Origin of the sequence: Methylobacterium organophilum, from assembly GCF_022179465.1 — a bacterium.
Lineage (GTDB): Bacteria > Pseudomonadota > Alphaproteobacteria > Rhizobiales > Beijerinckiaceae > Methylobacterium > Methylobacterium organophilum.
On the sequence record NZ_BPQV01000006.1, the window covers coordinates 1 to 111,658 of the forward strand.

Consider the following 111,658-nt stretch of genomic DNA (forward strand, 5'->3'; position numbering starts at 1 on the left):
GCGGCGAGCGGGACGACACCTAAGACATCAGACCCAGAATGTCAAGATATTATTCCCAATCGCGCAGGGCACCGGGAGCCCTCGGTCAGGACGCGCCGCGGTAGCAGCGGATCTCGGCCTCGGCCTGGGCGCGGCGGAGGTCGGCGACCTTGTCGTCGAACATCTTGGTCGACTTGAAGGCATTGGTGCGCTGGCCGATGCCCTGGCGCATCGAGAGGATCGTGCTCGCCTGGACGTATTTGTCGTAAGGAAGGATCGCGGCGAGGGCGTCGAGCGAGCAGGAGCATTTCTCCATCGCCTCGCGGGTCTGCCCGTTGGCGGCCATGCAGCCGAACACGTAATCGACCCGCGCATCGGTCGGGTAGTCGTTCTCGTCCGCCCGTGCCGGCAGGGCCAGCGCGGCGGCGGCGAGACCGGCGAGGAGGCCGGCCTCAAGAATCCTTCTGCGCATAATCCAGCCTCTCCTCGAGGAGCTCGCCCCCATCCGGCTTCTTGGCCCGCGCCTCGATCGAGACGATCTCGCCGGGCACCTCGGGGGCGGTGACGAAGGTGTAGGTGAGGGCGTCGAAGCCGCGCATGCGCTCAGTCTGGGCGTCGCCGGCGAAGGGCTGCATCTCGACGCGCCAGCCATCGACCTGACGGCCCTTGTAGGTGACCTGGGTCGGCGTCACCGTCGCCTTCTCGCGCAGACCCTTGCGGATCGCGTTCTTGATGTAGCGCGGATTGGCATCGAGCAGGCCGGCGAGGCCCTTGAGGTGGTTCTCCAGGAACAGCGGCAGGATCGGGTTGCCGGGCATGTCCTCGAAGGGGCCGGCGGGCACGCGGTTGGCGCCGGAGAACATCTGCACCTCGATGTTCCGGCTGCCGGCATCCTTGGCCGGGTCGATCTTGAACTTGATCTCGTCGTTGATCGGCGGGCCGTAGGGACCCTTGGCGATGCCGGAGCGGCGCAGATAGGTGTAGGTGATGGTGCTGCCCGGCGCCGCATTCTTCATCTGCGGCTGCTCGAAGAGCAGGTCCGCGGCGTTGGGCGTCGCCGGGGTCGCGGCGGCCTGCGGGGCGGGGGCTTTCTCGTCGGCCGGCGCAGCCTGCGCCAGCCCGATGCCGGCCAGGAGCAGGCCGGCGGTGAGCAGGGGGCGTTTCACAGAGGGGCCTTTTCTTTCAACGGATCCTGCACGTTGGATCCGATGGTGCGGTATATATAGTCGGGCGGGTTCTCGGCAGCCTCTTCCCGGGCGAGATCACGCATTTTCGAATGCAGCGGCGAGAGCGAGCAGGCCGGGTCGGTGGCCGCCGCGTCCCCCGCCAGGGCCAGGGCCTGGCAGCGGCAGCCGCCCCAATCCTTCTCGCGCCGGTCGCAGGAGCGGCAGGGCTCCTTCATCCAGGCGGTGCCGCGATAGGCGTTGAAGGCCGGCGAGCGCGTCCAGATGTCGCCGAGGGAATGGTCCTGCACATACCAGAATTCGAGGCCGGGGATGGTCTCGGCGGCGTGGCAGGGCAGCACCTTGCCCTGCGGCGTCACGTTCATGAGCTTGCGGCCCCAGCCGCCGGCGCAGGCCTTGGGGTACTTGGCGTAGTAATCCGGCACCACGAGGTCGATGACGAGCTGGCCCTTCAGCCGCTCGCGGGCCGCCTCGACGATGCGGATCGACTCGTCGACCTGAGCCTTGTCCGGCATCAGCGCCGCGCGGTTCACGTAGGCCCAGCCGTAATACTGGGTATGGGCCACCTCCAGCCGCTTGGCCCCGAGCTTGACCGCGAGGTCGATGAAGCCCGGCACCTCGTGGATGTTGCCGCGGTGGATCACCGAATTGAGGGTCAGCGGCAGGCCGAGCTCGGTGACCCGGGCGGCGAACTGCATCTTCTGCGGCTGCGCGTTCTTCAGCCCGCCGATCTTTTCCGCGTTCTGCGCGTCGACGCCCTGGACCGAGAGCTGCACATGGTCGAGGCCCGCATCGTAGAGGGCGTCGAGCTTCTGCAGCGCGCCGCCGACGCCGGAGGTGATCAGGTTCGAGTAGAGCCCGAGCTCCGCGCATTTCGCGGTGATGGCGACGATGTCGTTGCGCGCGGTCGGCTCGCCCCCCGAGAGATGGACGTGGAGCACCCCGAGCTTGGCCGCCTCGGCGAAGACCCGCAGCCAGGTCTCCGTGTCGAGCTCGGCCGAACGGCGGTCGAGCTCCAGCGGGTTCGAGCAATAGGGGCAGCGAAGCGGGCAGCGATGCGTCAGCTCGGCGAGCAGGCCGACGGGCGCCGGGATCACTTCGGCGGGGGAGGGGGCGGGCGTCGGTGCATTCATCGCTCCAGAACCCTTTTGGCTGCGAGGTCGGCCAGCATGACGCTGATATCGGCCTCGATCACCGCCCGGTCGGCGGCATAGATCTCGGCGAGTTCGCCGGCGATGTCGCCGACGCTGCGGCTGCCATCCACGAGCTTGAGGACGGCGACGGCGTTGTCGTCGAGGTCGAAGGTGCGCTCGGGCGCGAGCAGGACGTGCTTGCCCCGGACGTCGTCGAAGCGCAGGCGCACGCCGCGGGGCAGGCGGGGCACGTCGCCCGAGGCGAAGGCGCCGGTGGCGGATGCGGGGGCCGTGGCGGCGGCGGCCTCGCGCACCAGCCCCTCGCCCGGCTGCCAGGCATCCGGCGGGATCATGCCGGGGGAGACGTAGGCGAAGTAGAGCGCGTCGAGCTGCGTCCAGAGCACGTTGCACTTGAAGGTGAGCGCGGCCATCGCGGCGCGCTGCAAGGCCGGAGTGGTGGCGTGCTGCTTGACGTAGTCGAGGGCGAAATCGGCGTCCCGCGGCGCCTGGGTCAGGCGCTTGTCGAAATAGGCCAGCGTCTCCTTGGTGATGAAGTCGTAGTTCTTCAGCATCCCGGCGACGCGCTCGGAGATGATGGTCGGCGAGAACATCTCGGTCAGCGAGGAGGCGATGGCCTCGAGCAGGCTGCGCTCGGAGACGAAGTGGACATAGGCGTCCACCGAGAAGCGGGTGGCCGAGAGGATGCCCTTGGTGGAGAGCACGTAATCGCGGTCGAAGCCGACGCCCTCGGCGAGCTTCAGCCAGCGCTCGATGCCGCCGTCGCCCGGATGGTCGCCGTCATGGTCGACGATGCGCTGGCGCCAGATCCGGCGCAGCGCGGCATCCTGCATGCGCGCGAGCACCGCGGCGTCCTTCACCGGGATCATCGCCTGGTAATAGTAGCGGTTGAGCGCCCAGGCCCGGACCTGATCCTTGTTCAGCTTGCCGTCGTGCAGCAGCCGGTGGAACGGGTGCAGGTTGTGGTAGCGGCGCGCGCCGATGTCGCGGAGCGCCGCCTCCAGCTCGTCATGGCTCAGGAGGCGCTCGTCGGCGTCCGGGACCGGGGTAGGGAACTGGGCAGTCATGGTCTTCGGCTTTCCCGACTTGGTTCGCGTTTCCTGGAGCTTTTTTAACATGGGCCCCGGCCGCCCCGAAGGACAGCATGGCCACCGCGCGATTGTATCGCGCAAGAGATATTGGTTCCGGCACTAAAATTCCAGGCCGCCCGCCCCGCGCGGAAGCCCCCTGCGCGCTTTGGCGGCGCCTCAGAGCGCGAGGGTCAGGCCGTCATGGCCGACGATCCAGCCCCGCGCCTCCACGCTCGCGCGCTCGGGCGAATCCTCGATCAGCACCGGGTTGGTGTTGTTGATGTGCACGAAGATGCGGCGGCCGATCGTCGTCTGCGCCAGCGCGGCGATGGAGCCGGTCTCGCCGTTCATCGGGAGATGGCCCATGCGCCAGCCGGTCTTGGTGCCGACCCCGGCGCGGATCATGTCGTCGTCCTCCAGCACCGTGCCGTCGAAGAGCAGGGCGTCGACGCCCTCGATGCGGGTCTTCAGGTCCTCGGTGACACGGGCGCAGCCGGGGATATAGGCGAGGCGCTTGCCCCCCGCCTCGATCATCGCGCCGACCGTGGTCTCGGTCTCGGCGCCGATCTGCATCGAGGCATCCTCCAGCCAGAGCGGCACCTTGCCGGGCACGGCGAACAGGGTGACCCGGAGGCCGGGCACGGGCTCGAAGCCGTCGTTCAGCGCGATCGGCTGCCGGGTCACCTTGTCGGCGGCCATCACGTCGAAGACGCGGTTCTCGTTGATCGAGCCGAGGATGCCCGCCGTGCCGTAGAGGGTGAAGGGCTGGCCCTCGCGCAGGGTGAGCAGGCCCGCGACGTGGTCGACGTCGCCGTTGGTGAGCAGCACCGCGTGGATGGGGGAGTGGCGCAGGCCCTCGCGCGGATGCATCTCCGGCACGGCCTGGATCTGTTGCCGGATGTCCGGCGAGGCGTTCACGAGGAGCCAGCGGTCCCCATCGGGGGAGACGGCGATGCTCGACTGCGTGCGCGGCTTGACGCGGGGGTCGCCCGCCCAGGCCAGGGCGCAGATGGAGCAGCGGCAGTTCCACTGGGGAATGCCGCCGCCCGCTGCCGAACCGAGGACCACGAGACGCATGGAACGGATCCGACGCTGCCTTACGATCCCCGGACGGCGACGAACACCTTAGTTGAAGGTGTCGATCTCGGCCGACTCGTAGCTCGTGACTTCCATGCCGACGCAGATCTCGGAAACGACGGGGGCAGCCCACTTCATGGTGTTTCTCCGCTGTTTATGAAACGTCAGCAGCATCCGGAGCAACTCTCTAAGAAGTTCCTAAGATACTGACGGCGCAGTGGTTTCTGTCGCGGGAGGTATATCGCCAATTCGCGGCCCGGCCGCAAGAGCTAAATTGCCGATTTTTCCCGTCTTCCATGAATCAAACCGTGAACGAGGCCGTGACCGGAGGGCGCACCCGGCCCGTCCGACGCCGCCGGACCGGGACATGGCTCGGGCGCCGCGCGGGCTCAGTGCCGGTAATCCGGCCCCTTGAGGTCGAGCATGAAGCCGCGCCCCCGCACGGTGACGATGACGGGGCCGCCGAATCGCACGAAATCCGAGAGCTTCGAGCGCAGATAGCCGACATAGACGTCGACCACGTTGAGGGAGAGCCCGCCCTGGCTCGCCCAGAGCTTGTCGAAGATGTCGCCCCGGGAGACCGGCTTGTTGACCTCCTCCATGAGCAGGGCGAGCAGCTCCGCCTCCCGCGGGGTGAGCCGCGCCGAGGCGTCGCCGAAGCTGACCTGGCGCACGGTGAGGTCGAGGGTGAGGCGCCCGGCGGTCACGATCGTGCGCGGGGTGTCCGCCTCGCGCCGGCGCAGGAGATGGGTCTGCAGGCGGGCGAGCAGCTCGTCGAAGTCGAAGGGCTTCACGATGTAGTCGTCGGCGCCGATGGCCAGGCCCTCGGCCCGGTCGCGCACCTCGTCGCGGGCGCTCAGGAACAGGATCGCGCCGGGATAGCCGCCCTCGCGCAGGGAACGGCAGACGTCGTGGCCCGAGCCGTCCGGCAGGGTGATGTCGAGCACCACCGCCTCCGGCGCCTGGTCGCGGGCCGCGGTCAGCGCGTCCTCGACGCGGCCGGCGACGCCCACCGAGAACCCCTCCGATTCGAGGCCGCGGGCCAGCATGCCGCGGATGTCTCCGTCATCCTCGACGATCAAGATGCGTGTCATGCCACGCTCATCCTCCCCGTAGGCGCGCGTTCCGCGCCGGCCTCGCCCGCCATCCGTTCCGGCGGCAGGTCGAGGGTCACCCGGGCCCCGCATCCGTTCTCGCCGGAACCGAGGCCGATCCGCCCATCATGGCGCTCTATCACCCAGCGCGCCAGAGCCAATCCGATGCCGAAGCCGGTCTCCCCGGAGCGGCCCTCCCGCCGGAAGCGCTCGAACAGGCCCTCGCCCGGCTCCGGGAAGCCGGGGCCGTCGTCGATGATCGCGATGCGGGCGCCGCCCTCCGGCGTCGGCTCCAGGCGGACGACGATGCGGCTGAGGCCGGTCGCGTGCCGGAGGGCGTTGTCGATCAGGCTCTCCACGACCTGGCGCAGCCATTCCGGGTCGGCGCTGATCTCGACGTCCCGGTCGCCCGGCTCCAGCGCCAGGGCGACCCGGCGGCGGGCGGCCTCGGAGCCGGCGCTGTCGACCGCCTCGCTCAGGATGGCGACGGCGCTGACCGGGCGCCGGTCGAGTTCGATCTGGCCCGATTCCGAGCGCGCCACCCGCAGCAGGTCCTCGACCCGGCGCTTGAGCCCCTGCGCCCGCTTGCGGATCGTGGCGAAGACCGGGGTGAAGTCCGTGGGCCTGTCCGAGGCCCGGGCGGCGCTGCGCGAGGCGATGTCGCATTCGCCGAGGATCACGGTGAGCGGCGTGCGCAGCTCGTGGCTCACATCGGCGAAGAAGCGGCGGCGGGAGCGGTCGACCATCTCCAGGCGCGCATTGGCCGCGCGCAGGTCGGCGGTGCGGGCGGCGACCGTGTCCTCCAGGGCGGCGCGGTCGGCGGCGAGCCGCCCCTCGCGCCGGGCCAGGCGGGCGACCATGCGGTTGAAATTCGCCACCAGCAGGCCGAGCTCGTCCCGCCCGGTGAGGGACAGGCGGGTGTCGAGGGCGCCGCTGCCCACCGCGCTCGCCGCCCGGCGCACCGCCTCGATCCGGGCGAGAACCGGCCGGGTGACCCGCCGGTAGAGCAGCAGCACCAGGCCGAGGCCGAGCAGGACCGCGATCAGCGAGGCGACGGCAAGGCGCCGGGAGAGGGCGCGGGCCTCCTCCTGGCCGGCGGTCATGCTGCGCCGCTCCGCCTCGATCAGCAGGGAGAGGGGCGGCCCGGTCATGGCGCCGAAGCCGTTCAGCGTCCCCTGGATCGCGCTCTTGCGCTTCTCGGGATCGGTCTCGCGCTGGACCAGGGCGACCTGCCGGTCGAGGATGACGCGGGCGGCGCGCACCTTGGCCAGGGGCCGGGTGCGGGCGAGGTACTGCATGCGCTCGACGGGATCGTCGCTGGCGCCCATGCCCCGGCCCAGGGCCTCGTCGACGGTGTTCAGCGCCTTGTCGACGGCGTCGCGGGTGACGGAGAGGGCTTCCGGCGGCGCCTCCGGATTGCCGACGCTCTCGATCGCCGCGAGCCCGTACTGCGTCAGCCGGCCGGACAGTTCGGCGAGCAGCTCCAGCCGGCCCTGGGCGGCGAGCGTACGGTCGATGGTGCGCTCGGCCAGCCCGATCGACCAGTTCACCCCGGCCGCGGCCAGCACGACGATCAGCGCGGTGCCCCCGAGCAGCAGCGCGAACCGGACCTTCAGCGAGCGCATGGCGTCCTTCCCTGCCGCGGGCGCGGCGGCGGGACCTTGTCACCGGGCCCGGGTCACCTCAAGGCCTTGCGGGATCGGCCGATCCCGCCTCGAGCCGTCCTGCGGAGGCGGAGCCGAACGCATGAGCGCAACCCGCCTCACAGATCGTTCGGGATCTGCCCCTTGGAGGCGCAGCGCCAGCGCTCGACATGCCAGTCCGGATGCTCTTCCTGCCAGCGGGCCAGGGTGCTCTGGGAATTGCGCAGGCAGAGGAAGGGGTTGGGATTGTCGTAGGAGAGGTTGATCCGCTCCTCGCGGCAATGGCTCGGCTGGGCGATCAGGCAGACGGAGAGCAGGAGGAACATGCCGGCTTCGGGGCTCGCGGGGACACAGCCGGCGCCGATCGGCGCCGGCCGCCCCGGCAAGATCTGGGACGAAGCGGCAGGGTGGCAAGTGAAATCCTGCAAGGGCGACCGTTCACGATCGCCGCATCGGCACGATCGTGCCTATCGGACGCCGTGCGGGCTCAACCCGCCGGCGTGAACAGCTCGCCCTTGCCGAGGGTGGCGAGGTCGCCGGAATAGCGGCGCAGGCCGCCCTGCAGCAGCCCGGCCTGCGGCGCGCCGATCCGGGCGAGCTGGCGGGCGAGGAGCTTCGGGTAGACCAGCTGGTCGAGGAGGCCGGTCTCGGCGAAGGTCGGCAGCAGCGCCCCGTGCCGTCCGGCCACGATCGTGCCGCGGCGCATGCCGTAGCCGGGATGGTCGCCGAGGGCGCCCGCGACGATGGTCCCGGCGATCATGCGGGAGGCGGCGAAGGCGCCGGCCTCGCCGACCAGGATCAGCCCGCGGCGCATGCGGTCGCCGAGATGGTCGCCGGCCTTGCCCTTCACGATCAGGGTGGCGCCGTCGAGGCCGGCCTTGGCGGCATAGACCGCGCCGCCGGCATGGGCGCCGGCATCGCCCTCGATGGTGATGGTGCCGCCGGTGGCCCCGGTCCCCGCATAGGGGCCGGCCGCGCCGGTGACTGTGAGCGTGCCGCCGGCCATGCCCTCGCCGAGGCGCTGACCGACATCGCCCTCGACGCGGATCGTGCCCTCCGAGAGGGCCGCGCCGACCCGGTCGAGCCGCTCGGAGCCGCCCTCGATCACCAGGGTGTCGGAGCGGTCGAGGGTGATCGCGAACAGGTCGCCCAGCGTCACGCCGGTGCGGCTGGTGCCGACCGGGAGCCGGGCCGCCTCGGCCTCCGACAGGGCGGAGAGGGCGAGCGGGGTGACGGCGCGGAGGTCGATCCGCTCCGGCGGGGCGGCGCGCAGCTTGAGGGTGCTCATGCCGTGGGCGCCTTCTCCAAGAGGTCGCGCAGATGGTAGTGGTGGCGGCCGAGGTTGCCCCCGTAATTGCCCGCAGTGACCGCGACCAGGCCATGGGCCGCGCCGACCTCCGTCGCCGCATGCAGGCCCGCCCGCATCGATTCGGCCACGGCCTGCGAGGTCAGGGCATCGATCACGATCTCCAGCACCACGCCGCATTCGGGCGGCAGGGCCGAACCGGCCCGGCCCTTGAGCGTCGGGCAATAGGCGTCGTTGGTCGAGGCCATCATGCCCTTGGTGCGCCCGCCGACCTTCGAGCCGGAGCGGACGATGCCGCCGGGGAAGGGCAGGATGGCGCCGGGCACGGCCTTGGCCGCCTCCACCGCGATCTCGGCGACCTTCAGGGTGTCGGCATGCCGCCGGCCGAGGAAGAGCAGGTTGCCGCCGCCCACCGCGCCCTCGACGGCGCGGGTGGAATCCTCGCACAGGAACTCGCCGTCCATGACGGGGATGCGCCAGTAGCGGCGCATCTTGCCATTGGCGTCGGGCAGGCGCTTGGCCACGGCGAAGCCGTCGCCGAAATAGCGGATCGCGCCGCCGAGCTTGATCTTGGTCGGCCCCTCCACGCCCGCGTAGCAGGCGGTGCCGGGGCAGGTGAGGATGCACTGGCCGACGCGCTTGAGCAGCTGCTCCTTGAGCCCGTTCGGCTCGAAGCCGAACAGCAGGATGCGCACGCCCGGCCGCCCGTCCGGCGTCTCCTCCGGGGAGAGCTCGGCATCGATGCCCGCCTCGGCGCCGCAGCCGATCACCGAGGTGGCGAAGCCGGTCATCACGGTGGCGGCGATCATCGCCCATTTGGGCGTGTCGTTGGTCACGACGATCGCGGTGGCCGCGACGTCGAAGGCCTCGGCGAAGGTGTCCTCGACCTTGATGCCGTTGAGGATGAGGTCAGCCATCGTCAGTTACCTTGGCCCGGAGGCATCAGCGTCACGCCCGGCATGCCACGTCCTCGAACACGGCGGCTTCGGGGAAGGCGGCGTCGGGCACCGCGAAGGTGTCGAGGCCCGCGCCGAAGCGGTCCTGGAGATAGGCCTCGCTGCGCCTGGCGATGGCGGGATCCGCCTCGACGTCGAGCTCCAGGGTCTTGCCGAAGCCCCATTCCACGACCTCGCCGTCCTCGACGATGGTGCGGCCGTCCTTGAGCACGAGCTTGGCGTTGGCGAACATCGCCGTGCGGTTCTTGTCGTCGCGGTAGATCGCGACGTCGGCCCGGGCGCCGGGGCGCAGGTGGCCGCGATCGGTCAGCCCGAGGAGCTTGGCCGGGCCGGAGCGGGTCAGCTGGGCGATCTCGCTCAGGGTGTATTCGCGCTCGATGCTCGCGAGGCCGGAGCGCTCCGAGACGACGGCGGGCAGAGTGGCGATCTCGCGGGCCCGCTCCTCTGCATCCATCAGCAGGTGGATGATGCGCGGATACTCGGTGAAGACGCCGCCATTGGGATGGTCGGTGGTGAGGATGGTGCGCTCGGGATTCGACGAGAGCAGCATCAGCTCCAGGCCGATCGCCCATTGCAGGGACGAGACCGGGCCGCGGGGCCGGTAGAGGAAGGGCACCACGCCGCCGCCCTCGGCATCGCCCGCCTGCAGCACCCACTTCTTGGGCTTGGCGCCCTTGCGGCCGCCGAACTGGCGCAGGATGTCCAGCGAGATCGTGACGGTCTGGCCGAACACGACCTGGCCGACATCGTAGGTGGCGTTGGGATGGGCCTCCATCGCCGCGGTGATGCGCTCGGCCGCGGAGCGGAAGCCGCCGGTCAGCGGGTTCTCCGGGTCGGCGACGCCGTAGGCGTAGAACTGGGCATGGGCGAAGTGGATGCGCCGCCCCTCGGCCGCCTCCAGGGTCGCGACGAAGGAGTCGTCGGCGCCCGGCAGGCCGAGATTGTTGCAGTGGACGTGGAGCGGGTGGGGCACCTTGATCGCCTCGACCGCGTCGAGGAGGGCGCCCATGATCGTGCGGGTCGAGAGACCGTAGCAGGGGATCTCGTCGTCGAGGCTGAGCTTCAGCACCCCGTCCTTGAAGGCGGAGGCGCCGCCCGCGTTGATGCATTTCACGCCGAGGCCGCGGGCATGGGCCAGGGTGTGGGTGACGAGGTCGCGCACCGCGTCCTTGCTCTCGCCGTCCCGCAGGAGGGCGAGGAGGTGGTCGTCGTTGCCCATCACCGCGAGGCCGCCGCGGTCGAGGAGCGGGATGTCGGCGAGCTCGAGATGGGTGGCGAGGGCGTTCGAGGGCGGCAGGGCCGGCTCGACGGCGGTGGTGTAGCCCATCCGCGCGTAGTTCGCGCCGATCCAGGCCCCGGAGCCGCCGGCATGGGCGAAGGGATGCCCGTCGGGGGCCGATTCGCTGACATAGAGGTCGGGCAGGAGCAGGCGGCTCATCACCACGTTGCCGCCGGCGATGTGCGAATGGACCTCGACGCCGCCGGCCATCACCACGCAGCCGGTGGCGTCGATGGTGCGGTCGGGGGTGCGGTCGCCGGCGGCGACGATGCGGCCGTTCTCGACGAAGACGTCGCCGACGGCGTCGCGCCCGTCGGTCGGATCGACGACGCGGCCGCCCTTGATACGGATCAGCATGAGGCGGCCTTCTTGCTCGGGCGCTTGCTCAGGAGGCTGGCGCGGATGCGGGCGAGAACGTCGGCGGCGGCCACGGCCTCGGCCGGGCTCGCCGCCTCCTGGAAGGCGACGACGCCGCGGCGCTCGTGCCAGAGGGCGCCCCCCGTGGAGGCGCCGGGCACGCCGACCGTGATGACGATCTCGGCGGTGCCGGGGCCGGCCTCCGGGCTGCCCTCGCCGACGACGGCGATGGTGGGCAGGCTGCCGAGCCAGGCGGGGCGCGGGGCGGGCAGGGCGGCGAGCCAGAGGGCGGCATCGGCCTCGCCGGCGGCGATCTGGCGGGCGCTGTCGAAGCGCCAGGGATCGTGCTCCGGCAGGGCACGGCCGAAGCCGACGCGGGGCGCCTGGCCGGTGGTCCAGGCGGAGAGCTGGAGCACGGCCCGCCCCTGGAAGGGATCGGCCAGCGGCAGGGCGAAGAAGCGGGTCGCCTCGTTGAGATCCCGGATCAGGCCCTGCAGCATCTCGACCCCCAGGGTGCCGAGCTCGCCCGCATCGTAGACGACGACGCCGTACCGGGCCGCGGCCAGCCGCTTGCCGAGGTCGGAGAAGGCCTCGTCCCCGGCGAGATGCCCCTTCACGAAGGCGCGCAGGTGGCCGAGCGCCACGGCGAGGCCCTGGCTGCCGGCGGCATAGGCGACGTGGCGGGTGCCGCCGTTCTGCGGCCCGCCGAGGGAGAGCAGGGCGCGCTCCGCGCCCGCGGCCCGGCCGCGCACCGGCTTCGAGCCGGCGATCTCGGCGAGCAGGCCGCCGTCCCAGGGGCGCTGGCCCAGGGCGAGCACCACGTCGGCGCGCCCGATCGTCTCGGCGGCGGTGGTGGTCATGCCCCCGCCGGCGCTCAGGGATTCGAGCTCCGCGTAGAGATGGTCGCCCGAAACCGAATCGAGCGAGGCGCCCGCCGTCTCGGCCAGGCGATAGGCGGCCCTCACGGCCGCGAGATCGGCGCAGAGGCCGGCAATGACCGGCGTTCGTGCCGCGGCGATCAGATCGGCGGCGGCCCCGATGGCCGCATCCAGATCCACCGCGCCTCCCTTCACCCAGGCTGCCATGTCGGGTCCCGTGGTTTCTTGGTTGGCCGGGCGGGGCACCTTGGTGGCGGCGCCTTCGCCCGTGAAAGAGCTGAAGCGATCCGCCGGGATGCCGCCTCATGCTGGCATCCGACCACGCCGTGACGCTGAAGGCGCCGGCGCTTCGGGGCTGATCAACCCGTGGCCGGCTCCTGCTGGCCGGCGCCCCGGTTTTGCATCCCCGGCCCGCGCCCCGCAAGCCCGGCGGTCGCAAAAAAGCGACGCTCGCCGGGCGCTTGCGCGTGTCTCGGGGCCGCCGGGGGCACCTTGCCGGTTGTCGCGGCGGCGCACCCATGGGAGAAGCCGGCCCGCGAGTCACGGGCCCGGCTGTCGGGACCCGGCCGGCGGAATGAGGCAGGATCGTCGTGGCCGAGGCCTCCGACAGGATGGGCGAGACGACCACCGGCTCCGTGCGCGGCACGCCCGGCGTGCGGGTCCGGGCCCCGGCGCGTCTGCATTTCGGCTTCCTCGATCTCAATGGCGGCCTCGGGCGGCGCTTCGGCAGCCTGGGCCTCGCCCTCGACGCCCCCGCGGTGCAGCTCGTCGCCCGCCCGGCCCGGCGGGCCGCCGCGAGCGGGCCGGAGGCCGAGCGGGTGCGCAGCTACCTCCTCGCCGCCGCCTCCCATCTCGACGTGCCCGACGCCGCCGCGATCACGGTGGAGGAAACGATCCCCGCCCATGCCGGCTTCGGCTCGGGCACGCAGCTCGCCCTCTCCGTCGCCGCGGCGCTGGCCCGGCTCAACGGCCAGCCCTTCTCGCCCGACGACTTCGCCGACGTGCTCGACCGCGGCAACCGCTCCGGCGTCGGGCTCGCCGCCTTCACCCAGGGCGGGCTGATCGTCGACGGCGGCCGGGACGAATCCGGCGCGCCGCCCCCGGTGATCGCGCGGCTGCCCTACCCGGAGGCCTGGCGCGTCGTGCTGATCCTCGACGAGGCCGCCATCGGCGTGCACGGCTCCCGCGAGACGGAAGCCTTCCGCGACCTGCCCGTGTTCGATGCGGGCCAGGCCGCCGAGATCTGCCGCATCGTGCTGATGCAGGTTCTGCCCGCCGCCGCGACCGCCGAGCCCCAGGGCTTCGGCGCCGGCATCACCGCGATCCAGAAGCGGATCGGCGACCATTTCGCGCCCCATCAGGGCGGCCGCTTCGCCAGCCCCGCCGTGGCCGAGGTGCTCGCCGCCATCGCCGCCGAGGGCATCCCGGGCTACGGCCAGTCCTCCTGGGGGCCGACGGGCTTCGCGCTGATGCCGTCCCAGGCCGAGGCCGAGGCCCTGGTGGCGCGCCTGGAGCGGCCCGGCCGCCTGCGCTTCGTCATCGCCAAGGGCCGCAACGCGGGCGCGAGCGTGCTCGACATCGCCTGAGAATCGGCCCGAAAATCCGCCCGGTCCGGGAAAAGGGGCCGAGCCCTCAGGTTTTCTTCACCCGGGGGTTGAAAAACCATCGCTTGACCGGTCCTGCCGGGATCGGCTTTGGACTGGCCCGCGAGGGGCGGCACGCCGCGTTCGGGCGCCGGCCGCGATCCGATTCATCGGGTCGAAACCGGCGCCATGTCATCAGTTTCGACGCGCATCCCCGATTGCCGGATTCGCCTTAAGCTCCCGGCACGGAGCGCTCTAGGGAGACGACCATGGCCCGTTCGATCCTTCACATGCTGACGCCGCTCAAGCACATGAGCCCGTTCGACGTGAACATGGCGATCGATGCGGGCTTCGAGACCCTCGTGACCTATACCGGCGTCGACCTCGCCGACGTGGTCTCCCTGACCCAGGATTCGATCTTTTCCCGCGCGCCGCAGGACGGCGTGCGCACCGGCATCTTCATCGGCGGCAAGAACGCCGAGGACGCCCTCGACATGATGGACCGCGCGAAGAAGGCCTTCGTGCCCCCCTTCGCCAACCATGTCTTCGCCGATCCGGCGGGCTCCTTCACCACCGGCGCGGCCATGGTCGCGGAGGTGTCCCGGGCGCTGAAGGCCAAGTTCGGCACCGACCTGAAGGGCAAGCGCATCGTGATCTTCGGCGGCGCCGGCGTCGTCGCCTACGTGGCAGCGGTGATCGGGGCGCTGGAGGGCGCGAAATCGGTGCTGGTCGGCCATGACGGCGAGGAGCGCGTCTCGAAGATCGCCTTCACCATGAAGTGGCGCTTCGGCATCGAGGTCGGCGCCGTCGACGGCTCGACCCCGGAGGCGCGCCGCGCCGCCATCACGGATGCCGACGTGATCCTCTCCGCCGGCCCCGCCGGCATCCCGATCCTCTCGGCGAAGGACCTCGAATCCGCGCCGAAGCTGCTCGTCGCCTCCGACGTCAACGCCGTGCCGCCGGCTGGCATCGCCGGGATCGACGTGAACGCCAAGGACGTGCCCCTGCCCGCCGGCAAGGGCGTCGGCATCGGCGCGCTGGCGGTCGGCAACGTGAAGTACCAGACCCAGTGCCGCCTGTTCCGCCGCATGCTCGAGGCGGACGAGCCCCTCTGCCTCGACTTCCGCGACGCCTACAAGCTCGCCGTGGAGATCGCGGGCTGACCCCGCCGATCCGGTGACACCGGATGGGGCGTGACGCCTCCCCAGCCGGGGAGGCGATCCTCATCGCCGCGCAGTCGGGGCGGGCGCTGGCGGAGGCCGCGCGGCGGGCAGGCCTGCGCCCCCTGGTGCTCGACCTGTTCGGCGATGCCGATACCCGCGCTTTGGCGGAGGCCTACCGGCCGCTGCCCGGCCGCTTCGGCACGGGCCGCCTCGGCGGGGCGGCGCTGCTCGCCGGGCTGGAGGCCCTGGCCGAGGGGGCGGGGCGCCTGCGCGGCGTGGTGCTCGGCTCCGGCTTCGAGGGCGCGCCCGACCTGATGCGGGCCATCGCCGCCCGCTTCCCCCTGATCGGCGCCGAACCGGAGACAGTGGCCACGCTCAAGGACCCCTTCGCCCTGGCCGCGCTCTGCGCCCGCCTCGGCATCCCCCATCCTCCCGTGACGCGGGAGCCCGTGCCCGACCGGGCCCGCTGGCTGCTCAAGCGCGCTGGCGGCTCGGGCGGCAGCCATATCCGCGCGGCGACCGCGGGCGCAGCCCCCCCGGGGGGCTATTTCCAGGCGCGGGTGAGCGGCCGCGCCTTCGCCCTGAACGTGCTGGCGGATGGGCGCGGGATCGCGCCCCTCGCCCTGACCGAGCAATGGAGCGCGCCCTCGCCCCTGCGCCCCTTCCGCTATGCCGGCGCCCTGGCGCGGGGGCGGGGGGAGCCCGGCCCGGTCCCGCCCGCGCTGGTGGGGCGGGTGAGCGAGGCGGTCGCCCGCCTGACGGCGGCGACGGGGCTGCGCGGCCTCGCCTCCGCCGACCTGCTGATCGACGGGCCGGATTGGTGGCTCATGGAGATCAATCCGCGCCCCGGCGCCACCCTCGACGTGCTCGACCGGCGGCCCACGCCCCTGCTTGCGGCGCATATCGAGGCTGCGTTCGGCCGCCTGCCGCCCCCGGAACCCGCACCGGAGGATGCGGCCGGCGCGGAGATCTGTTACGCGGCAAGCCGATACGCCCCGGTCCCGTCCCTGGACTGGCCCGGCTTCGTCCGCGACCGCCCGGTCGCCGGCTCGGTCGTGGCCCGGGATGCCCCGCTCTGCACGCTGCTGGCCAGCGGCCCGGATGCGGGGACGGTGCGAGAACGTTTGCGGGAGCACGCGGAGGCAACGCGCGCCCTGCTGGAGGAGACGGAGACAACACGATGAGTGCCGAGCAGACCTATCCGAGCGTCAACGCCCTGGCGGCCCCGCTGGTGGAGCGCCTCGCCGCCGACGCCGCGCTGCTCCGGCTCGCCGTCACGCAGGAGAACGGCGCGCGCATGATCGATGCGGGCGCCTCCGCCCGCGGCTCGATCGAGGCCGGCCGCCGCATCGCCGAGATCTGCCTCGGCGGCCTCGGCACCGTGACCCTCGCCCCCACCGGCCCGATCGCCTCCTGGCCCTATTCGGTGGTGGTGCATTCCGCCGATCCGGTGCTGGCCTGCCTCGGCAGCCAGTATGCCGGCTGGAGCCTCGCCGACGAGACCGGCGAGACCGGCTTCTTCGCCCTCGGCTCCGGCCCCGGCCGCGCCGTCGCGGCGGTGGAGGAGCTCTATCACGAGCTCGGCTACCGCGATTCCGCCGACCGGATCGCCCTGGTGCTCGAATCCGCCAGCGCCCCGCCGGCCTCCGTGGTGGCCAAGGTCGCCGAGGCCGCCAAGGTCGCCCCGGAGAACGTGACCTTCATCTACGCCCCGACCCAGAGCCTCGCCGGCGCGACCCAGGTCGTGGCCCGCGTGCTGGAGGTGGCCCTGCACAAGGCGCACACCGTCGGCTTCGACCTGCACAAGATCCTCGACGGCATCGGCTCGGCGCCGCTCTCGCCCCCGCACCCGGACTTCATCCAGGCCATGGGCCGCACCAACGACGCCATCATCTATGGCGGCCGGGTGCAGCTCTTCGTCGATGCCGACGACGCCGAGGCCAAGCAGCTCGCCGAGCAGCTGCCCTCGACCACCTCGAGCGACCACGGCGCCCCCTTCGCCGAGATCTTCTCGCGGGTGAACGGCGACTTCTACAAGATCGACGGCGCCCTGTTCTCCCCGGCCGAGGCGATCGTGACCTCGGTCCAGACCGGCCGGACCTTCCGCGGCGGCCGCCTCGAGCCGCAGCTCGTCGACGCCTCCTTCGCGTAGGACGCAACCGGAAATCCCTCTCCCCTCCGCGGGAGAGGGTGCCTCGCGGAAGCGAGGCGGGCGCGGGGGCGGCGCTTCCGGAGACGGCGCTCCCCTCACCCGACCCGTTATGCGGGCCCCCTCTCCCGCAGAGGGGCGAGGGCGACAGAAACGGACAACGACATGCGCATCGGGCTCGCGGCCGATAACGGCACCTGGCACAAGACGCGGCTGCGCGAGGCCCTGCGCGCCCACGGGGTCGAGCCGGTGCTGTTCTCCCTGGCCGACGTCGCCGTGGTGACCGGCGGGGGCGAGCCCCTGCGGGTGCCGGGCTTCGAGGACAGGCTGCCGGACGGCGTCCTTCTGCGCACCATCGCGGGCGGCACCTTCGAGGCGACGACGATGCGCCTCGGCGTGCTGCACGCCCTCGTCGCCTCCGGCGTGACCGTCTGGAACGGCCCCGTGGCCATCGAGCGCTCCGTCGACAAGGCGGCGACCTCGCTGATGATCGCCCGGGCCGGCCTGCCGACCCCGGACACCTTCGTATTCTCGAAGCGCGAGGCCGCCGCCGACTGCGTCGCCCGCGAGGCGGGGCCGGGCCGGCCGCTGGTGCTCAAGCCGCTCTTCGGCTCGCAGGGGGAGGGGCTGATGCTGATCGAGCGCCCCGAGGACCTGCCCCCGGAGGAGGCGGTGAGCCGCGTCTATTACCTGCAGCGCTACGTGCCCCGCCGGGACGGGCTCTGGCGCGACTACCGGGTCTTCGTCTGCGAGGGCCGGGCCATCGCCGGCATGATCCGCGAGGGCGACGGCTGGATCACCAACGTCCACCGGGGCGGCCGCCCCTTCGCCTGGGAGGTGCCGGAGAAGGCCGCCGCCCTGGCCGAGGCCGCCGCGGCGGCGATCGCCGTCGACTATACCGGCGTCGACCTGGTCGAGGACGGGGAGGGGGGCTTCCTGGTGCTGGAGGTCAATTCCATGCCCGCCTGGTCCGGCCTGCAACAGGTGACCGAGACCGACATCGCCGGGGCCGTGGTGCGCGGCTTCCTCAACGCCGTCCATGCCGCCCGCCCGCCGCGGCTGGTGGCCTCGCAGGGCTGACGCGTGGCCGAAGGCGGCGCCGAGGCGGGGACCGGGCCGGGCCGGGCGCTCCCGCAGGCGGTGATCGCCGACCTGTTCCGCGCCGCCTGCCTCGCCGAGCTCGACGCGCTCAAGCCCGGCAACGTCCATGCCTATGCCGCCGGCCACCGCATGGAGGTGGACGACTTCGTCACGAGCGCCGCGGTCGCCGCGCCCCCCCTCGCCGAGGCCGGCGCCGCGGTCGGGCGGCGGGTGCGCGGCGCCGTCGAGGCCACGATGGCGGCGGTCGGCCAGAACACCAATCTCGGCATCCTGCTCCTGTGCGCGCCGCTCGCCGCCGCGGCCGAATCCGCCCGGCCCCTCGCGCAGGCCCTGCGCGGGGTGCTCGGCGGACTCGACGCGCGGGACGGGGCGGAGGTCTTCGCCGCGATTCTCGCCGCCAATCCCGGCGGCCTCGGCCGGGCCGCGGGCCACGACGTCGCCGGCCCCGCCCCGCCCCTGGCCGAGGCCATGGCGGAGGCCGCCCCCCGGGACCGCATCGCCCGCGCCTACGTCACCGGCTTCGAGGACCTGTTCGCGATCGGCCTGCCGGCCCTGGCGGCGGCGCGGGCGAAGGGGCTCGCCCCGCCCTGGAGCACGACGGCGATCCACCTCGCCTTCCTCACCGGCGTTCCCGACAGCCACATCGCCCGCAAGTTCGGGCCGGAGCGGGCGGAATCGGTGCGGGCGGAGGCCGCGGCCGCCCTCGGCGCCCTCACGCCGGGCGAGGCCGCCCGGGACACGCTGCTCGCCCATGACCGGCGCTTGAAGGAGGCGGGGCTCAACCCCGGCACCAGCGCGGATTTCACGGTGGCGACGCTGTTCCTCGACGCGCTCCTGCGCGCACGGGGAGAGGCCGCCTGACCCCTCGCGGGGCCGGGCGCGCACTACCGTTCGTTCACGCCCGAAAGCAAGGTCCCGCGCGCCGAAAAATTACCGATTTCAGGGCGTTGCCCAGGGTTGTTCCGGGCAGGGGGCCGCTGTAGGGTCCGCGCCGCTGTCCGGGCTAACCGGCTCGGTTCCGAGCGCCGCAAACAAGGATGGCTTCCGGCCTGCCTGCCTCAAGGCAGGCCTTCCTTTGAGGAATCCAGGGAGAAACCCCGACATGGCGAAGATCACCAAGGTTCAGGTCGGCGAGGCCCTCGTCGGCGACGGCAACGAGGTGGCTCACATCGACCTCATCATCGGACCGCGCGGCTCGCCCGCCGAGACGGCGTTCTGCAACGGCCTGATCAACAACAAGCACGGCTTCACCAGCCTGCTCGCGGTCATCGCGCCGAACCTGCCCTGCAAGCCGAACACCCTGATGTTCAACAAGGTCACCATCAACGACGCCCGCCAGGCCGTCCAGATGTTCGGCCCGGCCCAGCACGGCGTCGCCAAGGCGGTGCAGGATGCGGTTGCCGAGGGCATCATCCCGGCCGACGAGGCCGACGACCTGTACATCCTGGTCGGCGTGTTCATCCACTGGGAAGCGGCCGACGACGCCAAGATCCAGAAGTACAACTACGAGGCCACCAAGCTCTCGATCCAGCGCGCCGTGAACGGCGAGCCGAAGGCCTCCGTGGTCACCGAGCAGCGCAACTCGGTGCAGCACCCCTTCGCGGCCAATTAGATCGGGGGCAGTCCTGGGCAGAGCGAGCCTCCGCCCGCACCGCGGGGCCTGCTCCAGCGACTGGCCTCCATCTTTCTTGGACGCTGACTTCGATCGGGACGGTGCGCAAGCGCCGTCCCTTTCTTTTTGAGGCGCCGCGGGCCCCGCGACGGCGCGGCCCAACCCTCCGAGCGGCAACGCGAACATCGCCTTCGACGGGCGCCGCTCCCGCAGGGCTGCGACACGGCGCCGGAGGGGCGTTGGTACGGTGCCGGGCGCTTGCCCAGCTACACGGTTTCGGCAAAGAACGGAGGCCGATCCGTCGTGGTGCCGCCATGTCCGAATTTTTCAGAAAGTTCTGGGAAGCGGACAGTCTCTCCCCGCACGGTATCTGCCTGCTCTGGCGGCCGGAACTGATCTGGACACATGTGGTCTCCGATCTTCTGATCGCCGCCGCCTATTTCTCGATCCCCGGTGCGCTCGCCTGTTTCGTCTTGCGGCGCAGCGATGTCGTCTTCGGCTGGATGTTCTGGAGCTTCGCGGTCTTCATCACCGCCTGCGGCGCCACGCATCTGATGTCGGTCTGGACCCTGTGGGTGCCGGATTACGGGCTGGAAGCCCTGGTCAAGGCGGTCACGGCCCTGGCCTCGGTCGCCACCGCCATCGCCCTCTGGACGCTGCTGCCGAAGGCGCTGGCGCTGCCCTCGCCCGGCCAGCTGCGCCAGGCCAACGAGGCCCTCGAGGCCCGCATCGTCGAGCGCGATGCGGCGCTCGCCGCTCTGGAGCAGGCCACGGCCGAGCGGCTCCAGACCGAGGCGCTGCTGCGGCAATCGCAGAAGATGGAGGCGCTCGGGCAGCTCACCGGCGGGGTGGCGCACGACTTCAACAACATGCTCGGGATCATGCTCGCCAATATGGAGCGGGTGGAGTGGCAGCTCCCCCCGGACAGCCCGCTCCTGCGCCACGTGCGCAACGCCATGACCGGGGCGGAGCGGGCCGCGGCCCTCACGCACAAGCTCCTCGCCTTCGCGCGCAAGCAGCACCTGTCGCCCGTCGAGAGCGACCTCAACCGTCTCCTCGGCGATCTGGCGGAACTGCTCCAGAGCTCCACGGGACGGGCCGTGCGGGTGGAGACGGCGCTGGCGCCGGACCTGCCGCCGGTCGCCCTCGATCAGAACCAGTTCGAGAACGCCATCCTCAACTGCACCGTGAATGCGCGGGACGCGATGCCCGAGGGCGGCGCCCTCACCCTCGCCACCCGGTTCGACCTGCTTCGGGGCGAGGGCGGCAGCGTCGTGGTCGAGATCCGCGACACAGGGGCCGGCATGTCGCCGGAGGTGGCGGCCAAGGCCTTCGAGCCCTTCTTCACCACGAAGCCCCTGGGGCAGGGCACGGGGCTCGGCCTCAGCCAGGTCTTCGGATTCGTGCAGCAATCCGGTGGCAGCGTCGAGATCGAGAGCATGCCGGGCCAGGGCACCACGATCCGGATGGCGTTTCCCGCCCTGGGCGCCGCGCCCGCCCCGACTCCAGCCCCCGCGGCCGGCTCGGTCGCGCCGCCGCAGGAGGAAGGCTGGCCGGCGGCCCTCGGGGTCCTAGGTCAGGGATCGGGACGGGCTTGAGGTGCCGAGAGATGACGTTCTTGCCACCTGAAGTTGCCTTATGCTTTGACCCGGGCGCAGGGCGGAGCGGCGACGGCGCCGCTTCGGGGGGCGGGCCCGGGAGAGAGGGAGCGATGGGCGGCAAGCCGATCGTCCTCGTCGTGGAGGACGAGGAACTTCTGCTCGACGTGATCGCGTCGGCCTTCGAGGATGCGGGCTTCGGCGTGCTGCAGGCCAAGACCGGCGCGGAGGCGATCGCCCATCTCGGGAGCGGCCAGCCCATCCACCTGCTGCTCACCGACATCCGCCTGCCCGGGGCGATCGACGGCTGGACCATCGCCGAGCAGGCCCGCGACCGCCTGGCGACCCTGCCGGTGATCTACGTGACGGGCTTCAGCCACGTGGCGCCCCGGCAGGTCCAGGGCAGCCTCCTGCTGCGCAAGCCGTACCGGCCCTCCACGCTGATCCAGGCCGCGCGCCAGCTCGGGGTCGGCTGAGGGGCGGTCAGACGCGACGCAGCCGGCCGTCATGGATCGCGGTGGCGACGAGGGCCCCGGCCACGCCGATCCCGGCGAGCGCCGCGAGATCCTCCGGCCCGCGCACGCCCCCAGCCGCGTGGACGCGGCATCCCGGCGCCAGCGCCCGGACCGCCGCCAGCGCCCCCAGATCCGGGCCCTGGCCGGCCCCGACCCGGGCGAGGGTCATCACGATCACGTCCCCGGGCCAGAGCGCGGGCTCCGCGTGCAGGGCGGCGGGGCCGAGGCGCTCGCCGCCGCGGCTGTCGAGGGAGAGCACGGCGGCCGCGCGGAAGCGCTCCAGGAGCGCGGTTCCCGTCTGGCTCTCGCTGCCGAGCACCGGCCGGCCGAACCCCGCCTCCAGGAAGCGGGCGACGCCCTCTTCTTCCCCGAAGCCGGCATCGACCCAGAGCGCGGTGCCCGGGCAGGCTTTCGCGATCGCCGCCAGACTCGCCCGATCGGGCGGGCGGCCGCTGACGATGGCGTCGAGATCGGCGACGTAGAGCGTGTCGGACGGACAGGCGGCCAGAAGCCCGGCGGCGACCTCGGCCGGGCCGGAGCCGCTGGCCAAGGGGGTATGGATCGGGGCATAGGCGTCGCGTTCGCCGGCGCGGGCGCGCACCACCACGCCCCCGCGCAGGTCGATCACCGGGATCACCCGGACCGGCATGTGCCTCTCCTCGAAACCGTTTCAGGACCCTCACGCGTGAGCCAGCATCAAGTCCGGACCGTCGGGTGGGATCTCGGCGGGGTCCATGTCAAGGCGGCGCTGATCGAGGACGGCCGGGTGCGGGCGGCGCGGCAGGCGCCCTGCCGCCTCTGGCACGGCCTGCCCGCCCTCGACGAGACCTTCGCCGGCCTGCCCGACTGGGCGCGGGGCGAGGCCGACCATGTCGTGACCATGACCGGCGAACTGACCGACTGCTTCGCCGACCGCGCCGACGGCGTCGCGCAGCTCGCCGGCTGGGCCGCCGCGAACCTGACGGGTCGGGTCCGCCTCTATGCCGGCCGGGCTGGCCTGGTCGGGCCGGAGGCCGCCGGGCGGCACGCCGCCGACATCGCCTCGGCCAACTGGCACGCCACCGCCGCGTTGATCGGGCGCCACCGGCCGGACGCGCTCCTCGTCGATATCGGCTCCACCACCGCCGACCTGATCCCGATCGCGGGCGGCCGCCCGGCGGCGACCGGCTACAGCGACGCGGAGCGCCTGGAGACGGGCGAGCTCGTCTATTCCGGCGTGGTGCGCACGCCGCTCGCCGCCCTCGCGAGCCACGCCCCCTGGAACGGGCGCCGGGTCGCCCTGATGGCGGAGTATTTCGCCACCACCGCCGACATCCACCGCCTCACCGGCGACCTGCCGGAGGGGGCCGACCAGCAGCACAGCCCCGACCTCAAGGGCAAGTCGGCGGCCGAGAGCGAGACGCGGCTCGCCCGGATGATCGGCCGGGACCGGGGGGAGGGGAACGCGGCCCAGTGGGCGGCGCTCGCGGCCTTCTTCGCCGAGGCGCAGCTGCGCCCGCTGCAGGATGCGGCGGCCACCCTGCTCTCCCGCGCGGACCTTCCCGAAGGAGCGCCCCTGGTGGTCTGCGGCGCCGGCCGCTTCCTGGCCGAGCGCATCGCCGCCCGGCTCGGGCGCCGGGCCGAGCCCCTGACCGGGCTGATCGGCGGGGCCCTGGGCGAGGCCGATCCGGCCTGGGTCTCGACCTGCGGCCCGGCCGTCGCGGTCGGGCTGGTGGCGGCGGCGTGAGAATCGACGAAGCGACGAGGAGACCCATGAGCGACGCGAAGAGACTGGTCCGCATCCTGGCCACCCGCTCCGGAGAGGAGGTAGAGCTCGCCTTCGCCCTGGCCGGCGGCGAGACCGTGCGGGTGCTGGCGAGCGAGGACCAGATCGACCGGCTCATCGACGAGCTGGAGGACATCCTCAACAGCCCCGGGGACGAGCCCTCCGAGACCTGAGCGGGCCGGAGCGTTTCCTGCTGATCGCGGCCCTCTCAGGGGGCTCCTATCTGCGGGCGCGCTCCGTCTGCCAGGCGTTGCAGGCCCGCGGGCCGCTCTTCGACGGCATGCCGATGGAGCGCTGCATCGGGATCGCGATCAAGGCGCCGCAGCTCTCGCTCCCGCGGCATCTCGCGATCATCAACGACAGCGATCCGAGCGTCGCCCGCTGAGCCGGCGGCCCGGCGCCTAGCGCCGCTGCATCTGCTGGCAGGCCTTCGTCACCATCTGGGCGAAGGCGGTGGCGGCCGCGGAGGCCTGGATCCGGGAGGGGTAATCGGCATGGGAGCGGGCGATCAGCTCGCCGAAGGAGCCGCGCAGGATCCAGGACCAATGGCCCGGCCGATCCTCGCTCACTTCGAAACGCATGGCCCGCTCGCATCACGTTACCGCATGCGTATGAGACTAGACACGGAAAAGCGATGCGGCGTTAACGGCTTAGCCTGCAGCAAGTTTGAGCCGGCTATCCGGCCCTCCTCTCCCCGGAATCCCCGCTTTGCACATCGTGCGACATCGGGATGCGCAGGGCGGCAGCACCCCCGCTGCCGCCCGGGCAGCGGATTCGCGTCTTAGGAATCCGCGTCGGTCTCTGCCGGGCGCAGGCTCCGCTCCACCGTGTCGAGCACGGTGGCGGCCAAAGCCGCGTCCGGGTCGTCCCGGGTCAGGGCGTCGCGCAGCATGGCGAGATAGCCGCCGAGCCGCTCGTCGTAATGGTCGGAATCGATCGAGCGCAGCACGCTCGCCAGGAAGCCGATCGCCATCTGGTGGGCGACCTGCTTGGCGCTGGTCTCGGCCAGCGCCTCCGACAGGCTCTTGATCGCCGCGTCGTGCCCCGTCGTGACCGCGGCCAGGGCCGCCACCTGCCTCTCCAGATCCATCGTCCTCATCCCTTCTCACGAAATCCGTTCGGCCCCAGGCGGATTCCGGCCGCGCTCCGGCGTCACGCGTCCCGGGCGCGTTCGTCGGCGAAGCGGCGGAAGGCCTCCAGCGTCTCGCCGCTGACATGGTGCTCGATGCCCTCCGCGTCCCGGCGGGCCGTCTCCGGGCTCACGCCCAGGGCGCAGAGGAAGCGCTCGACGATGCGGTGGCGCTCCCGCGACTGCGCGGCGAGCGCCTGCCCGGCTTCCGTGAGGAAGACGCCGCGATAGGGCCGCTGCTGCACCAGCCCGTCCTCGGCGAGCCGCTTCAGCATCTTGGCCACCGTCGGCTGGGCGACGCCGAGGCGGGCGGCGATGTCGACCTGCCGGGCCTCGCCCCCGTCGCCGATCAGGTCCGCGATCAGCTCGACATAATCCTCGACGAGCTCGAGCCGGCGCGCCTCGCGCGCCTGCCGGAAGCTCTCGACATGCAACTCGGCATCGACGAGGGGCGCCTCGGCCGAGGCGCGTCCCGGACGCGGCTCCCGATCCTGCGACGTGTCCTGCATGGGGGTGGCCGGCTCCTCCGATCCGCGCGCCGATGCGGGGCCGCGCCTTGCGGCTGTCTAACCCATGCGGCGCGAAAGCGGGACCCCGGATGTCGCGCGAGAGCCCGCGCTCCGGGCGGCGGCGTCCATGCCCTCCCGGCGCGCGGCGTCGCAACGCTGTCGCGTCCGCTTGATATCAGCCTCGGCACAGCTTTATAGCTTATGCTATATCGCCCTGGGCCGATCGGCCCGGATCCTGCTCTCCCATCCTCCCCGGTGCCGAGGCCGCCCCGCCCGGCGGGGCCGGCCTCCGGCGGCCGGGGCGAACCGGAACGACGCGCATGCGGATGGACGCGGCCATGGATCAGCTCACCCCCCCGCGCCCGGTGGAGCGGCCGGAGGAACGCAGCCTCGGCGCGCTCAATGCCAGCGTGCCGGTGCGCCTGGGCGGCTCCTGGCTGCGGCGGCTCTTCGGCTTCCTCGGGCCGGGCTACATGATCTCGGTCGGCTACATGGACCCGGGCAACTGGGCGACCGACATCGCCGGCGGCGCCCGGTTCGGCTACACCCTGCTCAGCGTCATCCTGCTCTCGAACCTGATGGCGATCGTGCTGCAGGCGCTCGCCGCCCGGCTCGGCATCGCCACCGGCCTCGACCTCGCCCAGGCCTGCCGGGCGCGCTATTCCCGCGGCACCGGCATCGCCCTCTGGCTGATCTGCGAGGCGGCGATCATCGCCTGCGACCTCGCCGAGGTGATCGGCACGGCGATCGCGCTCAAGCTGCTGTTCGGCATCCCCCTCGCCCTCGGCGCGGTCCTCACGGCGCTCGACGTGCTCGTGGTGCTGCTGCTGCTGCGGCGCGGCTTCCGGGCGCTGGAGGCCTTCGTGATCGGGCTGCTCAGCGTGATCTTCGTCTGCTTCGGCGTGCAGATCGCGATGGCCGCCCCGCCGATCCAGGCGGTGCTCGGCGGCTTCCTGCCCGCGCGCGAGATCGTGACGAACCCGGCCGCGCTCTACATCGCCATCGGCATCATCGGCGCCACCGTGATGCCCCACAATCTCTACCTGCACTCGTCCATCGTGCAGACCCGCGCCTATCCGCGCACGGAACGCGGCCGGCGCGAGGCCCTGCGCTTCGCGGTGACCGATTCCACCCTCGCGCTGATGCTGGCCCTGTTCGTCAACGCCGCGATCCTGATCATGGCGGCGGCGGTGTTCCATGCGGGCGGGCGCACGGAGGTGGAGGAGATCGAGGAGGCCTACGCGCTGCTCTCGCCGCTGCTCGGCATCGGCCTCGCCTCGACGCTCTTCGCCGTAGCCCTGCTCGCCTCCGGCCTCAACTCGACGGTGACCGCGACGCTCGCCGGCCAGATCGTGATGGAGGGCTTCCTAAGGCTGCGCCTGCCCGACTGGGCGCGCCGCCTGGTGACGCGGGGCATCGCCATCGTGCCCGTGGTGGCCGTCACCGCCCTCTACAGCGACCAGGGCACGGCCAGGCTCCTGGTGCTGAGCCAGGTCGTGCTCTCGATGCAATTGCCCTTCGCGGTGATCCCCCTGGTGCGCTTCGTCTCCGACCGGGGGCTGATGGGCAGCTTCGTGATCCCCGGCTGGCTGAAGGGCCTGTCCTGGGCGATCGCCGGGGTGATCGTGGTGCTGAACCTGAAGCTGCTGGTCGATACGATCATGGGGCTCTGACGGTCGCGCAGGCGGCGCGTCAGCCGCGCAGATGCGCCACGAAATCCTGCGCGAAGGGGGGCAGGGCGTCGAGGGCGCGCAGGCAGAGCTTGAGGTCGCGGGCCGCCCAGGCATCCTCCAGGGGCACCATCGCGATCTCCATGCCGCGCCGGGCGCGGCGCGCCGTCGTCTCCGGCACGATGCCGAGGCCGACGCCGCATTCGACCAGGCGGCAGACCGCGTCGAAGCTGCGCAATTGCACCCGGAGCCGCATCGGCCGGCCGATGCGGGCCGCCTTGTCCGACAGGAACCGGGTCAGGGCGCTCGGCCGGTCGAGCCCGACGAGGTCGTGCTCCAGCACCTCCGCGAAGCCGACCTGCGCGCGCGCCGCCAGGGCATGGCCCGCCGCCACCACCAGCACGAAGCGGTCGTGGCGGAAGGGGAAGGTCTGCAGCGTGCCGGTATCGACCGTGCCCGCGACGATGCCGAGATCGGCGGCCCCGTCGGCCACCAGCCAGACGATCTCGTCCGAGGTCTTCTCCTCGATGTCGACGCTCACCCCCGTATGCAGGGCGAGATAGGCGGAGAGCGCCTCCGGCAGGAACTCGGTCAGGGCGTTGGTGTTCGACAGCACCCGGATCTGCCCGACCGCGCCGCCGGCGAAGACCGAGAGGTCGCCCTGCATCCGCTCGATCTGGCCGAGGATCTCGCGGGCATGGGCGAGCAGGGCGCGCCCCGCCGGGGTCGGGCTCACCCCCTGGCGCCCGCGCAGGAGCAGGGCGGCGCCCAGGGACTCCTCCATCGCGCGGATCCGCGTCGAGGCGGCGGCCAGGGCGAGATTGGCCCGCTCCGCCCCATGGGTGATCGAGCCCGCCTCCACGATGTGGCGGAACAGGTTCAGGTCGACGAGATCGAAGCGCATCATGGGGGAGGGGGCTTCGGGAAGGATTTGGGGGAGGGCGTCCGGGCCCGCCTCCCCGGGACGGGAGAAGGACGCGGCGCGGCGGCCGCATGCGGATCCGGCCGGGGCGGGTTCGTCCGGAGCGGAGCCGATCCCGCGCCGCGCGATCCTATCACGCCCCCGGAATCCGCCGCCAGCCTTCGCCGTTGACGAAGGCTCCTGCTACGAAAGCCGAATTGCGAATGCCTCCAATTCGCGATTGAAGCCCGGCCATGGGCGCAGCGGCGGGCATCATGGGCGGGCAGGGGACGGTCGTCGCGACCGGCGGCCTCCTCGTGCTCTGCATGGGGCTGTGGGCCACGGGGCTCGTGGCCGAGATCGTCACGGCGCTCCTGTTCTTCGCCCTGGCGATGCTGCTCAAGCTCGCCCCCGCCCCGACCGTGTTCTCGGGCTTCGCCTCCTCCGCCTTCTGGCTGGTGACGAGCGGCATGGTGGTGGGGCTCGCCATGAACCGGACCGGGCTCGGCGACCGGCTCGCGCGGATGCTCGCCGCGCGGCTGCCCGCCTCCTATCCGGGCTTCATCGGCGGCCTCGTCGCCTTCTCCTTCCTGCTCGCCTTCGTGATGCCCTCCAATCTCGGCCGCATCGCCCTGATGGTGCCGGTGATCCTCGCGCTCTGCGACGCCTTCGGCCTCGCCCCGGGGCGGCCCGGGCGGACGGGGGCGATCCTGTCCTTCGGCATCGCCACGCCGATGCTCTCGGCGGCGATCCTGCCCGCCAACGTGCCGAACCTCGTCATGGTCGGCACCGCCGAGACGCTCTACGGCGTGCACCTCGCCTACCTGCCCTATCTCTGGCAGCACCTGCCGGTCCTGGCGCTGCTGAAGGGCGCGATCCTGACCGCCTGCACGGTGCTGCTCTTCCGCGACCGGCTCGACGGGCAGCGCCCCGAACTGCCGGCCCTGCCCCCGGCGACGCCGGCGGAGCGCCGCCTCTCGGTGATTCTCGTGACGATGCTGGCCCTCTGGATGAGCGACGGCTGGCACGGCATCCCGCCTGCCTGGATCGGGCTCGCCGCGGCGGTGATCTGCCTGATGCCGCGGATCGGGGTGCTGCCCGGGGGCAGCTTCGGCGAGATCCCCTTGCGCACCTGCTTCTACGTCGCCGCCCTGTTCGGGCTCACCGCCACGGTCAACGAGACCGGGCTCGGGCGCGACCTCGGCCACGCGCTCCTGGCGCTGGCGCCCCTCGCGCCCGGCGCCGAGGCGACCAACTTCCTCACCCTGGTCGGCCTCTCGATCGGCTTCCTGTTCGTGGCCACCGCCAACGGCGCCCCGGCCCTCTACACCGCGCTCGCCGGCGAGCTCTCCCGGGCGAGCGGCCTCGGCCTGATGGACGTGCTGATGATCCAGGTCGTCGGCTACTCGACCCTGTTCCTGCCCTATCAGGCGCCCCCCATCGTGATGACGATGGAGCTCGGCCGGATCGGCCTGCGGGATGCGAGCCGGCTGACGATCGCCACGGGCCTCGCCTCCCTGCTGATCGCCACCCCGGCCGCCTATCTGTGGTGGCGCCTCGTCGGGGGGCCGCCGTGAGACAGATGCGCGCGAGTCTCACCCCGATCCATGCCGCACCGCAATACGCGGCATTGCCGGCACCCACCCGCCGCCCTAACCGTTCCCTGGAAGAACTCCAGCTTTCGAGCCGAGGATCGTCATCGCGATGGCCCCACCCGTCCGCCCCACGGTCGCCCAGCCGCTCTCGCCGCATCTCCAGATCTACCGCTGGACCTGGACCATGGCGATGTCGGTCTTCCACCGCGTCACCGGCACCGCGCTCTACGGCGGCAGCGTTCTCGTCGCCGTCTGGCTGGTGGCGCTCGCCTCCGGCCCCCGCGCCTACGACGCGGTCGCCTGGTTCTTCGGCTCCCTCGTCGGCCGGCTGATCCTGTTCGCCTATACCTGGGTGCTGATGCACCACCTGCTCGGCGGCCTGCGCCACTTCATCTGGGATGCCGGCATCGGCTTCGACCGGGAGCGCCGCCTCGGCCTCGCCCGGGCGACGCTGATCGGCTCGGTCCTGCTCACGGTCGTCATCTGGGCGTTCGCCCTCATCCTGCGCTGAGGCCCGCCATGTCCAAGGTCGACACCCGCCAGAATCCCAGCCTCTCCATCCGCACGCCCCGCGCCCGGGTGAAGGGCCTCGGCGCCTCCGGCCACGGCGCCGGCCATTTCTGGCTGCAGCGCCTCACCGGCGCGGCCAACGCCCTGCTGATGCTCGGCTTCGTCGTCATCATCGCCCTGATGGCCGGCCGGCCCTATCCGGAGGCGGTCGCCCTCATCGCGAACCCCCTCGTGTCGATCGTCCTGATCCTCGCCGTCGTCTCGGTGACGGTGCACATGCGGCTCGGCATGCAGGTGATCATCGAGGACTACGTGCACGACAAGGGCCTCAAGGTCGCGGCCCTCATCGCCAACAACTTCTACGCGGCCGCGGTCGCCGCCGCCTGCCTCTACGCGATCCTGCGCGTGGGCCTGAGCCGGCTCGTCTGACCGCCCCGAAACGCGAGGATCCTCCCATGGCTTCCAACGGCACGAACGGCAGCGGCGCCCCGGCCTATGCCATCATCGACCACACCTTCGACGTGGTGATCGTCGGCGCCGGCGGCGCGGGCCTGCGCGCCACGGTCGGCTGCTCCCAGGCGGGCCTGCGCACCGCCTGCATCACCAAGGTGTTCCCGACCCGCTCGCACACGGTCGCCGCCCAGGGCGGCATCTCGGCCTCGCTGGGCAATATGGGCCCGGACGACTGGCGCTGGCACATGTACGACACCGTGAAGGGGTCGGACTGGCTCGGCGACCAGGACGCGATCGAGTATCTCGTGCGCAACGCGCCGGCCGCGGTCTACGAGCTGGAGCACTGGGGCGTCCCGTTCTCCCGGACCGAAGAGGGAAAAATCTACCAGCGCCCCTTCGGCGGCATGACCACCGATTACGGCAAGGGCACCGCCCAGCGCACCTGCGCCGCGGCGGACCGCACCGGCCACGCCATGCTCCACACCCTCTACGGGCAGGCGGTGAAGAACCACACCCAGTTCTTCATCGAATACTTCGCCCTCGACCTGATCATGGACGAGGAGGGCCGCTGCCGCGGCGTCATCGCCCTCGACCAGGCGACCGGCGAGATCCACCGCTTCCGCGCCCAGATGACCGTGCTCGCCACCGGCGGCTACGGCCGCGCCTATTTCTCGGCGACCTCGGCCCATACCTGCACCGGCGACGGCAACGCCATGGTCCTGCGCGCCGGCCTCGCCCTGCAGGACATGGAGTTCGTGCAGTTCCACCCGACCGGCATCTACGGCGCCGGCTGCCTCATCACCGAGGGCGCGCGGGGCGAGGGCGGCTACCTGACCAATTCCGAGGGCGAGCGCTTCATGGAGCGCTACGCCCCCTCGGCCAAGGACCTCGCCTCCCGCGACGTCGTCTCGCGCTCCATGACCATGGAGATCCGCGAGGGCCGGGGCGTGGGCAAGACCAAGGACCACATCTTCCTGCATCTCGACCATCTCGACCCGAAGATCCTGCACGAGCGCCTGCCGGGAATCTCCGAATCCGCAAAAATCTTCGCCGGCGTCGACGTGACCAAGGAGCCGATCCCAGTCCTGCCGACCGTGCACTACAACATGGGCGGCATCCCCACGAACTATCACGGCGAGGTGCTGACGCTGCGCGACGGCAACCCGGACACGGTGGTGCCCGGCCTGATGGCGCTGGGCGAGGCGGCCTGCGTCTCCGTGCACGGGGCGAACCGCCTCGGCTCCAACTCGCTGATCGACCTCGTGGTGTTCGGCCGCGCCGCCGGCCTGCGCTGCGCCGACATCGTCGAGCCCAATGCCCGCCAGGCCGAGCTGCCGAAGGACTCGGCCGACAAGGCGCTCGCCCGCCTCGACCGCTTCCGCTACGCCGATGGCGGCACGCCCACCGCGCAGCTGCGCGACCGCATGCAGCGGACCATGCAGAACAACTGCGCGGTCTTCCGCACCGGCGAGGTGCTGGAGGAGGGCAAGGGCCTGATCCACGAGGTCTGGAAGGGCGTCGCCGACCTCAAGGTCTCGGACCGTTCCCTGGTCTGGAACACCGACCTGCTCGAGACGCTCGAATTCGACAACCTGATCGGCCAGGCGGTCGTGACCATGGAATCCGCCGTCAACCGCAAGGAGAGCCGCGGGGCCCATGCCCGCGAGGACTTCCCCGAGCGCGACGACAAGGAATGGATGAAGCATACCCTCGCCTGGCTCGACGAGACCGCGCACACGGTCGCGATCGATTACCGGCCGGTCCACACCTACACGATGTCGAACGAGATCCAGTACATCGAGCCCAAGGCGCGCGTGTACTGAGCCCGACCCGCCCCTCTTCCATCCCGGGACGATCGCCCCCTGCGGCTTGATCGTCCGGGATCGATCCCGATCACTTGCGGAAGCTGCCTGCACATGGCCCAGTTCTCCCTCCCCAAGAACTCCCAGCTGACCGAAGGCAAGACCTGGCCGGCGCCGGACGGCGCGAAGACCGTCCAGGTGTTCCGGATCTACCGCTGGAACCCGGATGACGGGAAGAATCCGCGCATCGACACCTACCATGTCGACCGCGACGATTGCGGGCCGATGGTCCTCGACGCCCTGCTCTGGATCAAGAACAAGGTCGACCCGACCCTGGTCTTCCGCCGCTCCTGCCGCGAGGGCATCTGCGGCTCCTGCGCCATGAACATCGAGGGCCAGAACGCGCTGGCCTGCACCATGGGCATCGACGAGTGCCGCACGCCGGACAACGCCCTGCCGTTCCTGACCCGCAAGGACAAGGACGGGGCGGTGCGGATCTACCCGCTGCCGCACATGCCGGTGCTCAAGGACCTGGTGCCGGACCTGACCAACTTCTACGCCCAGCACGCGGCGATCGAGCCCTGGCTCCAGACCGAGACGCCCGCCCCGGAGAAGGAATGGCGCCAGACCCCGGAGGACCGCGCCCGGCTCGACGGGCTCTACGAGTGCATCCTCTGCGCCTGCTGCACCACGAGCTGCCCGAGCTACTGGTGGAACGGCGACAAGTTCCTCGGGCCGGCGGCCCTGCTCCAGGCCTATCGCTGGCTGATCGATTCCCGCGACGAGAACACCGGCGAGCGGCTCGACGCCCTGCACGACCCCTTCCGGCTGTATCGCTGCCACACGATCATGAACTGCGCGAACACCTGCCCGAAGAGCCTCAACCCGGCCAAGGCCATCGCCGAGATCAAGAAGATGATGGTCGAGCGCGAGGTCTGAGCCCGGCCGGGTGCGGCACCTCCGCCACACCGGCCCGAAAAGGCCCGGGCCGGGTGGCACCGCCTTGCGGGCAGCGCATTTGACGGCGAGGGACGGGATGAAGCTGGACCGTTCCGGGAAGAGCCATCGATGCCGCGCACGCATTCCGCGACCTATGCCGCGACCCACGCCGCGACCCTTGCCGTCCTCGCCCTGTCGCTGGGCCTGAGCGCCTGCGCCTCGCAGCGCTTCGAGGGACCGAGCGCCCGCACGCCCCGGCCGCAGGCCTCCCTCGAACCGCTCGCCCCGGCCCCGACCGGCACCGTGACCACCGCGCCGCTCGCCCCCCCGCCGGGCGCTTCGGCCGCCCCCGTGGAGGCGCCCCCCGGCGCCGGGACCGACGTGGCCGTCGCCGTGCCGCCGCCCGTCTCGGTCGAGCCGCCGCCGGCCCCGGCACCGCCCCCGGTGGTCGCCACCGGCCGCTCCGCGGTGGTCGGCGGCTGGACCGCCACGGACGCGGCCGGCTCCTGCAAGGTCTCCCTGTCGAGCGCCCCGGCCCTCGACCTCTACAAGGCCTCGACCTCGGGCTGCGCCAACAAGGACCTCGCCAAGGTCTCGGCCTGGGATTTCCGCGACGGCGAGGTCTATCTCTACCAACCCGGCGGCACGGTGGCCGCGCGCCTGCGCCAGGGCAGCGGCGCGCTGGAGGGCGCCTTCTCGAAATCCGGCGCTCAGCTCTCCCTGGCGCGCTGAGGCCGCCGGCCAATGCTGTGATCCCCGGGCCCGCCGCGGCGTTTTGCCTTCGATCGCGCCGCGAAACCGGGTATGGTCGAGCGGGTTATGGCTACGCTTGAACCATGCCCCGGCCGGCCCGGCCGGGGGAACGGGCGCCCTTCGCTGACGCGGTGATCCGTTCGGCGGAGAAGGGGCGCGGCATGGCACCGGGTGTGCGGGAGCGGTCGATGCGCGTGCGGTTTTCCTCGACGATCCTCGCCGGCGCCTGCGCGCTCCTGATCGGCCTCGCGGGCTCCGCCGCCCGGGCGCAGAATTTCCAGACCGCCGCGCCCCACGCGATCCTGATCGACGCGGAATCGGGCTCCGTGCTGTTCGAGAAGGCCGCCGACGAGCCCTTCTCCCCGGCCAGCATGGCCAAGCTGATGACCACGGAGATCGTGTTCGCCGCCCTGAAGGAAGGGCGCCTCTCCATGGACACCGAGTTCACGGTGACCGAGGACGCCTGGCGCCGGGGCGGCGCGGGGGGCGGGGGCTCCTCGATGTTCGCGCAGGTCAACAGCCGCATCAAGATGTCGGACCTGCTGCGGGGCCTCATCGTCCAGTCGGGCAACGACGCGGCGATCACCATCGCCGAGAACATGGCCGGCACGGAGGACGCCTTCGCCGGCATGATGAACCAGAAGGCGAAGCAGATCGGGCTGACGCGCTCGACCTTCCGCAACGCGACCGGCTACTCGGCCCCGGACCAGAAGGTGACCGCGCGGGACATGGCGCGCATCGCCCTGCACCTGATCGACACCTATCCGGACCTGTACAAGATCTTCGCCGAGCGCGAGTTCACCTGGAACAAGATCAAGCAGCAGAACCGCAACCCGCTCCTTACCCTCGATATCGGCGCCGACGGGCTCAAGACCGGCTACCTCGAGGAATCGGGCTACGCCCTCACCGGCTCGGCGGTGCAGAACGGCCAGCGCCTCGTCATGGTCCTGTCCGGCCTCAAGACCGCCCGGGACCGCGCCTCCGAGTCGCGCAAGCTGATGGAATGGGGCTTCCGCGCCTTCGAGCCGCGCCAGGTCTTCAATGCCGGCGAGAGCGTGGCCGAGGTCTCGGTCTTCGGCGGCGAGAAGGGCGCGGTGCCGGTCGTGGCCAAGAAGCCGGTGCGGCTGCTGCTGCCGCGGGGCTCCTCCGAGCGGGTCGCCGCCAAGGTGATCTATCAGGGGCCGATCGTGGCACCGGTGGAGCAGGGCCGGGAGATCGCCCGGCTGCGCGTCACCCGCGGCGACGCGGTCGCCCTGGAGATGCCGCTCTATGCCGGCGAGGACGTCGCCGCCGGCAGCCTGTCGCAGCGGGCCCTCGACGCGGCGCTTCAGGTCGGCACCGACCTGATCCGCAAGGCCTTCGACAAGGCGAAGGGCGGCGCCGGCCCCAAGGAGGGCACGGCCAACGCCTCGTGAGGCGCGCGGGAATCGCGCTGGCGGGGCACCCGTGATAGGGGCCGGGCATGACGAGCGATGCGCCTGGAGCGCTCTCCGCGGCGGCCGCCGGTCCGGCGAAGGAGAGCGCGTCCGAACAGAGACAGGGTGAGCCACCTCCGGCCGGGCACGGCGCCCGCGGCCTGTTCCTCACCTTCGAGGGCGGGGAGGGGGCCGGCAAGTCGACCCAGGTCGCCCGGCTCGCCGCCACCCTGCGCGCGGCCACCGGACGGGAGGTCGTGACCACCCGCGAACCCGGCGGCACCCCCAAGGCCGAGAGCCTGCGCGCCGCGGTGCTGGAGGGCGTGGCCAAGCCCTACGGCCCCTTCGCCGAGGCGCTGATCTTCTCCGCCGCCCGCATCGACCATCTCGACCGGCTGATCCGCCCGGCGCTCGCCCGCGGGGCGATCGTGCTCTGCGACCGTTTCGCGGATTCGACCCGGGCCTATCAGGGGGCCGCGGGCGGGGTGGACGAGGCCACCCTGCGCGCCCTCGAACGGGTGGTGGTGGGGCGCACCCGGCCGGACCTGACCCTGATCCTCGACCTGCCGGCGGAGACCGGGCTCGCCCGCGCCAGGCGCCGGGGCGGGGAGGGGGACCGCTTCGAGGCGGAGGCGCTCGGCTTCCACGAGCGCCTGCGGACGGCCTTCGCCGGGATCGCCCGGGCGGAGCCGGGGCGCTGCGCGGTGATCGACGCCACCCCCGACCCGGACGCCGTGGCCGCGGCGATCCGCCGGGCCGTGGCCGCGCGGCTGCCGGGGCTGCTGCCCGCGGAGACGTCTCTGCCGGACCGGAACCGGGATCGCGACGATGCGGCCTGACCGCGCCGAGACGCCGGACGAGGCCGGCGACCTGCCCGACATTCCCCGCCCCCGGGAGCAGACCCGCCTCGTCGGGCACGGGAGCGCGCAGGCCGCCTTCGTCGAGGCCCTGCGGGCGGGGCGGCTGCACCATGCCTGGCTGATCGGCGGTCCCCAGGGCATCGGCAAGGCGACGCTGGCCTACCGGGTCGCGCGCTGGCTCGTCGCCAATCCCGAGATCCGGTCCGTGCCCGACGACCTCGCCGTGGCGCCGGACCATCCGGCGGCGCGGCAGGTCGCGGCGCTCTCGCATCCGAACCTCGTCGCGCTGCGCCGGGTCCAGGCGCCCGGGGCCAAGACCCTGCCGACCAAGATCCCGGTCGACGCGGCGCGCAAGGCCCTCGACCTGTTCGGCGCCACCGCCGGCAATGCGGGCTACCGCATCTGCATCGTCGACAGCGCCGAGGACCTGAACGCCAACAGCGCCAACGCCCTCCTCAAGATGGTGGAGGAGCCGCCGCCGCGCTCCCTCTTCCTGATCGTCAGCCACGCCCCGGGCCGGCTGCTGCCGACGATCCGCTCCCGCTGCCGGGCGCTCACCCTGCGCCCCCTGTCCGAGGCCCAGGTGCGGGCGGTGGTGACGGGCTTTCCCCCGCCCTTCCCCGCCCCCGACGAGGCGGCGCTGGCCAATGCCGCCGCCCTGGCCGAGGGCTCCGTGGCGCAGGCGGTGGCGATGCTCGATCCCGCGACGGCGGGCATCGTCGCCGAGGTCGAGATCCTGCTCGGCCGGATCGCGGCGCCGGACTGGCGGCGCATCCTGAAGCTCGCCGACAAGCTCGCGCCCCGGGAGGCGGAGGCCCTGTTCGCCACAGCGCTCGACACGGCGGCGCGCTTCGTCTCGGCCGAGCTCGACCGGCGCCAGACGGAGAGCCCAGCCCGGCTCGCCGCCCTGGTCGAGGCGGCCGAGCGGGTGAACCGCGCCGCCCGCGAGGCGGCGATCTACAATCTCGACCGGCGCCCCCTGGTCCTGACCCTGTTCGAGGAGCTGTCCCAGGCCCTGCGCACGCCGTGAGCCCCCGCGGCGGCCCCGCGGCGCCGGAATCCGGCGGGCCCAGCCATCGGCCGGATCCCGCTTGAGGACGCCCGGGCCGCTTGTCTCGGTTGCGTCCCGGCGCCGGCCGCGCGACAAGGCGCGACGAAGATCCGGAGAGCGGCAGACGTGAGCCAGAGCGAAGGCAAAACCTTCAGCATCACCACGGCGATTTCCTATCCCAACGGCGCGCCGCATATCGGGCACGCCTACGAGGTGATCGCCACCGACGCCATCGCCCGCTTCAAGCGGCTCGACGGCTACGCGGTGCTGTTCTCCACGGGCACCGACGAGCACGGGCTCAAGATCCAGCAGACCGCCTCCCGGGCCGGGGTGAGCCCGCGCGCCTTCGTCGACGGCATGGCCGCTCGGTTCAAGGCGGTGGCCGACGCGCTGAACTGCTCCTACGACCGCTTCATCCGCACCACGGAGCCCGAGCATTACGCCGCGGCCCAGGCGCTGTGGCGGCGCATGGAGGCGAATGGCGACATCTACCTCGCCAAATATGCCGGCTGGTACTCGGTGCGCGACGAGGCCTATTACGACGAGGCCGAGACGGTGGTCGGTCCCGACGGCCAGCGCCGCTCGATCAAGACCGACACGCCGGTCGAGTGGATGGAGGAGGAGAACTATCTCTTCCGCCTCTCCGCCTATCAGGACCGCCTGCTCAAGCTCTACGCGGAGCAGCCGGGCTTCCTCGGCCCCGACACCCGGATGAACGAGGTCGCGAGCTTCGTGCGCTCGGGGCTGAAGGACCTCTCCGTCAGCCGCACCACCTTCGACTGGGGCGTGCCCGTGCCGGAGCATCCCGGCCACGTCATGTATGTCTGGGTCGACGCCCTCACCAACTACCTGACGGTGACGGGCTTCCCGGACGCGGCGGATGCGCGCAACAGGTTCTGGCCGACGGACCTGCACGTCATCGGCAAGGACATCGTGCGCTTCCACGCGGTCTACTGGCCGGCCTTCCTGATGTCGGCGGGGCTGCCCCTGCCCAAGCGCGTCTTCGGCCACGGCTTCCTGCTCTCCCGGGGCGAGAAGATGTCGAAGTCGCTCGGCAACGTGGTCGATCCCCTCGACCTCGTCGCCACCTACGGCGTCGATGCCGTGCGCTACTTCGTGCTGCGCGAGGTGCCCTTCGGCGGCGACGGCAGCTACAGCCACGAGGCGATCATCAACCGCATCAACGCGGATCTCGCCAACGACCTGGGCAACCTCGCCCAGCGCTCCCTGTCGATGATCGCGAAGAACTGCGCCGCGGCGGTGCCGGAGCCGGGCGCCTTCACCGCGGCCGACGAGGCCATCCTCGGGGCCGCGGCGGCGCTGCCGGACAAGGCGCGGGCGTTGATGGGCGACCTCGCCCTCCACGCGATCCTCGCCGAGATCTGGGCGGTGGTGGCCGAGACCAACCGCTACTTCGCCGCCGAGGAGCCGTGGAAGCTCAAGAAGAGCGATCCCGCCCGCATGAACACGGTGCTCTACGTCACCGCCGAGACCCTGCGCCGGGTCGCGCTCCTGGTGCAGCCCTTCGTGCCGAGCGCGGGCGCCGCGCTCCTCGACCTGCTCGCCGTCCCGGTCGACCGGCGGCTCTTCGCCCATGTCGATCCGGCCCACCGCTTGCAGGCGGGAACCGCCCTGCCGGCGCCGAGCCCGATCTTCCCCCGTTTCGAGAAGCCGGACGCGGCCGCCTGAGCCGCCCCTTCCTTCCGAGGACCGTCACGCCTTCCATGCTGGTCGACAGCCACTGCCATCTCGATTTCCCCGAATTCGCCGAGGACATGCCCGGCGTGATCGCCCGGGCGCAGGCCGCCGGGGTGACGCGCATGGTCACGATCTCGACCCGGGTCGCCAAGGCCGACACCTACCGGGCCATCGCCGAGGCGCATCCGGCCGTCTGGTACACGGTGGGCACCCATCCCCAGGGCGCGGGCGAGGAGCCCGACGTCCCGGCCGAGGCCATCGCCGCGCTCACCGACCATCCCCGCTGCATCGGCATCGGCGAGGCGGGGCTCGACTACCATTACGAGGACGCCGCGCCGGAGGCGGTGCAGGAGCGGGTGCTGCGCGCCCATATCGAGGCCGCCCGCACGACCGGTCTGCCCCTGGTGATCCATTCCCGCGACGCCGACGAGCACATGGAGGCGGTGCTGCGCGACGAGATGGGCCGGGGCGCCTTCAAGGCGGTGCTGCACTGCTTCTCCTCCGGCGCGCGACTGGCGGCGGTCGGGGTCGAGCTCGGCCTGTTCGTCTCCTTCTCCGGCATCGTCACCTTCCGGCGCTCGACGGCCCTGCGCGACATCGCCCGGGCCGTGCCGCGGGACCGGCTGCTGGTGGAGACCGACGCGCCCTTCCTCGCCCCGGAGCCGCATCGCGGCCGGCGCTGCGAGCCGGCCTACACCGCCGACACCGCCCGCTCGCTCGCCGAGACCCTGGACCTGCCGTTCGCGGATCTCGCCGCCCTGACCACCGCCAATTTCCACCGCCTGTTCGACAAGGCCGCCCGCTCGGAGGCGGCATGAACCGGCGGGCCTCGACCGGAACGGAGCCGCGATGGCGCGCCTGAACCTGCGCATCCTCGGCTGCGGCTCCTCAGGCGGGGTGCCGCGGGTCGGCTACGGCTGGGGCGCCTGCGACCCGGCCGATCCCCGCAACCGCCGCCGGCGCTGCTCGCTGCTGGTGGAGCGGGAGGAGGGCGCGCGCAGGACGCGGCTCCTCGTCGACACCTCGCCGGACCTGCGCGAGCAGCTCCTGGAGGCGGAGGTGAAGCGGCTCGACGCCGTGCTCTACACCCACGCCCATGCCGACCACACCCACGGCATCGACGACCTGCGCCCCCTCGTCATCGACATGCGACAGCGCATCCCCGTCTATGCGGACGCGCATACCCGCGCCCTGCTCCTGGCCCGGTTCGGCTACGCCTTCGAGACGCCGCCGGGCTCGGCCTATCCCCCGATCCTCGACCTGCACGACCTCGCCGAGGAGGCCGTGCTCGCCGTCGACGGGGAGGGCGGCCCGGTCGAGGCCCTGCCCTTCCGGATGGAGCACGGCAACGAGGCGGCCTTCGGCTTCCGCTTCGGCCCGGTCGCCTACGCGCCGGACGTGAGCCTGATGCCGGAAGCGGCGGTCGACCGCCTGCGCGACCTCGACCTGCTCATCATCGACGCCCTGCGCGAGACGCCGCATCCGACGCATTACTCGGTCTCGGACGCCCTCGCCCTGATCGAGGCGGTGAAGCCCCGCCGGGCGATCCTCACCAACCTGCACACCGACCTCGACTACGCGACGCTGGCGCGCAAGCTGCCGCCCGGCGTGGTGCCGGCCTATGACGGGATGGCGGTGAGCGTGGAACTCTAGGCGGAGGCGGCTCCGCCTCAGGCGATGGTGCCCGCCCGGCTGACGGCGATGCGGATCAGGGCGGCCCGGGATTCGGCGCCGAGCTTCCGGCGCATGCTGGAGCTCGCATTGATCACCGTCCGGTAGCTCACCGAGAGGGCATTGGCGATCGCCTCGTAGGACTTGCCCTGGCTCAGGAGCGACAGGACCTGCAGCTCGCGGGCGCTCAGGGTGGCGAGCGGGGCGGGGCGCACGCTCCGGTTCAGCATGGCGACGTCGGTGGCGAGCGCGTGGGGCAGGTAGCCCCGGCCCAGGCCGACCGCCGCGACCGCCTCCAGGACCGTTTCGCTCCCCGCATCCTTGAGCACGAAGCCGAGGGCGCCGCTCTCCAGGGCGCGCGAGACCACGACCGGATCGGCGTGCATGCTGAAGACCAGGATCCGGGTCTCCGGCTCCAGGGCCTTGATCCGGCGGATCAGGGAGAGGCCGGACAGGCCGCCGTCGCGGAAGCTCAGATCGGCGACCACGAGGCCGGGCCGGTGCCGGTGGAACAGGCGGTAGGCCGAGACGATGTCGGCAGCCTCGAACACGCGGGCCATGCCCGCCTCCTCGGCGAGGCGGCGCAGCCCCTGCAGCACGATCGGGTGATCGTCCACGACGAGGACCGCCTCCGGCCGGATCGGCGGCGCGGCGGGGCGCCGGGCGCTGGGGCGGCCGGGCGTCATCGCCGCTCCCGCTCGGCGAGGCGGGCCAGGGCCGTGTCGTGGTCGGCGCCCTGGGCCCGGGTGTTGTAGTAGTGCTGGCACATCTCGCCGTAGAGGCTCTTGTGGCGCCCGCGCTCGGCGGCGATCCGGCCCAGGCCCTGGAGCAGGACGAGATAGGGCTCGGGCTTGCCGATCTCGGAGAGCATCTGCCCGAGCTGCACCGTGCGGTTGGCGATCATGCGCGTGTCTTCCACGAAGCCGCCGCGCGCCTGCGCGAGGGCCTCGCGCATCGCCGTCACCTCCGCCGCATCCCCCGGCAGGGGATGGCCCGCCGCACGGCCGGCGAGCCAGCGCGCCGGTTCCGTCCCGTCCGTCTGCCCGAGCCAGTCCGGCAGGTCCTTCTCCGCGGTCGTGGCGACCACGGCCTGGTCCTCGCCGCGGGAGGCCTGCTCCTCGCCGCGGTCGCAGGCGCCGAGCAGCAGCAGCGCGCCGAGCGCGGCAACGGCCTTCATCGCGTCCCCCCCTCCGATACAGTCCCCGCGGCGACGGCGAGGCTGCGCGGCCCCTCGGCCACCGGCAGGCGCGCGACCGGCTTCAGCGTGGCGAGATCGATCACGGAGACGTCGTCGGAGAACCAGTTGGCGACATAAGCCCGGCCGTCCGAAATGGCGATGCCCTCCGGGTAGCGGCCGACGCCGACCGTCGCCGCGACGCGGAGCGTCCCGGCATCGAGCACCGTGACGGTGCCGGCATGCTGGTTCGTCACCAGCACCCGCGCCCCGTCCGGGCTCACCGCGACGCCGTAGGGCATGCCGCCGGCGGGCACGGTCGCGCGCGCCGTGAGCGTCCCGGTGTCGATCACCGTGAGGTCGTTGCTGCGCACGTTGCCGACATAGAGCCGGCCCTCGTCCGGGCTGAGCGCCAGGGCGAAGGGCGCCTCGCCCACGGGGATCGTCGCGACCCGCACCATCCGGGCGGCGTCGAACACGCTGACCTGCAGGCTCTCCCGGTCCGCCACGAAGAGCCGGCCGGCGCGGTCGAGGACGAGATGGGCCGGGTCCCGGCCGGTCTCGGCCGAGGCCTCGACCCGGCCATCCGCCGCCGCGATCCGGTCGACGCGGTGGCCGGACCAGTCGGCGACGAAGAGGTGGCGCCCGTCCGCGCCGGCCGCGAGCCCGAAGGCCTGGCCGGCATAGGGCAGGCGGCGCAGCACCCGGCCCGTGGCGGCCTCGGCCACGGTGATCGCGTGGCCGTCCGGGTGGGTGAGGAAGACCAGCCCGCCGCCCGCCGCGACCGTGGCCGGCGCCGCCGGGACCGACACGGCGGGGACCGAGGCTCGGCCGGCCACCGCCGCCGCCTCGATCCGCGAGAGCTGCCCCGCCTGCTGGCTCGCGACGAAGACCGTGCCGGCCCGGGCGGGCAGGCCGGCGGCGGCGAGACAGAGGATGGCGAGGGCGGGACGGATCATGGGGAAGGGGCCTCCTACTTGCCCTCCACCGCCGCCTTCAGGCCCTTGAGCCCGTCGGCGAAATACGCGTTCATCGCCGTGCGGCCGGCCTCGTCGCTCAGCTCCTCCGGCGGCTCGTTGCCGGTGTCGCCGCGGTAGAAGCGGCCGAGCCACTCGACCTTGGCACCGTCACCCTCGGGCGAGACCGTGATCGTCGCGGAATAGGAGGAGACGGGCAGCGCCTTCAGGTCCGGATCGGACATCCGGTAGGAATAGGTGCGCGCCTCCGCCTTCCACTCGTCGAGGCCCTCCGTGAGGACGCCGCCGTTCTTGAGGGTCACGGTGCGGACCGCGCCTTCGCCGTTGCCGCCGGTGCCCTCGGCCTTGGCCACGTCCGGATGCCATCGGCCGATGCCCGCGAAGTCGCCCACCACCTTCCAGACGGCCTCCGGCTTCGCCTGGATCGTGACCGACTGGACGATCTTCTGCGGCGTCGGGCCATGGGCGAGCGCCACGCTCGCGACCAGCGCGAGCGCCGAGGCGGACAGCGCGACGAAGGGGAAACGCATGATCACATCCTGCTTGCGGTGAGGGGGGAGGCGGGCCGCAGCGCGCGCAGCGGCCCCGCGAGGAAGGTGGCGAGGACCAGGGCAAGGGCCGCGGTGCCGAGGAAGGGGCGCAGGTCGAGCCGGCCGGGCAGGGGGCGCGGGGTCGCGGCGGCGGCGAGCGGCGCGGCGAGGCCGCCCGGGCCGTCGAGATGCGCATAGGCAAGGCCGGTCTGGGCCGCGAGGGCCTTCAGATGCGCCTCGCGCACGGAGGAGAGATGCTCGGTGCCCCGGGCCGCGGCGGCGCCGAAGGGGGCGTTGCGCGGGTTGTAGCCCTCCCGGGATTCCGCATCCGCCGGCGGCGGCCCGAAGCGGTTCTCCTGCTGCACGTCGGTCTCGGCGTAGAAGCCGGTCTCGCGCCCGCGGTCGTTGTATTTTGGGATCGGGGACAAGGCGTAGCCGCCCGCCCCGACGATCAGGCCGCGCACCGCGCCCGGCTTGCCCTCGAAGGGGGGCAGGTCCGTGGAGGGCGGGGGCGGCGTCTCCTGCCCGTCGCTGACGAAGAGGAGATCCGTGCCGAGCTCGCCCGCCATGGCGACCGCCCGGTGCAGGCCCGCCGCCACGCGGCTGTCGCCCTCCCAGGCCATGCGCCAGTCGAGGGCGGCCAGGGCCCCGTCCAGGGGCGCGAAATCGGCGCAGACCTCGATGGGCGTGAACAGCAGGAAGGGCCGGCGCTCCGTGAACAGCCCCAGGGCGAGGCGCGAGCCGCAGGGCAGGTCGGCCACGAGCCGGCGCAGGGCGGCCTTGGCGGTGTCGAGGCGGCTCACCGGCTTGCCACCTTCCGTATAGTCGCGCACGTTCATGCTGCCGGTGATGTCGACCACGGCCAGCACCGCGACGCCGGAGCGCGTGAGCGGCAGGGGCGGCACGAAGGCCGCGAGCAGCGTCAGCAGCAGGGCCGCCCCCAGTGCCTGCAGGCGGCGGTCGCACAGATTGCGCGCGAGGGGCAGGTCGCGGAGCAGGCTCCCCGGTCGCGTCATGGCCCACCCCGCGGCTGGCCGGGGATGTCCGTCCAGATCTGCTTGGGCTCGGCCTTCATCTCGTCGCCGAAGGTGCGGTCGAATTCGGGGAAGTCGCGGATCAGGCGCGAGGCCACGTCGAAATTGAACTTCGCGTCCCAGAAATCGGGCTTGGCCTGGAGCGCCCGGCGGTAATCCTGGCGGGCCAGGGTCACCTGGGGGCCGGCCTTGTCGAGCTCGCTGCGCTCGATCAGCCGGAAGGCCTCCCGGATCCGGGCATTGGCGACGCTGTAGCGGGCGCGGGCGGCCTGCTCCGGGCTGCCCCTGCGGTCGAGGCTTTCGAGAAGCGGCTCGGCCTCGTCCAGCCGGTCGCGCCGAGCCAGGAACTTGACCCGCGCGACGAGGAGGGGTCCGGGCGCATCGGGGGCGACGGCGACCTCCCGCCCCGCCTCCAGGGCGCCGATGGCCGCGTTGGTGCGCGCCGCGCTCCAGGCGGAGAGCGCGGAGAGGATGGCGAGGGCCAGAAGCAGGATCGGCAGCAGCACGAGCAGGTGCGGGCGGCCCGCGCGCCAAGCGCGGCGGATCTCCGCGCCGAGGCGGGCGCCCAGGCCGGGGGCGGGCGCGCGGGTCGAGGCGGTCATGCGGCTTGCCTCCGCGGGAGGGCGTCCTGCGCCGGGGCCGCGGCGGCCCGGGCGGGCGCGGCGCGGACGAGATCGGCCTCCGCGAGCTTGGCGAGCACCAGGAGGAGGAGCCCGAAGGCGGAGAGGCCGTAGGCGAAGGGGGTGAGGTCCCGGCGGGGCCGCTCCTCGGTATAGGGGATGGGATCGCGCTCCAGCGCCTCGATCTGGCGGACCGCGTTCGCCACCGCCTCCGCCCCCTCCGCCTCGAAGGCGCGATAGGGGATGCCGAGGCTCTTGAAGAACAGGTCGAGATGGCGCTCGGGCGCCGCCTGCGGCGTGTCCTCCCCCGCCGGCTTGTCGTAGATCGAGGGGGAGCCCTTGGTGCGCAGGAACAGCCAGTAGAGGTTCGGCCGGACCTTGGCGAACTGCGCCCGCAGCTGGTCCTGGATGCGCGGGTCGATCACCGCCGCCCCGTCCGAGACGAGGAGGAGGGCGCGGGACACGCCCGGCGCGTTCGCTCCGAACTGCGCCAGGGCCAGCCCCAGGCCTCGGGCGACGTTGGTGTAGTCGAGCCCCGGCCGGTCGATCGCCGCGATGGCCGCGCGCACGGCCTCGTGCCGGTCGGTCATCGGCACGACGAGCATCGGCGCGGTGGAGAACGCCGTGACCGCGAACTGATCGTGGGCGCGGTCCCCGACGAAGTCGCCGAGGATGCGCCGGGAGGCCATCGCCTTCGATTCCTCGGCGCCCGAGGGCTGACGGCCGGCGAAGGTCTCGTTCATGCTGCCGGAGCGGTCGATCAGCATCGAGATCTGGGCGCCGATGCCGATCCGGGTCACCCGCTCCCCCGCCCGGTAGGGACCGGACAGCGCCAGGATCAGGCCGCCGATGGCGAGGAGGCCGGCCAGCGTCAGCACCGCGCGCAGGGCGGAGGAGAGCGGATCCTCGGGCGCGGCGGAGATCGCGGAGATCGCCATGCGGCGGTTGGCGGAGAGCGCCAGCGGCAGCAGGGCGAGGGGCAGCAGCCAGAGCCACAGGGGCGTGACGACCCCGAGGGGGGGCAGGAGGGCGGCCATCGCGCTCACGCGCTCCGCTCGATGGCGGACAGCCGTCCGAGCAGGGCCTCGATGTCGGGCAGCGGCAGGGCGCGGCTCGCGGCCGCCGTCTCGCGGCCGAAGAAGACGAGGCGCGACGCCGCGAAGAACGTCGCCAGGGCCGCGGCCTGCGCCCGGAAGGCCGGGTGCCGGGCGAGGAAGCCCGGCAGGTCGTCGGCGAGCAGGCGCGCGCCGTTGGTCTCGTCGAGGCCGCGATGCAGGGCGAGCAGAGCCTCGCGATACAGGGCCTCGCCCTGCGCCCTGGGCCGGGCCTGGCGCAGGGCCTTGCGGGCACGGGCGAAGGGCCGGCCGCGTCGCCGCCCGAAGATCCACCAGGCCCGGTCCCGGGCGAGCACGAGGCCGGCCAGGGCGGCGAGGGCGGTCAGCCCCAGGGCGGTCGCCGCCGCGGGCTGCGGGTCGAGGCGCGGGGTGCGGCCGTCCGGGCGCAGGTATTCGGCCGCGTCGTCGTGGCGCTCCGGCTGCACCTCGCGCAGGGCCGAGACGCCGAGCTTCCAGCCCGGGATCGGGGCGACGGCGCTGGTGAGGCCGTCCGATCCCCGGCTCTCCACCGCGACGGAGAAGCCCGGCACCTCGAGGGTGCGGGTGTCGAGGGCGGCGTAGAACGTCTGATAGGTCAGGTGCAGGCGCACCAGGGTCGAGCCGTCGGCCGCGCGCTGCTCGTCGGCGGCGATCGCCCGCAGGTCGAGCCAATAGGCGACCGGGCCGGGCTTCGGCAGGGAGGGCCGCTGCAGGGTGAAGCCCGGATCGAGGCGGATCTCGGCCTGGACCGGGACGAGGTCGCCGAGGAAATAGCCGAAGGCGCGGGGCGTGCGCAGCTCGACGCCGCGGATCTGGGCGGCGGCGGGCAGGGCGGCGAGGGCGAGCAGCAGGGCGGCGGAGAGGAGGGCGCGCATCGTCACGTCGCCATCAGGTGCCGGCTCAGCGCCTCCGCGTCGAAGCGGTCGGCGAGGCGGAAGGGGGGGCGGGCGAAGGGAGCGCAGAGCCGGCGCAGGGTCTCGATCCGGTCCGCCTCCCGGGCGAGCCAGCGGCGGCGCAGGGAGGGCCGCAGGAAGACGAGGCGGCGCCCGGCGCCCTCGAGATCCTCGAGCTCGACGAGGCCGAAGGCCGGCAGCGCCGTGTCCTCGGCCGCATCGGCGAGCAAGACCGGCGTCACGTCGTGCAGCGCCAGCGCGGCGAAGACCTGCCCGATCAGCGCCTGCGGCCAGCGGAAATCCGAGACGAGGAAGATCAGCTTCGGCCGCCCGGCCAAGCGCCGGGCCGCCTCCAGCAGGCCCTCCGCGCTCGACCCGGCGCAGCGCGCGGCCCCGATCCGGCCGGCCGCGGCGAGGGCCGCCGCACGGTGGCGGGTAGCGGGCAGGAACAGGTCCTCCCGCAGGGCGCCGTCGCAGCCGATCAGGCCAAAGCCGTCGCCGATGCGGGTGGCGGAACGGGCGAGCCCGGCGCAGAGCGCGGCGGCGAGGCCGAGGCGGTCGGCGCGGCCGCGGAAGCGCATCGAGGCGGAGAGGTCGACCAGGGCATAGGTCTCGACGGGGTTGCGCGCCTCGAAGCGGCGCACGAACACGCCCTCGAACGGGTCCCGCAGGGAGGCGCGCAGGTCGATGCGCCGGGCATCCGGCAGGCGCAGGAAGGGCACCTGATCGCGGAAGGTGCCGAGCCCCCCGGCATCGCGCCCCCGATGGGCGCCGATCCTCTGGCCGCCGGGCCGCCAGCGCGGCAGATAGACGATGTCGGCCCCGTCCTCCTCCGCGCTCACGGGGCGGGCACCGTCTCGAACACCGCCCGGATGAGCTCGGGCACGATGGCCGAGCGCCGCATCTCGTAGACCGGCTCCAGGAAGACGCGGTGGGCCATCACCTCGGGGAAGACGGCGCGGACATCCTCCGGCACCAGCCAGTCCCGGCCCTCCAGCCAGGCGCGGACGCGGGCGGCGCGGACGAGGAAGGCGACGCCGCGGGGGGAGGCTCCGCCCTGGATCAAGCGGTCCATGTCGATGCCCGAGAGGCGGATGCCCGCGGCTCCGGGGCGGACCAGCGCGTCCCAGAGGCCGCCGACGTAAGCCTCGATGGCCGGCTCCGCCCGGACCGCGTGCTGGATCGCGCTGGCGATGGCGCCGATGCGCGCATGGTCGAGCACCCCGGCCTCGACCGCCCCGATCAGCCGGTCGGTGTCGTGGAAGCGCGGATCGAACACGAGGGCGCGGCGGGCCTGCGCGTCCCGGGGCGCCTCCATGCCGATCTCCATCAGGAAGCGGTCGCGGGCGGCCGCCGGCAGCTCGAAGGTCTCCTCGCGCTCGACGCGGTTGCGGTCGGCGAAGACCTGGAGATGGGGGAAACGGTATTCGCGGTTGAAGGCGGTGACGCTGCGCTCGGCCATCAGGCGCAGGAGCAGGGCGTGGACCTGGGGCCGGGCCCGGTTGATCTCGTTGAAGAAGAAGACCGACAGGTCCTCCGATCGGCGCAGCACCGGGCCGGGCTCGACCCGCGGGCGCCCGTCCTCGCCGAGAAAGGTGTGGTAGATGAGGTCCGTCGGCATCATGTCGACGGTGCCCTCGACGCGCTCGTAGGCGCCCCCCAGCCCCCGGGCCACCGCCCGCAGCAGGGTGGTCTTGCCGACGCCGACATCGCCTTCGAGCATGGCGTGCCCGCGGGCGAAGATCGCGATGGTGACGAGGCGGATCGCCTTCTCCTGGCCGACCACCGCCTTGGCGATCGCGCCCTCGAAGCGCGCGGCGGCCTGCCGCCAGTCGGTGAGCATCGCGTCGCCGGGGCGCAGGGTGTTCATTCGCCGGACGGGCCTTGCAATGATGGGTCTCGTTGAGGGCGCGAGCGCAACCACGGCGCCGCGCTGTCCCTCGCCCCGAGGGGGGAGGGCGGCCCCGAAGGGGGTCCGGGAGAGGGGCGCCCGGCGTCGGGTGCCCGCATCGCGTCGAGGGCGGGCGCCGCGTTCGGGGCGCTCGCTCCCCTCTCCCGCCCCGCCTCCGCGGAGCCCCTCCCCCGGGAAGGGGGGAGGGCCGAGCTTAGTTCGACGAGATCTTGTTCACGTCGTATTCGAACTTGCCGTTCTTCTTGAAAGCCTCGACGCGCTTCTTGTTGCGCTCTTCCATCGCCTTGATGGACTCGGACTGCTTGTTCAGCTCCTTGGGGTCGTGCTTGGGATCGTACTTCGAGCCGGCGATCTTCTCCGGGAAGCCGGGCTTGGGCTCCCAGCAATTGCCGGCGGCCTTGCACTTGGTGCCGTCATAGGCGGCGGCGGGAAGGGCGATCACGGCACCGGCGAGGGCCGCGGCGGCAAGCAGATAGGTCTTCATGGTTTCCTCTCCGTCTCTCGATTGCGCGAGCGGTTCCTCCGCCCCTTGACCGCGCCCAGGAGGGCACGACCCCTTCCCCGGCGGATCACTCCTCCAGCGGCTTGCACTGGCCCTGGGCGTCCTTCGGGATGACCTCGCCCTGCTTGTAGGGCTTGTAGTTCTTCTTCTGCTCGTCATTGAGCCAGACGGCGTCCTGCACCGGCCCGGTGTAGAGATGCCGGATCCAGCTGATGACCTGCAGCATCTCGTCGGGGGTCAGGTTCTCGTTGTGCGGGCCCATCATGCCGTTGGCGCCGCCGAAGATCGTCGAGAACAGGCCGGTATCCTGGGTGTTGCTCGGATAGGTCCAGTAATTGTCGTTGAGGCCCGGGCCGAGCTTGCCCTCCGCGAGATGGCCGTGACAGCCCGAGCAGGAGGTGGCGAACAGACTCTCGCCGTTCCGCAGGCAGGACTTGTCGTCGATGTAGCTGTTCACGCCGGTCTCGAAGAACTTCTTCACCGCCGGGGTGTCGCGACCGCCTTCCTTGCCCTGGGACACGTCGAGCTGCTCGCCGGTCACCGTGTTGCGGAACACGACGCCCGTCTGCGGCGCCGATTGCGGCTGGGCCCGCGCGGGCAGGCTCACCGCGGCGAACCCCGCGCCGAGCAGGGCGGCGAGGGCGGTCGCGTTCATTTTCTTCTTCGTCATCGTGCTGTTCGTCTTCCTCATCACGGCATCGGATCCGGCCGGTATTTCAGTTGGAGGCGGCGAGCACCGGCACGCCCTCCTGCTTCAGGATCGCGTCGATGCGGGGCTTGGCCTTGGCGAGGGCCGCGTCGAGCTCGGCCTTGAGCGCGGTGTCGTCCCGGCGCACGCCCATGGACTGGTCGAAGCTCTGCGGCATCTTCTGGCCGTCGCTGCGGGTGGTGTCGTCGGGCACCGGCGTCATGCGCAGGGGCGTGGACGAATCCCGCACGTAGCGGGCGACGTCGGGGGCGAAGGCCACGGCGACGTCGGCCTTGCCGCCCACCACCTCGCTCACCATCCGGGCCGGATCGATCTGGGTGTACTGGTTGCGCGGGGCCCGGAAGTTCACGAGCGAGTAGAGGTAGGCCATGTCCTCCTCGTAGCGCCCGATATCCTTGAGCATCGCCTCGCCGGGGGTGCCGAAGCCGACCACCATGTGGTCGACCTGCTTGAGGCGCGGATCGGCCCAGGACTTCACGTCGAGGTCCTTGTCGGCGCGGGTGAGGAAGACGTAGCCGGAGCGGTAATAGGGCCTGGTGGTGAGCACCCGCGGGTCGTCGGAATCGAGCCCGACCACGACGTCGCAGGCCTTCTTCTCCAGCCCGTCCCGGACGAGGTAGATCGCGGGCTTGCCCAGCCAGACGAAGTCCGGCTTGCGGCCCATGGCCTCGGCCACGGCGGTGGCGATGCGGTTCTCGAGGCCGGAACCGTCCTTGAGCGAGAGCGGCGGCTGCTCGGCGGCACAGATGCGCAGGCGGCCCGGATCGGCCTTCGTCCCCTGGGCATTCTCGGCGGCCTTCGGCTCCTGGGACCAGGCCGCCGGCGCCCACAGGCAGGCCAGGGCGGTCAGGGCAGCGGCCGAGGCGGCCGCGCGGCGGCGTCCGTTGACGAGCGACATCTCGGGTTTCCTCTGGGATTTCTTCGGTCTTGGCGCGGGGCCCGGGCATGGCGTGCCCGTCTCGGCTTCTCTCGCGCGGGGCAGGCGAGGCCTCCCCCTCCGGAGGAGGGAGAGGCCGGCGCGTTGGTCCTTACTTGGAGGCCGACTTCCACTCGCCGACATTCGGGTCGTCGTAGGGACCCTTGCCGTCGAGGGAGAAGACGATCACGCCGCCACCCTGCTGGGTGTAGTTGGCGAGCTTCTTGAAGGCGCCCACCGCGCCGAGACCGGCGGTCGGGTCGGCGAGGTCGAACACCAGGCCCACGCCCGGCCAGCCGCCGACGCCGTAATAGATGGCGACGTACTGCGTGCCCTTGTGGGTGTAGGTCATCGGATAGCCGATGGCGCCCGACGGGATCTTGAACTTCCAGAGGAGGTCGCCCGTGTCGGAGTCGCGCGCCTTCAGGTAGCCGTCGAGCGTGCCGTAGAAGACCAGGTCGCCGGCGGTGGCGAGGGTTCCGCCCCACACCGCGAAGCGCTCCATCTTCTCCCACTTATAGCTGCCGGTGATCGCGTTGTACGCCTTGATCTGGCCGAGACCTTCGTAGTTCTGACGGTCGCCCTTCGGGCCCGGATACATGTTCAGCGTGGCGCCCACGAAGAACTGACCCGCCCGGTAGGGCAGCATGAAGGGCTCCCAATCCATGCAGATGTGGTTGATGCCCATGAAGAAGAGCTCACGCTTCGGATCGTACGAATCGTGGCCCTGGTTGTGGTAGCCCATCGCGGAGGGGCAGACGTCCTTGGCGAGGTGGTCCATCCGGGTGCCGTATTCCGGATCGCGCACCGGCTGGCCGGTCTTCAGGTCGACCGTCTTGAACACGTTGACCGTGTCGTCGAGCTTGTTGGCCGAGACCAGCGCGCCGTCGGTGCGGTCGAGGGTGTAGACGATGCCGTTGCGGTCCGGATGGGTCAGCAGCTTGCGGGTCTTGCCGTCCTTGTCCTTCTGCTCGGAGAGCATCATGACGTTGACGCCGGCATAGTCCCACTCGTCGTGCGGGGTCTTCTGGTAGCCGAACTTGGCCTCGCCGGTGTCGGCGTCGCGGCCGAAGATCGTCATCGTCCACTTGTTGTCGCCGGGACGCATGGTCTCGTTCCACGGCGCCGGGTTGCCGGTGCCGAAATAGATCAGGTTCGTGCCCGGATCGTAGGCGTACCAGCCCCAGTTGGTGCCGCCGCCGATCTTCCAGGCGTCGCCCTCCCAGGTCGCGGTGCCCAGGCCCTTCTGGCCGTAATGGGCGTTCTTGACGTTGAAGTCGTCGGCCAGCAGCAGGTCCTTGTCCGGGCCGGTGGCGTAGGCGCGCCAGACCTGGCCGCCGGTCTTCACGTCGTAGGCGGTCAGGTAGCCGCGCACGCCGAGCTCGGCGCCCGAGGAGCCGATGATGACCTTGTCCTTGACGACGTAGGGGGCGATGGTGAGCGTCGAGCCGACCTTGATGTCGGAATTCTCGACCTTCCACACGGTCTCGCCGGTCTCGGCGTTGAGCGCCACGACGTGGCCGTCGAGCTGGGTCTTGAGGATCAGGGCCGGGGTCTTGCCGTCGCCCGGCCAGTAGGCGAGGCCGCGATTGACGAGGTCGCAGCAGGCGACCGCGCGGGCGGCCGGGTTCTGCTTCGGCTTGTCCTGCCACAGGATGTGGCCCGGATCGTCGAGGTCGAGGGCGAAGGTGTTGTTCGGGAACGAGGTGTGGACGTACATCTTGCCGTCCACGACCAGCGGAGCGCCCTCGTGGCCGTTGAGCAGGCCGGTGGAGAAGGTCCAGGCCGGCCGGAGCTGCTTCACGTTGCTCTTGTTGACCTGCTTGAGCTCGCTGTAGTTGTTCGAGTCGTAGTTCTTGCCGGGCATGACCCAGTTGTCGTCGCTCTTCGAGAGCTCGACGAGCTTGTCATTGGCGTAGGCCACGCTCGACAGCGCGGCGGGCGCGAGCGCCAGCATCGCCAATGCCGAGACCGATGTCACAAACCTGCTCATCCTGCGTCTCCTCGCTTGACCGCCACGCCTTTCGGCCTCGCGGTACCTCTTGAGCTATTCCCTCTGAGGTTCAGGGTTCGCCACGAAGTCCATTCCTCGACCGAGCAGAAAATCTAAGAACAATCTTAGATAAACTCTGTCTTATGAAAGACTTATTAGCACCCCGTCGCCTATCGTTTCTAGGCGTTGATTGAAGGAGATGTCTTTACCCGGTCAGACATTTCTTGCTGGGAAGATGTGGCATTTCTAAATTGGCGATCTTCTCGTATCCCTCCGGCTTGACCGCGACGAAGGCCCGGCGCACCACTAGGCGCAACGGGCGCGCAGCGGCCCGAGACATCGGGAGGAGCAGTGATGGCGCGAGGCTGGCATGGCCTGGCGGCGGGGTTGGCGCTCGCGCTCTGCGCCGCGGGCGCGCGGGACGTCGGCGAGACCGGCGCCCTCTATCCCCGCGACGGCCGGCGCGACCTCACCGGCAGCGACCGCGCCCGCTTCCCCGGGGCCGGCGTGCTCTGGTGCCGCCGGCCGGACGGCGTGCCGCAGAAGGCGGCGGCGGCCTGGCTGATCGGCGCCCCCTCCCTGGTCATGCTCAACGCGCACAATTTCCGGAACCGGCAGCTGGAGACGACCCGCTCGGTGGCCGATTGCTACTTCCAGATCGACGGCCGCAACTACGATTTCGTGGCCGAGAGCCTGCGCCTCGGCGCGGCCCGGGACGCCCAGCGCCTGCACATCACCGACGACTGGGCGCTGCTCAGGCTCGCCCAGCCGGCCCAGGCCCCGCACCAGCCGCTGCCCGAGGCGCCCCCCGACCTGCCGGTGGGGGACATCACGCTCCCCGTGACCATGGTCTCCCCCGGCGGCCACGAGAACTATCGCGGCCCGAGCAGCCTCGAGGCCTGCGCGATCCGGCGGATCGACCCGCCGACGGAGGGGGGCACCCGCCGCGCCCGGCACGATTGCAACGACGGCTACGGCGGCTCGGGCTCGGGGCTGTTCGACGAGGCCGGGCGGCTCGTCGCCATGCAGAGCGCCTCGCTCTCCATGAATTCGCGGCACGCCTTCGACATCGAGTTCCATTACGGCTCCGCCCTCCTGATCGAGGGGGCGTTGCGCGAGGCCCTGCGGCAGGCGCTGAAGGAGGGGCGGGCGGACCCGGCCCCGTGAGCCTCAGCCCATCAGTCTCAGGCCCCTGGCCTCAGGCCGGGCGCAGGCGCTGGAGCCGGTCGAGCAGGGCGCGGTCGTGGAGCAGCGCCATGCGCTCCTTCGGCTGCAGCCAGGCGCTGGCCTCGCCGATGGTCTCCGCCTCCACCACCTTGGCCTGGGCGAGCGCCCGGTCGGGATCGATCGCCCCGCGGGGCCGGCTCGGGGAAGGCGGCAGCATGGCGGCGTGGTCCGCGGCGAGCGCCGGGTCGGCATGGAGGGCGACGAGGGGATCGGCGTCGTCGAGCCCGGCCTCGGCGTTGCGGGCGGCGAGCTCCCCGGCCCGCGTGGCGATGGCGGGCGGGTCGCGCTCCTCCGGCGTCATCAGCAGGCCCCGGCGCTTGAGGGCGAGGCCCCAGGCGAGCTGGCCGCTCGCCCAGGAGAGCGGGATCGCCAGGACGAGGCCGAGGATGGTGGGCGACATCCAGAGGAACAGCGAGGTGGCGATGGCGAAGGCCGCCACCCCCGTCACCAGGCCGAGGATGGTGTGCCAGCGGTGGCGGGCGACGATGGCCGAGAAGGGGATCGAGCCGTCGTCGCGCCGCTGCGGGTTCCAGCCGGTGTCGCGGCCGGCCAGGATCTGGAAGACCGAGCCCGACTGGATCAGCATGGCGATGGGCGCGATCAGGGCCGAGAGCAGGATCTCGATCGCGAAGGAGAGGATGAGCCGCCCCGCCCCGCCGCAGGCCCGGCGCGTGGGGCCGTCGGCGAGGGCGAGCACCAGGCCGAGGCCCTTCGGCGCGAGCAGGATGCCCATGGTGAGCCCGAACAGCTGGAGCGCGCGCACGGGGTCGAACCGGGGGAAGACCGGGTAGAGGCCGAACTCGGCGGAGAAGTATTCGGGCCGCACCCAGGCCGTCTGCAGGACGAGGGCGATACCGATGACGAGCTGGGCCAGCCAGAGCGGGGAGGCGAGGTAGCCGGCGATGCCGGTGGCGAAGTGCTGGCGGGAGGCCAGGGCCAGCCCGGCCGCGCCGATGATGCGGGAATGCTGCAGGTTGCCCTGCGCCCAGCGCCGGTCGCGCACGGCGAGGTCGATCAGCGAGGGCGGGCTCTCCTCGTAGGAGCCCGGGAGCCGGGGCAGCATGTACACCGCCCAGCCGGCCCGGCGGATCAGGGCCGCCTCCACGAAATCGTGGCTGAGCACGTGGCCGCCGAAGGGAGGGCGGCCCTTCAGGTCGGGCAGGCCGCAGGCCTCGGCGAAGGCCCGCGTGCGGATGATGGCGTTGTGGCCCCAGTAATTGCCGTCCCGGCCCGACCAGATCGCCAGCCCCGTGGCGATGACCGGCCCGTAGATGCGGGCGGCGAATTGCTGGACCCGGGCGAACAGGGTGTTGCGGTTGATGATGAGCGGCAGGCTCTGGATGATGCCCGCATCCGGATCCGCCTCCATGGCCGCGGCCAGGGTCACGATGCACGCGCCCGAGAGCAGGCTGTCGGCGTCGAGGACCAGCATGTGGTCGTAGGCGCCCCCCCAGCGGGTGACGAAGTCGCCGATATTGCCCGCCTTGCGGTGATGGTTCTTCGGGCGGTGGCGATAATAGAGCCGCGCCCCGGGGCCGATCGCCCCGCGCAGGGCGAGGAAGGCCCGCTCCTCGGCGATCCAGGCCTCGGGCTGGGTGGAATCGGAGAGCACGAACCAGTCGAAGGCCGCCCCCTGGCCCGTGGCCTCCACCGCCTCGCGCATCGCCTGCACGGCGGCGAAGGTGCGCGCGGTGGCCTCGTTGTAGACTGGCATGATCACCGCGGTGCGGGTCGTCAGCGCCGCCGCCGCGGGCGCCTCCTTCGGCCGGCGCAGGAGCGCGAGGAAGCCGAGGATCGCCCCCGTGAAGGCCAGCGCGATCCAGGAGAAGTTGAGGGTGAAGAGCACGAGCAGCAGGTACTGCAGGGCGGTGGCGCCCCCCGAGACCGAGATCACCTCGTACATCTGCAGGGCGCCGTAGACGGTCAGCAGCCCGGCCCCGCCGAAGACGAAGAGGCGCGCCGCGACGGGGGAGCGCGGCGGGCGGGCGGGCCGGTGGGCGCCGCTCCCGTCCCAGCGCGCGAGATCCTGCACCGGCATGGCGAGCGGGGCCTCGTCCGGCATCGCCGGGGGGAAGGCGCGGGCCGGGGCGGGCTCGGAAACGGGGCGGTCGGTGACCGCGGCGTCGAGGGTCAGGGTTTCGGCCATCGGCGATCCGGCGGTGAGGGCAGGGGAGGCGGCGGGTGGGTCGGCGCGTGTCGGGTCAGGGCGTCCAGCGGTAGAGCCAGGTCTCGGTGATCTGGCGCCCGGCCGTCTTCAGGGCGAGGCGCAATTCGCAGGCCGGCGCCCCGGACGGCTCCATCTCGAAGGCGACGCGCACGGTGCGGCGCTCGGGATAGGGATAGAGCGTCTGGCGCACGATCTTGCCGGGGCTGGCGAGCAGCACCGTCTCCAGATCGGGCATCTGCCCACCGGGACCGGAGAACAGGGCGTCGCCGGAAAAGTCGACCAGGAAGAGCCGGCGCGCCTCCGTCGAGCCGCGGCCGCTGCGGGTGCCCGTCACCGCGGCGACGGGGAGGGGATCGGCGAGCCGCCAGCACCAGGTCTGGCGGTAGCTGAAGCTCGCCTCGCGCTTGGCGGGCACCTTCGCCTTGGGCCGCCAATAGGCGAGGATGTTCTCGTTGAGCTCGGAATCGCTCGGGATCTCGAGAAGCGTCACCGCGCCCTCGCCCCAGAGCCCGTCGACGCCGGAGGCCCCGAGGGGCTCGATCCAGAGCGAAGGCCGCCATTCCCAGTGCTGCACGTCGTCCTGGAAGGCGGCGTAGTCGCGGGCGCGCTGCATCAGGCCGAAGCCCTTGGGCTCGGAATCGAGGAAGGAGGAGATCTGCAGGGATTGCGGGTTGTGGACCGGGCGCCAGATCGCCTCGCCGCCGCCGTTGCGGATCTGCAGGCCGCCGGCGGCATAGGCGCCGGCCCGGGCGTCGTCCGTGCCGCGGCTGTCATGCGGCCCGAACAGGTAGCTCGCCTGCATGCCGGCGAGCCCGAGATGGTCGATCTCGGCCCGGGTGACGATGGTGCCCTCGATATCGGCGAGGGAGGCCTCGCCCGGCCGCAGGGTCAGGCGCAGGGCCCCGGCCGCCGATTCGGAATCGATCAGCGCGTGCACGATCAGGGGGCCGCCCACGACCGGCTTCTCGATGAAGAAGGCCCGCCAGCGGGGAAACTCCTCGCCGCGGCTGTCGGCCGGGCGCAGGGCGAGGGCCCGCGCATTGATGCCGAAGCCCTGCCCGCGGGCGAGCAGCCGGAAGAACGAGGCCCCCTGGAACACCGCGAAGTCGGAGAGCTCGGCCGTGCCGAACCGCGCCTTCACCTTGAAGCCGGAGAAGCCCGGATCCTGCTTGCCCGGCTCGGGCAGGGTGACGCCCGCGGCCTCGAAGCGCTCGCGGGTATAGGCGACGGGGCGCAGGGTCCCGTCCTCGATGAGATAGAGCGCGACCTTGTCGGTGTAGACGAAGCCGCGATGCAGGGGCTCCAGGGCGAAGCCGAGCTCCGCGTCGTGCCAGATCGCCGTGTTGGGGGCGGCGCGGATGCCCGCATATTGCTCGCGGCTCAGGGTCTTGAGCCCTTCGGGCAAATCGTCGGCATTGGGCTTGGCGAAGGCCTGCCCCGCCAGCGTGCGGGCGAGGTCGCGCAGGGTCGTGTCGGTGAAGGGCGTGCCGGCGGCGGGCAGGGCGAAGCCCTCCGCCTCCGCCGCGGCGCCGGGCAGCAGGGCGGCGCCGGCCGCGACGGCGGCACCGGCGAGGAGGTCGCGACGGCGGAAGGCGCCGGAACTGGGGCGCGGGGCCGGGTGCGGGGCATCCTGGCGGCGGTCGAGCGGAAGCGTCATGCCCTCGTCGAAAGGTTCCAGAGTTGGTTGCGGTGCAAGACGTATCACGGGAACGCCTGAACCCCAGGTTAAGGTTGCTTTTTTGTCATCACCGCGGCCTGCAAAGTGTCATCGCTGCGGGCGCGCCGGCCGCCGGTTTCGCGGATGCGGCACGATCGGCTAAACGCTGCCGGAGGGCCTGGAAAGGGCTGCAGGACGGATCGGGCGGATGACGGGGCGCGTAGAGGACACGGCCGGGCGCGGCTTCACCGCGGTGGTGCTCGCCGCTGGCAAGGGCACGCGGATGCGCTCTGCCCTGCCGAAGGTGCTCCACGCCATCGCCGGGCGCAGCCTGCTCGGCCACGTGCTCGCCGCGGTCCAGGAGGCGGGCGCCGCCCGGGTCGCCGTCGTGGTGGAGCCGGGCCAGGAGGCGGTCGCCCGGGAGGTCGCGGCGATGGCCCCGGGCGCCAGCGTCCATCCGCAGGCCGAGCGGCTCGGCACCGCCCATGCCGTGCTCGCCGCCCGCGAGGCCCTGGAGGGGCAGGCGGCGGACGTGATCGTCGCCTTCGGCGACACCCCCCTCGTCACCCCGGAGACCTTCGCCCGGCTGCGGGCGCCCCTGACCCGGGGCGCCGGCATCGCCGTGCTCGCTTTCGAGGCCGCCGACCCCAAGGGCTACGGGCGGGTGCTCACCCGGGACGGCCGCGTCACCGCGATCCGCGAGGAGAAGGACGCTTCGGAGGCGGAGCGGGCGGTGCGGCTGAGCAATGCCGGGCTGATGGCGCTCTCCGGCGCCCATGCCCTGTCCCTGCTCACCCGGATCGGCAACGACAACGCGGCGGGCGAGTACTACCTCACCGACGCCGTGGCGCTCGCCGTCGCGGAGGGGCTCCCCGTGGTCGTGGTGCCGGTGGACGAAGCGGAGGCGCAGGGCGTCAACGACCGCGTCCAGCTCTCCGTGGCGGAGGCCGCGATCCAGGCGCGCCTGCGCCGGGCGGCCCAGCTCGGCGGCGCCACCCTGGTCGCTCCCGAAACGGTCTTCCTGAGTGCCGACACGGTGCTCGGCCGCGACGTGGTGGTGGAGCCACATTGCGTGTTCGGCCCCGGCGTGGTGATCGGCGACGGCTGCACCATCCGCGCCTTCTCCCATCTGCACGATGCCCGCCTGGAGGAGGGGGTCGATATCGGCCCGCATGTGCGCCTGCGCGGGGGCGCCGTGCTGAAGGCGGGCGTGCATCTCGGCAACTTCGTCGAGATCAAGAACGCGGTGCTGCAGGCGGGCGCCAAGGCCGCGCATCTCACCTATCTCGGCGATTCCGAGGTGGGGGCGGGCGCCAATATCGGCGCGGGCACCATCACCTGCAATTACGACGGGGTGAGCAAGCACCGCACGGTGATCGGGGCGGGGGCCTTCATCGGCTCGAACTCGGCCCTCGTCGCCCCCGTCACGGTCGGGGCCGGCGCCCTGATCGGGGCGGGCTCGGTCATCACCAGCGACGTGGCCGACGGCGCCCTCGCCGTGGCCCGCGGCCGCCAGACCACGCTTCCCGGCGCGGGCGCCCGGCGCATGGCGAGCCTGCGCGCCGCCAAGGCGAAGGCCGCGAAGGGCTGAGCCGCGGCGGCGCGCAGGCTCCCTCTTCCGTAAGATTTATCAAAGGTCTGCGGAACGATCCTCATCTCGCATCCGAAGGCCGCCCCGGCTTCGCGAAACGCCGCGGCGGCCGGGCTGGCTTTGCGGGGCCGCGATCCGGTACAACCCCCGGCTTCGCGGCACGCTCAAGGTACGGTCCTTGCGCGGGGGAGCGGCGGGCGGCCGGCCCTGTTCCGGAACGGGACGGAAGGCCGCAATCTGGGGCTTTCGAGGGGCACGCCATGTGCGGAATCGTCGGGATCGTCGGGCGGGACAGCGTGGCCGACCAGGTGGTCGAGGCCCTGCGCCGCCTCGAATACCGGGGTTACGATTCCGCCGGCATCGCCACCCTCGAAGCCGGGCGGCTGGAGCGGCGGCGGGCGGAGGGCAAGCTCTCGAACCTCCAGCTCAAGCTGATCCAGGCCCCGCTGAAGGGCGCCATCGGCATCGGGCATACCCGCTGGGCCACCCATGGCCGGCCCAACGAGACCAACGCGCATCCCCATGCCACCGAGCGGCTGGCCGTGGTCCATAACGGCATCATCGAGAATTTCCGCGAGCTGAAGGGCGAGCTGGAGGCGCAGGGCGTGCGCTTCGAGACCGAGACCGACACCGAGGTGGTGGCCCAGCTCGTCAGCCACGCCATGGGGCAGGGGCTCGGGCCGGTCGCGGCGGTGGAGGCGGTGCTGCCGCGCCTGCGCGGCGCCTTCGCCCTCGGCTTCCTGTTCGCGGGGGAGGCGGACTTCCTGATCGGCGCCCGCCACGGCGCACCGCTCGCCATCGGCTTCGGGCCGGGGGAGACCTATCTCGGCTCGGACGCCCTGGCGCTGGCCCCCTTCACCGACGAGATCACCTATCTCGACGAGGGCGACTGGGCGATCCTGACCCGCGACGGGGCCGAGATCCGCGACCTCTCGGGCCAGGTGGTGGCCCGGCCCCGGCAGAAGATCGTGTCCCAGGCCTTCCTGGTCGACAAGGGCAACCACCGCCACTTCATGGCCAAGGAGATCCACGAGCAGCCGGAGGTGGTCGGGCGCACGCTCGCCCATTACGTCGATCTGGCCAACGGCCGGGTCGCCCTGCCCCAGGCGCTGCCCTTCGACTTCGCGAACCTGTCGCGCCTCTCGATCACCGCCTGCGGCACCGCCTATTACGCCGGCCTCGTCGCCAAATACTGGTTCGAGACCCTGGCGCGGCTGCCCGTCGAGATCGACGTGGCCTCCGAGACCCGCTACCGCGAGCCGCCCCTGGAGAAAGGCGGCCTGACCCTGGTCATCTCGCAATCGGGCGAGACCGCCGACACCCTGGCCTCGCTGCGCTACGCCAAGGCGCAGGGCCAGCACACCCTGGCGGTGGTCAACGTACCGACCTCGACCATCGCCCGGGAGGCCTCCGCCGTGGTGCCGACGCTGGCCGGCCCCGAGATCGGTGTGGCCTCCACCAAGGCCTTCTCCTGCCAGCTCACCGTGCTGCTCTGCCTGGCGCTCGCCGCCGCCCGGGCCCGGGGCACGATCGACGCCGCCCGCGAGCGGGCGCTGGTCGACGCCCTCATCACCGTGCCGGGGCTGATGGCGGAATCGGTCACGCTCGAGCCCGCGGTCGAGGCCCTGTCCCGCGAGATCGCGAAGGCCCGGGACGTGCTCTATCTGGGGCGCGGCACCAGCTATCCGATGGCGCTCGAAGGCGCCCTGAAGCTCAAGGAAATCAGCTACATCCACGCGGAAGGTTATGCGGCGGGCGAACTCAAGCACGGCCCGATCGCGCTCATCGACGAGAGCGTGCCGGTGATCGTGATCGCCCCCCACGACGCGATCTTCGAGAAGACGGTCTCGAACATGCAGGAGGTCGCCGCCCGCGGCGGCAAGATCATCCTGGTGGGCGACGCCCAGGGCGCGGCCAAGGCCGGGCTCGACACGCTGGCCACCCTGACCATGCCCGAGATCGACCCCGTGGTGGCGCCGATCGTCTACGCCGTGCCGGTGCAGCTCATCGCCTACCACACCGCCGTCTTCATGGGGAAAGACGTCGACCAGCCCCGCAACCTGGCGAAATCCGTCACCGTGGAGTGAGGGCGCGCGCCCTCACGGCCGCGGCAGCATCCGGTCGCTGATGATGCGGCGCTGGATCTCGCTGGTGCCCTCGAAGATCGTGGTGAGGCGGGCGTCGCGCCAGTAGCGCTCGATCCGGCGCTCGGTGGTGTAGCCGTTGCCGCCGTGGAGCTGCATCGCCTGGTTGGTCACCCGCACCGCCATCTCCGTGGCGAGCAGCTTCACCTGGGCCGATTCGCTCTCGGCGGGTTCGCCCTGGTCGAGGAGATGGGCGACCTGCTGCCAATAGGCGCGGGCCTGCGCCACCTCCGCGGCCATGTCGGCGAGGGCGAAGCGCAGGGCCTGGAAGTCGCCGATCGGGTGGCCGAACTGCTCCCGCTCCTGCAGGTAGAGCGTGCAATCCTCCAGGGCCGCCCGGGCGACGCCGACGGCGCGGGCCGCGGTGTGGACGCGGGCGATGTTGAGGCCCCGCTGCACCGAGGCGAAGCCGCCGGCATCCGCATCCGCCCCCTCGTCGCCGTAGAGCCCGGTGAGCCGGTCGCTCTCGGGCACGCGCACCCCGTCGAGTTCGAGCTCGAAGGTGAGGAAGCCGTGATAGCCGATCTTGTCGATGACCGTGCCGGTCATGCCCTCGGGGAAGCGGCCGGGCTCCTTGACCACGAGGAAGGGCTCCAGGCCCGCCGAGCGGGGCTCGCCCGGCTTCGGCTCGCGGGTGCGGGCCAGGACCTCGATGAAGTCGGCGCCCTGCGCGAAGCCCGCCCAGCGCTTGGTGCCGGTGAGCACCCATGCGTCGCCCTCGCGCACGGCCCTGGTCCGCACGCCGGCGAGGTCCGAACCGGCGGTGGGCTCGGAGAGCGCGATCGAGCCGATCCACTGGCCCCTCGCGGATTTCGCCAGAAGCGCCCGGCGCCGGTCGTCGTCCAGGGTCTGCGTGCCGAGCCCCTGGCCGCGGGCGAGGATGGAGCCGACGGAGAGCCAGGCCCGGGCGAGCTCTTCCGAGACCAGGCAATACTCGAACACGCCGAGCCCCATCCCGCCATAGTCGGCGGGGATGGTGATGCCGAACCAGCCCTTCTCCGCCATGGCGTCGATGAGGGTGCGGGGCATCTCGCCCTTCTGCGGGTCGAGCGCGTCGGCGAGGGGCAGCACCACCTCGCGGGCGAAGGCGCGGGCCTCCTGCTGCAGGGCGACCCGGGCCTCCGTGCGCCACGGGGACAGCAGCTCCGGCGGCCGCGGCGCCTTCAGCTCCGGCGTCGACATGGATCCTCCCCGTCCGGTTGTTTTCCAAGCCTGCGCCAACGCTCAAGGTGGCCAAGCGTTTCAGCGACCATGCGTTTCAGCGACCATGCGTTTCGGGGACCTTGCGGTTCGCGGGGACGCATCGGGGGGGGGAGGGGGCCGGGCCGCCTTTTTCGCGCGCCGTCTGTCGGCACGCGCTAGGCTCGCCCGTCCTCGCCGCAAACACGGGAACCGGCCGATGCTCTACGCCCTGCTCTGCTACCACTCGGAAGAGGTCGTCTGCGCCTGGAGCCAGGAGGAGGACGCGGCGGTGATGGCAAAGCTCGCCGTGGTGCAGGAACGGCTCGCGCGCGCGGGCAAGCTCGGCCCCGTCGCGCGGCTGATGCCGACCACCGCGGCGACCACCCTGCGCAAGGACCGGGAGCCGCCGCTCGTCGTCGACGGCCCCTTCGCCGAGACCAAGGAGCAGCTCCTCGGCTTCTACCTCCTCGAATGCACCGATCTCGAGGAGGCCCTGTCGATCGCCCGGGAGCTGGGCCAGGCCAATCCCGGCGGCTCCTACGAGATCCGGCCCGTGGCGCATTTCGCCCCCGGCGCCCCTAGCCCGGTCGGCGCGGCCACCTCATGAGCCCCAACGCCCTCGCCTGGATCGACCAGGCCCTGCGGGCGGCCCGGCCGACCGCCCTGGCGGCGCTGCTGCGCTATTTCCGCGATCTCGACACCGCGGAAGAGGCCTTTCAGGAGGCCTGCCTGCGGGCCCTCGCCCATTGGCCGCGCAACGGGCCGCCCCGGGACCAGGCCGCCTGGCTGATCCTGGTCGGGCGCAATGCCGGGGTCGACGCCCTGCGCCGCCGCGCCCGGCAGGAAGCCCTGCCCGACGAGGCCGCCCTCTCCGATCTCGGCGACGCGGAGGCGGACATCGCCGAGCGTCTCGACGGGGCGCAGTATCGCGACGACATCCTGCGGCTGCTCTTCGTCTGCTGCCATCCGGACCTGCCCCGCACCCAGCAGATCGCGCTGGCCCTGCGCGTCGTCTCCGGCCTCTCGGTGACGCAGATCGCCCGCGCCTTCCTGGTGAGCGAGGCCGCCATGGAGCAGCGCATCACCCGGGCGAAGGGGCGGGTGGGGCGCTCCGACCTGCCCTTCGAGGCCCCGGGCGCCCCGGAGCGGGCGCGGCGCCTCGCGGGGGTCGCCGCCATGCTCTACCTCGTCTTCAACGAGGGCTATTCGGCCGGCTTCGAAGCGGTGGGCGCCCGCGCGCCGCTCTGTGACGAGGCGATCCGGCTCGCCCGGCTGTTGCTCAGGCTGTTCCTGGCCGAGCCCGAGATCATGGGGCTCACCGCCCTGATGCTGCTCCAGCATGCCCGCGCCGCCGCGCGGTTCGATGCGGAGGGGGCGGCCGTGCTCCTGGAGGATCAGGACCGCGCCGCCTGGGATGCGGGGATGATCGGGGAGGGGCTCGCCCTGCTCGACAAGGCGATGCGCCACAACGCCCCCGGCCCCTACCAGATCCAGGCGGCGGTGGCCGCGCTCCATGCCCGGGCGAAGCGGGCCTGCGACACCGACTGGGTGCAGATCGACCACCTCTATGCCAGCCTGGAGCGGATGCAGCCCTCCCCCGTGGTGACCCTGAACCGGGCGGTCGCCGTCTCCAAGGCGCGGGGGCCGGGGGAGGCGCTGGCCCTGATCGAGCCCCTGGCCGAGAGCCTGTCCGGCTATTTCTACTTCCACGGGGCGCGGGGCGCCTTCCTCAAGCAGCTCGACCGGCGGGCGGAGGCGCGGATCAGCTTCGACCGGGCGATCGCCCTCGCCGGCACCGCGGCCGAGGCCGCCTTCATCCGGACGGAACTGGACGCCCTGGGCGGGGAGGGGCCGCCCTGACGGCGCCCGCCCCCCGCGGCTCTGCCGCGCGCGGACGGGGAGGGCGCTCAGGAATGGATCGGCGCGTCGTGCCGGTGGAAGGCCTTGAGGCGGCGGTAGACCGTGGTGTCGTAATTGCCCGGGACCTCGGCCTCGCCGGTGAGCCAAGTGAAGAGGTCGCGGTCGGGCACCTCGATCAGGGCCTCGAAATCCGCGAGCTCGTCCTCGGAGAAGTCGCCGATCGCCGCATCGGCGAAGCGGCCCATGATCAGGTCCATCTCGCGGATGCCCCGGTGCCAGGCCCGGAACAGGGTGCGGCGGCGGCGGGGATCGAGATCGGCGCTGGAGCGGGTGGTGCCGGACATGGGAGAGACCTGGGACGGGCCGGACGGACGAGGCGGGATCCAGGGATCCGGGGAGACCGTGATCCTTGGATCCCGGACTCCTTGGACACCGTGATCCCGAGCGGGACCCGGAGCATAGGACAGGGCGGGGACCGATGCACGCCGCCGGCATTCCACAGGCCGGGCTTGCAACCTCATGCCGCAGCGCTACCGGATGGAAACCGGGGCAGGGCATCATGACAGGACAGGCCGCCCCTCCCCCGATGACCGACGAGACACCCCGCCTGCGCCCCAGCATCCTCGACGCGCTCTTCGCCCCCGCCCGCGGCCTGCCCGGGGTCGGGCCGAAGATCGCGCCGCTGATCGAGCGGCTGCTCGGCAGCGAGGAACGCCCGGCCCGGGTGGCCGACCTGCTGTTCCACCTGCCCCAGCGCGGGGTGGCGCGGCCGCTCTCGGGCTCGGTCCGCGACGCGCCGGTCGGCGAGCCGGTCACGATCGGCGTGACCGTGGCGGCCCATCGCCCGCCGATGCCCGGCGCCGGCAAGCGGCCGTTCCGGGTGCTCGTCGAGGATGAGACCGGCGACGTGACCCTGGTCTTCTTCGGCATGCCGCGCCAGCGGGTGGAGAAGATGCTGCCGCTCGGGGCCCATCGCTACGTCTCCGGCCGGATCGAGCTCTGGGACGGGCACCGGCAGATGGTCCATCCCGCCCGCGTGGTCGATGCGGAGGGGCTCGCGGCCCTGCCGGCGGTGGAGCCGGTCTACGGCGCGACCGAGGGGCTGACCTCGCGCATGATCGGCAAGATCGCCCATGCCGCCCTCGACAAGCTCCCCGTCCTGCCGGAATGGCAGGACCCGGCCTGGCTGCAGCGCAACCGCTTCCCCGCCTTCGCCGAGGCGTTGAAGGCCGAGCACCATCCCGAGGAGGCGCCCCCCGCCCCGAAGGAGGGGGAGGAGGCCCCGCAGACGCCGGCCCGGCGCCGGCTGGCCTATGACGAACTGCTCGCCTCGCAGCTGGCGCTCGCCCTGATGCGGGCGCGCCAGCGGCGCAAGCCCGGCCGCTCCAATGCCGGGGACGGCGCCCTGCGCGACCGGATCGAGGCGGCCCTGCCCTTCGCGCTGACCGGCGCGCAGCGGCGGGCCGTCGCCGAGATCCGCGCCGACATGGCCTCGGAGCGGCGGATGCTGCGCCTGCTCCAGGGCGATGTCGGCTCGGGCAAGACGGCGGTGGCGCTGCTCGCCATGGCGCATGCGGTCGAGGCCGGGCGGCAGGCGGCGCTGATGGCGCCCACCGAGATCCTGGCCCGGCAGCATTTCGAGCGGCTGGCCCCGCTCGCCGGCTCCCTGCGCCTGCGGCTGCTCACCGGCCGGGACAAGGCGGCCGAGCGCCGGGCGACGCTCGCCGACCTCGCCGCCGGCCACATCGACATCGTGGTCGGCACCCACGCCCTGTTCCAGGAGGCGGTGGCCTTCCGCGACCTCGGCCTCGCCGTGGTCGACGAGCAGCACCGCTTCGGCGTCCACCAGCGCCTGGCGCTCGGCGCCAAGGGCCAGGCGGTCGACATCCTGGTGATGACCGCGACGCCGATCCCGCGCACCCTGGCCCTGACCTGCTTCGGCGACATGGACGTCTCGGTGCTCGACGAGAAGCCGGCCGGGCGCCAGCCGATCAAGACCCTCACCATCCCCACCGAGCGCATCGACGAGGTGGTGGAGGGACTGCACCGGGCGCTGGCCGCGGGGGACCGGGTCTACTGGATCTGCCCCCTGGTGGCCGAATCCGAGTTCGTGGACCTCGCCGCGGCCGCCGAGCGGTTCGAGGACCTGAAGGCGCATTTCGGGGAGGCGGTCGGCCTGATCCACGGCAAGATGCCGGGGCCGGAGAAGGACGCGGCCATGGAGCGCTTCGCCGCCGGCGCGACCAGGGTGCTCGTCTCCACCACCGTGGTCGAGGTCGGCGTCGACGTGCCGGAGGCGACGATCATGGTGATCGAGCATGCCGAGCGCTTCGGCCTCGCCCAGCTCCACCAGCTGCGCGGGCGGGTCGGCCGGGGCTCGAAATCCTCCTCCTGCCTGCTGCTCTATCGCGGCCCCCTCGGCCAGGTCGCCAAGGCCCGGCTCGAAATGATGCGCGAGAGCGAGGACGGCTTCCGCATCGCCGAGGCCGATTTGCGCCTGCGCGGGGAGGGCGAGGTGCTGGGCACCCGCCAATCCGGCCTGGCGGCCTTCCGCCTCGCCCGGCTCGAGAGCGACGGCGACCTCCTGGAGGCGGCGCGGGACGATGCCCGGCTGATCGTGGAGCGCGATCCCGGGCTGACCTCGCCGCGGGGCGAGGCCCTGCGGGTGCTGCTCTACCTGTTCGAGCGGGACGCGGCGATCCGGCTGATCGGGGCGGGCTGAGCGACGGCTGGATCCGCCGCGCGGAGCGGCCGGCGGACGTGTTCAGGTCCGTTCAGGTCCGTTCGGATTGGCGGAGTCGTTCAGCTTCGCTTCAGGAAGGATGGCGGGTGCGAAGGCGCACCGATCGCCGCAGCGGCGACACGGACACGAATCCGTCACGAATTCTTTTTTCGATCGAATTCAACGACTTGTCGACATACCCTCATCTCTTGGATGAGGTTCCGGGCCGCCCTCGCGGAACTTTGCCAGCCTGAAATTCCTTGAATTGGCCCAAAACCTCCCTTAACTGAAGATGAACGAAAGGCCTCGATCATCGGGGCGCCACAGGAATCCAGGAGGAAGGCTATGTCGGCCGGACTGTTCCAGACCCTGCCGGGCGCGCACGAGATGGGCGGCGCTCAGGCGCTCCCCAGCGAGCCCTGGCTTCTCCCGATCTCGGACCGCGAGGAGCGGCGCGAGGAGACCTCGTCGGAAGCGTTGCTTCAGGCGGTCAAGCTCTCGTCCCGCCGCTTCTGGCTCGCCGCCAACGCGCTCTGCGCCGTGCTGGCTCTGCTTCTGACGGCGCAGGTCGCCACCGACTGGCGCAGCCCCGTCGGCCAGCCCGCGAGCGGGCAGGTGGCCGAAGCCACTCCGCCGACGATCGCCGTGGAGAAGGCCTCGCTCGTCCACCACTGACGCCGGCCCTCGGGCCGATCGGTTCAGGACTCCTGGCGCGCTGGCTCCCGGCGCGCCTTTTCCATGTCCGGGGGCGCCCCGGACTGGGCCGCCCGCAGGGAGGCGGCCATGGCGTTGAGGCGGGCCTGCGGGTCCTCGGGCTGGATGACGCCGGCCGACATCACCAGCTTGGCCGCGTCGTCCACGCTGATGCCGACCTCGATGATCTCGGAGCGGGGCAGGTAGAAGAAGAAGCCCGTGGTCGGGTTGGGCGCGCAGGGCAGGAACACGCCGACATAATCGTGCCCCGCCTTCTCGCGCTCCTCCAGCGCCCCCTGCACCTCGCTCGCCGCTGGGGCCGAGAGGAAGACCACCGACCAGGTGCCCTTCACGGGGAACTCGACCAGGCCGACCGTGCGGAACGAGGTGCCGTTGGCCGAGAACAGCGTCTCGAAGATCTGGCGCAGGCCGCGATAGAGCCCGGAGATCACCGGCGTGCGGGCGAGGAGCACCTCGCCGAACTCCACCACCGAGCGGCCGACCAGGTTGGCGGTGAGGAAGCCGAGCAGCGTCACCGCCACGAAGGCGATGACCAGGCCGAGGCCGGGGATCGAGAAGGGCAGGTAATGGTCCGGCAGGTAGCTCGCCGGCACCAGGGGCTTCACCCAGCCGTCGATCAGCGCGATCACCCACCAGGTCAGGTAGGCGGTGATGGCGAGCGGACCCGCCACGATGATGCCGGTGAGGAAATAGGTCCGCAGGCGCCCGCGGGCGCTCACCCGCGTCTTGGTGCTCGCGGGCTCGGGGTCGGGGATCGGCGAGATCGTGGGCGCCACGCATGCACCTTGGGGGAGGCGGGCGCCGGCCCGTGAGGCCGGCACGCCGCAGGATTCTGCCCTGTGCCTGACGTAGCGGCTGCGCCGCAGCGCCTCAAGAGCCGCCGGCTGCGGCGTAGGCGGGCTGCGTCGCCGGGGGCGCCCGCCGCCGGGCCGCGGCGCGGCGCAGCCAGTACAGGGTCAGCCCGGTCCCGGCGAAGAGCGGCATCATCAGCGCGGCGAGGCAGAACAGCAGGGCGACGGGGGCGCCGAAGAAGCGGCCGCGATGCACCTCCAGCATGTTCTCGGCGATCTGCCGGCCGAGGGGCTTGTCGGCGGCCGGCTGCACCGCGAGCAGGGCGCCGGTCTCGGCGCTGAAGCACGCCTCGTCGCGGTCCTTCTGGCCCTGGCCGCCCGTGGCGGTCAGGAAGCGGATGCGGATCGCCTCCGCCTCCGGCCCCGGCAGGGCGATGACGGACAGGCGCGCCTCCCGGCCCGGCCCGGCCATGAAGGCGGCCCAGGCCCGGTCGAGGGCGAGGGGGCCGGCGGCGCCGCGCTTGCGCTCCGCCTTCGCCGCGGGCGGGGCACCGGTGAGGAGGAGGGTCGCCCCCGTCCGGTACCAGTCGTAGGACCACCACAGGCCCGAGAGGGCGATGACCGCGTAGACCGGGACCAGCCAGGTGCCGAGGACGGCGTGCAGCGACCACCAGCGCGCCCGGCCGGGCCGGGACAGGCTGGGCTTCAGCCAGATCCGCCAGCGATGGAGCTTGGGCCAGCGCAGGTAGAGGCCGGTGCCGAGGAAGACGAGGAGGGACAGGGCACAGAAGCCGGTGAGCGTGCGGCCCCAGCCCCGGCCGTCCCCGGGCAGGAGGAGCCAGCGATGCAGGGCGCGGATGGTGGCGAAGGCCGCCTCCGTCCGGGCCTCGCCGCGGACCGCGCCGTCATAGGGGTCGAGATAGAGCGAGGCGGGCCGGGCGCCGTCCCGGCCGCGGGCGAAGCGCAGGCGGGGGGCCTCGGCGGGATCGCCGGACAGGGTCAGGGCCTCGACCCGCGCCCCGGGCCGTTCGGCCTGCGCCCGGGCGACGAGCGCTTCGGGCGTCAGCCGCACCCGCCCCTCCTCCACCCGGACGAGGGCGAGGTCGGCATCGACGAAATCCCCGATCGCCTCCTCGTAGGAGAGCAGCGCCCCCGTGATCCCCATCAGGGCCAGGACGAGCCCGGCGGTGAGGCCGAGCGCCCAGTGCAGGCGGAACAGGACGCTGCGCAGGCGGGGAAACGCCGTCATTCAGGACTCGGGGTTCGAGGATCACCGGAACGGACAACCGGCGGCGAGGGCCGGGGCGATCGAGGGAAGGTCACAGGTCTCGCCGGCGCGGTTGAGCCGGTTGAGCCGCAGGGTCGCCGGCCCCTTTCGGCCGGCCAAGCAAGAATCGGGGATAGAGGAGCGCGCGAGGAGCGGTCAACGATCACCGGTACATGGCGCGCATGCATTCGATAGATTATAATTTTTATAAATCAGAACTCGCCGCTGTTCTTGCCGATCACGGCTGAAGCAGAAGCAAGGTCAGGCATCGACATGCTCAGGTTGCAAGACCGGTCGTCGGCCGCGGGCGCCGGCCCCGCGGCGGGAGCAGGCGGCCCATGCGGCGCGGCCCTGCGGCATGGCGACTTCGCCCCTGACCACGGGCGGGGTTTCGGCTAAACGTCCCGTCGAAGACCCGATCCCTTGCCGCCCGTGGGCCCCGGATGTGATCCGCCGCGCCCTTCGAGCGTTTCCCCGCCGACGAGATCCGCCGCGCCTGCCGATGGCCAAGCCGAAGCCCCCAGCCCCACAGCCCGCCCCGAAGCCGCAGACCGCCCGCTTCGCCCTGCCGAAATCGGCGCCGCTGACCCAGGCGCTGGAGGCGCTCAAGCGCGGGGACAGCCCGACGCTCGCCAGCGTGCCGGAGGGTTTCGACACCCTGGTCGCCGCCGATCTCGCCCGCGCCCTGTCGGGCAGCTTCGAGGGGCCGGCGGTGCTGGTCCACGTCGCGCGGGATTCCGGCCGCTCCAACGCCTTCCAGACCGCCCTGAAATTCGTCGCCCCCGAGATCGAGGTGATGAGCTTCCCGGCCTGGGACTGCCAGCCCTACGACCGGGTCTCGCCGAACGCGGCCATCGCCGCCCAGCGCATGACGGCGCTCTCGCGGCTGACCCGCTCGCGCTCCTCGGAGGAGAAGCCCCGCATCCTCTGCACCACGGTGAACGCCCTGGTGCAGCGGGTGCCGCCCCGGGACCGGGTCGCGGTCGAGACCTTCTCGGCGGCGATCGGCAACGTGGTGCCGATGGACAAGGTCGTGGCCTGGGTCGAGGCCAACGGCTTCCTCCGCACGGGGACGGTGCGGGACACCGGCGAATACGCCGTGCGCGGCGGCATCCTGGACCTGTCGCCGCCGGGCCTGCCCAACCCGATCCGCCTCGACTTCTTCGGCGACACGCTGGAGACGATCCGCGCCTTCGATCCCGAGACCCAGCGCACGGTGGGCTCCCTGCGCTCCCTCGACCTCGTGCCGATGAGCGAGGTGCAGCTCACCACCGAGACGATCCGGCGCTTCCGCCAGGGCTATCTCACGAGCTTCGGCGCGGCCAACCGGGACGACCGCCTCTACGAGACGGTGAGCGAGGGGCGGCGCTATGCCGGCCTCGAGCACTGGATGCCGCTGTTCTACGAGAGCCTCGACACCCTGTTCGACTATCTCGGCGACGTGCCCTTCCTGTTCGACGCGCAGGTGGAGGATGCCGCCGCCGAGCGCTTCGCCCTGGTCCAGGACTATTTCCAGGCCCGCGAGAGCGCCCTGAAGACGCCCCAGCCCGGGGTCGCCCCCTACAAGCCCCTGCCGCCCCGCGCCCTCTACCTGACGCCCAACGAGTGGAAGAGCCGGCTCGAAGCCTTGAGCGTGGCCCGGCTCACCCCCTTCGCCCAGCCGGATTCCCCCGAGCGCGCGGTGATCGATTGCGGCGCCCAGGCCGGGCGCAACTTCGCGCCGGAGCGGGCGAACGAGGCGGCGAGCGTGTTCGACGCCGCGGTCGCGCATATCCGCGCGCTGCAGGGATCCGGGCATCACGTGATCCTCGGATCCTGGTCCGAGGGCTCCCGCGACCGGCTCTGTGCCGTGCTGACCGATCACGGCCTGAAGAAGCCGATCGAGATCAACACCCTGACCGCGGTCAACGCGCTCAAGCGCGGCACCGACGTGGCGGTGGCGGTCTGGGGCCTGGAGGCCGGCTTCACCATCGACCGCCTCGCGGTGATCGCGGAGGGCGACATCCTCGGCGACCGGCTGGTGCGCCAGAAGCGCAAGTCGAAGCGGCCGCAGGACGTGATCCTGGAGGTGCAGGCGCTCCAGCCCGGCGACCTCGTCGTCCATGCCGATCACGGCATCGGCCGCTTCGTCACCCTGAAGACCGTGCACGCCGCGGGCGCCCCGCACGATTGCCTGGAGCTGCAATATACCGGCGGCCTGCTGCTGCTGCCGGTGGAGAACATCGAGCTCCTGACCCGCTACGGCTCGGAGGATTCCGAGGTCGCCCTCGACCGCCTCGGCGGCGGGGCCTGGCAGGCCCGCAAGGCCAAGATGAAGCGCCGCATCCTCGAGATGGCGGGCGAGCTCATCAAGGTGGCCGCCGCCCGCTTCGTGAAGCCCGCCCCCGCCCTCAAGGCGCCGGAGGGGCTCTACGAGGAATTCGCCGCCCGCTTCGCCTTCCAGGAGACCGAGGACCAGGCCAACGCCATCGACGCGGTGCTCGACGACCTCAATGCCGGCCGCCCGATGGACCGCCTGGTCTGCGGCGATGTCGGCTTCGGCAAGACCGAGGTGGCTTTGCGCGCCGCCTTCGCCGCGGCGATCTCCGGCAAGCAGGTCGCCGTTGTGGTGCCGACGACGCTCCTCGCCCGCCAGCATTACCGGACCTTCGCCGAGCGCTTCAAAGGCCTGCCCGTCAACGTGGCCCAGCTCTCGCGCTTCGTCTCGGCCGGCGAGCAGCGCCAGACCCGGGCCGGGCTCGCCGAGGGCAAGGTCGACATCGTGGTCGGCACCCACGCCCTGCTCGCCAAGAACGTGGCGTTCAAGGATCTCGGCCTCATCATCGTCGACGAGGAGCAGCATTTCGGCGTGGCCCACAAGGAGCGGCTGAAGGCGCTCCAGGCGGAGGTCCACGTGCTGACCCTCTCCGCCACCCCGATCCCGCGCACGCTCCAGCTCGCCATGACCGGGGTGCGCGAGCTCTCGATCATCGCCACGCCCCCCGTGGACCGGCTCGCGGTGCGCACCTTCGTGACGCCGTTCGATCCGCTTCTGATCCGCGAGGCGCTGCTACGGGAGCGCTATCGCGGCGGCCAGTCCTTCTACGTGGTGCCGCGCATCGAGGACCTCGCCGAGGTCAAGCGCTTCCTCGATCAGGAGATGCCCGAGACCACGGTGGCCGTGGCCCACGGCCAGATGGCGGCGGGCCAGCTCGAGGACGTGATGACCGCCTTCTACGAGGGCAAGTACGACGTGCTGCTCTCGACCACCATCGTCGAATCGGGCCTCGACATCCCCACCGCCAACACGCTGATCGTGCACCGGGCCGACATGTTCGGTCTCGCCGCGCTCTACCAGCTGCGCGGCCGCGTCGGCCGCTCCAAGGCCCGGGCCTACGCCCTGTTCACGACCCCGGCCAACCGCCAGCTCACCGCCCAGGCCGAGCAGCGCCTCAAGGTGCTCCAGAGCCTCGACACCCTGGGCGCGGGCTTCCAGCTCGCCTCCCACGACCTCGACATCCGCGGCGCCGGCAACCTCCTCGGCGACGCCCAGTCCGGCCACATCAAGGAAGTGGGCTACGAGCTCTACCAGCAGATGCTGGAGGATGCGGTGACCGCGCTCAAGGCGGGCATCGCGGAGCCGGAGGCGGAGGCCTGGTCGCCGACCATCGCCATGGGCGCGCCGGTCACGATCCCCGAGAGCTACGTGGAGGATCTCACCGTCCGCCTCGGCCTCTACCGGCGCCTCTCGACCCTCGAGAACGACCAGGAGCTCGAGAGCTTCGGCGCCGAGCTGATCGACCGGTTCGGGCCGCTGCCCGGGGAGGTGGAGCAGCTCCTCAAGATCGTGACGATCAAGATCCTGTGCCGGGAGGCCAATGTCGAGAAGGTGGAGGCGGGCCCGAAGGGCATCGTCGTCCAGTTCCGCGACCGCGCCTTCGCCAACCCGCAGGGGCTCGCCGCCTTCGTGGTGGAGCAGGGCTCCTTCGCCAAGGTGCGCCCGGACATGAGCGTCGTCTTCATCCGCGAACTCGATTCGGTGCCCGAGCGCCTGAAGGTGACGACGCAGATCCTGCGCAACCTCGTGAAGATCGCGGCCCGCGGGGGCAAGAAGGCGGCCTGATCGGCATCGCCTTCGTCCGGACAACGAAAAAGGCGGACCTCTCGGCCCGCCCCGTCATCCCTGCGTCAAGAGACGCGATTACTTGTCGGGCTCGTTGAGGACGTAGGGGCCGATCCGGCTCTTCAGGTCCACGGGCGCGCCGGCGCGGGGGCCGGCATCGTCCATGTCGATCACCGGGATGCCGCCGGCCAGCATCTGCTCCCGCAGGCGCTGGGCGAGGGCCGCCCGGGTCGGATCGGTCGAGGAGAGCTGGAGCAGGATCGCCGCGGGCCGGGCGATCACCGCGAGGACATCGTCGGCCGCCTCGATCGACGCGGTGACGCTCGCGAAACCGAGCCCCGCGAGGTCGGCGGCGAGAGAATGGTCGACGGCCCTGCGGCCATCATCGACGACGAGCACTTGTTGCAGCGCACCCATAAGCTCAAGCGTTACCCTATGTCCGGCCCCTTGAAAAGGGACCGTTGCCATAACCCCCACAGCCACGATTTGGTTCGCCGGCCCTCCGCGCCGGAGGCGGTCGCGGGGCGGCGCAAAGGGAGGAGCGGCCCTGCGGCCGCCTCCGGCAACGCGAGCCAACCCTCGCAGGGGCTTCATGAATTCGGGCTGAAGCGCGGCGCTTGGCGCTCCCCGCGGGGCCTGCGGCGGAGGGCCGTCAGGCGGCGGCGGAGGCGTCCGGCGCCGCGTTGCGGGCGGTTTCGACCGCCGCGATCACCCCTTCCGAGGCGGACAGCGCATAAGGCGTAGCCCGCCAATTCTCGTCGGAGGCCGGATTCGCGCTTCCGCGTTGCAGCGGAGCGGCGTTGCAGGCCCGGCCCCGGAAACCGATTCGCCCGTCGCCCTCGCGGCGCATCGCCATCAGGTTGGCCGGCAGGGCGAGTCGGTCCGGGCGGGCCAGCACCAGGCCGAGATCCCCGGCCTCGCCGCGCGGCCGGGAGAGGAGGGCGGTCTCGCCGAAGGCGAGGGCGTCGACCACGCTCGACACCCGGAGGGCCTCGCCCGCGCGGGCCGCCTGCCCGAGCGGAGCCGGCGCCCGGCGGGCGAGGATGACGGAGCGCAGGCTCTCGGGCAGGTCGCGGCCGGCGAGATTGCGCTCCAGGAAGGCGGGGGCGACGAGATGGGTCGGGACGGGGCGGGCGAGGGCGCGGGCGAAGCCCTGTCCGTCGAAGACCGGCAGCGTCTCGAGGCTCGCGCCCGAGACGAGGGCCGCGGCGAGGCCCGTGGCGAGGCCGAGCAGGTCCTGCGCGCCGATCAGGCTGAGGATACGCGCCTCGGGGGCGATCCGCGCCGCGCAGAGATGGGCCGCCGTGGCCGCGACCAGGGCCTCCGAGGAGCGGTAGAAGGGCGCTTCGGGATCGCCGCCGCAGAAGCTCACGAGACCGCCGCAGGGGAGGAGCGGGGGCGGCGCGTCCTCCGTCCGGGCCGGGAGGTTGCGCCCGTCCAGCGCCATGGCGTCGAGATTGATCACCCCGTCCGGCACCTCGGGCCCGAAGGCGGCGAGATAGCGCAGCCCGAAATAGCGGGCGGCGACCCCGCAGAGCCGCTGGGCGAGGGCGAGGGAACCGAGCCGGCTCTGCGTCAGGATCGCGCAGAGGCCCGCGCTCTGGGCGGCGGCGAGCAGCTTCTCCTCGTCCCAGCTCACGGGCAGCAGGCAGGGCAGGTGGCCGGCCGCCTCGACGGCGAGGAAGGCCAGGGCGCCCTCGCTGCCCGGCGGCAGGCAGAGGCCGATCCGGCTGCCGGGCGGCAGCCGCCAGGCGCGCAGGCCCCGGGCGAAGCGCTCGACGATCTCGGCGGCGGCGGCATAGGTCCAGGTGATGGCCGGCCGGTCGCTCCAGGCGGCCTTGTCGGCGGGATCCACGAAGGCGACCCGGTCGGGATGCCGGCGGGCGGTGGCGGAGAGCAGCAGGCCGAGGCGGATGCGGGCGAGCGGTGCCAGACCCGGCGAAGGCGTCTGCGCCGCTAGTCCTGCCTCATCCCCGATCGGACGATGCGCCGTCACCTTGAGCGATCTCCTGCGCGAACCGCCGGCCGCGCCTCCGCTGAGAGATGGGCGGCCATGGTTAACGCTGCGTTAAGTCGGGCCGCCGGGGCTCCGATTTCGTTCACGATCCGGCGGGCGGCGCTTGAGGCGGCGCAGGCGGCAGTGTAGGGCGCAGGCGTCATGCCTTCGCCGCATTCCAGGGGAAAGCAGGCGCCCCGATCGTCCGGGCAGGATCGGTCCGCGCTCCAGGGTCCACGACGATCCCGGTGATTCGACGCGCCGGCTGTGCCGCCTCCGGAAAGGCCTGCCCGCGACCGTCCGCCCTCACGTTCGAACGCGCTTTCGCTGAAGGGGTCTTGAAGCCGATGTTTCCTGCAAACCGTCCCGCGCGCCCGCTGCGCAGCACCGCTCTCCTGGTCCTGGCGGGCCTCGGGGCCGGCCTCGCTTCGCCCGCCCTCGCCCAGTCGAAGAAGCCCGCCGCGCCCGCCCCGGCTCAGCCCGCCCCGGCGCCGGCCCAGCAGCAGCCCGCGACCAATGCCGCGCAGCAGCCGGCCAATGCCGGCCCGCAGATCATCAACGTGAAGTCCGAGCCGAGCCAGGCCAACTGGACCAAGGTGTGCGGCAAGGACAACACCAGCGGCACCGACGTCTGCTACACCACCCGCGACTTCGTGTCGGACAACGGCCAGCCCGTGCTCGCGGCCGCCGTCTACGACATGAAGAACGCCGCCCAGAAGCAGGAGGTGCGGGTCGTCCGCTTCCTGCTGCCGCTGGGCCTGATGCTCAACCCGGGCATCCGCTTCAACATCGACGGCAAGGAGACGATCGGCGGCCGCTTCGCGGTCTGCTTCCCGAACGGCTGCTTCGCCGAGGCCGGCGGCGTCACCAACGAGTTCATCGCCGCCCTCAAGAAGGGCAACACCCTCAACGTCTCGGTGCAGAACCAGACCCAGCGCGAGGTGGTGTTCGCGGTGCCGCTCGCCGGCTTCGGCACGGCCTTCGACGGCCCGGCGGTCGACCCGAAGGTGCTCGAGGAGCAGCAGAAGAAGCTCCAGGCCGAGCTCGAGAAGCGCTCCGACGAGATGCGCAAGAAGCTCGAGACGCAGCAGGGCGGTGCCGCGCCGGCCGCCACCCCGGCTCCCGCCGCGAAGTAAGCGAGCGCGTCCCGCGCAGGAACAGGGCGGTCGCCGGCCACGGCGGCCGCCTTTTTCTTTGTCGTCACGGCCGCGCCCCGTGCCCGGAACGACGAGGGGCGCCGCTGAACCTCAGCGGCGCCCCTCCGTCCTCGATCGCGCGGCTGCGGTCAGTTCGCCTGGCTGCCGCGCATCCGGTAGCCGCCGTGGGAATCCCGCTCGAACACCTCGGGGATGCCGTGGTGGCGCAGGGCCTCGCCCGAATGGTCGGGCACGAGGTTCTGCTCCGAGACATAGGCGATGTACTCGCTGTCCGCGTTCTCGGCGAGGAGGTGGTAGAACGGCTGGTCCTTGCGGGGCCGCACCTCCTCGGGGATCGCGAGCCACCATTCCTCGGTGTTGGCGAATTCCGGATCGACGTCGAACACGACGCCGCGGAACGGATAGATCCGGTGGCGCACCACCGAACCGAGGCCGAACTTCGCGGTTCTCATCGTCGTCGCTGTCATGGTCGTCTGGGTCATGCCCGGAGAGATAGGGACGGGGGCGGCCGTCGTCACCGTCGATGCCCCGCGACCCTGCGCCCCGATCACGGCAGATTGTAGACCTTGGCGAGCTCCGGATCCTTCGCAGCGACGAGCTTCGCGAGGTCGACGATGACCTTGGCCTGCTTCCAGGTGGCGTCGTCCTGCATCTTGCCGTCGATCATCACGGCACCGGTGCCGTCGGGCATGGCCTCGACGATGCGCACGGCGAAGGCGACCTCCGCCGGATCCGGCGCGAAGACCGTCTTGGCGAGCGCCACCTGGCTCGGATGCAGGGTCCAGGCACCGGCACAGCCCATCAGGAAGGCGTTGCGGAACTGGACCTCGCAGGCGGCCGAATCGGAGAAGTCGCCGAAGGGGCCGTAGAAGGCCTTGATGCCGTTGGCCATGCAGGCATCGACCATCCGGGCGATGGTGTAGTGCCACAGGTCCTGCTGGGCGGAGGCGCGCTCGGCATCGCCCTTGGGATCGGCGATGACGCGGTAATCCGGGTGGCCGCCGCCGACGCGGGTGGTCTTCATGCCGCGCGAGGCCGCGAGATCGGCCGGGCCGAGGCTCATGCCGTGCATGCGGGGGGAGGCGGAGGCGATGGCGTCGACATTGGCCACGCCCTCGGCCGTCTCCAGGATCGCGTGGACCAGGATCGGCTTGGTGACGCCGTGGCGCGCCTCGAGCTGGGCCAGCAGCTGGTCGATGTAGTGGATGTCCCAGGGGCCCTCCACCTTCGGCACCATCACCACGTCGAGCTTGGAGCCGATCTCGGCGACGATCGTGAACAGGTCGTCGAGAATCCAGGGGGAGTTCAGGGCGTTGATGCGGGTCCAGAGGCCGGTGCCGGTGGCGGCGAAGTCCGTGGCGCGGGCCATCTCGACGAAGCCCTTGCGCGCCGCCTCTTTCTGATCGGCGGGGACCGCGTCCTCCAGGTTGCCGAGCACCACGTCCACCGTCTTGGCGAGTTCGGGCACGCGGGCGCGGACCTTCTCGTTGTGGGGCGGCACGAAGTGGATCATCCGCTCGAGCTTGATCGGAAGCTCGCGGAAGGGTTCCGGCGCGCCGGCGGCGAGCGGCTGGAAGAAGCGGCGCGGCAGTTTCATGGGGTGTTCGCTCCTCGAGACTGTTCTTGGTGGCCCGGTTCGTTGGCCCGTCGCGGGACGGGAAGGGCTGCCTCCCGGTTAGTGCAGGGCCGGCCGTCCCGTAAAGCCTCGATGGAAGGGACCTTTCGGCGGAGGGCGGGTCCGCGCGACGTTCCCGTTGCCCGAGTCGTCGCGCGGCATGCTTGCGATGTCCCGGCGCGGGGCCAAGAAAAATAACTCGTCGTCAAGAAGTCGATGAGATATTGTTCATGTCTCTTCAGTCTTCGTCTCGTCCGAGGTGTTGTCGCGCACGGATGCCAGCTTCCCGACCGCTCCCCGCAGGCTCCGGCCGGAACCATCCGCGCCCGAACGTCTTCCACGGACGAGGTGGGTGAAGGTTCGACTGTCGACCGGTGTCGAAGGACCGGCGGCAGGGGAGGCTGTGGCCATGTCGGGATTGACCAAGCGCCACGTGCTCGCCGGTGCGTTCTCTCTGACGCTGGCGGCGGGCACGGCCGAGGCGAAGCCCACGCACCGCAAGATGCTCGACAAGTCGGCCGGGCGGCCGGACGGGGAGGGCGGCGAGAGGCAGGGGGACCGCATCGCGTTCACGGCCGAGGAGGCCGCCCATGCCAGGCCCGCCGGCCTCCCGCAGGCGTTCCGGATCGCGGGCGACGACAGCGAGGCCTTCGCGGCGCTGCTGGCCGGGGCTTCCCGCGCCACCGATCCCTGGCTGGTGATGTCGGGCGGCGGCGAGAACGGCGCCTTCGGGGCCGGGCTCCTCTGCGGCTGGTCGCAGGCCGGCAACCGGCCGGAATTCGGGGTGATCACCGGCGTGTCCACGGGCGCCCTGATCGCGCCCTTCGCCTTCGTCGGCGCCCAGGCGGACGACGCGCTGCGCCGGAACTACACCGAGATCTCCGCGGCCGACGTGTTCGAGTTCGGGGCGACGCCCGTTTCGCTGACCGATACCTGGCCGCTCAAGGAGCGGATCGACGCCGCGGTCACGCCCGCGCTCCTCAAGGCGGTGGCCGCCGAGCATGCCAAGGGCCGGCGCCTGCTCGTCGCCACCACGCAGATCGACACGGAGCGCCCGATCCTGTGGGACATGGGCGCGCTGGCGAGCGAGGGCGGGCCGGCGGCGCTGACGCTGTTCCGGGCGATCATCCTCGCCTCCACCGCCGTGCCCGGCGTGTTCCCGCCGGTGCGCCTCCCCGTCGTCTCGGCCGAGGGCAAGGCCTTCGAGGAGCTGCACGCGGATGGCGGGGCCATGGGGCCGTTCTTCCTCGCCCCGGCCGAGGCGGTGGCGGGCGAGACGAACCGGGCGCTGACGCTGCCGGCCCGGGAGGTCTATCTCATCGTGCACAACCGGCTGACGCCGGAATTCCAGATGGCGGGCCTCTCGACGCTCGGCGTGCTCGGGCGCAGCATGTCGGCGGCGATCAAGGCGCAGACCCGGGCGGCCCTGGCCCTGACGCGGGCCTATGCCGCCCGCACGAATCTCGACCTGCGCGTCGCCCAGATCGACGGACGCTTCCCCGACATCTCCGCCGCCCCCTTCGACCGGGGCTACATGCGGGCCCTGTTCGCCCATGGCGAGGCCCTCGGCCGGGACGGGACCGGGTTCGCGCCGGCTGCCCAGTCGAACGATCGGGCCCTCGCGGCGATGCGCTGAGCCTCAGCCCTGCCGGCGGCGCATCAGGCTCGGCACGCCGAGCTGGGGCAGCAGGCCCTCGCGCATGACGAGGCGGCGCAGGGGCGGCAGCGCGCTCACGGCGGCGAGCCCGATCCCGCGCAGGGCGTCCACCGGCAGGAGATGGGTGAGCAGGCTGCGGTTGAGCATGTCCACCGCCGTGCTGCGCAGGCCCGCATCGAGGGTGCGGCCGGCGGCGAAGCGGGCCAGGGCCGCGGGCAGGCCGGGATCCCGCCCGTTGTCCCGGGCCGCCAGCACCGCGTCGCGCAGGGCCGCCGCATCGCGCAGGCCCAGATTGAGGCCCTGGGCGCCGATGGGCGGGAAGACATGGGCCGCCTCCCCGATCAGGGCGAGCCGCGTCGCGACCGGCGCCGCGACGGAGAGCCCGCGCATCGGCACCAGCCCCCGCGGCCCGTCGATCCGCATGGCGCCGAGCATGGATTGCGCCTGATGCTCGACGGCGGCGGCCAGGGCCGGGTCGTCGAGACGGGAGAGGCGCTTGGCCGCCCGCTCCCCGGTGACCCAGACGAGGCTCGAGCGCTGGCCGCCGGGCAGGGGCACCAGGGTGAAGGGCCCATGCGGGGTGTGGAACTCCGTCGAGACGTCGCGATGGGGCTTCTCGTGGGCGAGCAGGGTGGTGATCGCGGCCTGGGGATAGGACCATTCCCGCACGAGCAGGCCGGAGGCGGCGCGCAGCGGCGAGCGTCCGCCATCCGCCCCGACGACGAGCTGGCCCTCGACGCTGCGCCCGTCCTCCAGGGTGACGCGCGCGCCCTCCTCGCTCCTCCGGCTGCCCGCGGCATCGCTCTCGAACAGGGTCAGCCCCGGCACGTGGCGGGCCCGGCGGCGCAGGGTCTCGATCAGGGTCGCGCTCTCGACGTTCCAGCCGAAGGCGTCGAGGCCGATCTCCGCGGCGGTGAACCGGGCCGGCGGCGGCCGGAACAGGCTGCCGGTGTCGTCGATGATGTGCAGTTCGGCCAGCGGCGCGGCGTGGGGGGCGATCTCCGGCCAGGCGCCGAGGGCGTCGAGGAGACGGATCGATCCGTCGAGCAGCGCCACCGTGCGCCCGTCGGCGACCGGGGCATGGCGGCCGATCAGGGCGGTCCGGATGCCGTCGCGGGCGAAGGCCAGGGCGGCGGCGAGCCCAACCGCGCCGGCCCCGACCACGATCGTCTCGAACCGCTGGTCCCGTGCCGGCTGCGGATCCGCCACCACGCCTCTCCCTCGCATCGCACGCGTCTCTCCCGACGCGTCTCTCTCAGAGATCCTACAGAGGAGACGGACGGGCGAGGTCAAGGCCAACAGGCCAGGTCCGAGGGGCGATGCGGGACTCGGCGTCGGCCCGGATCGGGCCGGCCGACGCTGAGACGGCAACCAACCGGCTCCGCGGGCATTGTCCCGTACGGCCGCGGTTCTGCCGGATGCCGCACGGGAGCATGGCGTGAAGACCTTCATCGACCAGAAACGGGATCTCGACGGGCACCGCACGCGGTCGGATTACGATCCCGTGCTCCTCGGCGTGGCCCATGGGCTGGCCCGCCTGTTCCCCCCGGTCGAGCATCCCGGCGCCCTGCGCGGAAACCCGGCCCGGGATACAGGGACGACGCGGCCGGCACCGGCGGGGAACGGCCCGAACGCATGAGATCCGAACGGATGAAACCCGAGCTGATCGACCAGCACATCACGGCGATGACCCGGGCGGGCACGAACCTGCTGGCGCAGATGCGGGAGGAGGGGCTGCGCTACCGCCTCTCGATCCGCCCCGAGGACACCGCCACCGTCCATGTCGCCGTCGAGGGCCTGACCCCGGACCTGGAGAGCCGGATCCGCCGCTGCTTGTCGGGCACCGGCATGCGGGTGGCGGTGGCGCAGGTCTGACGCGGGAGGCGGACGTAACGCGGGCGAGGGGCGCAGGCGCTCCCGACAAGGCCACGCGGGTTGAGACTTCGAGGGCCGTTGGTCCTATCATGGCCGCCACGAGGCGGGCGTCAGGCCAGGGACGACACGACATGCCGAAAGCGATCCGGGTGCACGCATACGGTGGGCCGGAGGTGATGCGCTACGAGGAGGTGGCGGTCGCCGATCCCGGCCCGGGCCAGATCCGCGTCCGCCAGACCGCCATCGGCGTGAACTTCATCGACATCTATTTCCGCTCCGGGGCCTACAAGATGCCCGCGCTGCCCTTCACCCTGGGCAAGGAGGGCGCCGGCGCGGTGGTCGCCGTGGGCGAGGGCGTGACCGATTTCCGGGTCGGGGAGCGAGTCGCCTATGCCGGTGCCAGCGGCACCTACGCGGAGGAGGTCGTGGTCGACGCGGCCGGCGTCGTGCACGTGCCGGAGGGCATCGCCGACGAGACCGCCGCCGCGATGATGCTCAAGGGCCTGACCGCGCAGTACCTGCTGCGCCAGACCTACCGGGTCGAGCCGGGCGACACGATCCTGTTCCATGCCGCGGCCGGGGGCGTCGGGCTCATCGCCACGCAATGGGCCAAGCATCTCGGGGCCACGGTGATCGGCACCGTCGGCAGCCCGGAAAAGGCGGAGCTCGCCAAGCAGCATGGCTGCGACCACGTCATCCTGTACCGGGACGAGGATTTCGTGGCGCGGGTCCGGGAAATCACCGGCGGCAAGGGCGTGCCGGTCGTCTATGACGGCGTCGGCAAGGCGACCTTCCCGGCCTCCCTCGACTGCCTGCGTCCCCGGGGCCTGCTCGCGAGCTTCGGCTCCGCCTCCGGGCCGATCGAGGCCTTCGATCTCGGCCTCCTCGCCGCCAAGGGCTCGCTCTACGTCACGCGCCCGACCCTGTTCAGCCACACCGCCACCCGGGCCGGCCTCGACGCCATGGCCGCCGATCTGTTCGAGGTGGTGCGCAGCGGCGCGGTGAAGATCCCGATCCATGCCCGCGCCAAGCTCGCGGACGCGGCCCAGGTGCATCGCGACCTCGCCGGCCGGCAGACCACCGGCGCCACGGTGATGACGCCGTGATCCGCGGATCACGGGATCCGGGGATCTTCGGATCCCCGGCCATGAGCCTCGGCCCGCGCGACGTCCTGCACGGCGGCGCGCTCGCGGTGCCGGAGGGCGACGCCGCGAGCGCGCCGCTCAACCGGCTGATCGCGGCCGCGCCCCACCTGGTGCTGACGCAGGACTGACATCCGCGGAGGCACGCCTCCTTCGCCACGCGCCACGAGGGCCGCGCGCCCTTCGAGACCGCGGCGCTGCCCTACGGCCCGCAGATGCTCTGGCCGGACCATTGCGTGCAGGGGACGCCGGGGGCGGAGATCGCCCCCGGGCTCGCGGCGGAGAAGGCGCAGCTGATCCTGCGCAAGGGCTTCCATCGCGGCGTCGACAGCTACTCCGCCTTCCTCGAGGCCGACCGCACCACGCGCACGGGGCTGACCGCCTACCTGCGGGAGCACGGATTCGAGCGCCTCGTGCTGTGCGGGCTCGCCACCGATTACTGCGTCGCCTGGAGCGCCCTCGATGCCCGGGCGGACGGCTTTTCGGTGAGCGTCGTGGAAGACGCGGTGCGGGCCATCGATCTCGACGGCTCGCTGGCCCGGGCCTGGGTGGAGAGGGAAGGGGCGGGCGTCGGCAGGCTCCTAAGCGCGGCTCTTCTCTAGAACGCCTTCCGACGAAGGGCCTGCCGCCAGCTTCGCGGTCCCCCGCTTCGGATCCGCAAGCACCGAACCCGCTTCCGCGCATGCCGCGAGGTGAATTTCTCCAGGCGGCGCAGGCCCGGGGATGGCGAAGACGGCGCCGCCCGGTCGTGTGTCTCGGAGCACAGCCAAGCTGAGGGGATCCGTTGTTCTATCGGGACAGATGCAAACACGGCATCGGTTCCGAGTTCGGAGATCCTCCCATGACGCATGCAGTGAACATGAAGCTCGACGACGCCGCTCTCGACGCCGTCCAGGGCGGAACCGGCGGATACTGGGATCACAGCGGCAAGATCTCGATGTATGTGACGCCGGTCGCCGGCAATGCCACGATGTCGACTGCGCAGGACAGAAGCTCCGTCCGCAAGAACGAGCAGGGCGTCTTCGTAAAGTGGGACCGGGCGCAGGGGCGCGAGGTTCCGGCGCCGAAGCTGCGTTGACGTCTTCCGGCCCCGCGGGACAGCTCTGCTGAGCACGGGCTCGGCAGAGCGCATCGCGGGCCGATCGGGAAGACGGCCCGGATCGGGGCCGTGCGGCGTGCGATCGAGCCGCGACCCCGGCCTAAACCCCACCTCCAGAGGCGCGCGTCCGGACACATCCGGTGGTTCCGAGACGGCCGGGAAAGATCGCGCAGCCCATGGGTTCTTCCGGGACGTTAGGAGAACCGGGAGGCCGCATGGCGACCAAGCATCTCAAGACCGCGCATCCGAGCGACGCCGACCTCAAGGGCGATCCGGGCATCGGCGCCGCGAAGGGCATGACCCGCTCCAGCGGCGATCCGGAGGATCTGCAGGCGGATTCGACCTTCGAGGGCGATGTCGAGAACGAGACGACGCCGGAGGGCGGCGTCGATCCGGATCACCGCCCGCGCAAGAACCGCTGACCGAAAGCCTAGAACGACGGCGTTACACCGCCGTCCCGTGCAGGTCGTAGGCGTCGGCGCCCTCGATCTTCACGGTGACGATGTCGCCCGGGCGGACCGGGCGGCGGAAGGCGACGTGGACGGAGCCGTCGATCTCCGGCGCGTCGTATTTCGAGCGCCCCTTGGCGACGGTCGGGCCGGCCTCGTCGATGATCACGGGCAGGCGCCTGCCGACCTTGGCGCGCTGCAGCTTCAGGGACACGCCCTGCTGCGCCTCCATGAAGCGCCGCTTGCGCTCGGCCTTCACCTCCGGCGGGACCAGCTCGGCGAGGTCGTTGGCGGGCGCGCCCTTGACCGGCTCGTATTCGAAGCAGCCGACGCGCTCGAGCCTGGCCTCGCGGATCCAGGCGAGCAGCTCCTCGAACTCGGCCTCCGTCTCGCCGGGGAAGCCGACGATGAAGGTGGACCGGATCGCGAGGTCCGGACAGATCTCGCGCCAGCGGCGGATCCGGTCGAGCTGCTTCTCCTGGTTGCCGGGGCGCCGCATCCGCTTGAGGACGGAGGGGCTCGCATGCTGGAGCGGCATGTCGAGATAGGGGAGGACCTTGCCCTCGGCCATCAGCGGGATGACCTCGTCGACATGGGGGTAGGGATAGACGTAGTGCAGACGTACCCAGGCCCCGAGCTCACCGAGCTCGGCGGCGAGATCGTAGAAGCGGGCGCGCACCTCGCGGTCGCGCCAGGGGCTCGCGGCGTAGCGGGTGTCGATGCCATAGGCGCTCGTGTCCTGCGAGACGACGAGCAGCTCCTTCACCCCGGCCTTGACCAGCTTCTCCGCCTCGCGGAGCACATCCCCCGCGGGGCGGCTGACGAGGTCGCCGCGCAGGGAGGGAATGATGCAGAAGGTGCAGCGGTTGTTGCAGCCCTCCGAGATCTTCAGATACGCGTAATGACGCGGCGTGAGCTTCACGCCCTGCGGCGGGATCAGGTCGAGGAAGGGGTCGTGGGCCGGCGGCACCGCCTGATGGACGGCCTCGACCACGGACTCGTAGGCCTGGGGGCCCGTCACCGCGAGCAGGTTCGGGAAGCGGTCGCGGATCTCGTCCGGCTGTGCGCCCATGCAGCCGGTGACGATGACCCGGCCGTTCTCCGCCATCGCCTCCCCGATCGCCGAGAGGGACTCGGCCTTGGCCGAATCGAGGAAGCCGCAGGTGTTGACGATGACCACGTCGGCCCCGTCGTGGCGCCGGGCCAGCTCGTACCCCTCCGCCCGCAGCTGGGTGAGGATGCGCTCGGAATCGACCAGCGCCTTGGGGCAGCCGAGGGAGACGAAGGAGATCCGCGGGGCGGCGGTCTTGGGAGAAGCGGTGGTGGTCATGGCAACTCGTCGCGCCCGAACCCGAGGCCGGTCCGGCACAATCGATAGGGCGCGTCTTTCGGATGTCGCGCGTGCTATAACGCGATTGCGGCGCCCATGCGAGCCTCGTCGCGGCCGGCTTCGCGCGGCAGCGTTCGCACGGATGCAATCCGCCCTTGCATCCCGCCCCTGCATCGGACGGGCCCGGCTTCGCCCCGGAAGCGATTGACGGGGACGTTCCGGCACGGTTGGTGGGCGAGGTTGCTTTCCGGCCGAAAAGTTCTGCTGCCGTTTCATGGTCTGGACCCGAGACATCCCGCCGATCGAGCCGATCACGGCTGCGGCCCGGCTCGCCCGGCTGCCGGGGCTCGCCTTCCTCGACAGCGCGATGGCGCATCCGACCCTGGGCCGGGTGTCGGTGCTCGCCGCCGATCCGTTCGGGCGCTTCCGTGTCCGGGACGGGAAGCCGAGCCTCGACGGCCGAAGCCTCGACGGGGCGCCCCTCGAAGCCCTCCGCGTCTGCCTCGCGCCCTATCGCCTTGATCCGCAACCGGATCTCCCAGGCTTCCCCGGCGCAGCGATCGGCTACTTCGCCTACGACTTCGCCACTTGCCTGGAGCAGGTCGAGCAGCCGGCCCGGCGGGCCGGGCTCACCGACGATGCCGCCTTCAACTTCTACGACACGCTCCTCGCGATCGATCATGCAAACGGGACCTGCCGCCTGATCGCCACCGGCTTTCCCGAGATCGGCACCGGCCAGGAAACGCGGGCGAAGGCGCGCCTCGACGCCTTCGCGGCCCTCCTCGCGAGCCCGGAACCGGAGCCGCAGGTGCAATCCGCAGCGACATTCGTCTGGGATTCCAACTTCACCCGGGCAGGCTACGAGGCCGCCGTAGAGAAGGTGCGGGATTACATTCGCGCCGGCGATATCTACCAAGCCAACATCGCGCAGCGTTTCTCGACAACACTTCCGCCGGGCTTCGATGGTTTTGCTCTGTATCGCCGCTTGCGGGAGACGAACCCGGCGACATTCGGCGCCTATCTCGCCTTCGGAGGGCTGACCGTCGCCTCCTCCTCGCCGGAGCGGTTCCTGAAGCTCGACGGGCGGCAGGTCGAGACACGGCCGATCAAGGGAACGGTGCGGCGTTCTTCCGATCCTACGGAAGATTCCCGTCTGGCGGCAGCGCTCCAGGCCCATCCCAAGGAGCGGGCCGAGAACATCATGATCGTCGACCTGCTGCGCAACGACCTCTCCCGGGTCTGCGCGCCGGGCAGCGTCAAGGTGCCGATCCTGTGCGGGCTGGAATCCTATGCCGGGATCCACCATCTCGTCTCCGTGGTCACGGGAACCCTACGCGAAGGCCGGGACGCCCTCGACCTGATCGCGACGACCTTCCCGGGCGGCTCGATCACCGGTGCGCCGAAGCTCAGGGCCATGGACATCATCACCGAGATCGAGGGCGATGCGCGGGAGCTCTATTGCGGAGCCATCGGCGCGATCGGTTTCGACGGCTCCCTCGACACCTCGATCGCGATCCGCACCGTGTTCATGAACGACCGGGAGGCGGTGCTACAGGCCGGAGGCGGGGTGACGCTGCTCTCGGAACCCGGTCCGGAATACGAGGAGACGCTGACCAAGGCCGCCCGGGTCTTCCAGGCTTTCGAGGCGCCGGAATCATGATCCTCGTCATCGACAACTACGATTCCTTCGTTTTCAACGTCGTGCGCTACTTCGAAGAGCTCGGCGAGACGGTGAAGGTGGTGCGCAACGACGCCCTCGACGTGGCCGGCATCCGCGCCCTCGAGGCCAATGCCCTGGTGCTCTCGCCGGGGCCCTGCACGCCCAACGAGGCGGGGGTGACCTTGCCCGCGATCCGGGAACTGTCCGGGAATATTCCAATCCTCGGCGTCTGCCTCGGCCATCAGGCCATCGGCGCGGCCTTCGGCGGGCAGGTCGGCCGGGCGCGGCGGCCGCTGCACGGGCAGGCGACGCCGATCCGGCACGAGGCGGCACGGCTGTTCTCGGGCCTGCCCGATCCGATGCAGGTCGGGCGCTACCATTCCCTCGTGGTCGAGCCGCAGCCGGCGATGGCGGACCATCTCGTCGTCGACGCCCTGTCCGCGGAAGGGGAGGTGATGGCCCTCTCGCACCGGACGCACCCGACCTACGGGATCCAGTTCCACCCCGAGTCGGTGCTGACGGAGAACGGCCACGCCCTCTTCGCCAACTTCCTCGATCTCGCCCGGACCTGGCGGGGGAAGCCCGGCCGGGGACGGTCCGAGACGCCGGCCGATGCTGTGGTTTGACGGCCGGCCCACGGAAGGGAAGGTGCCCTTCGACCTCGCCGACCGGGGCCTGCTGCTCGGGGACGGGGTGTTCGACACGGCCCTGGCGCTCGAGGGCCGCATCGCCTTCGAGGAGGCCCATATCGCCCGCCTCGTCGCGGCGGCCGCGACCCTGGGCTTCGCGGTCGCGCCCGAGACGATCCGGGCGGCGATGCGGGGGCTCGCCGCGGGGGAGGCCCGGGCCGGCATCCGCACCACGGTGACCCGGGGCGTCGGCCCCCGCGGGATCCTGCCGCCGGAGACAGCACAGCCGACCGTCTTCGCGAGTTCGGCCCCCCTGGCGCCCAATTTCGCCGCCGCGACCCTGACCCTGCGCACGACCGGCATCGCCCGGAATGAGACCTCCCCCACCTCCCGGCTCAAGACCCTGGGTTATCTTGACGCCGTTCTCGCGATCCGGGAAAGCCGGGCCGCGGGCTTCGACGAGGCCCTGTTCCTCAACACGCGGGGCCGGGTCGCCTGCGCCGGCACCGGCAATCTTGTCGCCCTCAGCGGCGACCGGCTGGTGACGCCGCCGCTGGGGGAGGGGGTGCTGGCCGGTATCCTGCGCGGGGTTCTGCGCGATCTGGCGCCGGATCTCGGCCTCGTCTGGGACGAGAGCCCTCTGACACCGGAGGCGCTGAAGGCTGCGGAGGCGGTCTTTCTCACGAATTCCCTGCGGCTCGTCTGCCCCGTCACCCGCATCGACGACACGATCCTCGGGAGCGCCGGGCATCCCCGCCTCCGGCAGCTCGCGGAAGCCGTCCGGCGGGCGACGGCCGCCTCCTGCGGCGTCGATCCGGGCCGGCTCCCATGAGCCGAGGCCGATGAGGGGAGGGGGCCGCGACGGGCGGGCGCCCCTGCGCTGGGCCCTGTCCGGCCTCTACGGAATCATCGGCCTCGTGCATCTCGTCGCGACCGAGCGCTTTCTGCCGATCATGCCGAGCTGGGTCCCCGCCCCTCTCCTCGTGGTGATCCTCACCGGGCTGTGCGAGATCGCCGGGGCCGTTGCCCTGTTCCTGCCGCCCCTGCGGCGGGCGGCCGGTCTCGCCTTTGCGCTCTATGCGATCTGCGTCGTCCCGGCCAATCTCAAGCAGGCCTTCGAGCATATCGACATGCCGCCGATCCCCGACAGCTGGTGGTATCACGGGCCGCGCCTGCTGCTTCAGCCCGTCCTGGTCTGGATCGCCCTCTACGCGGTGCATCTCATCGACTGGCCCCTGCGGAGACGGAGAGGAGAGAGGGACGATCCCAGCCGGTCCGGTTGAGCAGGACTCGCATTTCTTCGCCCGCTTGGGGGAGAAGAAACTTGCGTTCCCGGACGTGAGTCGGAAAAATCCGCCTCAGCGTCCCGCCTTCTCGACCTGCTTCACCGCCTGCCAGGCAGCCTCCATCGCGGGGAGGTCGCTTTCGTCAAGATTTTGGCCCTGCCGGGCGAGGAGATCGGCCATGGCCTCGAAACGGCGGATGAATTTTTGGGTGCCGCGGCGCAGGGCCTCCTCCGGGTCGACGCCGGCATGGCGGGCGAGATTGGCCACGGAGAACAGGAGATCTCCGATTTCCTCCGCCACGGCTTCCCGGTCGTCCTCGGCCAGGCTCTGTTCGACCTCGAGCACCTCCTCCCGGACCTTGGCGAGGACGTCCGCAGCGTTCGGCCAGTCGAAGCCGTAGCCGGCTGCTTTCCGCGAGATCTTTTCGGCTCGCATCAGAGCGGGGAGGGCACTCGGAACGCCGGCGAGGGGACCTTGCGGCTTCCTGACTCCTCGCCCGGCTTTCTCCGCCCGTTCCTCCGCCTTGATGCGTTCCCAGGCTTGCTTGATCGCCTCCGGATCGGTTCGGCGCTCTTCCGGGGCGAGGAGGTTGCCGGAAGCATCGAAGACGTGCGGGTGCCGGCGGATCAACTTGCGGATGATCGCCTCGACCACATCGGAGAAGGCGAAGGAGCCCGCTTCCTCCGCCATCCGGGCCTGGAACACGACCTGGAGGAGCAGATCTCCGAGCTCGTCGCGCAGCTCGAAGGCATCGCCCTGATCGACGGCCTCTGCCACTTCATAGGCTTCCTCGATCGTGAAGGGGATGATGGTCGCCGGTGTCTGCGCGACATCCCAGGCACAGCCTTTCTCGGGATCCCGCAAGGTCATCATGATTGAGAGAAGCCGGTCGACGGAAGAGAATTGCGTCATGGGGAGTCCAGGCACCTGCGGAGAAATGTGGTTTTGTGGACAAGCTGCGGGAAAAGGGTAGGGAGCTTGTGAAAAATTCCAAAAATTCTCTCTTCGAACCAAGTCAGCATAACCCGTTCGTCGACACGAACGCTTTGGACCTGCCTTATAGGAAAGATATCAGAAGGGGTTATAGGGAGTCTGTTCTGCCTATTATATGGGAGACGAGATTCCTCATTTTCCTGAATGGTTTAAGAAGGATCCGCGTATCGAATTCTGCGTGAATCCGCATGGGATTCTGCGTGGATGCGTAGGGGATTCTGCGGGCCGGAACAGGGGACCTGCATAGAAGTCTGCGCAGGGGCGTAGGGGATTCGGCGGGGATAACCGGACAAGGGGGCCGGCTCTGTGGAAAAGTCCCGGAGATACTGCCGTATCGAACTCTGCGCAGCGGCTCCGATCGGTGTTCTCGATCCCCTCCCCATGCAGCGCGGGTTGGAGAGGAACACTCCCCCTCGCCGTCCTCGCCCTCATCGAAAAACCCACCCGACTTGCGGGGATAGCCGGGATAAATCGTGAGCTCCCCGAGACTCCCGCCGCCCGAATCGTGTGAGGCTACCTGAGGACTCTGCCCGCTAACCGGCAGAACCGGACAGGAAGGGTGAGGGCGACACAGGTGGGGCTCGCGGACAAGATCGCGCTGATCCGCGATGTAGACCTCCTGGCGGAGCTCGAAACCGCTCGGGGCGATTTCCTGTTCGCGCCGATCGTCGAGCATCTGCTGTTCCGTCAGCGCGAGCGGGATGCGGCCGCAAGCGCCCGGGCGGTGGAGGTGGACAGCCAATCCTCCCGCCGCGCCGGCATGGGCCGCGACCAGCGCCGGCGCGATGCCATCCGCGAGGTGATCGAGAACGAGCCCACGGGGCCGGAGAACCTCCAGCACATCCATTCGGTCCTGGCCCTGTGCGGCCTGCCCTATCGCGATCCCGGCGCCGCCCGGGAGGTGTTTCGCGAATACGGCCGCAATTCCCTCAGCCTGACCGCCGGGCGGCTCAAGAACCCCGTGACCGGGGAGATGGAGCCCCAGGGCCTGCCCTACGGCCCCAAGGCCCGCCTGGTGCTCCTGCATCTCTGCTCGGAGGCCGTGCGCCAGCGCAACCCGGTGATCGAGGTGGGCGACAGCCTGTCGGGCTTCATGAAGGCCATGGGCTTCGCCGTGACCGGAGGCGAGCGCGGCACGATCGGCGCCTTCAAGGAGCAGCTCAACCGGCTCGCTGCCTGCTCCATGCAGATCGGCCTCTGGGACGGGGCCGACCAGGCCTCGACCCTCAACGTGCCGCCTTTCCGCCGCCTCGACCTCTGGCGGGCGGGCTCGGATGGGCTGGTCTGGCAGAAGGAGGTGCAGTTCCACCAGGATTTCTACGACAGCCTGATCCAGCACGCCCTGCCCGTCGACATCCGGGCGGCCCGGGCCTTTTCCGGCTCCGCCCGCAAGCTCGACCTGCTGTTCTGGCTCGGCTACCGCCTGCGCCTGCTGCAGCGGCCCCTGCGGCTGACCTGGGACAACCTGCACCGGCAGTTCGGGGCGGACAATGCCAGCATCCGCAGCTTCCGCCAGGCCTTCAAGGCGGATGTGGCCGGGGTGCTCGAGGTGTTTCCGAAGCTGCCCCTGAGCCTCGACGACAACGGCATGACCCTGCGGCCGGCCGATCCCGGCGCCCTACTCGTTCCGCCGAAGCCGGCGGCGCGTAGACGGAATGGGACGGAATAAAGCGCATGCTCGCCCCCGCGAAACGGAAACGCGGCTTCGAGGCGGCTTCCTCGGCCTTCCACAAGCGCCTCGAAGCCGGCTCCGGGATCTTCCAAGCCGAGACGCTTTTTGTTCTATTCCCTATGATATTCCACGGAAGATGGTGGTGGAATTAATTGGAATAAGATGGAACAGAGAAATCCATATTCCATAACGGTCCTTCCCGTGCTACGGGATATTCCATCAGGGAAAGTGACCGGGAAAATTCCATGGTTCTGTCGGAAGCGGAAGCGGAAGCCCGCCTGAACGCGCTGCGGCGTCAGCGCGAGGCCCTGGACCGGGCCATCACCGATCTGACCCTCTATCTGGAACTCGGCCGGCGGCTGAAGGCCGAGCTCGGGACGACGGCGGAGGACGAGCCGGCTGAGATCAAGCACCCGGCACAGGCCACCTCTCCTTCTCCGCCCATCGCTCCTTCCTCCGCATCCGCCGGGCCGGGGCGGGACGACATCACCTCCCGGTCGGTCTGGGCGGATCGGCCCGATCCCCTTGCTCCTGCCGAAGGGAGCGAGCCCCGCCGGGTCTCGCCCTCCCGCCCGGACGGCGCGGTTCCGGCCGGTCCTGCCGAGGGACCTTCCCGCCCTGCGGGCGCCGGGGGGCAGGAGAGACACGATCTTCGGGCGGCCGATTCGGGCGATCCGGGAACCGCGACGGCGGGGCCGTGGCCGGTGCCCGGCTTCGCCACGCGCGGAGCCGATCGACCGCCGCCGCGCCCGGCAGAGAGGGCATGGCCCGAACCCCGGCCGGCCGCGACTCCCGCGACGGCGACGGGGCAGGGGGCGTCGGAGGAGGCCCGCTCCGAGGCCGTGGCCGCCCGGCGCTACGGACGGGTGCTGATCGGGGCGGCGCTCGCCGTGCTGCAAGAGGCCGACCGGCCGCTCCATGCCAGTGAGATCTGGGCGGCGCTCGCCGCCCGGGGCTTCAGCCTGCCCGGGGCCGATCCGATCGCGGCCCTCAACACCCGGCTCTGGAAGCGCTCCGGCCCCGGCGGCCCGCTCCGCCGCCTGGGGGATGCGGTCTACGCCCTTCCCGGCAGCCGCGGCGCTCCCGAGGAGGTCGGGCCGACGGGCTGAGGCCGGTTGCCGGGGAGCGGCCCGGCCCGATGCCTACGTTCTGAGACGCAGTCGAGCCAGGGGCCTTGCCGGATCGGGCAAGGCTCCTGGCTCGCCTCGCGCGCATGCGAGGACGAACACGACGCTGTGCGATCGCGCGGTGACGGGAATCCGGGCCGGGGAGGGGCGTCGTTTGACGCTCCGCCCTGCCCCATCCGGCTCAGTTCCGGGCGAGGGAGGGCTGGATCAGGCCGGCGCCGACCAGGATCTGGGCGGCGGCGGCCTTGGCGAGCTGGCGGTAGCCGGCATCGGTCATGTGCAGGCCGTCCGGGCCGATCATCTGGGCCGGGGTCATCAGGCCGTGCGAGACCCAGGATTGCATCAGGGCGTGGCGGCGGATCACCGGCACGCCGAGCTCGGCGGCGACCGCGTGCAGGGCCTCGCCGTAGCGGCCGGCGCCCTCGACGCCGGAGAGCTTGCGGCACCATTGCTGGTCCATCAGCACCACGTCGGCGCCGGTGGCCCGGATCGCGGCGATGCCCTGGCGGGTCAGTTCGGCGAAGCGCTCCACCGGCACGCCGGAGAGCGGGTCGTTGCTGCCGGTCTGCCAGACCACGAGATCCGGCTTCTCGGCCAGCACGTCGCGCTCCAGGCGTCGGGCCATCGCCTCGGAATCGTCGCCGCCGATGCCGCGGTTGATCACGGTGACGGCGCGGCGCTCATGGGCGCCGACCTGGAGCCGCTCCTCGAGGTCGTGCTGGAGCAGGGCAGGGTAGGCCGCTGCCGGTGAGGATGCCCCCGCCCCCGCCGTCGAGGAGGAGCCGAAGGCGACGATGCGGATGTCGCCGTTGCCCGCCAGCCGCGCGGCGAGCCGGGTCAGCTTCACCGGCAGACGCTCCGGCGCCCCTTGCGGGACCGCGGCGGGCTTCAGGGCCGGGGGCGCCAGATCCGGCTGGGCCTGGGCACCCTGGTCCGGCGCGGCGAGGGCGAAGCCGAGGGCGGTGGCGAAGCCGAGGAGCGGCAGGCGCAGGCTGAGCGACATCGGAGGCGGTTTCAGTGATTCGGAAAGGCGAATATCGGCGTGTCCAGTGCCAGCGATGCCCCAGGATTATGACAATTGCGAGAGCCGCGGGTTACGAAACGCCCTTAATGAATTTTTTATTTTCATTCCTGCGGTCAAGGTTGCCGAAGGGTGACGCTTGGACCGTCGGAAGAGAGAATTCGTCTCCGTGACTTGAGCCTGACTTGTCCGTGTAACGGGGTGTGATGCGCCGTGACTTGGCTTTGTGACTCGGCTTTCGGCGGCCTTTCCAGGCCCCCTGCCCCCGTGATCGGGGTCTCAGGTTCCATAATATATCTTATGCGAACGGCTTTGGGCCGGGTCGGTGGGGAGTGAACGGGGTCGGCTGAGGGCTCCAAGCCCAGGGGCCGAGTCGCCCCGGCCGTCTCCGCCCGACGCAGGCGGAGACGGCTCTGCCGAACCGCCGACCTGTCCGGTCAATCCGCTTCCCGGACGATGACCCCGCGCCAGCCGAGGCCGCGATAGGTCTCGTAGCCGGGGGTCGCGTGGAAGGCGACGAGACGGCCGGCCTCGTCCCGGTAGGAGCCATGCGACTGCCCGCCCGTGCGCAGCGGGAACACCTCGCTCAGCACGCCCTGCCCGCGCGAGCAGGCGATCACCCGGTTGCCGGCATCCAGCAGCATCACCCGGGTCCTCTCGCGCTCGCTCAGGCCCAGGCGGACCCCCTCGACGATCGCCCGCGCCTGCGGCTGCCAGTCGAAATGGATGGCGAGGACGCCGAGGGGCCGGCCGTCGACGCGGCCGTCCTCCCGGACGCTCGCGCAGTAGGTGGCGACCTGCGCGCCGTCGAGGGCGGCCTCCCGGCGCACATCCGCCGCCACGAAGGCGTCGCCGTTCCGCAGCGCCAGGGCCTCGCGGAACCAGGCCTCGCCATGGACGGAGGTGCCCCGGACCCGGGGATAGCGCTCCGGCCGGCCATGGGCGACGACGCGCCCCTGGAGGTCGCAGAGCCAGAGGTCGAGATAGACGGTGTAGGCGGACAGGATCACGCCGAGGCGTTCCTCGGCATAGGCCACCGCCGCCGGGGTGCCGTCGGCGGCGCAGGAGACCACGGCGGAATCCGTCGCCCACCAGCGGACGTCGCAGGTGCGCTCGTAGAGATTGCGGTCGATCAGCTCGACCGCATTCAGGGCGAGGTCGACGTAGCGCGTCGCCTGCGCCTCGTCCGTGAGCCTGTCGACCGCCTTCGTCAGGTCGTCCACGCCGTTGCTGATGTTGTCGCCGAGCGTGCTGGCGAGATGCTCGACCTCCCCCGCCACGGCCCGGACTTCCTGCGCCACCACGGAGAACCCCGCCCCCTTCTCGCCCGCATGGGAGGCCTCGATCAGGGCGTTCAGCGCCAGGAACTTCATGCGCCGGGTGATGGATTGAATCGATCCCAGATCCGATGCGGCGCTGGATTTCAGAGCGTGCGCGGAGGTCTCGACAACTTCGGAAAGTGTTGAATTGGTCATTGTGTTGTGCAAGTCTAGAATTCTCCGGATCGCGTCGCGGCGAGATCGATTATTTCCACGCGGAAAGCGATTGTGTAAAGTTAACTAAATGCTGCTTCGAGCAAAACCAGCGGTACTCGTGCCGGTTTTGCTAGGGATCCTGCCCAGTCGCTGGGCAGTCCGCCGGATATGTCCCTCGGACTGCGTAGCGGGCAAGCTGAAAGTGCCTGTTTTCAGGCTGCCAAACGATTCGTGATCGATCGCATCATCGACCGTTCTTGGGCTGATATGCAGGGAAATCATGTATACGTATGCACGACGCTGCCTGTGCGCGTCGAACGTATGCGATGTCGGCCTTGAGCTTGGTTTCCGTCCGGCGTGACGGACTGTGCCGCGACAGCGGCCGATCCGGGGCAGGGGCTCCGCAACGTCCGATGCATCCCGGGCGCCTCCGCCTGGGTTGACGGAAGGCGCGCCCTGCACGACCTCCCTCCCCTCACCCGCGCCCCGTGGAGCCCGCCCCTGCCCTCCCCGAAGACCTCCCGCCGCCATGCCGATCTCGGGCCCGACTTCTACGACGTGGTCGCGCCGGCCGATTTCCCGCAGGCGATCCTGCGCTACCGCAACCAGGACTGGGCGCAGCGGGTCGGGCTCGACGGCCTGAGCGAGGCGGCGTGGATCGCGCATTTCGCGCGGTTCGAGCCCTTGCCCGGCAGCTTCGAGAAGCCCCTGGCCCTGCGCTATCACGGCCACCAGTTCCGCTCCTACAACCCGGATCTCGGCGACGGGCGCGGCTTCCTGTTCGCGCAGCTCCACGACCTCCGGGACGGGCGGCTCCTCGATCTCGGCACCAAGGGCAGCGGCCGGACGCCCTGGTCGCGCACCGCCGACGGGCGGCTGACCCTGAAGGGCGGCGTGCGCGAGGTGCTCGCCACCGCCCTGCTGGAGGCGCTGGGCGTCGAGACCTCCAAGAGCTTCAGCCTGATCGAGACCGGCGAGGCGCTGGAGCGGGGCGACGAGCCCTCCCCCACCCGCTCCGCGGTGCTGGTGCGGCTCTCCCACGCGCATCTGCGCATCGGCACCTTCCAGCGCTTCCTCTTCCTCGACGAGCCGCACAACATCGCCCGCCTCGTCGACCACGTGGTGGCGACCTACTATCCCGATATCCAAGAGGCCGATCCCGCGGAGCGGGCGCGCGCCTTCTTCACGGCGCTGACGACCCGGGTCGCCCGCATGGGCGCGCAATGGATGGCCGCGGGCTTCGTCCACGGCGTGCTCAACACCGACAACATCAACGTCACCGGCGAGAGCTTCGATTACGGGCCCTGGCGCTTCGCGCCGGAGAACGACCCCGCCTTCACGGCGGCCTATTTCGACCAGTTCGGCCTCTACAGCTTCGGCCGGCAGCCCGAGGCCCTGTTCTGGAACCTGAGCCGGCTCGCCGAATGCCTGATCCCCCTCGTGCCCCAGGACAGGCTGGAGGCGGCGCTGAAGGGCTTCGGGCCGGCCCTGCAGCAGGGCTTCGCCGAGGCGATCCTGTTCCGGCTCGGGATCGTCCCCCGGGAGGGGGAGGGCGAGGCGGCGCTCCACCGGCTGGTGGGCAGCTTCTGGAGCTTCCTCGAGACGACCCGGGCGCCCTTCGAGCGCGTCTTCTTCGACTGGCGCGGGGGCCTCGCCAGCGAGGCCCGCGCCGCGGCGAGCCCGGCCGCGCCCTTCTACGCCCGCGACGCGTTCCGGCCGGTCCACGCCGCCCTGCAGGCGATGCGGCCCGCGGCGGACGCGAATCTCGACCATCCCTATTTCGCCGATCCCGCGCCCTGCACCCTGCTGATCGACGAGGTCGAGGCCCTGTGGGCGCCGATCGCCGAGCGGGACGACTGGTCGGCCCTGGAGGCCAAGCTCGCCGCCATCGCCCGGATGGGGCAGGCCTACGGCACGCGGCCCGAGCCGGCCTGACCGCCCGTGAGCCTGTTCCGGGGGAGCCTGCGGGCGCATCTCTTCGACGCCGTGCTGCGGCTGGCCGTGCGCCGGCGGCTCGGGCAGGTCTTCGACGTCCAAAAAATCCGGGCCTCCCTCGACCGCCGGGGACGGCCGGACCCGCGCGGCGTGGCCTTCACCCCGGGCGCCCTCGGGGGCGTGCCGGGGGAATGGGCGGTCGCGCAGGCGGGGGAGGGGGAAGAGACGGCCGGAGAGACGGCCCCTGCCCTGCTCTATTGCCATGGCGGCGGCTTCATCGCCTGCTCGCCGAAGACCCACCGCCCGATCACCGGCGCCTTCGCGCGGGCCGGCTTCCGGGTCTTCGTGCCGGATTACCGGCTCGCCCCCGAACATCCCTTCCCGGCGGGACTCGAGGACGTGGTCGCGGCCTGGGCCGCCCTGTCGGCGCGGGGGCCGGCGGCGATCGCGGGGGATTCCGCCGGCGGCAACCTGGCCCTCGCCACCCTGCTGGAGGCGCGCCGCCGCGGCCTGCCGCCGCCGGCGGCCGCCGCCCTGTTCTGCCCGGTGACGGATCTCCTCGGCCGCAGCCCGTCCCTGCGCCGGAACGCGGCCTGGGACGCGATGTTCAAGCCGGAAGCGCTGATGCGGCTGGCGCCGGTCTATCTCGCCGGGGCCGATCCGGGCGATCCCCGCATCTCCCCGATCGAGGGGGATCTCGCCGGCCTGCCGCCGCTGCTGATCCATGCGGGCGAGCGGGAGATGCTGCGCGACGATTCCGTGCGCTTCGCCGACAAGGCGCGGGCGGCGGGGACCGCCGTGACCCTGAGGCTCTGGCCGGTGGTGCCCCATGCCTGGCAGATCGCCGGGGACGCGCTGCCGGAGGCGCGGCTGTCGCTGGCCGAGGCCGCCGATTTCCTGCACCGGCATCTTGCGCGCAGGGCCGCCCTGGACGAAGCGATGCCGGCATGAGCATGCCCGGCCCCGACGATCCTCTGGACCTGTTGATCGTGGGGGCGGGCTTTTCCGGCCTCGCCCTGGCGATCCGGGCCGAGCGGGCCGGGTTGCGCAACTTCCTGATCCTGGAGAAGGCGGGATCGGTCGGCGGCACCTGGCGGGACAACACCTATCCGGGGGCGGCGAGCGACATCCCCTCGCATCTCTACGCCCTCTCCTTCGCCCCCAAGGCCGATTGGAGCCGGCTCTATCCGCGCCAGCCGGAGATCGCGGCCTATCTCGAGGGCCTCGTCGCCGCCCATGGCCTCGGCGACCGCCTGCGCCTCTCCACCCCGGTCGGCGCCTGCCGCTGGGACGAGGCGGCGGGGCGCTGGCGGGTGGAGACGCCGCACGGCACCCTGACGGCCCGCGCCCTCGTCCTGGCGGTCGGCGGCCTGCACGAGCCCGCCCTGCCCGCCCTCCCCGGCCTCGACCGCTTCGCGGGCGCCGCCTTCCACTCCGCCCGCTGGGACCACGGCGTGCCGCTCGACGGCAAGCGCGTGGGGGTGATCGGCACGGGGGCGAGCGCCGTGCAGTTCGTGCCGGAGATCGCCGACCGGGTCGGGCACCTCGTCCTGTTCCAGCGCTCGGCGCCCTGGATCCTGCCCCGGTGGGACCGGGCGCTCGCGGGCTGGGAGCGGGCACTCTATGCGCGCCTGCCGATCCTGCGGCGGCTCTACCGGCTCGCCCTGTACGGGCGGCAGGAGGCCCCTGCCCTCCTCGGCTTCACCCGCCTCTCCCGCCTGACGGCCCTCGCGGAGACGCTCGGGCGCCGCCACCTGCAGCGCGCGGTCTCGGATGCGCGCCTGCGGGCCAAGCTGACGCCGGATTTCCGCCTCGGCTGCAAGCGGGTGCTGCTCTCCGACGACTACTACCCGGCGCTGGCGCGCAGCGGCGCCCTGGTGGTCCAGGCGCCGATCCGGGAGGTGCGGCCCGGCGGCGTCCTCGCGGCCGACGACGTCGAGCACCAGCTCGACGTGCTGATCTTCGCCACCGGCTTCGAGGTCGCGGGCAGCGTCGCGCGCATCGCCGTGACCGGCCGCGGCGGGCGCAGCCTGACGGAGGCCTGGTCCGGGGGGCGCGACGCCTTCCAGGGGCTCGCCGTGCACGGCTTCCCGAACCTGTTCCTGCTGCTCGGCCCCAATACCGGCCTCGCCCACAACTCGGTGCTCCTGATGATGGAGGCGCAGCTCGACCACGTGCTCGGCGCCCTGCGCCACCTGCGCCGCCATCCCCGGGCGGCGCTCGACGTGCGCCCGGACGCCCAGGCCCGCTTCCGGCAGGCGGTCGATGCCAGGATGCGCGACAGCATCTGGCTGCGGGGCGGCTGCGGCAGCTGGTATCTCGACGCGGCGGGGCGCAACCGCGCCCTCTGGCCCGGCACCGTGGGGGCCTATCGCCGCGCCGCCGCCCGGCTGCGGCTGCGCGACTACGACACGCGTCCCCAGGCCCCCACGCCGGCCGAGACGAACGGGGCGGATCGGTCCGCCTCGTGACGGGCGCCCCGGCGCCGGGCCCCTCTCCGTCCGGCGGACCTGCATGGAAATACAACCTGTGCGGGCTAACGAATACTTAGAAAAACTTCTGCTAAGGATGACTTCCTGAGCCCGACATGGTGAAGGAGACGATTAATTAATCGCCTTCCTTCATGATTTCTCAATGCCATCTGGATCGAGACACGTTCGCACGGCATGGCGTCTGATCGCCATCCTTCCGCTGCTTTCCGTGCCGTCCGGCCCGATCCGGGCGGAGACGCTGGAAAGCGCCCTGTCGCGCGCCTACGCGGCCAACCCGACGCTGAACGCGCAGCGCGCCAATGTGCGCTCGACCGACGAGAACGTCGCCATCGCCCAGTCGGGCTATCGACCCACCGCCAGCATCACCGCCGATATCGGCCTCGAAACCCTGTCGGGGACGATCCAGAGGGCGACGGTCGACCAGCGGGTCACCCGCCCGGGCGGGGCGGGGCTGACCGTCAACCAGATCCTGTTCAACGGCTTCCGGACCGACAACCAGACCCGCCGGGCGGAATCGGGCGTGCTCAACGCCCGCGAGACCCTGCGGCTCAGCGAGATGCAGACGCTGTTCGGCGCCGCCCAGGCCTATATGAACGTCCTGCGCGACACCGCCACCCTCGAGCTCCAGCGCAACAACGTCGAGGTGCTCGAGGAGCAGCTGCGCCAGACCCGCGACCGCTTCAGCGTCGGCGAGGTCACCCGCACCGACGTGGCCCAGGCCGAGGCCCGCCTCGCCGGTGCCCGCTCCCAGGTCAGCGCCGCCGAGTCCAACCTGCGCTCCTCCATCGGCGTCTACCGCCAGACCATCGGCGTCGAGCCGCGCCAGCTCGCCCCCGGACGCCCCCTCGACCGCTACGTGCCCGCCAGCCTCGACACCGCCGTCACCATCGGCCTGCGCGAGCATCCCCAGATCCTGGCCGACCTGCACGCGGTCGATGCCGCCGAATTGCAGGTCAAGGTGCTCGAAGGCGCGCTCGCCCCGCAATTCGGCATCCAGGGCAACGTCCAGCAGCGCTACGACCAGACCCTGCCCGGCGACAACGGCGTCACCGCCTCCATCGTCGGCCGCCTGACCGTGCCGCTCTACCAGGGCGGCCAGGAATACGCCCAGATCCGCCAGGCCAAGGAACTCGTCAGCCAGGCCCGCCTGCTGGCCGAGCGCGACCGCGATGCCGTGCGCGCGGCCATCGTCCAGGCCTGGGGCCGGCTCGAGGCGGCCAAGGCCCAGGTCATCGCCTCCCAGGCCCAGGTCCAGGCCAACGAGGTCGCCCTCAACGGCGTGCGCGAGGAGGCCCGGGTCGGCCAGCGCACCACCCTCGACGTGCTCAACGCCCAGCAGGAGCTGCTCAACGCACGGGTCAACCTGATCCTGGCCCAGCGCGACCGGGTCGTGAATTCCTACGACGTCGTCCAGGCCGTCGGCCGCCTCACCGTGCGCTTCACCGCGCTGCCCGTGGCCGCCTACAGCGCCAAGGAGCATTACGACCAGGTCAAGGATCTCTGGTTCGGATTGCGCACCCCCGACGGACGATGAGCGGGCGGTCCGGGCTCAGGCGTCGCGGAAGGCGGCCGCCACGCCGGCCCTGAGCATCCGCGCCTTCGCCTTCAGGAAGGCCGCCAGGTCCATGAGGGCGAGGATCGCGCCGAAGCCGAGGCGCAGGATCGGGCCGTGCGGCTCGGGCGCCTCCGCGCGATCGTACCAGAGGGGGTCGTCCTCGACCGGCATCGGGGCTCCGGTGGCCTGATGTTTACACTTCCGTTACCAAACCACAGGCGTCCCGCCCTGTCGATGACACCACCGTCGCTTGTTCTTCCGATTCCGACGGGGCGTTCTACGGAGGGCGCCCGCGCCGCCTCCCCTCAGATCAGCTTGAAGTTCGCCTTCGCCCGGCTGAGATTCGGGTTGTAGAACGGGTCGCGGGACAGGCGCTTCTCCCAGCGCTCGACCATGGTCCGGGTCTCCCCCTCGAAGCGGGCGCGCTTCTCGGGGGTGTCCTCGAAGCCGCGGCTCTTCGATTCGTGGTGGATCAGCACCGCGTGCGGGGTCCAGATCACCCGGTAGCCGGCCTGGCCCACCCGCAGGCAGAGATCGATGTCGTTGAAGGCCACGGCGAGCCGCGCCGCATCGAAGCCGCCGACCGCCTCGAACACGTCCCGGCGCATGGCGAGGCAGGCGCCGGTCACCGCCGAGACCTCCTGCGCCACCACCATGCGGGCGAAATAGCCGGGATCCTCCCGCACGATGCCGAGATGGGAATGGCCCGCGATCCCGCCGGCGCCCAGCACCACGCCGCCATGCTGCAGCGTCCAGTCCGGATAGAACAGCTTGGCGCCGACGGCGCCGACCTCCGGCTCCGCGGCGATCGAGACGAGCTCGGTCAGCCAGCCGGGCTCCACCACCTCGATGTCGTTGTTGAGGAAGAGCAGGACGGAGCCGCTCGCGGCGGCCGCCCCCGCGTTCGAGAGCTTCGAGAAGTTGAACGGCCCGGGGCTCTCCACCACCCGCACCCGCGCGTCGTCGCGGTAGCGGTCGAACAGCGCCCGGGTCTCGGGCTCGCGGCTGTCGTTGTCGACGATCACCGCCTCGAGGGCCGGGTAGTCGGTCTTGGTGAGCAGCCCGTCGAGGACGACGCCGAGCAGTTCCGCCCGGTCCCGGGTCGGGATCACCACGGAGACCAGGGGGGCGGGGTCGGGCAGGGCGCGCACCAGCCGGTTGAAGCCCTGGCCGCCGCGCTCGGCCCGGTGCGGCCAGCCCCTCCGGGCGATGGTCTCCTCCAGCGCCCGCAGCCGCGCGGCCTCGGCCACGGCGAGCGCCTTGTCCGAATAGGTGCCCGAGCCGATGGCGGTGCGCCAGTGATAGAGCACCTTCGGGATGTGGTGGACGCGGGCGGCGGGCAGGTCGTCGCCGATGCGCAGGAGCAGGTCGTGGTCCTGGCTGCCCTCGAAGCCGGGGCGGAAGCCCCCGGCCCGTCGGATCCGCTCGGTGCGCAGCACGGTCAGGTGGTTGATGTAGTTCTGGGCGAGCAGGAGCTCCGGGTTCCAGTCCGGCTTGAAATGCGGCTCGAAGCGCTTGTCCCGGGCATCGACCTTGTCCTCGTCCGTGTAGACGAGATCGAGGCCGGGATCGGCCACCAGCGCGGCGGCGACCTCGTGGAGGGCGTGCTCGGGCAGGAGGTCGTCGTGGTCCATCAGGGCGCAGAACGTGCCCGTGGCGAGCGTCAGGGCGTCGTTCGAGGCCCGGGCGATGTGGCCGTTCTCGGACCGGCGCACCAGCCGGATCCGGGGCTCGGCGGCGGCGGCCTTCTCCAGGAGGCGGGCGATGCCCGGCCGGTCGGAGGCGTCGTCGGCGATGCAGAGCTCCCAATGCGGGTAGATCTGGCCGCGCACGGAGGCGATCGCCTTCTCCAGCACCGCCGGGTCCGGGTTGTAGACCGGCATCAGCACCGAGATCGTCGGCGGCGCGGCCCAGCCCGCGAGCGCCGCGCGCATCCGGTCGCGGTCGGCCTGGGTGAGCGTGTCGAAGCGGGCGATCCAGTCGTCGTAGCCGGCGAGCGCCTTCGGCTTGATCGCGGATTCGATCCGGTACTTCGCCCGCAGCCGCCGCTTCAGCAGCCACCACCAGGCCCCCTCCGCCGCGAGCCGCGGCCGGCGGGCGAGCGCCGTGCCGATCAGGCGCGCGGGATGCGGCTCGGCGATGCGGATCTCGGTCAGCGGGGGCAGGACGTCGTCGAAGGTCGGCGCGAGCTCGAGGTGGCACACGGCCTCGGGCAGGATCCCGGTCCAGCTGAAGCGGCCGCTGCCATCCGCCGAGAGCGTCAGCTGCGGCTTGTAGGCCGCCTGTTTCAGGCCGGCGCTCAGGGTCACCCGGCTGAAGGCGGTGCTGGTGGCGTCGCGGAAGCTCACGGTGACGAAGCGGAGGCCGAGGCCCTCCCCTTCGAGGTCGACGAGGCAGCGGGTGCCGCTGCCGGCGAGGGGCAGCAGGCGCGGCGCCTGCCCGCGGCGGAGCAGCGTCGCGGTGGCGGCAGGCGCGCTCATTCGTGGGCGTAGGCGAGATCGGCGATGGCGCCGGCCTCCGCCTCCCAGGCGACCTGGGGCGCGCCCGTCTTCTGCACGAGGCAGGCGGAGGCGAGGAAGGCCTGGCCGTAATCGAGCCCCGCGAGCGGCCCCCCGGCGGCGGCCACCGGCACGGCCATGGCCGGCAGGTCGTAGCCGGCGCCGAGCAGGGTGAAGCCGGTATGGGCGTTGAACAGCCCGCGCCAGCCGTTCTCGGAAAAGCGCCAGAAGTCCCAGGGCTCCTCGTGCAGGGGCCACATCGGGTGCGACTGGATATAGGCGAGGCCGCCCTCCCGCATCACCGCGTTCATCTCCAGGGCCACCTTCCAGGGCAGGAGCAGGTGCTCGAACACCGAGACCGAGAAGACGTAGTCGAACGGCCCCGCCGTCCCGGGGAGTAGGTGGCGGGAGAGATGGTGCGCGTCGCCCACCACGTCGACATTCGGCCCCGCCTTCACGTCGAGGCCGGTATAGGGCAGCCCGTCCGGGAAGTTGGACCGGTAGGAATGGCCGCTGCGCGCCCGCGAGCCGATCTCCAGGAGGGGGCCCGGCGCCTCCGCCACATGCGCGCGGAAGCGCTCGAACAGCGCGCTCATCAGCGGCCGGCCCGGCGGCATCGAGGCGGTGTCCCGCGGGCCGGTGCGGCGCCCGTCCGGCCAGACCAGGGCGAGGGCGGAATCCGGCACGATCACCTCGGCCGTGACGGCGGCGATGCGGAAGCCCCAGTCGCGCGCCCGCGGCCCGAAATGCGGGACGAGATCCTCCCGCGGCGCCCGGGACGCGCAGGTCTTGGCCGCCTTGCCGCCGATCAGCAGGCGCGGCAGCGCGCCGTCGGTCCAGCCGGTCACGACGACGCATCCGCGGAGAATGGCGAAGGTGTCGATCGCGAAACGCATCCGGGGCCTCGAGGAGAGGGCGCGGGTCTAGCCGCGGGGCGGGCGGGGATCAACTCGGGCCGGGATCTCCCTGCGTCCTTTGGCCCTCCGACAGGGCCGTTGCGCGCCCCATGTAGTCCCCGTCCGCCCGGAAGGAGCGCGCCATGCCGTCGTCCCTGTCCCGCCGTTCGCTGATCGCCGCCGCCGCGCTGGCGCCCCTCGCCCCGCCCCTCGCACGGGCCGCCGCGGCGGAGCCGGCCCTGCTCGCGCGAAGGATCCCCTCCTCGGGCGAAAGCCTGCCGGCGATGGGCATCGGCACCTCGCGCCGCTACGAGGTGCCGCCGGTGCCCGAGCAGGTCGCGCCCCTGCAGGCGGCGGTGGAGCGCTTCGCGGCCCTCGGCGGCCGGGTGATCGACACCGCGCCGAGCTACGGCACCGCCGAGGACGTGCTCGGCCTGATCCTGTCCGGGAGCGGCCTGCGCCCGAACATCTTCCTGGCGAGCAAGGTCTCCGAGAGCGGCCGGGAGGCGGCGCTCGCCCAGATCGAGCGCTCGTTCCAGCGCCTGCGCACGAACCGGATCGACCTGATCGCCGTGCACAACCTCGTCGACACGAAGGGCAACCTCGCCCTCCTGCGCGAACTGAAGGGGCAGGGCCGGATCCGCTATCTCGGCGTCACGGTCTGGCGGGACGACCAGTTCCCCGACCTCGAGGCGGTGATGCGCGAGGCCGCCCTGGATGTCGTGCAGGTCAACTACGCCCTCGACAACCGCAAGGCGGCCGAGCGCATCCTGCCGCTCGCCGCCGACCGGGGCATGGCGGTGATGGTCAACGTGCCCTTCGGCCGCGACCGGCTCCTCAACGCCGTCAAGGGGAAGCCCCTGCCCGACTGGGCCCGGCCCTTCTGTGCGAGCTGGCCGCAATTCTTCCTGAAATACGTCCTGGCCCACGAGGCCGTGACCTGCCCCATTCCCGGAACGGCCAAGGTGGCCTACGTCGAGGACAATCTCGGCGCCGCGCGGGGGCGCCTGCCCGATGCCGGCGAGCGCCGGAAGATGGAGGAGCTCATCGATGCCGCTTAACGTTCCGCCGCCCCATCGCCGCGCCGTGCTCGCCGGTCTCTTCGCCGGCGTCCTCGCCCTGCCGCTCGCCGGCCGGGCCTTCGCGGAGAACGGGACCAAGCGGATCGGCATCATCGGCGGCGGCCATATCGGGAGCACCTTCGCCGCGCTCTGGAGCAAGGCCGGCTACGAGGTGCTCGTCGCCTCCCGCCACCCGGAGGAGCTGAAGGGCCTCGTCGAGAGCCTGGGGCCGAAGGCCAGGGCCGGCACGCCGGCCGACGCCTTCGCCTTCTCCGACGCGGTGTTCCTGGCGATCCCCTACAGCGCCTATCCGGCCTTCGCGAAGGAGCATGCCGCCGCCCTCAAGGACAAGATCGTGATCGATGCCGGCAACGCCACCCAGGGGCGGGACGGGGCGGTCTACGAGGAGGTGGCGGCCGAGGGCATCGCCGCGGCGTCGCGCAAGTACCTGCCCGGGGCGCGGATCGCCCGCGCCTTCAACGCGATCAACTACAAGATCTTCGTGGCCCAGGCGAACCGCCCGGCCCCGCGCATGGCGGTGCCGATCGCCGGCGACGACGAGGCCGTGGCGGTCGCCAGGATCCTCGTCGCCGATGCCGGCTTCGACCCCGTCGTGGTCGGCCCCCTGAAGGAGGCGGACAGATTCGCCATGGGCTCGCCGGGCTTCGGCCACGACCTGCCCGCGCCGGAGCTGAAGGCCAAGCTCGGGCTGAAGCCTTGAGCGCGGCCCCCGCCCCCCTCCTGCGCCGGCTCGTCGACATCCGGCCCGGGGAGGGGCGGGCCCTGGCCTGGTCCTGGGCCTATATCTTCGCGCTGCTCGCCGCCTATTACGTGCTGCGCCCGATCCGCGACCAGATGGGCGTGGCGGGCGGGCTCGAGAACCTGCCCTGGCTGTTCCTGGCGACGCTCCTCAGCATGCTCGCCCTGAACCTGCCCTTCGGCTGGCTGGTGAAGCACCTGCCGCGGGCGCGCTTCGTGCCCCTCACCTACCGGTTCTTCGCCCTGAACATCCTCGGCTTCGCCCTGGCCGTCTCCCAGGTCCGGGGGGAGGCGGAGATCTGGGTCGGGCGGGTGTTCTTCGTCTGGCTGTCGGTGTTCAACCTGTTCGTCGTCTCGATCTTCTGGGCGACCGTCGTCGACACCTTCTCGACCGAGCAGGGCAAGCGGCTGTTCGGCTTCATCGCCGCCGGGGCGACCCTCGGGGCCATCACCGGCTCGGCCTTCACCGCCGTGCTCGCCCGGGACGTGCCGACCGCCTGGCTCCTCGTGGCCGCCGCGCTGCTGCTCGAGGCGGCGGTCTTTGCCATGCGCGGCCTCGCCCGCCTCTCCGACGCGCTCCGTGCGGTGCCGGCCTCCGAGCAGGCCCGGGCCATCGGCGGCAGCCCCTTCGCCGGCATCACCCGCACGGTCCGCTCGCCCTACCTGCTCAACATCGCGCTGTTCCTGCTCCTGTTCTCGATCACCTCGACGGTGCTGTATTTCGAGCAGGCGGGGATCGCGAAGCGCAGCTTTCCCGACCGCGCCGCCCAGACCGCCTTCTTCGCCAGCGTCGACCTCGCGGTGAACCTGCTGACCCTGGGCGTGCAGCTCTTCCTCACCGGGCGGATCACGCAGGCGATCGGCGTCGGCCCGACCCTGGCGCTCCTGCCGGCGGCGAGCATCGCCGGCTTCGCGGCGCTCGCCTACGCCCCGACCATCACCGTGATCGTCGCCTTCCAGGTTCTGCGCCGCGCCGGCAACTTCGCGATCAGCCGGCCGATCCGCGAGGTGCTGTTCACCGTGGTGCCGCGGGAGGACCGCTACAAGGCCAAGAGCTTCATCGACACCGTGGTCTACCGCACCGGCGACCAGATCGGCGCCTGGTCGACCTGGGCCATCGGCGCCCTCGGCCTGACCGGATCGGCCGCCGCGCTCCTGGCGGTGCCGCTCTCGGCGGCCTGGCTCGTCAACAGCCTCTGGCTCGGGCGGGCCCAGGAGCGGCGGGCGGAGGCGCGGGCGGCGCAGGACGAAGGGTCGCAGCCGGCAGGAGAGCCCGTGCCCGAGGGCCGGGCGCGCGTGGCCGAGCCGGGACGCGCATGAATTGAGGGCAATCTCCCGGGAGCGAATGTCTCGATATCCCCGTGTTCTAGGGAAGTTTATCCTCAATAAAGGCAAAGTTATAACAATTAAAAACAACAAGTTGTATAAAAGATCAGTTGATACTTCGGCGTGACTGTGCTGGTTTGCCGCTCGACGAAGCATCGTCGCGCATGCCCCGTCGTGCCCTCGCGCGCGCCGGCCGCCGCGATGCGCCCCCGCTCTTTCGGGGGTCGAGACCATGCCGAGGCCCATGCCAACGATCTCGCACGACGCGGCCGGCCGTGCCGGTTCCGGCCGGACCGACGACGGGGCGGCTCCCGGTCCCTGGGGCCTGGCCGCGCTCGCCGCCCGCAAGCCGGTCTATCTGGCGCTGGCCCGCCGCCTCACCGGCTGCCCGGCCCTCGCCGAGGACGTGGTGCAGGACGTGTTCCTGCGCCTCGTCGCCGAGCCGCCCCACCGGGGCCGGGGGGCGATCCCGGGCAAGCCCGAGGCCTATGTCGCCGGCATGGTGCGCAACCTCGCCATCGACCGGGCGCGCCGCCTGCGCTTCGAGGCGCGGGTCTTCACCGATCTCGACGGGGCGGGGGAGGCTGCGGGCGGCCTCACCCCGGAGGCGGTCGCCTCGGACCGGCAGCGCCTGCGCCTCGCCGAGGCCGCCCTCGACGGGCTGCCGGAGCCGGTGCGCACGGTCTTCTGCCTGCACCGGCTGCACGGCGTGCCGCAGAAGGACATCGCCGCCCGGCTCGGCGTGTCACGCGCCCTCGTATGCGGCCTGGTGCGGCGCGGCCATCTCGGCTGCCTCGCGGCGCTGGAGGGGGGCTGCCCCCTGGCGGGATCCGCGCAGGAAGCCGAGGAGGAGCAGGGCCCCGAGCCCGTCAGCGAGGAATTCCGCCGCCAGCCGGCTGCCCAGCACACCGTCGAAGCCGTAGAGCTGCGGTAGCACCAGGAGCGGCGGGATCAGGGCGAGGCCCTGGGCGGAGAGCGAGACCGCCGCGGCCCGCCGCGGCGCGCCGATCGCCTGGAACAGGGTGGCGGCGGAGAGCTGCAGCCCCACCGGCATGAAGGCGAGGGCGAAGGCGCAGAGTGTGCGCGCCCCGGCCGCGATCGTCGCCGCATCCTGCGCCACCAGCCCGACCAGCGGCTCCGCGAACACGATCATCAGGGCGCCGACGACGAGGCCGTAGGCGAGCGCGCTCCCGGTGACGAAGGCCAGAGCGGTATCCCGCCGCCGGTCCTGCCCTGCCCCGTGGGCGAAGCCGAGCACGGCCTGGGCCCCGGCCATGACCCCGAGCAGGGGCAGGGCCGCGACCATGACGAGGCGCAGGCCGAGGCCGAGCGCCGCCACCGCGGCCTCGCCATAGGCGGCGCCCGCGCGCACGAACAACGCCATGGCGAAGGCCGCGAGCAGGCTCGAGGCGGTGACCGGGGCGCCGATGCGCAGGAGCTCGCCCGCGTGAGCCCGGCCCGCCCGCCCCATCCGCCAGGGCGCCCGGAAGGCGATGCGGTCCGGCGGCCGCGCCGTCCGGAAATGCCAGACGAAGGCGAGGGCGGCCGCGCCCTGCGCGAGCAGGGTCGCCCAGCCCGCCCCGACCGTGCCGAGATGCAGGCCCCGGATCAGCAGGGCGTCGAGGGCGATGTTGAGGCCGAAGGCCCCGACCATGACCGCGCCGGAGAAGCGGGCGAGGCCCTGCGCCCGCACGACGAAGCCGCCGACGATCATCACCAGCATCAGGCCGGTGCCGAGGGTCGCGAGCGCGGTATAGGGCGCGGCGGCGGCGGCGAGGGCGTCGTCGGCGCCGAGCAGCCGCAGCCAGAACGGCGCGTCGAGGGCGATCAGCCCGGCGAGCAGGGCACCCGGGGGCAGCACCAGCCAGAAGCCGAGGGAGGCCGCCTCCTCGACGCCGCGCCGGTCGCCGCGCCCCAGCGCCCGGGACAGGATCGAGGCGGCGCCGATCCCGCCGCCATAGCCGAGCGCGGCCACGAGCAGCGTCACCGGATAGGCGATGCCGATCGTGGCGATGGCCGCGGCGCCGAGATCGGCCACGAACCAGGCATTGGCCAGCATCTGCAGGGAATGGGCGGAGATGCCGAGGATCGCCGGCCCGGACAGGCGCAGGATCAACGGCACCACCGGCGCCCGCCCGAGATCGAGGGGCGCGCGAACGGGGGCGCTCACGACGCCCGCAGGGCCGGGCGGTTGGCGGCGCGGGCCTCGGCCTCGGCGTCGAGGATGGTCCGGGCGATGGCGGCGGCGCGCACGGGCAGGATCGAGAGCAGGGTCTCGGTGAGGCCGTGGCTCGCCTCGGCGAAGCCCTGGAGATGCACCGTGACCCGCGGGTCGGCCCGCTCCAGGGGCAGGCGGTAATGCCGGTCGACGGTCTCGCCGGCGAGGAAGGGGCGCAGGCCGTCGAGCAGGGCGGGCAGCGTCGCCCGGGCATAGCCGGTGGCGAGCACGATCAGGTCGTATTCCGCCGTCTCGACCGTGCCGGCGAGGCGGTCGCGCAGGGTCACGCGCAGGCCCCCGGGGCCGGCGGCGACGGCCTCGGCCACCGTGTTGCGCAGGAGCCGGTTGCGGGCCTCGCCCGCGACGCGCTCCTCGTAGAGCGTGGCGTAGAAGCTCTGGATCAGGTCGGAATCGACCACCGCGTAGTTGGTGGCGCGGTAGCTCGCCAGGAGATCGGCCCGCATCGCCTCCGGGGCGTCGTGGACGAGATCGACGCTCTCCGGATCGAAGATCTCGTTGACGAAGGGGCTGTCGTCGGCGG

General features: G+C 71.8%; 104 protein-coding genes and 2 pseudogenes (1 of these 106 cut by a window edge). 54 read left to right on the top strand and 52 right to left on the bottom strand.

The window, feature by feature from the left end; translation table 11 throughout:
- Positions 1–85: 85 nt before the first annotated feature.
- The 13 genes from MFF21_RS11245 to MFF21_RS11305 form a co-directional block, all read right to left on the bottom strand.
- The gene (locus MFF21_RS11245) at positions 86–451 is read right to left on the bottom strand and encodes a hypothetical protein (protein ID WP_238311262.1); all 366 of its coding nucleotides are present in this window, start codon (positions 449–451) and stop codon (positions 86–88) included.
- Positions 432–1,118: a hypothetical protein gene (locus tag MFF21_RS11250; protein ID WP_373324999.1), complete on the bottom strand. Its 687-nt coding sequence runs from the start codon at positions 1,116–1,118 to the stop codon at positions 432–434. Before MFF21_RS11250 ends, MFF21_RS11245 begins: the two co-directional genes overlap by 20 nt.
- A gap of 23 nt (positions 1,119–1,141) precedes the next feature.
- A complete protein-coding gene (pqqE, locus tag MFF21_RS11255; RefSeq protein ID WP_238311263.1) occupies positions 1,142–2,296 on the bottom strand; it encodes a pyrroloquinoline quinone biosynthesis protein PqqE in 1,155 nt (384 codons plus the stop codon).
- A complete protein-coding gene (gene pqqC, locus MFF21_RS11260; protein ID WP_238311264.1) occupies positions 2,293–3,381 on the bottom strand; it encodes a pyrroloquinoline-quinone synthase PqqC in 1,089 nt (362 codons plus the stop codon). Before pqqC ends, pqqE begins: the two co-directional genes overlap by 4 nt.
- Before the next feature lie 180 nt (positions 3,382–3,561).
- Entirely contained in the window at positions 3,562–4,461 is a 900-nt protein-coding gene (gene pqqB, locus MFF21_RS11265) for a pyrroloquinoline quinone biosynthesis protein PqqB (RefSeq protein ID WP_238311265.1), read from the bottom strand.
- A 48-nt stretch (positions 4,462–4,509) separates the two neighbouring features.
- Positions 4,510–4,599, bottom strand: a complete 90-nt coding sequence (pqqA, locus tag MFF21_RS11270) for a pyrroloquinoline quinone precursor peptide PqqA (protein WP_007564431.1) — start codon at positions 4,597–4,599, stop codon at positions 4,510–4,512.
- Positions 4,600–4,850: 251 nt separating this feature from the next.
- Entirely contained in the window at positions 4,851–5,555 is a 705-nt protein-coding gene (locus MFF21_RS11275) for a response regulator transcription factor (protein ID WP_238311266.1), read from the bottom strand.
- Positions 5,552–7,180: a sensor histidine kinase gene (locus MFF21_RS11280; RefSeq protein ID WP_238311267.1), complete on the bottom strand. Its 1,629-nt coding sequence runs from the start codon at positions 7,178–7,180 to the stop codon at positions 5,552–5,554. Before MFF21_RS11280 ends, MFF21_RS11275 begins: the two co-directional genes overlap by 4 nt.
- 137 nt (positions 7,181–7,317) lie before the next feature.
- Positions 7,318–7,524: a hypothetical protein gene (locus MFF21_RS11285; RefSeq protein WP_238311268.1), complete on the bottom strand. Its 207-nt coding sequence runs from the start codon at positions 7,522–7,524 to the stop codon at positions 7,318–7,320.
- Positions 7,525–7,685: 161 nt separating this feature from the next.
- Positions 7,686–8,486, bottom strand: a complete 801-nt coding sequence (locus tag MFF21_RS11290) for a formylmethanofuran dehydrogenase subunit C (RefSeq protein WP_238311269.1) — start codon at positions 8,484–8,486, stop codon at positions 7,686–7,688.
- A complete protein-coding gene (fhcD, locus tag MFF21_RS11295) occupies positions 8,483–9,421 on the bottom strand; it encodes a formylmethanofuran--tetrahydromethanopterin N-formyltransferase (RefSeq protein WP_238311270.1) in 939 nt (312 codons plus the stop codon). The genes MFF21_RS11290 and fhcD overlap by 4 nt, the downstream gene beginning before the upstream one ends.
- A 31-nt stretch (positions 9,422–9,452) precedes the next feature.
- Positions 9,453–11,096 carry a formylmethanofuran dehydrogenase subunit A gene (locus tag MFF21_RS11300; RefSeq protein ID WP_238311271.1) on the bottom strand — a complete coding sequence of 548 codons (1,644 nt, stop codon included), beginning with the start codon at positions 11,094–11,096 and terminating at the stop codon, positions 9,453–9,455.
- On the bottom strand, positions 11,090–12,181 hold the full coding sequence (locus MFF21_RS11305; RefSeq protein ID WP_238311272.1) for a molybdopterin-binding domain-containing protein: 1,092 nt from the start codon (positions 12,179–12,181) through the stop codon (positions 11,090–11,092). The genes MFF21_RS11300 and MFF21_RS11305 overlap by 7 nt, the downstream gene beginning before the upstream one ends.
- A 404-nt stretch (positions 12,182–12,585) precedes the next feature.
- On the opposite strand from MFF21_RS11305, the gene MFF21_RS11310 reads away from it, so the two are divergent.
- The 9 genes from MFF21_RS11310 to MFF21_RS11350 all read left to right on the top strand — a co-directional run bounded on the left by MFF21_RS11310 (position 12,586) and on the right by MFF21_RS11350 (position 21,656).
- Positions 12,586–13,560: a beta-ribofuranosylaminobenzene 5'-phosphate synthase family protein gene (locus MFF21_RS11310; protein ID WP_238311491.1), complete on the top strand. Its 975-nt coding sequence runs from the start codon at positions 12,586–12,588 to the stop codon at positions 13,558–13,560.
- Positions 13,561–13,826: 266 nt separating this feature from the next.
- A complete protein-coding gene (locus tag MFF21_RS11315) occupies positions 13,827–14,720 on the top strand; it encodes an NADP-dependent methylenetetrahydromethanopterin/methylenetetrahydrofolate dehydrogenase (protein WP_238311273.1) in 894 nt (297 codons plus the stop codon).
- 23 nt (positions 14,721–14,743) lie between these two features.
- Positions 14,744–15,904: an ATP-grasp domain-containing protein gene (locus MFF21_RS11320; RefSeq protein WP_238311274.1), complete on the top strand. Its 1,161-nt coding sequence runs from the start codon at positions 14,744–14,746 to the stop codon at positions 15,902–15,904.
- A complete protein-coding gene (gene mch, locus MFF21_RS11325) occupies positions 15,901–16,872 on the top strand; it encodes a methenyltetrahydromethanopterin cyclohydrolase (RefSeq protein ID WP_238311275.1) in 972 nt (323 codons plus the stop codon). The genes MFF21_RS11320 and mch overlap by 4 nt, the downstream gene beginning before the upstream one ends.
- A 162-nt stretch (positions 16,873–17,034) precedes the next feature.
- Entirely contained in the window at positions 17,035–17,949 is a 915-nt protein-coding gene (locus MFF21_RS11330) for an ATP-grasp domain-containing protein (protein WP_238311276.1), read from the top strand.
- A gap of 3 nt (positions 17,950–17,952) precedes the next feature.
- A complete protein-coding gene (locus tag MFF21_RS11335; protein ID WP_238311277.1) occupies positions 17,953–18,831 on the top strand; it encodes a triphosphoribosyl-dephospho-CoA synthase in 879 nt (292 codons plus the stop codon).
- A gap of 241 nt (positions 18,832–19,072) precedes the next feature.
- The gene (gene fae / locus MFF21_RS11340) at positions 19,073–19,582 is read left to right on the top strand and encodes a 5,6,7,8-tetrahydromethanopterin hydro-lyase (RefSeq protein ID WP_238311278.1); all 510 of its coding nucleotides are present in this window, start codon (positions 19,073–19,075) and stop codon (positions 19,580–19,582) included.
- Between the two features lie 314 nt (positions 19,583–19,896).
- The gene (locus MFF21_RS11345) at positions 19,897–21,180 is read left to right on the top strand and encodes a sensor histidine kinase (protein WP_238311279.1); all 1,284 of its coding nucleotides are present in this window, start codon (positions 19,897–19,899) and stop codon (positions 21,178–21,180) included.
- Positions 21,181–21,293: 113 nt separating this feature from the next.
- Entirely contained in the window at positions 21,294–21,656 is a 363-nt protein-coding gene (locus MFF21_RS11350) for a response regulator (protein WP_238311280.1), read from the top strand.
- 7 nt (positions 21,657–21,663) lie between these two features.
- Here the strand turns inward: MFF21_RS11350 and MFF21_RS11355 are convergent, their stop codons facing one another.
- Positions 21,664–22,344 (bottom strand): HisA/HisF-related TIM barrel protein, encoded by a 681-nt coding sequence (locus tag MFF21_RS11355; protein WP_238311281.1) that lies wholly within the window; start codon positions 22,342–22,344, stop codon positions 21,664–21,666.
- 36 nt (positions 22,345–22,380) lie between these two features.
- On the opposite strand from MFF21_RS11355, the gene MFF21_RS11360 reads away from it, so the two are divergent.
- The gene (locus tag MFF21_RS11360) at positions 22,381–23,421 is read left to right on the top strand and encodes a hydantoinase/oxoprolinase family protein (protein ID WP_238311282.1); all 1,041 of its coding nucleotides are present in this window, start codon (positions 22,381–22,383) and stop codon (positions 23,419–23,421) included.
- A gap of 26 nt (positions 23,422–23,447) precedes the next feature.
- Positions 23,448–23,633 carry a hypothetical protein gene (locus tag MFF21_RS11365; protein ID WP_238311283.1) on the top strand — a complete coding sequence of 62 codons (186 nt, stop codon included), beginning with the start codon at positions 23,448–23,450 and terminating at the stop codon, positions 23,631–23,633.
- 228 nt (positions 23,634–23,861) lie between these two features.
- Here the strand turns inward: MFF21_RS11365 and MFF21_RS11370 are convergent, their stop codons facing one another.
- From MFF21_RS11370 to mntR, 3 genes are all read right to left on the bottom strand, one after another.
- Positions 23,862–24,041, bottom strand: a complete 180-nt coding sequence (locus MFF21_RS11370; RefSeq protein ID WP_238311284.1) for a YegP family protein — start codon at positions 24,039–24,041, stop codon at positions 23,862–23,864.
- A gap of 200 nt (positions 24,042–24,241) precedes the next feature.
- Positions 24,242–24,550: a hypothetical protein gene (locus MFF21_RS11375; protein ID WP_238311285.1), complete on the bottom strand. Its 309-nt coding sequence runs from the start codon at positions 24,548–24,550 to the stop codon at positions 24,242–24,244.
- 62 nt (positions 24,551–24,612) lie between these two features.
- Positions 24,613–25,098: a manganese-binding transcriptional regulator MntR gene (gene mntR / locus MFF21_RS11380; protein WP_238311286.1), complete on the bottom strand. Its 486-nt coding sequence runs from the start codon at positions 25,096–25,098 to the stop codon at positions 24,613–24,615.
- A 338-nt stretch (positions 25,099–25,436) separates the two neighbouring features.
- Here mntR and MFF21_RS11385 point away from each other — a divergent pair, with 338 nt between their 5' ends.
- The gene (locus tag MFF21_RS11385) at positions 25,437–26,771 is read left to right on the top strand and encodes an Nramp family divalent metal transporter (RefSeq protein ID WP_238311287.1); all 1,335 of its coding nucleotides are present in this window, start codon (positions 25,437–25,439) and stop codon (positions 26,769–26,771) included.
- A gap of 19 nt (positions 26,772–26,790) precedes the next feature.
- Here the strand turns inward: MFF21_RS11385 and MFF21_RS11390 are convergent, their stop codons facing one another.
- Positions 26,791–27,675, bottom strand: coding sequence for a LysR family transcriptional regulator (locus MFF21_RS11390; protein ID WP_238311288.1), 885 nt, complete (start codon positions 27,673–27,675; stop codon positions 26,791–26,793).
- A gap of 248 nt (positions 27,676–27,923) precedes the next feature.
- On the opposite strand from MFF21_RS11390, the gene MFF21_RS11395 reads away from it, so the two are divergent.
- The 12 genes from MFF21_RS11395 to MFF21_RS11450 all read left to right on the top strand — a co-directional run bounded on the left by MFF21_RS11395 (position 27,924) and on the right by MFF21_RS11450 (position 40,398).
- Complete coding sequence (locus MFF21_RS11395) at positions 27,924–29,246, top strand: SLC13 family permease (protein WP_238311289.1); 1,323 nt, start codon at positions 27,924–27,926, stop codon at positions 29,244–29,246.
- A 127-nt stretch (positions 29,247–29,373) separates the two neighbouring features.
- A complete protein-coding gene (sdhC, locus tag MFF21_RS11400; protein ID WP_238311290.1) occupies positions 29,374–29,775 on the top strand; it encodes a succinate dehydrogenase, cytochrome b556 subunit in 402 nt (133 codons plus the stop codon).
- 8 nt (positions 29,776–29,783) lie between these two features.
- Positions 29,784–30,203, top strand: coding sequence for a succinate dehydrogenase, hydrophobic membrane anchor protein (gene sdhD, locus MFF21_RS11405; RefSeq protein ID WP_238311291.1), 420 nt, complete (start codon positions 29,784–29,786; stop codon positions 30,201–30,203).
- Positions 30,204–30,229: 26 nt separating this feature from the next.
- The gene (gene sdhA, locus MFF21_RS11410; RefSeq protein WP_238311292.1) at positions 30,230–32,050 is read left to right on the top strand and encodes a succinate dehydrogenase flavoprotein subunit; all 1,821 of its coding nucleotides are present in this window, start codon (positions 30,230–30,232) and stop codon (positions 32,048–32,050) included.
- A gap of 93 nt (positions 32,051–32,143) precedes the next feature.
- Positions 32,144–32,968, top strand: a complete 825-nt coding sequence (locus tag MFF21_RS11415; protein WP_238311293.1) for a succinate dehydrogenase iron-sulfur subunit — start codon at positions 32,144–32,146, stop codon at positions 32,966–32,968.
- Positions 32,969–33,097: 129 nt separating this feature from the next.
- Entirely contained in the window at positions 33,098–33,700 is a 603-nt protein-coding gene (locus MFF21_RS11420; protein WP_238311294.1) for an AprI/Inh family metalloprotease inhibitor, read from the top strand.
- A 209-nt stretch (positions 33,701–33,909) separates the two neighbouring features.
- Entirely contained in the window at positions 33,910–35,136 is a 1,227-nt protein-coding gene (locus MFF21_RS11425; protein WP_238311295.1) for a D-alanyl-D-alanine carboxypeptidase family protein, read from the top strand.
- A gap of 47 nt (positions 35,137–35,183) precedes the next feature.
- On the top strand, positions 35,184–35,975 hold the full coding sequence (tmk, locus tag MFF21_RS11430) for a dTMP kinase (protein ID WP_238311296.1): 792 nt from the start codon (positions 35,184–35,186) through the stop codon (positions 35,973–35,975).
- Positions 35,965–37,026, top strand: coding sequence for a DNA polymerase III subunit delta' (locus MFF21_RS11435; RefSeq protein ID WP_238311297.1), 1,062 nt, complete (start codon positions 35,965–35,967; stop codon positions 37,024–37,026). The genes tmk and MFF21_RS11435 overlap by 11 nt, the downstream gene beginning before the upstream one ends.
- Positions 37,027–37,173: 147 nt before the next feature.
- Positions 37,174–38,736, top strand: a complete 1,563-nt coding sequence (gene metG / locus MFF21_RS11440; protein WP_238311298.1) for a methionine--tRNA ligase — start codon at positions 37,174–37,176, stop codon at positions 38,734–38,736.
- 35 nt (positions 38,737–38,771) lie between these two features.
- Positions 38,772–39,563: a TatD family hydrolase gene (locus MFF21_RS11445; protein WP_238311299.1), complete on the top strand. Its 792-nt coding sequence runs from the start codon at positions 38,772–38,774 to the stop codon at positions 39,561–39,563.
- A gap of 31 nt (positions 39,564–39,594) precedes the next feature.
- Positions 39,595–40,398, top strand: coding sequence for an MBL fold metallo-hydrolase (locus tag MFF21_RS11450; RefSeq protein ID WP_238311300.1), 804 nt, complete (start codon positions 39,595–39,597; stop codon positions 40,396–40,398).
- A gap of 17 nt (positions 40,399–40,415) precedes the next feature.
- On the opposite strand, the gene MFF21_RS11455 is transcribed toward MFF21_RS11450, so the two are convergent.
- The 14 genes from MFF21_RS11455 to MFF21_RS11520 form a co-directional block, all read right to left on the bottom strand.
- A complete protein-coding gene (locus tag MFF21_RS11455) occupies positions 40,416–41,102 on the bottom strand; it encodes a response regulator transcription factor (RefSeq protein WP_238311301.1) in 687 nt (228 codons plus the stop codon).
- The gene (locus MFF21_RS11460; RefSeq protein ID WP_238311302.1) at positions 41,099–41,593 is read right to left on the bottom strand and encodes an MxaH protein; all 495 of its coding nucleotides are present in this window, start codon (positions 41,591–41,593) and stop codon (positions 41,099–41,101) included. The genes MFF21_RS11455 and MFF21_RS11460 overlap by 4 nt, the downstream gene beginning before the upstream one ends.
- Complete coding sequence (locus MFF21_RS11465) at positions 41,590–42,549, bottom strand: YncE family protein (RefSeq protein ID WP_238311303.1); 960 nt, start codon at positions 42,547–42,549, stop codon at positions 41,590–41,592. The genes MFF21_RS11460 and MFF21_RS11465 overlap by 4 nt, the downstream gene beginning before the upstream one ends.
- A gap of 14 nt (positions 42,550–42,563) precedes the next feature.
- Positions 42,564–43,097, bottom strand: coding sequence for an SRPBCC family protein (locus MFF21_RS11470; RefSeq protein WP_238311304.1), 534 nt, complete (start codon positions 43,095–43,097; stop codon positions 42,564–42,566).
- Positions 43,098–43,099: 2 nt separating this feature from the next.
- The gene (locus MFF21_RS11475) at positions 43,100–44,113 is read right to left on the bottom strand and encodes a vWA domain-containing protein (protein WP_238311305.1); all 1,014 of its coding nucleotides are present in this window, start codon (positions 44,111–44,113) and stop codon (positions 43,100–43,102) included.
- Positions 44,110–44,733: an MxaK protein gene (locus MFF21_RS11480; RefSeq protein ID WP_238311306.1), complete on the bottom strand. Its 624-nt coding sequence runs from the start codon at positions 44,731–44,733 to the stop codon at positions 44,110–44,112. Before MFF21_RS11480 ends, MFF21_RS11475 begins: the two co-directional genes overlap by 4 nt.
- Positions 44,730–45,788, bottom strand: a complete 1,059-nt coding sequence (locus MFF21_RS11485; RefSeq protein ID WP_238311492.1) for a vWA domain-containing protein — start codon at positions 45,786–45,788, stop codon at positions 44,730–44,732. The genes MFF21_RS11480 and MFF21_RS11485 overlap by 4 nt, the downstream gene beginning before the upstream one ends.
- 5 nt (positions 45,789–45,793) lie before the next feature.
- On the bottom strand, positions 45,794–46,720 hold the full coding sequence (locus MFF21_RS11490; protein WP_238311307.1) for a nonribosomal peptide synthetase MxaA: 927 nt from the start codon (positions 46,718–46,720) through the stop codon (positions 45,794–45,796).
- A gap of 2 nt (positions 46,721–46,722) precedes the next feature.
- Entirely contained in the window at positions 46,723–47,580 is an 858-nt protein-coding gene (locus tag MFF21_RS11495) for a DUF58 domain-containing protein (RefSeq protein ID WP_238311308.1), read from the bottom strand.
- Positions 47,577–48,608, bottom strand: coding sequence for an AAA family ATPase (locus MFF21_RS11500; protein ID WP_238311309.1), 1,032 nt, complete (start codon positions 48,606–48,608; stop codon positions 47,577–47,579). The genes MFF21_RS11495 and MFF21_RS11500 overlap by 4 nt, the downstream gene beginning before the upstream one ends.
- 235 nt (positions 48,609–48,843) lie before the next feature.
- On the bottom strand, positions 48,844–49,134 hold the full coding sequence (locus MFF21_RS11505; protein ID WP_238311310.1) for a methanol dehydrogenase [cytochrome c] subunit: 291 nt from the start codon (positions 49,132–49,134) through the stop codon (positions 48,844–48,846).
- Positions 49,135–49,219: 85 nt separating this feature from the next.
- Positions 49,220–49,822 (bottom strand): cytochrome c(L), periplasmic, encoded by a 603-nt coding sequence (moxG, locus tag MFF21_RS11510; protein ID WP_238311311.1) that lies wholly within the window; start codon positions 49,820–49,822, stop codon positions 49,220–49,222.
- A 46-nt stretch (positions 49,823–49,868) separates the two neighbouring features.
- The gene (gene moxJ, locus MFF21_RS11515) at positions 49,869–50,759 is read right to left on the bottom strand and encodes a methanol oxidation system protein MoxJ (protein ID WP_238311312.1); all 891 of its coding nucleotides are present in this window, start codon (positions 50,757–50,759) and stop codon (positions 49,869–49,871) included.
- Positions 50,760–50,889: 130 nt separating this feature from the next.
- Positions 50,890–52,770 carry a methanol/ethanol family PQQ-dependent dehydrogenase gene (locus MFF21_RS11520; protein WP_238311313.1) on the bottom strand — a complete coding sequence of 627 codons (1,881 nt, stop codon included), beginning with the start codon at positions 52,768–52,770 and terminating at the stop codon, positions 50,890–50,892.
- Positions 52,771–53,124: 354 nt separating this feature from the next.
- Between MFF21_RS11520 and MFF21_RS11525 the strand changes: the two genes are divergently transcribed.
- The gene (locus tag MFF21_RS11525; RefSeq protein ID WP_238311314.1) at positions 53,125–53,937 is read left to right on the top strand and encodes a S1 family peptidase; all 813 of its coding nucleotides are present in this window, start codon (positions 53,125–53,127) and stop codon (positions 53,935–53,937) included.
- A 31-nt stretch (positions 53,938–53,968) separates the two neighbouring features.
- Here the strand turns inward: MFF21_RS11525 and mdoH are convergent, their stop codons facing one another.
- A complete protein-coding gene (gene mdoH / locus MFF21_RS11530; RefSeq protein ID WP_238311315.1) occupies positions 53,969–56,143 on the bottom strand; it encodes a glucans biosynthesis glucosyltransferase MdoH in 2,175 nt (724 codons plus the stop codon).
- A gap of 55 nt (positions 56,144–56,198) precedes the next feature.
- The gene (locus MFF21_RS11535; RefSeq protein WP_238311316.1) at positions 56,199–57,821 is read right to left on the bottom strand and encodes an OpgD/OpgG family glucan biosynthesis protein; all 1,623 of its coding nucleotides are present in this window, start codon (positions 57,819–57,821) and stop codon (positions 56,199–56,201) included.
- 208 nt (positions 57,822–58,029) lie between these two features.
- On the opposite strand from MFF21_RS11535, the gene glmU reads away from it, so the two are divergent.
- Together glmU and glmS are read left to right on the top strand one after the other, a co-directional pair.
- Complete coding sequence (glmU, locus tag MFF21_RS11540; RefSeq protein WP_238311317.1) at positions 58,030–59,412, top strand: bifunctional UDP-N-acetylglucosamine diphosphorylase/glucosamine-1-phosphate N-acetyltransferase GlmU; 1,383 nt, start codon at positions 58,030–58,032, stop codon at positions 59,410–59,412.
- A 260-nt stretch (positions 59,413–59,672) separates the two neighbouring features.
- Entirely contained in the window at positions 59,673–61,499 is a 1,827-nt protein-coding gene (gene glmS, locus MFF21_RS11545) for a glutamine--fructose-6-phosphate transaminase (isomerizing) (protein ID WP_238311318.1), read from the top strand.
- Positions 61,500–61,511: 12 nt separating this feature from the next.
- On the opposite strand, the gene MFF21_RS11550 is transcribed toward glmS, so the two are convergent.
- Complete coding sequence (locus MFF21_RS11550) at positions 61,512–62,738, bottom strand: acyl-CoA dehydrogenase family protein (RefSeq protein WP_238311319.1); 1,227 nt, start codon at positions 62,736–62,738, stop codon at positions 61,512–61,514.
- 217 nt (positions 62,739–62,955) lie between these two features.
- On the opposite strand from MFF21_RS11550, the gene MFF21_RS11555 reads away from it, so the two are divergent.
- Positions 62,956–63,345: a YciI family protein gene (locus MFF21_RS11555; protein ID WP_238311320.1), complete on the top strand. Its 390-nt coding sequence runs from the start codon at positions 62,956–62,958 to the stop codon at positions 63,343–63,345.
- A complete protein-coding gene (locus tag MFF21_RS11560) occupies positions 63,342–64,598 on the top strand; it encodes an RNA polymerase sigma factor (protein WP_238311321.1) in 1,257 nt (418 codons plus the stop codon). Before MFF21_RS11555 ends, MFF21_RS11560 begins: the two co-directional genes overlap by 4 nt.
- A 47-nt stretch (positions 64,599–64,645) precedes the next feature.
- On the opposite strand, the gene MFF21_RS11565 is transcribed toward MFF21_RS11560, so the two are convergent.
- Positions 64,646–64,942, bottom strand: coding sequence for an FAD assembly factor SdhE (locus MFF21_RS11565; protein ID WP_238311322.1), 297 nt, complete (start codon positions 64,940–64,942; stop codon positions 64,646–64,648).
- A 242-nt stretch (positions 64,943–65,184) separates the two neighbouring features.
- Between MFF21_RS11565 and recG the strand changes: the two genes are divergently transcribed.
- Both recG and MFF21_RS11575 read left to right on the top strand, forming a co-directional pair.
- Complete coding sequence (gene recG, locus MFF21_RS11570; RefSeq protein WP_238311323.1) at positions 65,185–67,320, top strand: ATP-dependent DNA helicase RecG; 2,136 nt, start codon at positions 65,185–65,187, stop codon at positions 67,318–67,320.
- A 345-nt stretch (positions 67,321–67,665) separates the two neighbouring features.
- The gene (locus MFF21_RS11575; protein WP_238311324.1) at positions 67,666–67,995 is read left to right on the top strand and encodes a hypothetical protein; all 330 of its coding nucleotides are present in this window, start codon (positions 67,666–67,668) and stop codon (positions 67,993–67,995) included.
- Positions 67,996–68,018: 23 nt separating this feature from the next.
- On the opposite strand, the gene MFF21_RS11580 is transcribed toward MFF21_RS11575, so the two are convergent.
- Positions 68,019–68,810 (bottom strand): DUF502 domain-containing protein, encoded by a 792-nt coding sequence (locus MFF21_RS11580; protein ID WP_238311325.1) that lies wholly within the window; start codon positions 68,808–68,810, stop codon positions 68,019–68,021.
- Between the two features lie 94 nt (positions 68,811–68,904).
- On the bottom strand, positions 68,905–70,074 hold the full coding sequence (locus MFF21_RS11585; RefSeq protein ID WP_238311326.1) for a PepSY-associated TM helix domain-containing protein: 1,170 nt from the start codon (positions 70,072–70,074) through the stop codon (positions 68,905–68,907).
- A gap of 520 nt (positions 70,075–70,594) precedes the next feature.
- Here MFF21_RS11585 and mfd point away from each other — a divergent pair.
- The gene (mfd, locus tag MFF21_RS11590; protein ID WP_238311327.1) at positions 70,595–74,194 is read left to right on the top strand and encodes a transcription-repair coupling factor; all 3,600 of its coding nucleotides are present in this window, start codon (positions 70,595–70,597) and stop codon (positions 74,192–74,194) included.
- 78 nt (positions 74,195–74,272) lie between these two features.
- On the opposite strand, the gene MFF21_RS11595 is transcribed toward mfd, so the two are convergent.
- Both MFF21_RS11595 and MFF21_RS11600 read right to left on the bottom strand, forming a co-directional pair.
- Complete coding sequence (locus MFF21_RS11595) at positions 74,273–74,611, bottom strand: hypothetical protein (protein ID WP_238311328.1); 339 nt, start codon at positions 74,609–74,611, stop codon at positions 74,273–74,275.
- 235 nt (positions 74,612–74,846) lie between these two features.
- Positions 74,847–76,190, bottom strand: coding sequence for an AMP-binding protein (locus tag MFF21_RS11600; protein WP_238311329.1), 1,344 nt, complete (start codon positions 76,188–76,190; stop codon positions 74,847–74,849).
- A gap of 347 nt (positions 76,191–76,537) precedes the next feature.
- On the opposite strand from MFF21_RS11600, the gene MFF21_RS11605 reads away from it, so the two are divergent.
- Positions 76,538–77,326 (top strand): invasion associated locus B family protein, encoded by a 789-nt coding sequence (locus tag MFF21_RS11605; RefSeq protein ID WP_238311330.1) that lies wholly within the window; start codon positions 76,538–76,540, stop codon positions 77,324–77,326.
- A gap of 149 nt (positions 77,327–77,475) precedes the next feature.
- On the opposite strand, the gene hspQ is transcribed toward MFF21_RS11605, so the two are convergent.
- Both hspQ and MFF21_RS11615 read right to left on the bottom strand, forming a co-directional pair.
- A complete protein-coding gene (gene hspQ / locus MFF21_RS11610) occupies positions 77,476–77,814 on the bottom strand; it encodes a heat shock protein HspQ (RefSeq protein WP_238311331.1) in 339 nt (112 codons plus the stop codon).
- A gap of 80 nt (positions 77,815–77,894) precedes the next feature.
- Positions 77,895–78,944, bottom strand: a complete 1,050-nt coding sequence (locus MFF21_RS11615; protein ID WP_238311332.1) for an HpcH/HpaI aldolase/citrate lyase family protein — start codon at positions 78,942–78,944, stop codon at positions 77,895–77,897.
- A gap of 427 nt (positions 78,945–79,371) precedes the next feature.
- Here MFF21_RS11615 and MFF21_RS11620 point away from each other — a divergent pair, with 427 nt between their 5' ends.
- A complete protein-coding gene (locus MFF21_RS11620; RefSeq protein WP_238311333.1) occupies positions 79,372–80,598 on the top strand; it encodes a patatin-like phospholipase family protein in 1,227 nt (408 codons plus the stop codon).
- Positions 80,599–80,601: 3 nt separating this feature from the next.
- On the opposite strand, the gene MFF21_RS11625 is transcribed toward MFF21_RS11620, so the two are convergent.
- Positions 80,602–81,828, bottom strand: coding sequence for a UbiH/UbiF family hydroxylase (locus MFF21_RS11625; protein ID WP_238311334.1), 1,227 nt, complete (start codon positions 81,826–81,828; stop codon positions 80,602–80,604).
- A gap of 229 nt (positions 81,829–82,057) precedes the next feature.
- Here MFF21_RS11625 and MFF21_RS11630 point away from each other — a divergent pair, with 229 nt between their 5' ends.
- From MFF21_RS11630 to MFF21_RS11655, 6 genes and pseudogenes are all read left to right on the top strand, one after another.
- Positions 82,058–82,258, top strand: a complete 201-nt coding sequence (locus MFF21_RS11630; protein WP_238311335.1) for a hypothetical protein — start codon at positions 82,058–82,060, stop codon at positions 82,256–82,258.
- Complete coding sequence (locus tag MFF21_RS11635) at positions 82,255–82,494, top strand: hypothetical protein (protein WP_238311336.1); 240 nt, start codon at positions 82,255–82,257, stop codon at positions 82,492–82,494. Before MFF21_RS11630 ends, MFF21_RS11635 begins: the two co-directional genes overlap by 4 nt.
- Before the next feature lie 131 nt (positions 82,495–82,625).
- On the top strand, positions 82,626–83,600 hold the full coding sequence (locus tag MFF21_RS11640) for a quinone oxidoreductase family protein (RefSeq protein ID WP_238311337.1): 975 nt from the start codon (positions 82,626–82,628) through the stop codon (positions 83,598–83,600).
- A gap of 41 nt (positions 83,601–83,641) precedes the next feature.
- Positions 83,642–84,238 (top strand): annotated as a pseudogene (locus tag MFF21_RS11645) (nicotinamidase).
- A 239-nt stretch (positions 84,239–84,477) separates the two neighbouring features.
- Complete coding sequence (locus tag MFF21_RS11650) at positions 84,478–84,714, top strand: hypothetical protein (protein ID WP_238311338.1); 237 nt, start codon at positions 84,478–84,480, stop codon at positions 84,712–84,714.
- A gap of 236 nt (positions 84,715–84,950) precedes the next feature.
- Positions 84,951–85,157 (top strand): hypothetical protein, encoded by a 207-nt coding sequence (locus tag MFF21_RS11655; protein ID WP_238311339.1) that lies wholly within the window; start codon positions 84,951–84,953, stop codon positions 85,155–85,157.
- Between the two features lie 22 nt (positions 85,158–85,179).
- Here MFF21_RS11655 and rimO read toward each other — a convergent pair whose 3' ends face one another.
- Complete coding sequence (rimO, locus tag MFF21_RS11660) at positions 85,180–86,514, bottom strand: 30S ribosomal protein S12 methylthiotransferase RimO (protein ID WP_238311340.1); 1,335 nt, start codon at positions 86,512–86,514, stop codon at positions 85,180–85,182.
- A gap of 274 nt (positions 86,515–86,788) precedes the next feature.
- Here rimO and pabB point away from each other — a divergent pair, with 274 nt between their 5' ends.
- From pabB to MFF21_RS11680, 4 genes are read left to right on the top strand one after another with little or no spacing between them, the layout of a single operon-like run.
- Positions 86,789–88,174, top strand: coding sequence for an aminodeoxychorismate synthase component I (gene pabB, locus MFF21_RS11665; protein ID WP_238311341.1), 1,386 nt, complete (start codon positions 86,789–86,791; stop codon positions 88,172–88,174).
- Positions 88,171–88,800, top strand: a complete 630-nt coding sequence (locus tag MFF21_RS11670) for an anthranilate synthase component II (RefSeq protein ID WP_238311342.1) — start codon at positions 88,171–88,173, stop codon at positions 88,798–88,800. The genes pabB and MFF21_RS11670 overlap by 4 nt, the downstream gene beginning before the upstream one ends.
- Complete coding sequence (locus MFF21_RS11675) at positions 88,787–89,635, top strand: aminotransferase class IV (RefSeq protein WP_238311343.1); 849 nt, start codon at positions 88,787–88,789, stop codon at positions 89,633–89,635. The genes MFF21_RS11670 and MFF21_RS11675 overlap by 14 nt, the downstream gene beginning before the upstream one ends.
- A 10-nt stretch (positions 89,636–89,645) precedes the next feature.
- A complete protein-coding gene (locus tag MFF21_RS11680; RefSeq protein WP_238311344.1) occupies positions 89,646–90,086 on the top strand; it encodes a DoxX family protein in 441 nt (146 codons plus the stop codon).
- A gap of 75 nt (positions 90,087–90,161) precedes the next feature.
- On the opposite strand, the gene mazG is transcribed toward MFF21_RS11680, so the two are convergent.
- A complete protein-coding gene (gene mazG, locus MFF21_RS11685) occupies positions 90,162–91,001 on the bottom strand; it encodes a nucleoside triphosphate pyrophosphohydrolase (RefSeq protein WP_238311345.1) in 840 nt (279 codons plus the stop codon).
- Positions 91,002–91,656: 655 nt separating this feature from the next.
- On the opposite strand from mazG, the gene MFF21_RS11690 reads away from it, so the two are divergent.
- Positions 91,657–92,751, top strand: coding sequence for a replication protein RepA (locus tag MFF21_RS11690; protein ID WP_238311493.1), 1,095 nt, complete (start codon positions 91,657–91,659; stop codon positions 92,749–92,751).
- A gap of 248 nt (positions 92,752–92,999) precedes the next feature.
- A complete protein-coding gene (locus tag MFF21_RS24100; protein ID WP_373324992.1) occupies positions 93,000–93,863 on the top strand; it encodes a winged helix-turn-helix domain-containing protein in 864 nt (287 codons plus the stop codon).
- Between the two features lie 199 nt (positions 93,864–94,062).
- Here the strand turns inward: MFF21_RS24100 and MFF21_RS11700 are convergent, their stop codons facing one another.
- Both MFF21_RS11700 and MFF21_RS11705 read right to left on the bottom strand, forming a co-directional pair.
- Positions 94,063–94,884, bottom strand: a complete 822-nt coding sequence (locus tag MFF21_RS11700) for an SGNH/GDSL hydrolase family protein (RefSeq protein WP_238311346.1) — start codon at positions 94,882–94,884, stop codon at positions 94,063–94,065.
- Positions 94,885–95,339: 455 nt separating this feature from the next.
- Positions 95,340–96,377, bottom strand: coding sequence for a methyl-accepting chemotaxis protein (locus tag MFF21_RS11705; RefSeq protein ID WP_238311347.1), 1,038 nt, complete (start codon positions 96,375–96,377; stop codon positions 95,340–95,342).
- Positions 96,378–96,878: 501 nt separating this feature from the next.
- Here MFF21_RS11705 and MFF21_RS11710 point away from each other — a divergent pair.
- The 4 genes from MFF21_RS11710 (at position 96,879) to MFF21_RS11725 (ending at position 102,338) form a co-directional block, all read left to right on the top strand.
- Positions 96,879–98,312, top strand: coding sequence for a protein adenylyltransferase SelO (locus tag MFF21_RS11710; protein ID WP_238311494.1), 1,434 nt, complete (start codon positions 96,879–96,881; stop codon positions 98,310–98,312).
- 12 nt (positions 98,313–98,324) lie between these two features.
- A complete protein-coding gene (locus MFF21_RS11715; RefSeq protein WP_238311495.1) occupies positions 98,325–99,263 on the top strand; it encodes an alpha/beta hydrolase in 939 nt (312 codons plus the stop codon).
- Complete coding sequence (locus MFF21_RS11720) at positions 99,260–100,783, top strand: flavin-containing monooxygenase (protein ID WP_238311348.1); 1,524 nt, start codon at positions 99,260–99,262, stop codon at positions 100,781–100,783. Before MFF21_RS11715 ends, MFF21_RS11720 begins: the two co-directional genes overlap by 4 nt.
- 163 nt (positions 100,784–100,946) lie before the next feature.
- Positions 100,947–102,338 (top strand): TolC family outer membrane protein, encoded by a 1,392-nt coding sequence (locus MFF21_RS11725; RefSeq protein ID WP_238311349.1) that lies wholly within the window; start codon positions 100,947–100,949, stop codon positions 102,336–102,338.
- Between the two features lie 15 nt (positions 102,339–102,353).
- Here MFF21_RS11725 and MFF21_RS11730 read toward each other — a convergent pair whose 3' ends face one another.
- The 3 genes from MFF21_RS11730 to MFF21_RS11740 form a co-directional block, all read right to left on the bottom strand.
- A complete protein-coding gene (locus MFF21_RS11730; RefSeq protein WP_238311350.1) occupies positions 102,354–102,530 on the bottom strand; it encodes a hypothetical protein in 177 nt (58 codons plus the stop codon).
- 134 nt (positions 102,531–102,664) lie between these two features.
- The gene (locus MFF21_RS11735; protein ID WP_238311351.1) at positions 102,665–104,839 is read right to left on the bottom strand and encodes a glycosyltransferase family 2 protein; all 2,175 of its coding nucleotides are present in this window, start codon (positions 104,837–104,839) and stop codon (positions 102,665–102,667) included.
- Positions 104,836–105,753, bottom strand: a complete 918-nt coding sequence (locus MFF21_RS11740; protein WP_238311352.1) for a class I SAM-dependent methyltransferase — start codon at positions 105,751–105,753, stop codon at positions 104,836–104,838. The genes MFF21_RS11735 and MFF21_RS11740 overlap by 4 nt, the downstream gene beginning before the upstream one ends.
- A gap of 143 nt (positions 105,754–105,896) precedes the next feature.
- Here MFF21_RS11740 and MFF21_RS11745 point away from each other — a divergent pair, with 143 nt between their 5' ends.
- The 4 genes and pseudogenes from MFF21_RS11745 to MFF21_RS11760 form a co-directional block, all read left to right on the top strand.
- A complete protein-coding gene (locus tag MFF21_RS11745) occupies positions 105,897–106,814 on the top strand; it encodes an aldo/keto reductase (RefSeq protein WP_238311353.1) in 918 nt (305 codons plus the stop codon).
- Positions 106,804–107,535, top strand: coding sequence for an NADPH-dependent F420 reductase (locus MFF21_RS11750; protein ID WP_238311354.1), 732 nt, complete (start codon positions 106,804–106,806; stop codon positions 107,533–107,535). The genes MFF21_RS11745 and MFF21_RS11750 overlap by 11 nt, the downstream gene beginning before the upstream one ends.
- A complete protein-coding gene (locus tag MFF21_RS11755; protein ID WP_238311355.1) occupies positions 107,532–108,893 on the top strand; it encodes an NTP/NDP exchange transporter in 1,362 nt (453 codons plus the stop codon). Before MFF21_RS11750 ends, MFF21_RS11755 begins: the two co-directional genes overlap by 4 nt.
- A 250-nt stretch (positions 108,894–109,143) precedes the next feature.
- Positions 109,144–109,617 (top strand): annotated as a pseudogene (locus MFF21_RS11760) (sigma factor); the annotation flags it as partial.
- A 27-nt stretch (positions 109,618–109,644) separates the two neighbouring features.
- On the opposite strand, the gene MFF21_RS11765 reads toward MFF21_RS11760, so the two are convergent.
- Together MFF21_RS11765 and MFF21_RS11770 are read right to left on the bottom strand one after the other, a co-directional pair.
- Positions 109,645–111,069, bottom strand: coding sequence for an MATE family efflux transporter (locus MFF21_RS11765; protein ID WP_238311356.1), 1,425 nt, complete (start codon positions 111,067–111,069; stop codon positions 109,645–109,647).
- Positions 111,066–111,658, bottom strand: the 3' portion of a protein-coding gene (locus MFF21_RS11770) for a lysine N(6)-hydroxylase/L-ornithine N(5)-oxygenase family protein (protein ID WP_238311357.1). Its footprint extends 733 nt past the window's final position; only the last 593 of its 1,326 coding nucleotides appear in the window; the start codon falls outside the window, past its right edge; its stop codon occupies positions 111,066–111,068. The genes MFF21_RS11765 and MFF21_RS11770 overlap by 4 nt, the downstream gene beginning before the upstream one ends.

Bases quoted from the DNA above. Each gene is read 5' to 3' on its own strand.
- MFF21_RS11245 (WP_238311262.1), bottom strand. From the start codon at position 451: ATGCGCAGAAGGATTCTTGAGGCCGGCCTCCTCGCCGGTCTCGCCGCC.
- pqqE (WP_238311263.1), bottom strand. From the start codon at position 2,296: ATGAATGCACCGACGCCCGCCCCCTCCCCCGCCGAAGTGATCCCGGCG.
- pqqC (WP_238311264.1), bottom strand. From the start codon at position 3,381: ATGACTGCCCAGTTCCCTACCCCGGTCCCGGACGCCGACGAGCGCCTC.
- pqqB (WP_238311265.1), bottom strand. From the start codon at position 4,461: ATGCGTCTCGTGGTCCTCGGTTCGGCAGCGGGCGGCGGCATTCCCCAG.
- pqqA (WP_007564431.1), bottom strand. From the start codon at position 4,599: ATGAAGTGGGCTGCCCCCGTCGTTTCCGAGATCTGCGTCGGCATGGAA.
- MFF21_RS11275 (WP_238311266.1), bottom strand. From the start codon at position 5,555: ATGACACGCATCTTGATCGTCGAGGATGACGGAGACATCCGCGGCATG.
- MFF21_RS11280 (WP_238311267.1), bottom strand. From the start codon at position 7,180: ATGCGCTCGCTGAAGGTCCGGTTCGCGCTGCTGCTCGGGGGCACCGCG.
- MFF21_RS11285 (WP_238311268.1), bottom strand. From the start codon at position 7,524: ATGTTCCTCCTGCTCTCCGTCTGCCTGATCGCCCAGCCGAGCCATTGC.
- MFF21_RS11290 (WP_238311269.1), bottom strand. From the start codon at position 8,486: ATGAGCACCCTCAAGCTGCGCGCCGCCCCGCCGGAGCGGATCGACCTC.
- fhcD (WP_238311270.1), bottom strand. From the start codon at position 9,421: ATGGCTGACCTCATCCTCAACGGCATCAAGGTCGAGGACACCTTCGCC.
- MFF21_RS11300 (WP_238311271.1), bottom strand. From the start codon at position 11,096: ATGCTGATCCGTATCAAGGGCGGCCGCGTCGTCGATCCGACCGACGGG.
- MFF21_RS11305 (WP_238311272.1), bottom strand. From the start codon at position 12,181: ATGGCAGCCTGGGTGAAGGGAGGCGCGGTGGATCTGGATGCGGCCATC.
- MFF21_RS11310 (WP_238311491.1), top strand. From the start codon at position 12,586: ATGGGCGAGACGACCACCGGCTCCGTGCGCGGCACGCCCGGCGTGCGG.
- MFF21_RS11315 (WP_238311273.1), top strand. From the start codon at position 13,827: ATGGCCCGTTCGATCCTTCACATGCTGACGCCGCTCAAGCACATGAGC.
- MFF21_RS11320 (WP_238311274.1), top strand. From the start codon at position 14,744: ATGGGGCGTGACGCCTCCCCAGCCGGGGAGGCGATCCTCATCGCCGCG.
- mch (WP_238311275.1), top strand. From the start codon at position 15,901: ATGAGTGCCGAGCAGACCTATCCGAGCGTCAACGCCCTGGCGGCCCCG.
- MFF21_RS11330 (WP_238311276.1), top strand. From the start codon at position 17,035: ATGCGCATCGGGCTCGCGGCCGATAACGGCACCTGGCACAAGACGCGG.
- fae (WP_238311278.1), top strand. From the start codon at position 19,073: ATGGCGAAGATCACCAAGGTTCAGGTCGGCGAGGCCCTCGTCGGCGAC.
- MFF21_RS11345 (WP_238311279.1), top strand. From the start codon at position 19,897: ATGTCCGAATTTTTCAGAAAGTTCTGGGAAGCGGACAGTCTCTCCCCG.
- MFF21_RS11350 (WP_238311280.1), top strand. From the start codon at position 21,294: ATGGGCGGCAAGCCGATCGTCCTCGTCGTGGAGGACGAGGAACTTCTG.
- MFF21_RS11355 (WP_238311281.1), bottom strand. From the start codon at position 22,344: ATGCCGGTCCGGGTGATCCCGGTGATCGACCTGCGCGGGGGCGTGGTG.
- MFF21_RS11365 (WP_238311283.1), top strand. From the start codon at position 23,448: ATGAGCGACGCGAAGAGACTGGTCCGCATCCTGGCCACCCGCTCCGGA.
- MFF21_RS11370 (WP_238311284.1), bottom strand. From the start codon at position 24,041: ATGCGTTTCGAAGTGAGCGAGGATCGGCCGGGCCATTGGTCCTGGATC.
- MFF21_RS11375 (WP_238311285.1), bottom strand. From the start codon at position 24,550: ATGGATCTGGAGAGGCAGGTGGCGGCCCTGGCCGCGGTCACGACGGGG.
- mntR (WP_238311286.1), bottom strand. From the start codon at position 25,098: ATGCAGGACACGTCGCAGGATCGGGAGCCGCGTCCGGGACGCGCCTCG.
- MFF21_RS11385 (WP_238311287.1), top strand. From the start codon at position 25,437: ATGGATCAGCTCACCCCCCCGCGCCCGGTGGAGCGGCCGGAGGAACGC.
- MFF21_RS11390 (WP_238311288.1), bottom strand. From the start codon at position 27,675: ATGATGCGCTTCGATCTCGTCGACCTGAACCTGTTCCGCCACATCGTG.
- MFF21_RS11395 (WP_238311289.1), top strand. From the start codon at position 27,924: ATGGGCGCAGCGGCGGGCATCATGGGCGGGCAGGGGACGGTCGTCGCG.
- sdhC (WP_238311290.1), top strand. From the start codon at position 29,374: ATGGCCCCACCCGTCCGCCCCACGGTCGCCCAGCCGCTCTCGCCGCAT.
- sdhD (WP_238311291.1), top strand. From the start codon at position 29,784: ATGTCCAAGGTCGACACCCGCCAGAATCCCAGCCTCTCCATCCGCACG.
- sdhA (WP_238311292.1), top strand. From the start codon at position 30,230: ATGGCTTCCAACGGCACGAACGGCAGCGGCGCCCCGGCCTATGCCATC.
- MFF21_RS11415 (WP_238311293.1), top strand. From the start codon at position 32,144: ATGGCCCAGTTCTCCCTCCCCAAGAACTCCCAGCTGACCGAAGGCAAG.
- MFF21_RS11420 (WP_238311294.1), top strand. From the start codon at position 33,098: ATGCCGCGCACGCATTCCGCGACCTATGCCGCGACCCACGCCGCGACC.
- MFF21_RS11425 (WP_238311295.1), top strand. From the start codon at position 33,910: ATGCGCGTGCGGTTTTCCTCGACGATCCTCGCCGGCGCCTGCGCGCTC.
- tmk (WP_238311296.1), top strand. From the start codon at position 35,184: ATGACGAGCGATGCGCCTGGAGCGCTCTCCGCGGCGGCCGCCGGTCCG.
- MFF21_RS11435 (WP_238311297.1), top strand. From the start codon at position 35,965: ATGCGGCCTGACCGCGCCGAGACGCCGGACGAGGCCGGCGACCTGCCC.
- MFF21_RS11445 (WP_238311299.1), top strand. From the start codon at position 38,772: ATGCTGGTCGACAGCCACTGCCATCTCGATTTCCCCGAATTCGCCGAG.
- MFF21_RS11450 (WP_238311300.1), top strand. From the start codon at position 39,595: ATGGCGCGCCTGAACCTGCGCATCCTCGGCTGCGGCTCCTCAGGCGGG.
- MFF21_RS11455 (WP_238311301.1), bottom strand. From the start codon at position 41,102: ATGACGCCCGGCCGCCCCAGCGCCCGGCGCCCCGCCGCGCCGCCGATC.
- MFF21_RS11460 (WP_238311302.1), bottom strand. From the start codon at position 41,593: ATGAAGGCCGTTGCCGCGCTCGGCGCGCTGCTGCTGCTCGGCGCCTGC.
- MFF21_RS11465 (WP_238311303.1), bottom strand. From the start codon at position 42,549: ATGATCCGTCCCGCCCTCGCCATCCTCTGTCTCGCCGCCGCCGGCCTG.
- MFF21_RS11470 (WP_238311304.1), bottom strand. From the start codon at position 43,097: ATGCGTTTCCCCTTCGTCGCGCTGTCCGCCTCGGCGCTCGCGCTGGTC.
- MFF21_RS11475 (WP_238311305.1), bottom strand. From the start codon at position 44,113: ATGACGCGACCGGGGAGCCTGCTCCGCGACCTGCCCCTCGCGCGCAAT.
- MFF21_RS11480 (WP_238311306.1), bottom strand. From the start codon at position 44,733: ATGACCGCCTCGACCCGCGCGCCCGCCCCCGGCCTGGGCGCCCGCCTC.
- MFF21_RS11485 (WP_238311492.1), bottom strand. From the start codon at position 45,788: ATGGCCGCCCTCCTGCCCCCCCTCGGGGTCGTCACGCCCCTGTGGCTC.
- MFF21_RS11490 (WP_238311307.1), bottom strand. From the start codon at position 46,720: ATGCGCGCCCTCCTCTCCGCCGCCCTGCTGCTCGCCCTCGCCGCCCTG.
- MFF21_RS11500 (WP_238311309.1), bottom strand. From the start codon at position 48,608: ATGAACACCCTGCGCCCCGGCGACGCGATGCTCACCGACTGGCGGCAG.
- MFF21_RS11505 (WP_238311310.1), bottom strand. From the start codon at position 49,134: ATGAAGACCTATCTGCTTGCCGCCGCGGCCCTCGCCGGTGCCGTGATC.
- moxG (WP_238311311.1), bottom strand. From the start codon at position 49,822: ATGACGAAGAAGAAAATGAACGCGACCGCCCTCGCCGCCCTGCTCGGC.
- moxJ (WP_238311312.1), bottom strand. From the start codon at position 50,759: ATGTCGCTCGTCAACGGACGCCGCCGCGCGGCCGCCTCGGCCGCTGCC.
- MFF21_RS11520 (WP_238311313.1), bottom strand. From the start codon at position 52,770: ATGAGCAGGTTTGTGACATCGGTCTCGGCATTGGCGATGCTGGCGCTC.
- MFF21_RS11525 (WP_238311314.1), top strand. From the start codon at position 53,125: ATGGCGCGAGGCTGGCATGGCCTGGCGGCGGGGTTGGCGCTCGCGCTC.
- mdoH (WP_238311315.1), bottom strand. From the start codon at position 56,143: ATGGCCGAAACCCTGACCCTCGACGCCGCGGTCACCGACCGCCCCGTT.
- MFF21_RS11535 (WP_238311316.1), bottom strand. From the start codon at position 57,821: ATGACGCTTCCGCTCGACCGCCGCCAGGATGCCCCGCACCCGGCCCCG.
- glmU (WP_238311317.1), top strand. From the start codon at position 58,030: ATGACGGGGCGCGTAGAGGACACGGCCGGGCGCGGCTTCACCGCGGTG.
- glmS (WP_238311318.1), top strand. From the start codon at position 59,673: ATGTGCGGAATCGTCGGGATCGTCGGGCGGGACAGCGTGGCCGACCAG.
- MFF21_RS11550 (WP_238311319.1), bottom strand. From the start codon at position 62,738: ATGTCGACGCCGGAGCTGAAGGCGCCGCGGCCGCCGGAGCTGCTGTCC.
- MFF21_RS11555 (WP_238311320.1), top strand. From the start codon at position 62,956: ATGCTCTACGCCCTGCTCTGCTACCACTCGGAAGAGGTCGTCTGCGCC.
- MFF21_RS11560 (WP_238311321.1), top strand. From the start codon at position 63,342: ATGAGCCCCAACGCCCTCGCCTGGATCGACCAGGCCCTGCGGGCGGCC.
- MFF21_RS11565 (WP_238311322.1), bottom strand. From the start codon at position 64,942: ATGTCCGGCACCACCCGCTCCAGCGCCGATCTCGATCCCCGCCGCCGC.
- recG (WP_238311323.1), top strand. From the start codon at position 65,185: ATGACCGACGAGACACCCCGCCTGCGCCCCAGCATCCTCGACGCGCTC.
- MFF21_RS11575 (WP_238311324.1), top strand. From the start codon at position 67,666: ATGTCGGCCGGACTGTTCCAGACCCTGCCGGGCGCGCACGAGATGGGC.
- MFF21_RS11585 (WP_238311326.1), bottom strand. From the start codon at position 70,074: ATGACGGCGTTTCCCCGCCTGCGCAGCGTCCTGTTCCGCCTGCACTGG.
- mfd (WP_238311327.1), top strand. From the start codon at position 70,595: ATGGCCAAGCCGAAGCCCCCAGCCCCACAGCCCGCCCCGAAGCCGCAG.
- MFF21_RS11595 (WP_238311328.1), bottom strand. From the start codon at position 74,611: ATGGGTGCGCTGCAACAAGTGCTCGTCGTCGATGATGGCCGCAGGGCC.
- MFF21_RS11605 (WP_238311330.1), top strand. From the start codon at position 76,538: ATGTTTCCTGCAAACCGTCCCGCGCGCCCGCTGCGCAGCACCGCTCTC.
- hspQ (WP_238311331.1), bottom strand. From the start codon at position 77,814: ATGACAGCGACGACGATGAGAACCGCGAAGTTCGGCCTCGGTTCGGTG.
- MFF21_RS11615 (WP_238311332.1), bottom strand. From the start codon at position 78,944: ATGAAACTGCCGCGCCGCTTCTTCCAGCCGCTCGCCGCCGGCGCGCCG.
- MFF21_RS11620 (WP_238311333.1), top strand. From the start codon at position 79,372: ATGTCGGGATTGACCAAGCGCCACGTGCTCGCCGGTGCGTTCTCTCTG.
- MFF21_RS11635 (WP_238311336.1), top strand. From the start codon at position 82,255: ATGAGATCCGAACGGATGAAACCCGAGCTGATCGACCAGCACATCACG.
- MFF21_RS11640 (WP_238311337.1), top strand. From the start codon at position 82,626: ATGCCGAAAGCGATCCGGGTGCACGCATACGGTGGGCCGGAGGTGATG.
- MFF21_RS11650 (WP_238311338.1), top strand. From the start codon at position 84,478: ATGACGCATGCAGTGAACATGAAGCTCGACGACGCCGCTCTCGACGCC.
- MFF21_RS11655 (WP_238311339.1), top strand. From the start codon at position 84,951: ATGGCGACCAAGCATCTCAAGACCGCGCATCCGAGCGACGCCGACCTC.
- rimO (WP_238311340.1), bottom strand. From the start codon at position 86,514: ATGACCACCACCGCTTCTCCCAAGACCGCCGCCCCGCGGATCTCCTTC.
- pabB (WP_238311341.1), top strand. From the start codon at position 86,789: ATGGTCTGGACCCGAGACATCCCGCCGATCGAGCCGATCACGGCTGCG.
- MFF21_RS11670 (WP_238311342.1), top strand. From the start codon at position 88,171: ATGATCCTCGTCATCGACAACTACGATTCCTTCGTTTTCAACGTCGTG.
- MFF21_RS11675 (WP_238311343.1), top strand. From the start codon at position 88,787: ATGCTGTGGTTTGACGGCCGGCCCACGGAAGGGAAGGTGCCCTTCGAC.
- MFF21_RS11680 (WP_238311344.1), top strand. From the start codon at position 89,646: ATGAGGGGAGGGGGCCGCGACGGGCGGGCGCCCCTGCGCTGGGCCCTG.
- mazG (WP_238311345.1), bottom strand. From the start codon at position 91,001: ATGACGCAATTCTCTTCCGTCGACCGGCTTCTCTCAATCATGATGACC.
- MFF21_RS24100 (WP_373324992.1), top strand. From the start codon at position 93,000: ATGGTTCTGTCGGAAGCGGAAGCGGAAGCCCGCCTGAACGCGCTGCGG.
- MFF21_RS11700 (WP_238311346.1), bottom strand. From the start codon at position 94,884: ATGTCGCTCAGCCTGCGCCTGCCGCTCCTCGGCTTCGCCACCGCCCTC.
- MFF21_RS11705 (WP_238311347.1), bottom strand. From the start codon at position 96,377: ATGACCAATTCAACACTTTCCGAAGTTGTCGAGACCTCCGCGCACGCT.
- MFF21_RS11720 (WP_238311348.1), top strand. From the start codon at position 99,260: ATGAGCATGCCCGGCCCCGACGATCCTCTGGACCTGTTGATCGTGGGG.
- MFF21_RS11725 (WP_238311349.1), top strand. From the start codon at position 100,947: ATGCCATCTGGATCGAGACACGTTCGCACGGCATGGCGTCTGATCGCC.
- MFF21_RS11730 (WP_238311350.1), bottom strand. From the start codon at position 102,530: ATGCCGGTCGAGGACGACCCCCTCTGGTACGATCGCGCGGAGGCGCCC.
- MFF21_RS11735 (WP_238311351.1), bottom strand. From the start codon at position 104,839: ATGAGCGCGCCTGCCGCCACCGCGACGCTGCTCCGCCGCGGGCAGGCG.
- MFF21_RS11740 (WP_238311352.1), bottom strand. From the start codon at position 105,753: ATGCGTTTCGCGATCGACACCTTCGCCATTCTCCGCGGATGCGTCGTC.
- MFF21_RS11745 (WP_238311353.1), top strand. From the start codon at position 105,897: ATGCCGTCGTCCCTGTCCCGCCGTTCGCTGATCGCCGCCGCCGCGCTG.
- MFF21_RS11750 (WP_238311354.1), top strand. From the start codon at position 106,804: ATGCCGCTTAACGTTCCGCCGCCCCATCGCCGCGCCGTGCTCGCCGGT.